This window comes from Massilioclostridium coli (assembly GCF_900095865.1).
In the GTDB taxonomy this organism is placed as follows: domain Bacteria; phylum Bacillota; class Clostridia; order Oscillospirales; family Ruminococcaceae; genus Massilioclostridium; species Massilioclostridium facile.
In genome coordinates this window covers 115,344-230,686 of record NZ_FMIZ01000007.1, presented here as the reverse complement: position 1 = coordinate 230,686, position 115,343 = coordinate 115,344, and the positions used below count along the sequence as shown (strand labels likewise).

Here is a 115,343-nt window from a genome sequence, read left to right as displayed (position 1 = left end):
TGATTTACAATTTAAAAATGCAGAATGCAACCAGTTATTTAATTCATTCCAATTTTTCTTTGGAGGAGATATCAGAACGGCTTGGATATAGTGATGTAAATTATTTCCGAAAAATTTTTAAAAAGAAGTTTGGAATTTCTCCACGGGCGTATCGGAACCAGCATAAATCAAATGCTTGAAAATACCCACTATAGCCAAATCTAGCAGTTCGATTGGTGGCTTACACAGCCCTCGACTTTTATGCACATACTGAATTATATTATTATATTACACGCACTGCCACCCGTAAGCGAATAAAATTAGTATTATTTTATTTCGCTATTTTTCTGCACAGCCTTTTCTTTTTTAACTCATATAAAACTCACTGATATAATTGTCACACGATTCTTTTTCTTCCTCGGTAAAACTAGAGGATTTTTCATGCCAAAATGTACCATTAAAATAACCCCAACTTCAATAGTTGGGGTTATTTTTTATAAAGGAAAAATCACTATTTTCTTTTATAAGTGAGTAATAATGCTGCACCTGCTAATGCCAATGCCATTACTCCTGCGATTGGAGTAAAGTCACCGGTTCTTGCTGCGTTCGCTTTAGTTGTAGTGATTTCCTGTCCTGCTTGTGTACCATCCGCGTTGTTATCTGCTGGTGTTTCGGTAGTTGGCCTTTCTACTGCTACTAACCCTTTCATTGCTTCTTGTACACTTGATACTGCTGCATCTACTTGTTCTTGAGTAGCGTTTTCATCCGCTATTACTTCTTTTGCTTTTTCTACTACTGATTGTAATACCGCATAACTTTCTTCTGTATATGCATTTGCGTCCACTTTTTCTGCTTCTTGTACTACTTCTTCTAAAATGGATTTGTCTGCTTTAAACCTTAGGTTCAGCATTGCATTTAACAGGTTATCTGCTACTTCGTTGATTTCCACCTGCATAGCGTCTCCATCTTGATAGATTTTTTGTGCTGCTTCCAATGCTGCAGTAAATTCCGCTTGACCGGCTTCTATATATTTGCTCAGATCGATTTCTTCCGCCGCTGCGATTAAGCTTGCTAACTCTGTTTTATCACCAGCTACAAAACCTAATTTGTGAATTTCATTCAGCAATATTTTCCATGCTTCATCAATTACTTCTTGACTTGCATTTTTATCTGCTGCTACTGTTTTAGCGTTTTCTAGTGCTTCATCAAAAGATTTTTGCACCGATTCAATAGCATCATCATATTCCCCGCTTTCTTTTGCAGCATCTGCATATGCAATGACAGAGTTTAAGATCGATTTATTTGTTTCCACTGTATTTACTTCTGTTTGGATATATGGTGTCAAGGTAACTTCTCCAATAATGCCAAATGCATAAGTTTGACTATCCGTTGTACCAAACTTATAGTTTGCCAAACTGGAGTTTACTTCTACTTTAATGGTGTTGGTTCCAGATACTAGATATGGACCTATATCTGCCTGGTTGGAAAATTGATTAATCCACACTTTTGCACCATTTACATAAAGTTTCATTCCATCAGAAACCTGAGTAAACTTTAGGATGGCACCCTGACCTTCTTTCCAGCCTTTTTCCAGTTCAAATGAAGTATTGTATTCCCCTATTCCTCCAGAACGTGCTAAATCTTCTGAAATTTCGTACCAAGGTACTAACTCTGTTAATGTATATGGACCTTTATCAATAATTTGGGTTTTTAAATAATCGCCTGGTTCTACCCAATCTTCTTCCTCTAATAGTGGAGCCCATTCGTGGAGAGTCATTTCCCAATGATTTAAGTTGATTGGATTTTCTGCCGCATCCACTATAACATTTATTGCGTTACCATCCGATAGTGTTACTGTATAATTTCCTGCCAATGTTGTATGCATCACAAGATTTCCATCCTGGTCATAACTTAGGCTATCCGCATCTGTTTGGATAGCAGATTGTTCTGGCTGTTTGCTACTCCAACCTGGTTTTGCAATGGCAATAAACTTAGTATCTCCAGGTTCCAGCTCTATTTCCATAGTTACTTGATCATCTTGTTTTGTATATTCCGCTATTGGTGTGATTTCTCCACTCCATGGATCAAGCAAATAAGGGAAGCCTTCTCCTTGAAATGTTATGGTCTGTTGTGTTGCTTCTGTTAAACTATTGTTATAAATATAATACAGTTCTGCTTCTTCTGTAGTTCGATGGTAGAATAAATTGCTAGATGGTTCTTCTGGAGCTGCATCAGGAAGAATATTAAAATCTTCCAATGCTGATATTAGCTCTGTACGGTCGGATACCGTTTTTACATTGGGCATAGTTTGCAATGTTTCAATGATTGCCTGTAACTCTTGATTCGCGGATTCCAATGCATCAATGGCTCCAACCTCTTCATCAGAACCTGGATAAGAATCCGTTCTAGTTGGCGCTTTCCCTACAATAAAAATAGGTAAACCTGATTTTGCATATTCTAAAATTTGTCTTGCGGTATCCAAAGGCATGTCAGAGGCCTGTTTTTCACCACTTATCTGATTCATCCTTTGGTCTAACACCAAAGCTTTATAGGATGGTCCTTCCGAAGAAGTATCCAAAGTACCATCATCATTTAAACTATATGGAGCCAAAACAGTTTGCCCTTCGTTTATTCCAACAGTGGCATTTGGAAGTTCCAACAAAGCAGGGGTGATATAATCATAAGAATATCCTGCATATTCTAAATCTGTAACCTCTGGCTCAACACCAGTATAATTATCCCGATAGTATAACCTGTACATAGCCAAGTCAATATCCCCTTGCCCTTGCTGTAATACCATTTGGGCACGTGACATATAATCTGTCATTTCTTTAACAACTTCCCATAATGGTGTTTTATCATCCCATTCATTGGAATATCCCATACCACACATGGTTCCATAACCTGGCCATGATTTTTTTTCTGGGTAATATAGTCCATCAAGATCATAAACTTTACCAGAAAAACCATGTAATATGTTCTTATTTACCCCTGTTACAAATAATCTGTTTATATAGTGGAATAAACCTGGATCGTTTTGGGTATAGGGATCATTATTATTTTTTTGATCAGAACCAGTCCATGTCTGCCTCCATGAAGTAGTGTTTGTTTCAGCAGATTCAGACGAATAGATCTGATCTCCTTTCATATGTGCTACACCACTTTGTAAGCGGTAAGCATCAATTGTATCTTTATGTCCCCAAGCTTCTGTTTCAGTAATATCAGATGCCAAAGAACTTTCTGTAATTTCAAACTGTGCATTATATGAGCCCTGATAGCGTAAGGTCATATTATGGGAATGAGCCCAATCTCGAAAGACAGATACATGATTTTCTGTATATAACTCTGTCATAGTTTTGTAAACATCTAGTCGGATTTGATAACCAACCCCTTCAAATTCATAATTTGAAGTTTCGTCAATATCAGCAGCCCCACGCCAATAACTAGGCATAGAAATAGTAGGCAAATATGGAGTTAAATCATATCCTCTACGTTCTTTAAATTCAGAAAGCATGTCTGTTGTCCACAACAGATTATCGCCTAATTCTAAAGAATCGCCAAAGATACTACCACCATTTTCTTCATACATATTTGTTAGTTCTGGGTCATCGTTCATAGCATCTTCCCAATTTTTAATGACTGCTTTTGTTGCTTCTATATCCATATGATTAATTACAACTTCTTCAAATCCAGAGCCAACAGTTTTACCTGTTGATTGTTGGTACATATAGAATATGCTCCAATTTCCCTCTGTTGGAGCTGTCCATTTTACTGCTCCAGTTTCAGTATCTACGATAGCACCACTAGAAATATCCATTAAATTAACTGCAGAAGCAGGGTCATAATTTCCAGTATCTAGTTTTTTTGCTGCTGTTATAGCTGTCAATTTAAATGTACGGTTTTGATCAAATCCTTCATCTGGAAATTGAAATTGATTGGATTGATAAACCATATTGGATGAATTTATATTAAAATCCACATCTTTAAAGTACAGTGCCTGTTCTGCTCTTTCATCATTGATATCTATAATATCTGGTGTTGCAATTGGCCAAAGTTGCCCAAGAGTGAAATCAACTTGAATGCCACAATCTTTTGCTTCTTCTAATATCCATTTTATATACTCGTTCCATTCTGGTGTATTAATTTTTACTTTAGGATCCAGAGAAACCAATTCAACTCCGCCAATACCACTATCTGCCATAAGGCGAACCAAACGACGGACTTCTTCTTCTGGCATTCTGCCTGGATTAATCCACCAACGACTATACGCTTTGGCATCGTTGTCTGGATTTTTAAATTCTTGTTCAAATTGGGTAAGATTTTGTTCTGGATTATTTTCTATTGCCAAAACAGTTGTGCTAGATAACATTGTTGTAGCACATATGGCGCCTGCCAACAATAAAGATAATATCCTTTTTTTCATACTCATGTTTCTTCCTCCTAAATGGTTTAAATTAAAATTGTTGATAAAATGGTTCTGTTCTAGTTATAAAAACAAAACACCCAAAGCTATAAGGAATATCTTATAGCTTTGGGTGTATGGATTCTTGATTAAAATAAAAAACGCCAGTTTTCATAACATCACAGAATCGTCCCATTGTACTATAAATACAATAGGAATATTTTCTTGACCTCCTTTCAGAGATCAATACAATTACTGGCATATTTATTATAATCTTTTTTTATTCAAATTGTAATACCTTTATTCCACAAACTTAACCATCTATTTTTGTGCTTTTTGACATTTTATTTTGATACCGTTTCCGGTATTCTACTGGAGATATTCTATATTTTTGCTTAAAAGCCCGTTCAAAACTGGAGCGCTCTGAATACCCCACAATTTCCGCTATCTCCTGTATAGTCTTTATACTATCCTGTAAATAGCTGCATGCCTGATGGAAACGGAAATGCTGTACTATTTCTTTAAAAGATGTGTTACTATACCTTTGGAAATACCGTGCCATAGAACGAGTTGTATAACCAAAATGTGCAGACAATTCTTCTAATGTAATACTCTCATAATGCTCATTAATATAGGAAATCACATCAGAAAGTTTTAGCCTATTTGAATCTGTATCTCCTAGCATATCAAAATGGCTCCGATATTGTTTTGTCATTTCTCCTAGAAGTAGGACCAATAATGCTTTCATCATACTGTGGCTCATAGGTTCATCACGATAAAAAACTTCTATCATGGACTGAATAATTTTTTCACAATGATAATTTGGATCAGGATGTAATACAATTTGACCTGCACGGTTGTTGATGGTATAAATCGACTGAATAAAAAAGTCAGTAATCATATCATTTTCCGCAAGCATATCCAAAAAGGAACGTTGAAATAGATCTTGTCGTATTAATATATTAAATACAGTGTCTTCTGGCTGAAATCTTTGTAACCTGTGGATTGCCTGTAGATTATAAAGACAAATATCCCCTGAATATAACATTTGTTCTTTTCCGGATATTAAACTCATACATTTTCCAGAATATACATATACAATTTCAAAAAAATCGTGGTTATGGAGCTTTGTTCCAAATTTTTGTTTATCTTTTAATTTTGATGATAAATAATAGTCAGTAGAAATATCAATCTCTATATTTGGTGGAACATTCCCTGTTTTCCAATGAAAAGTATAGTATTGTTGTTTTGTAACAGGATCAATGTTAATTGAAAGCATTTCTGGAGAGGGAACATAATTTTTCCGATGAATTTTATGTGTAATAATCTCTCTATTCTCCATTTTTAAAATAGAGGAAAGGTATTCATTTGGACGATGGATTTCCACTGTATCCCTCCTAACAAACTTTTGATAAATTTATTATATATAGGATCATAATTTTTATCAACCCAATGTCTTTTTTTGTCGCATGTTTTAATTTAATCTGTCTTTCTGTGCAATATCCATTTTACTAAAATACCAGTATAATAAATGTATGAAATTAAGAAGATCGATGCAATGCTGGCGCTTGTTCGATAACACCTAATTTATTCTTTTGGTATCCCTATCCATATGGACAGGGATACTTTTTTGTTACACAAAAAAAGCTACATTTCAATTTCTTGAAATGTAGCTTTTAATTTGGTTGCGGGAGCAGGATTTGAACCTACGACCTTCGGGTTATGAGCCCGACGAGCTACCGAACTGCTCCATCCCGCGATATATAAAAGCACTTTAAAACTTCTTTCTGAATCAGAGTGCTTTTATATTATACTATACTTTCTCAAAAAAAGCAAGCATTTTTTTGAGAAAATAAAAAATTTTTTAATAAAAAAATTTTCAACCTGTTTTATGGTGATTATTCTTTCTCTTCTTCAGGCTCTGTTAAAGATTCTACATCAAAACCATCTGTTATAGTAGCATCTTCTTCTGGTTCTTCTGTAGATTGTTCATTTTCAGTTTCATCTTGGTTTTCTGATGTTTCTGCTAAATCCGCTTCATCTCCACCAGTGTAGTCTTCATCGCCTAAATAATTTTCATCGTAATCTAAATCTTCACTAATTTTTTTACTGCCACGTTTCACAAATTTTGCAATTGCCCAAGCACCAGCTGCCAATGCAGCAAATACAGCAACGATTGAAACAATAATCTTTTTTTTCATCTAAATCGTCCTCCTTTATATCCATTATATCAGGAATCAACTTATTTTCTTACGATTTTATAATTCTATTATATACGCAATTAAACAGAATTACAACAACATAAATGTTACAAATGTTAAATATTTTCGGTTTGGTACATAATAATAGATAATGCACATAATGGAGCTGTCTCACAACGTAAAATTCGTTTTCCCATAGATCCTATCTGAATCCCTTTTTGTTTTGCCAATTCTACTTCAGATGGTTCAAATCCACCTTCGCTTCCAATCCAAACAGAGATTTTTTTCATAGAATTTGAAATAATTTCTGGCAATCGTTTTCCTCCACATTCGTAGAATAAAATCCCTTGCTCTTTTGCTGAAAATCCATCTATTGATTGCTGAAATGTCATCAAATCTTTTACCTGTGGGATAATCCCTCTCCCGCTTTGTTTTGCTGCTTCCAAGGCAATCTTATTGTACCGAATACATTTTTTTGCCATTGACTTTTGATCCGGTCTCGATATACATCGAGATGTTAGTACCGGAACAATCTCTGTTACTCCAAGTTCCACTGATTTTTGAATAATTTGCTCAAATTTATCTCCCTTTGGCAAAGCTTGATATAATGTTACCTGAATATCTGGTTCTGTTTGGCTTGGCTGTTTCTCTACAATAGAAACTACTACTTCTTCCCCAACCGATTCTATTTTACAATGGTAGTCAAACCCCTTTGTATCACAAAGGGTTATCATCTCGCCTGGCTGCATACGCAAAGAACGAGAAATATGGTGGGCACTTTCTCCAGTAATGGTTGTAAACTGGTCATTTAATTCTGGAATAAAAAATCTGGGCACCGTTATCCCTCCTCTTCATTTACTTTTATTATAACATACACAAAAACAAAATCAATAATAGAATGATTTCTCACTCTTTTGTTATTGACAAATAGTTGGCAACATATTACTATTAAATTATATACCTTTTGGAAAGGATCTTTTTATGAATATTCTAATTATCGGTTGTGGTAGGTTAGGCAGTCGGCTTGCCAGCGTACTAGATGCGGAAGGTCATTATATTGCTATTATCGACAATGACAAAGACCGTTTTGACATGTTGGATGATGAGTTTACTGGCCTTACAGTAGAAGGAACACCAATTGATATTGATGTAATGAAATCTGCTGGGATTGAGGGCTGCGACTATGTAGTATGTGTGACAGAACAAGATAATACGAATATCATGGCCGCACAAATCGCTCATGAAATATTTAAATTAGATAATATTATCTGCCGTGTATTAGACCCTGTAAAAGCACATGCGTTTGAAAGTTTAGGAATCCCTACAATTTGCCCTACTTCATTGGCATTTGAATCCATTTGTTCAGGGCTATTTGGTAACAAATCAAATAGTAAGCTCGTCCATTATGGAGGTACTTCCATTGAATTCAACACGATTCCTTATCAAAGGCATATGAAGGGAAAATTGCTATCAGAACTCAACAAAAAATCAGAAGAGCATCGCTTATTTGCGGTGATTGATAGCCATAATATTATTACACTTTATTCCCCATCAGCAGACCGGGTTGTAACAGAAACTGACCGCCTGATTTTTGCTCATGTAGTACTGTAGGAGGATACCATCATGAATATTTTAATTATAGGTGGAGGTAATGTTGGATATTATTTAGCCAAATCCTTATTACATGCAGGTACACATGAAATTAAAATTATTGAAAAAGAGAGATGTAAATGCGCCTATGTAGCTGATCGTCTTGATATTTCTGTTTTTCGAGGAGATGGGACAGACATCCGTACTTTAAAAAAAGCAGAAGCACATAAGGCGGATATTATGGTAGCAATTACAGGGAGAGATGAAGATAATTTTATTGCCGCACAACTGGCTCGTAATTACTTTCATGTAAAAACAACCATTGTAAAAGCAAATAATCCTAAAAATATTGATATTATGAAAACGATTGGGGCTGACATCGTAGTATCTAGTATTAATATTATTACAAATTTGATTGAACGGGAAGTAGACGCTGTAAGTATGCGGTTTATTACCCGTATGAACATGGGCAATTCTTCTATTTGTGAATTTATTGTAAAAGATACCGATTCAATCAACGGACAACCACTTAGTGAGATCCATTTCCCACCAAATACATTGGTAATAACGATCCTACGTAAAGGAAAAAGTATTATTCCTCAAGGGGATACATTGCTCATTGAAGGGGATGATGTCATGATTATGACGGATGATAAAAACAAAAAAGAACTGCAACGTATGTTCAGCAAATAAAAATTCAGCCAAAGCCGTTTTGATAAAATTGCTTTGGCTGAAATTATAAATAAGGAGACAAAACATGATTTATCAGGAATATTTTATCAACACCAACTGCCCAGTAATTGGACTGGAACAGCCAGTTTTACAAGCTTATTTATTAAATCCTCCAATCGCACAAGGAAAATTAAGGCCGGCCGTGATTATCTGTCCTGGTGGTGGATATAGCAGACGTTCGGTACGAGAAGGGGAACCTGTTGCAATGCGTTTTTTATCACAAGGAATTAACGCATTTGTATTACAATATAGCATTGTTCCCAACCGTTTTCCAACTGCATTAACCCAGTTAGCGGAATCCATACGTTTTATCCGTTCCCATGCGGAAGAATGGTCGATTGACACCAATCAGATTTTTCTAAATGGTTTTTCTGCTGGAGGGCATTTAGCAGCTTGTCTGGGAACTATGTGGAACCAGGACTGGCTACAGAAAATAATGGGTTCTTCTCCATCAGAATATCAGCCAAATGGAATGATCTTATGCTACCCTGTTATTACAACTGGACCCTTTACCCATCAGGAATCTTGCGAACATCTTATGGGAAGCCAGCCAGATGAAACATTATTGCAGCATCTTTCTTTGGAAAATCAGGTTTCTTCCAATACACCTCCTACCTTTTTGTGGCATACCCAACAAGATACCAGTGTCCCAGTAGAAAACTCACTGCTGTTCAGTATCGCTTTGCGCCAGCATAAAATTCCATTTGAACTACATATCTATGAACGTGGTATCCATGGTTTGGCTTTAGCGGATGAGGTTACAATGAGGACACCAGAGCAATGGGAACCAAACTGCCAGGATTGGATTGATAAAGCTATTAGCTGGTTAAAACGTCAGATTATTTGATTGATGTTGAGAGTATCTTTTTTATTTATTTAATAGATCGTTCCCTTTCATTACGAATTATTATATTATAGTTCAAAAAACACTAAACGCTATATAATATTTTTATATTATAAATGATATATCAACCTGTTTTATAGACGATATTCCAATACACCACAATAAAAATTGGATTTAGTGGAATAGTAATAGATAGCTAAAAATGAGGTTTATAAAACATGAATAACAGATAATAGGAGTAACGATTATGTCAACAATTTTAGTAACAGGTGCAACCGGATTTATTGGAAGCCATACCTGTGTTGAATTAATCCAGTCCGGATACCATGTAGTTGGAACAGATAACTTTTGTAATTCAAAACCAGCTGTTTTAGACCGAATTCAAACGATTACTGAAAAGAAGATGGATTTTATAAAAGCTGACTTATGCCATCCAGAAGAATTAGACCAGATCTTCCAGCAATACCAAATTGATGCAGTAATCCATTTTGCCGGCTTAAAAGCAGTTGGTGAATCGGTAGAAAAACCATTGGAATATTATTCAAATAATATTACTGGTACTTTATACCTTTTGGAATGTATGCGAAAATACCACTGTTACCGTATTGTATTTTCTTCTTCCGCGACTGTATATGGTATGAACAACCCCGTTCCATATCAGGAAAATATGCCAACTTCTGCAACAAATCCATATGGGTACACGAAAGTGATGATTGAACAAATATTACGTGATCTTTGTGTATCCGATCCAAAATGGAGCATAGTTCTATTGCGTTACTTTAATCCGATTGGGGCACATCATAGCGGTTTGCTTGGTGAAGACCCAAATGGTATTCCAAACAACCTAATGCCATATATTTGTCAGGTTGCAATTGGAAAACTAGAATATTTAAGAGTTTTTGGCGATGATTACGATACTCCAGATGGCACTGGTGTACGGGACTATATTCATGTAGTGGATTTGGCGAAAGGACATTTAGATGCTGTAAAATATGCACTAGAACATAATGGAGCTCAAGAAATTAACTTAGGAACAGGAAAAGGTACCAGTGTATTAGAACTTTTCCGCTCATTTGAGAAAGCCTGTGGAAAAAAACTGCCTTACCAAATTATCGAACGGCGGGCAGGAGATATTGCTACCTGTTATGCAGATACTTCTAAAGCCAAAGAGTTGTTGGGATGGTCAGCCAAAAAAACAATTGAAGATATGTGCCAGGATAGTTGGAATTTTATCTGTAAAAATCCAAATGGAATTGAATAAATAATTGGTTGAGAATGCCTCCCATAATATATGGGAGGTATTTTTTCATCTGCTTCTTCAGCCATCAGAAGCAGAACATAACAGTTGCGTTTATTTTTTGATTGTGACAATTTTGGTATGGGATACCATTTCTTCTTCCGTTGCTTCAAAACTAGTTAATTCCGTCTGGTAACAACTGTTTCCATCTTCAGGAAGATAAGAATACAGTTTCGCATTTTCTATTGGTATCCCTAAAATCTGAAGTTTTTGTATCAGAGGAATTGCAGTTGCGATATAATCTTCTTTGGAAGAAAATTCTTGATTCAATTCTATTTGAATGGTAACAGGTATATTTGGGTCATAGGAAGAGTCCAACTGATATTGGAAGGGAGGTAGTTCTAATAACGTATTTATGGTAATATCTTCCTGTGTTAATTGCATTTGTGTATTGAGGAAAGTATAAATCATACTAGAAACCTCTTCTTCCATACGGGATTGAATATCAAACTGATAATAGTCTCCAATCTCTCCAGTTGGATAATATACAATACTGGAATGGTTCCTGGAATCGTCCGCTTCTGTAACAGATGCATAAAAAGTATTGGTCTTTGATGTATAAGATAATTCCCCCATCACAATTTCTTTTCGGTAATGTTTTTCAATATAAGTTTGAATTTCTCTTTTTGCTTGAAAATATCGGATTGGATTTCCCTTAGCCATCAGATAACAACCGGTGGAACTGATGACCCATATAACAGAAATTACCAATAATACAATGCGTTTTGTTTTTTTCATTCTAATCCCTTCTTTCTCCACAACTCGATTTGTTTCGCCAGCATGATCCCGCTTCCTGTACAAAAAAAGAAAAATGGCAGCCCTATTAAGCCCAATATCAAGTGAGTTTGCACCATACTTACCATTAAAAACTCAAGAGCTCCAAAAATTAAAATTGCTTTGTAACGATGGAACAATAGTGTTAGTAAAAATGGTATAAGAATTAAGCAAGGAACAAATCCAATCCATCCTTGATAAAGCAAGGAAAGATAGTCTGCTACTAACATAGAAAGAATCACAGTAAAATACCAGGTACTATTTTGGGATTTTTGGATTTTCTTCAATAGAACTAACGCAGATTTTTCTTTGGAATTTGTATTGGAGAGCAAATCAGTCTGATGAAACAATTCCTGTTGGTTTTTCTCTTGAACCGCACGGCATTGAGGGCATCTTTGCAGATGCTCATCTATTTCTTTTTTGGTTTGTCCAGAAACCAAGCCTTCCTGATACAATGGAAGTAAATCTTGTATCATGTTACAATTAATCTGCTTCATTTTGCAATACCTCCATTAATTTTTGTTTCGTCCGAAAAAATGAAACCCTACAATAATTCTCTGTTTTACCAATGATGATAGAAATCTCAGCGAAAGTTAGTTCATTAAATAGCCGCAAAACCGCAATTTCCTTTTGTAATTCAGATAATTTCGATAATTCCTGAAGGATTATCCAACTAAGTTCATGCTCGGATGGATCAATATCTCCTGGTTCAACAGTAAGCTCATATATACCAAGTTCCATTGGATTTTTCCTTAAATAAGAAAAATATTCATGCCTTGCAATACCAATAAGCCAAGTTTTAATGGTAGACCTTCGTTGAAAAGAAGAAAGGGATTGCAGAGCGGATAAAAAAGTGGATTGAAGAATATCTTCTGTTTGATGCTGATTTTTTGTTAATGAAAAAATATAACGGTATAAATCATCATGATACAAATCATATAATTCTTTTATTTCTTCCACAATTTTTCCTCCCTTCTTCTCCAATCTATTATGTATCCATTGTTTTTATCGATAATTTTCTTTTTCCTATTATATAAGTGTTTTTAAATCAACATTTCGTTACAAAATACAACCATTATTTAAAAATTAACAACTTATAGCTTTCATTATATCAAATATCTGTTTTTAATTTTCGTATTACAGAAGCAAATTTTATAGTAATTTTTGTCCAAGGTTTTTTATTTATTCCTGGTAGAAAATTAGGGATTTATTCATATTTAAGTAACAAAATAAAACGGGAGACACAGTTGTGTCTCCCGTTTATTTAATTACTTCTCACTTAAAAAAGCAATTTAGCGTAATCAGTTATTAAATTTATTTACGTCTTTTTTTAGCAACAATAATACCAGTACCTGCTAACATTGTAGCTGCTAACGCAAATACAATGGAGCTATCACCAGTTCTAACTGGTTGATTTGTAGCAGTAGTGGTTGATCCTGTTTGAGTAGAAGAACCTGTGCTGTTATTTGCAGCAGAGTTATCTTTCACTTCTAGGTTATTAATTGCTTGAGTCAATTTTTCAACTTGAGCATCTACAGCTGGCTGATCATCCTTACTTAAGTTTTCATTGCTTAGCATTGCTTTGGATTCACCTAAAACTGCTTTCAATGCTGCAACGCTAGCATCTGTATATTGGCTTAAGTCCATACCTTCTACTTGTTGTACCAATCCTTCTAAGATAGAAGTATCAGCTTTAAATCTCAGCTGTAACATACCACCTAACAGTTCATCTACTGCTGCATTAACTTCTTCCTGAGTAGCGTCTACATTGTCATAAACACCTTGTGCTTTTTCCAAAATTGGTGCAAATACTTCCCATGTTGCTGGGGTGTAATTTTCCTCTTTGAATTCTGCACATTCATCTAACAATGCTTTTAACTGGCTCTTATCTGCTAGTTTTTCCAACGCATCAAATGCTGCTTTCAGGTCGTTATATGCTTTGTCAATTTCATTCTGCATTGCATCTCTATCTGCCAATACAGTTTCTGCATTCTTTAATGCTGTTTTGAAATTGTCTTTTGCTGCTCCATCTTTATATTGGCTCAGGTCAGTATCTTTTACTTCATCATACAGATTTTGCAGTGCTGTCTTATCCCCTGCCTGGAAGCCCAGTTTATGGATTTCATCCATTAAGGTCATCCATGCATTGGTTACTTCTTTGTCTGTCGCCGCTGGGTTATCATAAACAGTCTGTGCATCTGCTAATGCTTTGTCAAAGCTCTCTTTTACAGATGGAATAGCATTTGTATATTCCTCTGTATCTTTCAGTTCTGTTGCATTTGCAATTACTTTTTCCAGGATTGTTTTATCAACATCACCTGGTGTTGGTTCTTCTGTGGAAGAAGATTTAAAGTTAAAGGTACCGGAAACAACTTCAAATACAGCTTTACCATCTGTAGTTTCGATGTATTTGATGCCATCGGTTGCTTCATCCAAATCGGCAACATCTTTACCGTTTACTGTAACAGTCTGACCTTCTGTAGTTGGCAAGTATACAGTAGCGGTAGTATTTGCTGGTACTGTTGCAGTGTAGTTAAATTCGTCTTCAGACCAGTTCCATTCTGCACTGATTGTACCATATGTAGAATCATAAGAACCTTTTACAGATGTAATTCTCTGTTCATTTGCAGGAATTTCAGAATCTTCACGAGTATCTGGTTGTGGTTGTAAAATGATGTGTTTGAAGCCTGGATTATCAATGTCCGCTTCAATACCCAGCATATCACTATACATCCATTCTAATACCGCACCATAAGAATAATGGTTAAAGGAGTTCATACTAACATCGCCAAAACCGTTTTCTTTGGTATAAGAGTTCCATCTTTCCCAAATAGTTGTTGCACCCTGGTCTACAGAATAGAGCCAAGAAGGATCTTCTCTCTGTAACAACAGAGTATAAGCCATATTGGTTTCACCAACATCACTTAAAGTCTGGTTTAATGCACCAGTACCTACGAAACCAGTACCCAATTTATTGCCATTGTCTTTAATTTTCTGAACTAAAGTATCAACAGCAGCTTGTTTTTGTTCTTCTGTTTCAAACATGTCGGATTTCAAAGCCATCAGATAACATGTTTGAGTAGAGTTTTCAGTTTTTAATGTTCCATCAGCATTCAAGAATGTTGCCTGGAAGTAATCTTTAATTTCTTCATATCTTTGACGGTAAGAAGCAGCTTCATCTGTTTTGCCGATAGCATCACACATTTCTGCCATCATCAAAGTATCGTTTGCATAGTATGCACATGCGATTACATTTCTTACTGGACCTTCATTGGATTCATATGCCAACCAGTCACCATAACCTGTGCCAGCACCAATGTATCCTCTTGCTTCCAGCCACTGCATATATTCTGTCATAGAATCATACATTTTTTCAATCATCAAAGTATCGCCGTACATTTTGTACATAGTATAAGGTACAATAATACCAGCGTCGCCCCAAGCAGCGTTACCAGCGCCTACTGCTGCGGAACGTGGAATGGTATCTGTATAAGCGCCACCTTGTTGGCTATCCTGAGCATCATAAGCCCATTTATGGAAGAAACCTGCAACGTTTGCATTGTAAGAAGCTGCTCCAACAAAGATCTGAGTATCGCCGGACCAACCAAGTTTTTCATCACGTTGTGGACAGTCTGTTGGAACGCTGAGATAGTTACTTCTCTGTCCCCAAAGAACATTACTGATTAATTGGTTAACAGAAGCATCAGAAGTTTCCAAAGTACCTGTTTCAGGAATTGCAGAACCTACTACTTCTGCTACAAAGCTATTAATTGTAATATCTTGTGTTGCTGTAACGGATACATAGCGGAATCCGTAGAAAGTAAAGGTAGAACGGTAACTTTCATTTGCATCACCTTTTGCAATGTAAGTACCAGTTGCTTTTGCAGAACGGTAGTTTGCTGTATATAAACCGCCTTCTGGGCCATCATTACCTCTGGATTTTTCACCACTGTCATTCAGCATTTCAGCAAAATGCATCACAACTTCGGTTCCTTGAGGAGCTGTAATATTGATATTTGGCCAACCTACCATATTTTGACCTAAATCAAAAATAGCGGTCTGACCTTTTTTCAGTTCAATTTTATCATTTGCAGCGTAATCGTCTTTTACAACGTTAATTTTGCCATAATCACTGCCATTATCTACTGTACCTTCATAAACAGTTGTTTTTGCAGAGGTGCGTTCTAATTCTTTCCGAACCTGAATTGTTTGTCCGGTTTGAGCAGAAATAATACCTCTAAAGTCTGTGCTGTAGCTTGGTTTCTGCCAGGATTCGTCTTCTACATAATCGCTGGTGGAAATTTCAGCTGGACTTGGATAATTTGCGTCATAAGTTTCGCCATCCCAGATATCAGCTTCACGGATTACACCGTTTTTGCTTGTTTTCCAGGAACTATCTGTGTTAATTACTTCTTGGGAACCATCGCTATAAGTGATAATGGTTTTTGCCATAAACGCCATATCTTTATAGCCATAAGTACCATAGGAAACCCTACCAGTCCACCAGCCACTACCCATTGTTGCCAAAATAACATTGGAACCATGTTGTTTTACTAAATCAGTAATATCATGGCTATAGTACAGAATACGTTCATTGTAGTCGGTCCAGCCTGGTTTCATTTCATCATACATTTTTTCGCCGTCAGCATTGGTATAACCAACACGTTCGCCGTTTACATATAAATCATATACACCTAAAGAAGATGCATAAACTTTTGCGCTAACTACTTCTTTTTCAGCAGCAGTGTCAAAAGATTTACGGAACATTGGCATACCCAGTTTAGACAAATCTTTTGTCATCAGTACGCCAGCGTTTTCTGCTACAACAAATTGGCCATCTACAATCTGGCTGCTGCTAGCCTGTCCAGCAGAACCGCCAAATGGGTTAATGCCATCGTCGAAGTTATAATCGTATTTTACGGTTTCAGTTCCTTCGGCATCATAGGAAACCACTTTCAGGTTATCTGCTTTAAATGTTTCTCCTTTTGCACCGGATCTGAATCCAACACAACCGTCAACCATTGTACCTGGTTTTCCGGTTAAATCAAATGTATTTACTTTTACATCGTTAATGTAAGTAACTACTGCATCATTTGTAACATCCAATTTAACATGGATTTGTTTATTTTGAATTTCGGTTGCGAAATCAAAATATTGGCTGATATCTACTTCATAACCATTGTAGTTTGCTGTACCATTTGCCCAAATATGTGGACGCAGGTATAATTGACCATCATGGTCAACACCATTTAACTGCCACATATAGAAGTTATTACTATCAGTACCAGAAAATACCAAGCCAGCAGCATCACCAGTAATAGTTAAATCCGCTTCATAGGTAAAGTGAACTGGTTCAGCTGGTTCTGGTTCTACAGGTTCTGTCCCTGTCAATGTACCAGTTAAGAAAGCGTTGGTAGCACCAGCTACATTCAAGGTTCCATCTTTAACAGTACCATTATCAAAGATATTTTCTTCTGTGCTAAAGTCTGTCAAAACTTGAGGCTGTCCATCAATTTTTACACAAACATTATCATAGGTAACATCATCATCTGCATCACTTGTAAAACCGATTTTTCCGTCAAAAGAGAAATCTTCCAAGCGGTCATGGTATTTTGCTTCTACACCATCTACATAAATCCAAACCTGTTTACCATAGTTTGCAATAACAGTTACATGATGTTGTTTTCCAATAAAATCATCCTGAGCTACATTGGTAATTTTACCACCATCAAAACCATAAGCAGCAGCACTTCCATCTTTAAAGTTTTGTACAACTGCTGGTTCATTATTGTAATTAACACCATTTAAGGTTCCAGTGTAAGATGGATTTATTTGAGAATAATAATAAACGCTGCCTGCCGCATTAGAACCATACATAATGCCAGCTTTACCAGAATTAATGGTAAAATCTACATCAAAACGGTAATAGTTTTCTGTATCTTTTTCAAAGAAAACTTTGTCGGATTGCACATTGTCATCTTCACATTTAACGTGCAACTGACCGTCTACTACTTCACCACCGTCAAACTGTGTATCAGAAGCCAAACTAAAGTCTTGGTAAAACAAAATTGTTCCATCTTTAGCAGTTGCCTTTAAATCGTCAATCCAAGCTTCTTCCACAAAGCTCTGAGCAGGATTAGTAGCTTGACGGAAGCCCAATTTACCATAAGATAAATTAGCATCTCCGGTGTTCATTTTATTTACTTCTTGTCCATCTAAATAAGTAGTAACTGTTTTATTTTCAGTATCTACTACTAATTTAAAGTTGTAGGTTTGACCATTTACTAAATCCTGATCTAATTTGTAACCATTAAAATTGCCAACATTTTCAGGATTAAACAGTGCGCCGCCTCCATTCCAAACATGAGGTCTGATATAAGAGCCTTCCACACCGTTTTCCATATTATTATTCAACTGCCACATATAGAAATGTGTTTTGTCTGTTCCAGCAAACACAAATCCTACTGCGTCGTTGAATTTAAAGTTGGATTCAATGGTGTACACGCTTGTATCCGCAACTTGTTCTGGAGCGTCTGGATCAGGGTCGCCAGCTTTTGGCATACGGATCCAATGTACATCATCAAAAGCATTTTCTTCTAATAATCCCATTTCAAATGTTGCTGCGTCAGAAACAACAGATTTATCATCTTTGTCCCAAACAGTAACATGCCAATGGTAAGTAGAAGAAGATTGCAAAGCCTCACCAGCATAAGCGATATCAATCGAAACATCGCTTGAAACTTTGCCGGTGTCCCAAACAGTTTTTTCAGCTTTGTCGTTTACAGTATTCCATTTTTCAACAACAATCTGGTAAGCTGTTTGTTTTTGACCTACAACAGAGGACTGCATATTCCAAGAAAAATATGGGGTCTTGTTGTCGATACCAATTGGATTGGTAACGTTGTCTACCATCAGATTTTGTATTGTTGTATCTGGTTCTGCTGCGCTTACTGCCAAAGAAGGTACCATCATGGTTACCAGTAAAGCCAACGCAACAATCCATGCAACAACACGGTTTCTTTTTCTCATGGCCATTTCTCCTTATAAAAATAAATTTAGCAAATATCATGTGAACTATTACAAAAAGAAATAAATTCCTTTTCATAATCTTACACATAATGCTTCGCTATATACCATATTTTAGTCGTTAATATAATAAAAGTCAATTGTTAAAGTTGTTTTTCCACGATTAGTACAGATATAACAAAAAAATATTGGTTAAAACTAATAATAGATTATTTTATTTATATAAAATGTAAAAATAGCCTTAATCTTTCGATCAAATTTAAGAAAGATTAAGGCTATTTTTTATTGTACTGGTGTAACTGTAATATTGGAAACATCTACATTGGTCTCAGATAAAATAATATCTTTGATTTGCGCCGCTTGTTCCGCAGTCATATCGGTTATTTTTACTACTACATTCGCTTTTTCATTATCTACATAAGCGATGCAGTCTTCAAATCCCTTCGCTTTTACTAAATTTTCTATCGTAGTCTCACTTTCCATTAACTTCGCAATACTTAGTGCTTCATTAGTAGCAGTTGCTTTTTCCTCACTGGATAAATCATCTTTTTCCAATAATTTTTTTAAATTTTCGGAAGCTTCATCTCTGGTTTTTTGTTTTTCTAAGCGTGCCTTCTCAAAATAATTGCTATCTGATGTTTTGGCATCTACCAGTTCCGCTTCCCCATAATTTGTTTGTGAGGTATTTCCATTTAATACATCTGTTACGGTAAGCGATTGGTCGCTATTAGCAAACTGCCAGTTTAAATAGACCGCAATCCCTAATATTAAAACCAGCGATGCCAGAACAATCTGTTTTTTCCCAATAATTGCATGTAATTTCATGATTTTTCCCCCTTAAGATATTGTTGCTGATTGTATCACCGAAACCCGTGTGGAGCTAATATTCAGTGCAGTTGTTACAGCATTTGTAAGATTCTCAACTACTTTGATATCCCCTCCGCCTTCACATACTACCACAACTCCTTTCACTGTAGGTTCTAACTCGGTTACGACCAGTGCCTGTTTCCCATCTTTTCCATCTATCACAGTTACATCTTGTTCTAATGTATTTTTATCGGTTGATTTTTTGTTTGCCCCTTCGTCAAAATCCTGAGTATTGTCGTTGGATTTTTTCTGGGAGTTCGCATATACATATTCAATGCCATTTTCCAGCGTTACCATTACCTTTGCTTTTCCAACCCCATTAATCCCCTCCGCCAACTCTGTTAATTTGGTTTCCAAATTAGAAGTATATTCTTCTGAGCTAATTGTCTCCTGAGTGGAAGTTGCCGAAGAATTATTTGTTTTATGTGGGATTACACTGGAAAGGAATATCAATAAAATTCCAATAATTCCAATAATAAATATTATTTTTGAAGTTTTTTTCCCCTGAAGCAAACGGTCAACCATTTGTTTCAAATTTATTTTTTGTTCCATCGAAAGAATCTCCCATTAGTCAGTATAAATAATCTGTGGAACCACACCAAGCTGGTTTTGTATCAATTGTTCCATCTCCATCCGCTTCGATTGTAATGAACTGTCTGCCCAAACGGAAACCTCTACTGACGGTATTTCCTCTGTCCTATTTATACTTATTTTTATCTGGTCAAATTTAGTACCATTTTCCTCAAAAAGTTGTTTACAGTTTTGTTCTAGCATGATTTCTGCTTGCCGGTCCACCTGTTGATCAATGAGCTGATTTAATTCCTCATTTTCTTCTGGCTGTTCCGAAATTACTGAAAAATTAAACTCAGGGGGGCTTGTAATAATTGGAGAAATCAAGCTGGTTAGTAAAAAAAGGTTAATGGAAAAGGTAGCTACCTTTTTCATACCGGAATTCGGAACCAGCATAGAAAAAAGTGCCGCACCTGCCAGTGTAATACAAATTGTCATTGCCCATTCCTGTAATCCATTCATGAGGTAACACCTCCATTCCCCATCACCACCATTAAAGCGGTACACACAATGGTTAATACAGAAAAACTGATTAACAACGCAAGGACAATGCTCAACGTATCATAAACTGCCTGAAAAATCCCCTCTAAATTTTTTAATTGTAATACCTGCCCTGCCGCAGAGGAAACCTTTACCGCTGCCATATAAAATAAAACGGTTAAAATAGGGGGCAAAAAAGTTAAAATACAAGCAATTACTCCAAAAGACCCTACAGAGGATTTTACCAGTCCCAAGCAACCTTTCACGGAAATCAAAGCGTCACTTAAAGCGCTCCCTACAACAGGAACAAAGCTGCTCACCATAAATTTAGCTGTCTTCGCTGTTACACCATCCGCCGCAGAAGATACCATTGCCTGAGCGGAAAAAATTGCTGTAAATATAGTAAGGAGCAATGTAATCCCCCAAATCACTAACTTTTTGACTGAGCTAGTTAACTTGGTAAAATACGTATGCCCGCTTAAGGATGACATGACTGACAGCGCCAAAAAAATTCCTAAAAACGGTACCACAATATAGGATACTGCTGCAGAAATAAATTGAATTGCACTGAATAATGCGGTATGGTATCCCAATCCAGAAATTGGTGCGCCAGCCGCAGTAACAATACCCGTAAACACAGGGATAAAACAAAGCAGGAAATTACTTGCTCCCTTAATGGTTTCTACCCCATACTGGATACAGTTTGCCATTGGTACCATTAATACTCCAGAAATAGCCAAAATAGACACCATAGTGAACACCTGAGAAACCGAGCTTTCCACAGTACTTTGCATGGTTTGCAAAAGGGCACACAACAACATAATCCCAAAGCATAATGCCAGAAGATGAAGTGGCTTTGTCACTGTGTCTACAACGGTATCCCATAAATTTTTAAAAAAATCTCCAATATTAAAATTAAAAAGGTTTTCGGAAGACGGAGAATCAATTCCATTTTCTTCTAGTTGTTTTTCTACCCCTTCGGGAAGGTGATCCATCAATTCCTGTGTTTGTGCCGCATCATATTGTTCCTGTAATAGTTCCTCTGTTTCCGCCGATGCTGGAACGGTCAAAATAAAACAGCACAACACTACCATTACCATAATTTGAATGATCTTTTTCATTTTTTGTCCTTATCCTTACTGTTTTCCGTTATGACCCCAATTGAATCAATCCAACAGAAAGCTGTACTAAATTTGTAAATAACGGCATTGCAATTACGATAACCGAAACTTTTCCTGCAAGCTCTACTTTGGAAGCAATCGAACTATAGCCACTATCACGGCAGGTATCGGCAGCCAATTGGGTCACATAGCAAATTCCCAACGATTTTAATACTACGGATAAATATCCGCTATCAAACTCAACCCCCGCAACCAGTTTTCCTATGGTATCCAAAACTGGTGTTAAATTCACTAGGATAATCCCAAAAATTAAAATGCCACATAATAAAGCAGCCATCATAGAAATCTCCGGGTTCCATTGTTTTAATAATACGCAAATACAGGTTGTTACCAACGCAATCCCCACTACTGAAAAAAGCATAAGCTTCTCCTAATATAATCCAAATAGGGATTTTACCGTATCAAACAGGTTGCTTACTTCATTAATAATCATCATCAACACTACAATTAGTCCCGCTAATGTTGTCATCATCCCTTGTTCTTCCCTTCCCGAGCGGATGAGCACCTGGTTTAATACAGCCACAATAATCCCAATTGCCGCAATTTTAAAGATTAAATCCACATCCATGATTTTCCCCCGTCACACAACCAAAATCGCAACCGCAATTCCCGTTAAAATTCCTAGTGAACGGTATAATTTCCCTTTAGAATGGGCAAATTCTTCAGATTGCTGTAAATAATGTTGTAAATTTTGGCTGATTAATTCTAACGAACTCAATTGCCCTTCTACATCGGAAGCACCAAGTATTCTCCCCAATGAAGCTATTTGTTCCAAATCCTGCTGTTGAAAATGCTGGTTCGATTGTTCTAACGCTGTTTTCCAAGCAGATGGAAATGGTTCCCCTTGCTCCATCTTTTGGTCACATTCTTTTAAAAAGGGAAGCTGTTGAAATTGGGAAGATTTGCTGAATTCATGGATCATCTGCTGAATTTCTTTTCCAGAATATCGGATTTCCGCTTTCATACATTCCACCAGTTCTACTGATTGCGCTAAAGCAATCCTTCGGTAAGAAAGTAGCTTTGCAAAATAATTACCAATTAGCGCTGGGCAGATTGCAATCAATAACACTCCGATAAGATGCATTAAATTCACCTGCTTTCACAATTGCATGAATATTACATGGAGATTGTTTCCCTTCTAACAAAACAATCTGGTCAAACGCATTTAAAGATAACATGTCCATGATATGTTTTCTCTTAGATAACTCCTCTAAGCTTCCCGCATGGGCGGTTGCAATAACAGATACCCCTGCATTCAAACAGGCCTCCACCGCAACTGCGTCCTGTTGGTCCCCAATTTCGTCACATACGATAATTTCTGGGCCCATTGTACGGATAGCATTCATCATACCATCTGATTTTTTCCATCCATCTAATATATCCGCATACCCCAAATCATTTTGTGGCACCCCATTGGAACAAGCAGCAATTTCTCCCCGGCTATCCACAACAACTACTTTTTTTGTTTTAGATACTTGGCGTACTAAATCTTTTAATAGTGTAGTTTTTCCACTGCCTGGAGCTCCCACTATTATGCTCCGTTCAGGTTGTCCATGTAATTGTTTTATGAATTGGTCCGCTACTCCAAAGACTTGGCGGGCAATCCTTAAATTAATGGAACTGATATTGCGGATGTTCACTACTTCTCCCTTAGCGTACACAGCTGTCCCACACAATCCTGCCCGGTGTCCTCCTCGGATAGTCAAATATCCTTGCCGTATTTCCTCCTCATGGCTATGTACAGAATATCCACACAAAGCGCGGAAACATTCAAACAACTCTCCTTGCCAAATGGTATGCTTTAAAAAATAATCACCTTCCGATGTCACCAAACAGATTGGTCTTCCAGAACGCAGACGAATTTCCCGGATGGAATCCCTTAAACGTTCTGGCGTTTCCCGTAGGATGATAGAAGCAGTCTCCCTGCTTAAACCATCTAAAGCCTGTTGAAATTCTTGCATTTTTTTACCTCCTTTGCCTGTTTGTCCTATTTGTATGCTGGTTGTCCATCAAATAGAACTAAAAATCTGGTATACATGTAATTGAAGTATTTTTCGGTACACTCCTATAAACGATATCTGTAATATCCACAACAAAAAAGCTTGTACAACCTATTGTTGTACAAGCTAACTGATATTAAATTCAAAGGGGTTGAATCCGTATTCCCAAAACTCCCTGCTTTTCTTGTTCTTCTGTATAAATCTCCCTAATTTCCTTTAACATCTGTTTCAATGTTTGACCTTCACATCCAAACTCAACAGGATTAAACTTTTGATATAATTCTTGAAATGTATTACATAAATACAATTCCGTTACCTTTACTGTAATGGATTCTTTTTGATCTGGAAGCTTTAAAAACTGAATTTCGTCCCCTGGTTTTAATTGTTTCCTTTTTTCATCATAACACCGTACTTCAATTGTTTTTCTTCCCTGCACAATGGTGTCAAATGGTTCAGAAAATAATTTCATTTGATATCGCATTAAAATTTCCTCCATCGCTCTATTAAAACAAAAAACGGATAGGTACTCCCCATCCGTTTTTATTATGATTAATGTTTATGGGTAACCGCTGTTACAAAGCCATCCTGGAACTCATCCATCATTTTAAATGCCATAGTAGTCCCTTTTGCCACACAATCCAAAGGTTCTTCTGCTAAACTTGTATGAATTCCCGTTTCAGCTTCCAATAGTTCGGACATATTTGCCATCAAAGCACCACCGCCTGCCAAAATAATACCATTGGTATGGACATCTCCAATTAGTTCAGGAGGGGTTTGTTCTAGTACATCTTTTACAGCTTGGATAATTTTATCCAAACTATCATGAATTGCCTCATAAATTTCATCTTGTGTTACAGTCACCATTTGTGGAAGGCCATTATAAGCGTTTCTTCCTTTTACTGTAGCAGAAATATCCGGTTGTGGATTAAGTGCAGTGCCAATTTCTATTTTGATCTGTTCCGCCATCCTCTGCCCAATATGAAGTTTATGCTTCATTAAAATATACTTGATAATGCCTTCATCCATATTGGAACCACCTGTTTTGATGGATTCACTTTTTACAATACCATTTAAAGAGATTACAGCAGCATCCGTAGTCCCACCACCAATATCCACAATCATCCATCCATTTGGTTGGGAGATGTCAATCCCTGCCCCTAATGCAGCGGCAATTGGTTCATCAATTAAATGCACCTGGCGGGCACCTGCCGCAACAGCAGCATCCACTACTGCACGGCGTTCTACATCCGTAATTAAAGAGTGGACACTGATGACAACACGAGGCTTCATCAACATAGCGTTGCTTACTTTTTTTAAAAATTCCTGAATCATAATTTCGTTTAAACGGTAATCCGAAATGACTCCATTCACAATAGGATGGGTTGCAATAATATTTTCTGGTGTCCTACCAATCATATCAAAGGCATATCTGCCCACTGCCTTAAGTTCATCCGTATCCATATTCACAGCTACTACAGCTGGCTCGTCCAATACAATTTTTCCATTAATCGCAATAATAACCGAAGAAGTCCCTAAGTCAATACCAATATCACAAGTTGCCATTTAATTTCTCTCCTCTGAGCAGTATACTACTTATTATTATAACAAATACCAGCATTTTTTCAACTATTCTTCCAATAAGTTCATGATATTGTAATTTTTCGGTGGAGTGGCAGCAAATACTGCTGAAAAAACAGAGCTTGCGCCACTTTGGTATAATACTTTGGCGCACTCCGCTAAAGTAGAACCTGTTGTAATGATATCATCTACCAATAAAATATGTTTTCCTTGTACCATCTGCTGATCTGCCTGAAAACAGTTCAACAAATTACGCCGCCTTTGTTCATAGGGAAGATCATGCTGTTTTTGAGTTTGTTTTACTTTTATCAAAGCTTTTGACAAATAGGGTATTTTTAATTGGCGTGATATCCCTTTCGCCAATAAGTGAGATAAGTTCACATCATTATGATTCCCACGATAGGAAGGAATAGCCAGGATACCATCAAAATTTTTATTTGTAAATTTCAACTTTTGTACGATACATTCTATAAACTGGCGTTTATGGTAGAGTTGGTCGTGGAATTTGCAATCCAATACCGCTTTTCGAATTGGACCAACATACCAGTAAACAGCAGTATATTGCTGAATCCATTTACAATCCATTATCTCATACTGGAATTGCAATATCTTTTGTTTTTCACCGCATTGTATACAGCATGTCCCTTCTGGAATCACCTTGTCACATAGGATACATCTACGGGGATAAATCCATTCCATCCAGCTCATTCTTGTTCACCAAATACTTTCTGTTGTAAAAAATACTTTAACCCTGTATAACGGTAATTAATTTTTACCTGATTAGTCATATTAGCGACACTGCGGGAGGACCCAACCAAAATCAACATCTCTTTCGCCCTGGTAATCCCGGTATATAACAGGTTGCGATTATAAAACTCGCTTTGTCCACCCATAATTGGCATAATAACTGCACGAAATTCATTCCCCTGGCTTTTGTGGATGGTAATGGCATACGCCAGTTCCAATTCCCTTGCCATTTCAAAGGTATAGGTTGCCAATCGTCCATCAAAATCAATGGTCAACGTACCTGTTCCACGCTGTATCTTCACAATTCGTCCAATGTCACCATTAAAGATGCCTTGCCCTTCTTCTCCATCTTTTTTCCATCGAATATCATAATTGTTTCGGACTTGCATCACCTTGTCATATTCCCGGAAGGTATACAATCCAAACGAAAACTCCTGTTTTCCTTTTTCCGCTGGATTAATCCTGCTTTGTATCAGCTTATTTAACTCCACAGTACCAATGATTGTTTTTCTGGAAGGGCAGATGACCTGGATGTCATCAAACGGGGAATACTGATAGCTTTTTGGCAGCCGTACCGCACATAAATCCCCAATGGTTTTCGCTGTTGTTTCCAAATTAGGACGCCCCAAAAAGAAAAAATCATTATCTGTATGTTCTAATTCCGGAAGTTCCCCATGGACAATGGCATGGGCGTTGGTAATAATCAAGCTTTGGGCAGACTGGCGGAAAATATCCTTTAATTCCACAACAGGAATACAATCGCTAGAAATCAAATCCTTTAGCACATTGCCGGCAGAAACAGAGGGAAGCTGGTTTCCATCCCCAGTTAAAATGACCTTACATCCCCGTTTTGCTGCCTTGAGCAAGGAACAAAACAATAGGCTATCCACCATGGACATCTCGTCCACAATAATAGCGTCATATTTTAAAGGGTTATGTTCATGATGGACAAACTCCTGCTGTTCCCCCCGCTGCATCTGAACTCCCAACATACGGTGGATTGTAGTTGCGTTTTGTCCTGTCACCTCGGAAAGCCGTTTTGCAGCCCTCCCTGTAGGGGCACAAATTCCCACATGATATCCCTGCTGCTCCAAAATGGAAATAACCGCGTTTAAAATCGTCGTTTTTCCTGTACCAGGACCACCAGTTAAAATAAAAATATCATTGGCAATTGCTTCCCGTATTGCTTTCCGCTGTAAAGGGGCATATTGTAACCCACAAGCCTCTTCTTCCAAGTCAATCACCGCTTCCAGAGATTCCACATCTTCTGGTTCCTTTTCCAGCATTTCATAGATGCGGGTAGCAATATATTGTTCTGCCAAATAAAATACCGGCAAAAACACAAATGTTTTACCCCGTTCCATAGTAAAATACCGGTGCAGTTCAATCTGCTGATCCAAAGTGTCTTCTATTTCGTATCGGTCCAATCCCAACAGATTGGCACAAACACCAATCAAACTTTCCTTGGGTACACAAGTGTGCCCATTTTCCCTGGCATTGTGACGGAGTACATAATCTATCCCTGATTTAATCCTGTTAGCGTCATTTTGTGGAATAGATAATTGTTGCGCGATCTGGTCTACTGACCCAAAAGGCAGCCCAATTTCCTCCAGACAAAGGTTATAAGGGTTATTTTGCAGTACTTCAATGGCCATAGGTCCCCATTTGCTCCATACCCGCACACTCTCAGAAGGTTTCATGCCAAACCGCTCCAAAAACAGCATTACCTTCCGTACGCCAAAAAGTTGTTCAAACTCGCCGGATAATTCCTTTGCTTTTTTTGGAGAAATCCCCTTTACTTCCGTCAATCGTTCTGGTGTCGCCTCAATAATCTGAAGGGTATCTTCCCCAAACTGGTCTACGATCCTTTGGGCAATAGCAGGACCAATCCCTTTGATGGCTCCGGAACCCAAAAACTTTTTAATTGCCCGTACAGTAGTAGGTAACTTCCGTTCAAATAGTTGAACTTTAAATTGCAAACCAAAATTAGGGTGAGTTGTATACCATCCGGTCAACAGAAGCTCTTCCCCCTGTTCCACCGATGCCAACTCACCCACCACTGTGATTAATTCGGTATCTGTACTGGCTTCCAACACACAAAAACCAGTATCCTCATTTTTAAAAATAATCTCTTCTACACATACATGCAGTTGAATAACCTGCGGTTGATCCATATATGCCTTCCACTCTTCTACATAAAATTACAACGTTCTTTCCTTATCTAGTATACTGAATCTACTTCACAATTGCAAGCTGTTCAAACATTTCTGGTATCTCCCGTTGAAATTCATCCTGGGTATATAGCTGCGCATGGTTCATATCCTGGCAGATCATCTGGCAGATTTGTTCTGTTTCTACATCCATTCCCATATTTAACAGGATAATCTGGCTATTCTTGCTGTTTTTGTTCCAACGTGCCTGATTGATTACATTCCGTACCATCAGTTCTACATTGTCAATTTTTCCGCTGAGCGGAAGGATCCAAACCATATTTAATTTTTGCTTTCCAAACACAATTTTTTGCTCAATCCATCCAAAAATTTCTACCAGCCCAATGACTGCTGCAATTAAAATAACTGTATATAATATGTAACTCATCACCGACTCCTCCTTTTTCCTATACTATGATAGCAAGAAAGATTTGGTGAACATATTGTTAGTTTCGTTCCTTTTTGTGGTTCAGTTCTGGCATAATGGTAATGAGCATAGTGATAAAGCAAGCACATCCTCCAACTAAATTAGAGATGGGTTCCGCCCAAAAGACACCGTCAACTCCCCATCCGTTTATCATTGGCAAGAAAATAGTAAGTGGAACGACAATAATAGCCTTGCGAAATAATGAAAAAAAAGTCGCTTTTTTTGCTTTTCCCAATGCTACAAAGACACACTGTCCTGCAAACTGCAACGCCATAAAACAAAAACCAAAAAAATAAATATGTAATGCGGGAACTCCTTCAGACAACAGTTCCCCGCTGCCATCGAAAATACGAATAAACGGCTCCGGCCATAGCCGTAATACACCCCACGCTACCAACGTATAGGCGACACAAACACCAGTTACAAAGAAAATCGCTTTTTTCACCCTATGATATGTGGATTCCCCATAATTGTAGCTCATTACTGGAGAAGCTCCATTGGTAAGCCCCATCACTGGCATGGTGAAGATTTCACGGATGGAATTCAATACCGTCATTACCCCTACATAAATATCCCCACCATAATTCTGTAAGGTAGCATTGCATACAATTTGTACTAAACTATTAGTAAACGCCATAATAAAACCGGAAACACCCAATCCCATAATGGAACAAATCCGTTTCCATTTTAATTTCATCGCCTGTTTTTTCAGGTGCAGTTCAGCCTTTTTCCCAGTTAAAAATTTGAGTACCCACAGTGCGGAACACATCTGAGAAATAACAGTAGCAATAGCTGCCCCACGTACTCCCATATGGAACACAAAAATAAACAATGGGTCCAAGATAATATTTAACACTGCACCAATCAGTACTGTAAGCATCCCCATATTTCCAAATCCTTGACTATTAATAAACGGGTTCATCCCTAAAGAAATCATTACAAAAATAGTTCCTAACAGATATATCTGGATATAGGATTCCGCATAAGGGAAAGTGGTGTCGCTGGCACCAAACGCGTACAGAATTGGCTTATAAAATAGCAGTCCGATGATCATCAGGACAATCCCTGTGCCAACCAGCATGACAAAGGTATTCCCCATAATATATTCCGCTTCTTTTGTATTCCCTTTTCCTCGTTCCATCGCGCATAAGGGACCACCGCCATTGCCAAATAAATAGGTGAATGCGGTAATTAACGTAATGATTGGAAAGCAAAGCCCTACCCCTGTTAAAGCAATACTTCCAATCCCTTCAATCCTTCCAATATACATACGGTCCACAATATTATATAGTAAATTTAAAAATTGCGCTACTGTCATCGGAACCGCAACTTCCAAAATATTTTTATATACACTTCCTTTGGAAAAATCCGTTTGATGGGTATGCATTCTGTTTCCTCCAAACCGCTCATTTTCTATATATTTTATTATACTACACTCTTTCTATATTTTATAATATATGTTATCATATAGAATAATAGATTTTAACCTATAGAAAGGAATAAAAATGGAATTACTACAATTATATTATTTTAATTGTGTGGCAGAATCCCAGTGTATATCAAAAACCGCAAAGGCGTTGCACATTGCACAGCCCTCTTTGACCCAAACCATCAAGCGATTGGAACGGGAAATTGGTGCTCCATTATTTGACCATGTGGGTAGGCAGATTGTATTAAATACATATGGAAAAATCCTATATGATCGGACAAGAACCATCTTCGCATCTTTAAATCAGGCAAAATCGGAAATTTTATACCAAACAAACCAGAAAAAACGAACTATTACTCTATCTGTCCACTGCGCATCTCCAATTCTGCCTGGACTGGTCCAGTCTTTTAAAATGAAATATCCTGATATTCTGCTTCGGGTTTATCAATCCAGTGATTTGGAACACGATAAAAAAGATGTGGATTTAAAAATATCCGCTTACACTTCTATAGAAAATCTTTCCCCGGAATCTTCTACCTTGTTGTTAGAGGAAAATCTAGTGATTGCCAAACCCTTCAATTATATTCCTAATGATCCATCCAAATTCGATACCTCTGTTTTATCCCTCAAAAACTTTTGTAACGAATCGTTTATTAGTTTGACAGAAAAATCCAGTTTATATGAAATCCTACAGTCCTGCTGTCAGCAATATGGATTTACTCCCAATATTTCTTTATTCTGTGATAATCCTCAAGTATTCCGTGAAATGTTGAAATTAGGTATGGGAGTATCCCTCATACCCGAACGGAGCTGGGCGGAAATTATTAAAACCTTACCTGATTTATTGACGATTATTCCAATCCATTCCCCAGCCAGCAAACGTTATATCTACCTAACATGGGAAAAAGAAAAATACCAATCCGAAGCGGTATTGGCCATGAAACAGCATATTATTGACTATTTTTCCAAACTCATATAAAGATCAGTCCAGCCCTATTGATTACATCAAAAAAGGAGGTATTTGATATACCTCCTTTTTTACAATTGCTTTCCTGCAAAATTTCTTGAAAAGAACCATGCCAAATAAAACAATTAATGTAATATTCTATTACAGTTTACCGGCAACCATCAAGCGAAGCTTGCACATACCACCGACCATAATTAAATGGATTGGATTGCTGCCTTTAAGGCATCAATACGGTCTGTTTTCTCCCAAGCAACTCCTAAGTCTTCACGGCCAATGTGTCCATAAGCAGCTAGCTGGCGGTAAATTGGTTTTCTCAAATCCAAATCTCGAATGATAGCAGCTGGACGAAGGTCAAACACCTTTGTTACAGCCTGGGAAAGTTGTTCATTGGTGTATTCACTAGTTCCAAAAGTATCCACCATTATTGAGACAGGATGGGCTACCCCAATGGCATAAGCAAGTTCTACTTCGCATTTACGAGCCAAACCTGCTGCTACAATATTTTTCGCAACATATCTTGCGGCATAAGCAGCACTGCGGTCTACCTTAGTTGGGTCTTTTCCAGAAAAGGCACCGCCTCCATGGCGCGCATACCCACCATATGTATCCACAATAATCTTTCTACCAGTTAATCCACTATCCCCTTGTGGTCCACCAATTACAAAACGGCCTGTTGGATTGATAAAATACTTGGTATTTTCGTCCAATAAGCTAGGATCAATCACTGGCTTTACTACATATTCCACTAAATCTGTCCGGATTTGCTCCAAAGTTACATCATCGCTGTGCTGAGTAGAAATAACAATAGTGTCAATCCTTACAGGACGATCGTCTTCATATTCTACAGTAACTTGGGTCTTTCCATCAGGACGTAGGTAGTTTAAGGTACCGTTTTTCCGAACTTCCGTCAAACGTTTTGCTAGTTTATGTGCATAGGCAATTGGCATTGGCATCAATTCAGGAGTTTCATCACAAGCAAAACCAAACATCATTCCCTGGTCTCCAGCACCAGTTGCATTTTCTTCATCTTGAACAGACTGTCCACGGTTTTCTAACGCAAAATCCACTCCCATAGCAATATCAGCGGATTGCTCATCTATGCTGGATAATACAGCGCAGGTTTGTCCATCAAAACCATATTTCGCTCGGTCATAGCCAATATCCAACACTACTTCCCTTGCAATTTTCGGAAAATCCACATAACAATTAGTAGAAATTTCTCCCATTAACATTACCATACCAGTGGTACAAACAGTTTCGCAAGCAACTCTAGCATTTGGATCTTTGGCAATAATCGCATCTAACACAGCATCCGAAATCTGGTCACAAATTTTATCTGGATGTCCTTCTGTAACAGACTCAGAAGTAAATAAAAATTTTGCCATTTTAATTCCTCCTCGTACAAAAACTATAAAATATTACAAATATAATACAAATAAATACAATAAAAAAATACCCAGTTATAAAACCGGGCATAATTATTGGCAACATTAAAAACTTATCTCTCGGAAAAAACCGCAGGAATTGGCACCTTACTGAAAAGGTTGCCGTGGCTTCATAGGTCCCGGTACCTCCACCACTCTTGATAAGTTTACATGATTATATCAAGTTAAGAACATTTTTTATTATACACGAATCTTTTTATTTGTCAATACAAAACTATAGATTACCATAAATAGGAACGGTCCTTTGTTGAGGGGGAACAAAGGACCGTTTCATGTTATTCTTTTTTCAATTCACTATTAAACAATCTGGTTTACTTGACGTTCCACCCAATCGGATTCTGTTACAACATATACATCCTGGCTAAAATCAAGAGCAAACAACCCGATAAAAGATTTTGCGTCTACTTTTACAGAACCATCTAAAGAATGTAAGAAAACAGGTTCTTCTACTTCACAAGCAATTTGTTGTAATTTTTGGATGTCACTAATTGAATGAAAATGTTTTTTGATCATCATAATCGATCATTCCTTTCTATTTCCTCACAAAATTTGTATGCGATTGACTCTTTCTAATTCTTCTGGTATTCAGAAGGCATCCTCTTTTTGAATGCACCTTTATTATAATACTTCAGCTCAACTATTTCAATAGTTTTTTCTAAAAAAACTATGCAAGATTACCATTTTTAGCAGTATTTTGAAATTCGCCTTAGTTCCTATTCCGTTATTGGTTAGTATGACTATTTTTATTCACATTGGCTCTTTTAGCTTGTATACTCCAAGATTCAATTTGTATGATTGCATAAATAAATAAAAATAATTTTATGCAAATTAACTAATTAATTATTTGAATGTTTTTACAAATAAACAAGCTCATTTTCTTATATAACATGATTCATTACCAATAAAATTAACGCGACTGTTGCTAGCACAAAAACAGATATAATAATGGACCATATCTGTTTCGAATGATTAGAAGATGTTTTAGACATACTGGCCGATTCCCCTACAAGTCCAGTTTTTCTCAATGCAGTGACAATTGGTTTATATAAAATCATAGTAAAGGCCGCATTGATTGCTCCCTTAATTAAATTAAATGGGAGAAAAGCAGGCATTAACATCTGCACAACTGTTTCTCTTGGAACCCCCATATAAAGTGGAGTAATCAAATAGTTCCACAACAACATTAAAATTGTCATTGATGCAACGCCGCAGATTAACCCTGCCACTGCACCTTTCATAGTATGGTTCTTCCGGTAAATCAAGCCAGCAATTGTAGCAAAACCAACAGTAGAAACGATATTCATTATCATACCAATTGGGCCTGTGGTGCTAATGGTCACCATTTCAATAAAAGACACAACAACAGACATCAATATGGATTCCAATGGACCAAATAAGAATGCTCCTATTGTAATAATAACATCCTTTGGCTCATACTTTAAAAATTCTACCCCAGGTACAATTGGAATATTTACTACAAGCACTAAAATAAACGCCATAGCGCTAAATACGGCTAACAGTACCAATTTACGTACATTTAACTTACTGCTTGAATGATTTTGAATGGATGATTTGGTTGACATAATAATATTACCTCCTTTATATCAGAGGTCTGCTCAGCACCTGTTGAACATTGCAAAACAAAAAACGCCTATGGATACATTCGTTCCATAGGCGCTACGATCTGTTTTATTCCTATTATTTTACAACAGGCAATATCGTTTCTTTCATCCGGACTATAACCGTTGGTTTTGGAATTACACCAAATCAACCTTATCAAAAGGCTCGCGGACTTTACCGCCAGTGGAGAATTTCACTCCGCCCTGAAACAGACTTCCTGCTTTTGATTATAATACAAAAACAGCTATCTGTCAAGAGAAACAGTGACTGGTATCTGATAATTGTTCAATCTTAAACAATAGATATTATAGTACTTAATCAAATTTTTGATTTATCACTATCGGCTTATACAGTAGATTATACTAGCTCTATAAGAGACTGTTGCTGATAATCAGTCCAAGATTTGTTTGTATTATTGCCCTGTAATCCATTTTCATTCTAAATAGAATCTGCCTAGTTAGCGACTTGCTTTACTTGATAAGAAAAAATTATTTATGCTGATTTTCTATCAGAAGAGTTAGTGATTTCTATAACTAATAAGATTCCATAAAAAACTAGGGGAACCAAATGGTTTCCCTAGTTTTTAATTTAAAATATGAAGTTTACTTTTTCTTGCGGAAAATTAGCAATGCTGCGCTAGATAAGCCAAGTGCAGCTAAACTTACAATTGGAGCAAAATCCCCTGTTTTCGCTGCGTTTGATTTGGTTGTGGTACTTTCCTGCCCTGTTTGGACAGTGTTATTATCAGTAGATGGTGTTTCTGTTGCCGTCTCTTCTATTGCTACTAAACCATTCATTGCACTCTGTACATTGGCTACTGCTGTGTCTACTTCTTCCTGGGTTGCGTTTTCATTTTCCATTACTGCTTTTGCATCATTTACTGCTGCTGTCAGTACTGCGTAGCTTTCTGCTGTGTATACGTTTGCATCTACTTTTCCTGCTTCCGCTATCACTTCTTCCAGAATGGTTTTATCCGCTTTGTATCTCAGGTTCAGCATTGCTTTTAACAGGTTATCTGCTACTTCGTTGATTTCTGCCTGCATGGCGTCTCCATTATTGTAAGTATTCTGCGCCGCTTCTAATGCTGCGGTAAATTCCGCTTTGCCCGCTTCTACGTAACGGTCAAGTTCCGCATTGATTCCATTGGCCGCTTCAATCAAAGAAGCTAACGCTGTTTTATCGCCAGCGATAAATCCTAATTTATGGATTTCATTCAGCAATGTTTGCCATGCTGAATTTACTTCTTCCTGGGTTGCTGTTGCGTTATTTGCTACTGCCTTGGCATTTTCCAATGCTGTGTCAAAGGATTTTTGTACCAATTCAATGGCGTTATCATATTCTTCACTAGCTTTGGCGTTTTCTGCATACTTAATGACCGTTTTTAAGATTGATTTGTTCGTTGTTTGTTCGGATACAGGAACATTGTATACCTCAATTTCTGTAAACTGCAAACGATATGGTGTTGGGTTATCTGGAATACTTTCACCAGCCGCATATTCTCCCAATTTGGTGACATGAATCCGGATATATTGGGCAGTCGTAGAATCAAATTGGCAGGTAACTGGCTGTTGCATTGGATCAGGTTGATTTTGGACGGAAACGACAGTCTGAAAATTGGTTCCATCATTACTAACCTGAATTTCATAATCCGTTGGGAAATTGGCTGTTTTTCCTTCCCAGGAACCAACACTCAAACGAGGATATAAAACAACTTGATTTACCTGTTGTTGCTGCCCAAGATTAAGGGTAATATCAATTGGATTTTCTAATACTTGGCTATGGTAAGCATCTGTCGTGTATCCAATTCTTCCAGCATCATCTTTCGCTTTATAACCATCTGTTAAGTATTCAGTTCCCCACATACCTGGTGACTGGACAGATTCTGAAGCGGAAACAGATTGATTGAGGGCCAGGTTTACTTTTTTGTTTGCCATCATTTGGTCGTAAGCTGTTTGGAGATCGGTGATTGTTTTCGTAATTTCCGTTTCATCTTGGCTTTGGGTATCGCATAATTCCTGTGCATGTGCTAAAACCTGTTTAAATTGTTCCGCATAAATTTCGTCAATACAATTGCTGGTATCCGCTAATTCCATTTGATAGACCAGCAGTTGCAGTTGTTGTAATGGAGTAAATGTATCGTCAGCATCCTGATGTGGAGCGATTCTTACCGCATCGGCAATCACATATTCATCTGCATCATTTGTGATAACGATAGAAATGGTATCTCCTGCTTTTGCGGTGTATGTTCCTAATAGATTCCACTGTCCTCCGTTAATTTCTTGATTCTTTCGGATAGTTTCAGTTACATTTCCACAATGAATGGTATATGGAGTGTTAGTGGCTCTGTTGGAATGGACACCCCACCAAGCAAATACATCGTATTCGCCATCCTCTTCAATGGTAGTGGTATAGGATGCGGAAGCAGTTGGTTCACCAGAAACCCAACCAATATAATGAAATCCGTCTCCATACCGGTCATTGTGGTTGGAAGCTGTTTCGTAAACCCATTCGTTTGTATAAGTTGCCTGGTCATCATCAATGACAACTCCAGTTTCTTCTTCCTTTCCAATATCAGGAGTATGAAGTGGTTCTCCAGTAACCTGAAAGGAATAGGTACCACTGCCTGCAGTAAATATAATATAACCATCCTGCTTTTCTGCCTGTTGCAATCCATCTACTCCGGAAATAAAATGGTTATTTTCAAATACAGAAACACCGGATTCGCTTACCACAAGCTGATCCATATCATTATCTGGCACATAAATTTTAGCTGTTACATTAGCTGGAATAGTAACTTCCATAGTAAACTGATTTTCGCTGACAACATTCCAGTTAGTAGTGATTGTTCCCTTTATAGTTGGAATAGAAGTTCTTGCCCATTCCAGTCCTCCAGTAACAGGTTTGATGTCCACAGTTTCAAATCCTCCACTACTTGGATGAATTCCACCTACATATCTAGGCAGAATGTAAGAAGGATAGGCTGTCCAAGCATGGTTACCCATATTATCAATACTCAGTTCTCCAAAAGATTCCCAGTTTGTGTTATTAGTGGAAAGCATGGTATCATAACGTGCAAAATCCTGGGTGGCGATTTTGCCTAAACCTGCGGTATACAAACCATTATATAAAGCATCTCCGCCATATCCGCCAACATCATAGTTGTTTTTTTGTTTTGCCAGCCAGGTGACAACACGGTCATAAAATGCTTCTGGTACAACGCCGCTTCTCAACGCCCATGCGGTTCCCAGTGGATGGGTTTGTCCGCTTCCAGAACTGGTCTTGTATTTTTCACCGTTTACCAATAGATTGCGATTGATTGCTTGTTTTAATTCTTCTGCTTGTTTCGCATAATGGTCTGCATCTGAATCGTTTCCAATTGTTTTTGCGATATTGGAAGCAATATTAAAATTCATATACAATTGGCTATTGGTTGCAATATTATCCCCACCATTTTCCAGGCTTCCTCCAGCATAGTCCGAAGCCCTTGAGCCTGGAGGGTTGTATAGCCCTGTACCAGAGGAGTAGTAGCGTTCCATATAATCCATAAACCGGATTAAATTTGGATAATACTCTTGCAACAAATTGGCATTTCCGCTAAACAGATATTGTTCCCATAGCATCATTGGCCAATACATTGACCACTCTGGCATTTCAGACATAAAATCTCTTGCCGGGCTACAAGTTAAAAAGTTTCCGCTAGCCAGCTGTTCACCAGCATAATCCTTGATAACTTTATCGATTACCATTGTGTTAGCGTGGTTGTAGAGATAACCAATTCCAATGTTCCAGGAGTCCGCAGTCCAAGGGCTTTGTTCACGGTTGGCATCTACGCTGATGATCCCTTGTTGGATATTCTGCCTACTAGAACGTTCACACATTTCAAATACTGCATTTAAACGTTCATCGGAACTTTGGAAACTTCCTTGCAGATCCACATCAGAATAAGCTACAATTCCTTTTACATCATCAGCAGTTAATTCTCCCTGGTATCCAGAAATTTCCAAAAGTCGGAAACTGGTGTGACGTACATATGGCGTTTTAAAAGTTTCTTCACCGCCAGAGCAAACATAGGTATCATAGCCAGCATCTCCCCAACCTTGTTCCACTTCCCAATACTGTATTTTTACCTGAGAACCAGCCGCATTGTTATGGAGTTTCAATTCTGGCCATCCAGTCAAACATTTGCCAAAATCGACTAGCCATTTATCTCCCTGTTGGGTGATTGAAACAGGTTCCATCCACTCTTTTTCTTTTTCTTCGCTTACCAATTGGGCATAAAGTTGGTAGTTACTTCGGTCCACTACCGTTGCATTTTGCCAGGATTGGTCATCAAATCCGACTGTATTCCAACCATCCATCTCTTTCTGGGAATCATAATAGATAGAAGCACGATTGTTTACTCCGCCATAATGTCCAAAATAAACAGGATCTTCCTCTTTGTATGGATTAGTTGGGGATACCTTCCAGGTATCATCTGTTTTGATGATATCGGTAGAACCATCTTCATAAGTAATATGGGCTTCCAGGATATAAGCCGGTGAAGCGTTTACTCCAGAGTCAGACCAGGCACCATGCCAATGGGCTAAAGAGGCAAATACATTTTCCCCTTCCTGCAATTGTCCTGTAATATCATATGCACAATATTGGCCATATGTATATGGGTCGCTTCTAGCGGGACCTACCCCAACAAAGTTTCCATTTACATAGAGTTGGTAATCGTTATGTGCAGAAGTATAAACAACCGCTTGTTTGATTGGCTGGTTAACCTGGAATGATTTACGGAAATAAGCAAAGTTGTTTTGATTTTCGGTGCCATCCCAAATATAATCTGCCTGCCACTCTGTTGTATTTAAACCAATCCGGAAAGAAGAGGGACTACTGTATTCACTGACATTATTAAAATTATCCCATGTGCGAACTTTCCAATCATATTCTGTGTCAGAAGCTAGTGTTGGCCCACTGTAAGAAACATAGGAAGACTGGTTGGAATCCACTTTTCCACTATCCCAAACCTGTTTTCCAGAAAGGTTTTCTGTCACAATAATCTGGTAGGCTGTTTGATAGCAACCCCTCTTATTACTCTGTATTTCCCAAGAGAATAAAGGAGAACCGGGATCAATTGCTTCTGGAGAATCCACTCCGTTCGTCAATAAATCCTGAACTACAAGAGGGCTTTGATGCTCCTCAGCATAGCTAAATACTATGTTTGTGCTACCCAATAAGCAGGCAGCTAATAACCCAGCCGCAAGCCGTTTGGCTAAAATAAAATTTTTCTTTCTCATTTTTTCCTCCTAAACTTTATGGTTGATATTAGTGAATTAAAATAAAAACGAGCACCTCCTTTTATTAGATAAATTAAATAAAAAATATAAACAAATATTAATTTTATTATAATTATATAAAAATAAATTGTCAATTAGGATTGAGCAAAATTTATAACTCATTATATAGGTTTGGAATTTGTATCCTCCTATCTTAAATCTTGCATTTCTATAACAAAGGCTATTTTTTATTTCCTTATACTAATATACTAAAAATTTTTTTGAATGAAATCTATAAGCTGGACTTTCAAGCAAAGAATAAAACAAAACTGCAAGCGTTGTATAATAAAATGAGTAAAGTAGATCTGGATGGTTACAAGGATGGTACATTCAAAAAAACTTTATAAAAGCATTGGAACAGTCAGCAACAGTATTGGCAGATCCAGATGCAATGCAAAAAATTAACAGAGCATACGACGAACTGGGAACAGTATATAAAAACCAGCAGATAAAAAATCTTAATCCAAGCGACAAAAGAATATCAACAGGAAACATATACAGAAAGCACCTGGGGAATCTATGCAGAAACGAAAGCAAAAACAGAAGAAGCCTATATCAATGCAGACACAACACAGGAAGAAATCAACGAAACAGTAGATACCCTGTTAGCAGGAAGGCTGTAACTGAGGTTTAAAGCAGACAAGAGCTTATTAGACAAAATAGTAGAAGAAGCGAAAGGAATCGACTTAGACCAATACACAGCAGAAAGCGCGACAAGGTTCCAAGTATTGTTAGCAGAACACGCAGACAATGTTAAACAACAATTATCTAAGCAAAGAAAAAGGGACAATCAACACAAAAGCAATGGAAGTGAAGGCGGCACAAAGCAAACTGGAACTAATAGGGACAACAGGAAGTGAAGCAAACCAAAATCGTGCAAGAAACACAATACCAAAAGCAAATGTCACTAAAACAGAGAATGTTTCCCCACTTGCAGGATTAGCGGTATTGGTAGTAGCTGGCGCAATAGTCATTGAAATGAAGAAAATAGAATTCAGCTATAATAACAGATTTCCAATGACATTATTGATTTACGAAATAACAGACTATGATTTTATAACACTATCTTTTTCAAAATAGGCATAACTAATTTCCAAAAATATATAAGTTTGTGAAATCGTCTATTCTTATAAGGTTCTTATTAGCAGATCACTTTCCTAGTATTGAAAAGAAAAAACGAGTTTATTGATAGACAAAATAAAAAAGGAACTGAAAAGTCCAGTTCCTTTTTGGTTTCTTTATTAATCAATTTCTACAGAAATTTTTTGTCCTAAACGGTTTGCACCAGCCCTTGCAATAGTACGCAACGCTTTTGCAATACGGCCTTGTTTTCCAATGACACGGCCCATATCGTCAGCAGCTACATGCAGATGGTATACAATAACGCCTTCTTGGTCTGGTTCATCAGCAGTAACAGTAACTGCATCTTTATCTTCTACCAGACCTTTTGCAATAATTACCAATAATTCTTCCATTGTGTAAACTCCCTTCGTCGGAAAAAGTGGTTTTTGAAGGTACACGGAAGCCCGGAGAGAAAGCTCCCCGGGCAATTCCGCAACTAAAACAAAATTACATAACGCCGTTTTGTTTCAGCAATCTCTTTACAGTATCAGTTGGTTGTGCACCAGTGCTAATCCAAGATTTTACTTTATCTGCATCTACGGATACAGAGTTGTTTTTGTTGTTTGGATCATAAGTACCCAATTCTTCAATAAATCTTCCGTCTCTTGGGTATCTGGAATCAGCTACAACAATACGGTAGAATGGAGCTTTTTTCGCACCCATACGGCGCAATCTAATTTTAACAGCCATTTCTGTCACCTCCTGCATGATTTCTATCTTTTTTAGCGTATTTCACGCTGATCTATTACAGCTTTTTTCACAAAGCGGTAACTCCATTAAAATCCCATTCCTGGGGGCATCATTAATTTGCGACGTTTTCCTTTTTTTGTACCGCCAAATTGCTTCATCATTTTTTGCATATTCTCAAACTGTTTTAACAGCTGATTCACATCCTGCACTTGAGTCCCACTTCCTGCTGCAATACGGCGTTTTCGGGAGGGACTGATGATAGACGGTTTCTTACGTTCTTCTGGGGTCATAGAATAAATAATAGCTTCTGTAACCTTCATTTTCTTATCGCCTGCATCCAGGTCTTCTTCTTTTACTTTGTTACCCAAACCTGGAATCATGGAAATAATCTGTTGGATACTACCCATTTTTTTCATCTGTTGCATTTGGGATAACAAATCATTTAAATCAAAAGAATTCTCTTTTAATTTGCGGGCCATCTTTTCGGATTCTTTTAAATCCATGCTGGACTCTGCTTTCTCAATCAAGGTTAAAACATCGCCCATACCAAGGATTCGGGAAGCCATACGCTCTGGATGGAATTCTTCCAAATCATCTAATTTTTCGCCAATCCCATTAAATTTGATTGGTTTTCCAGTAACAGCCAGCACAGAGAGCGCAGCACCACCACGGGTATCACCATCCAATTTGGTCAAAATAACGCCGCTTACATCCAACAATTCATTAAATGATTTTGCTACATTAACAGCGTCCTGACCTGTCATGGCATCTACAACCAACAAAATTTCATTAGGTTCTACTGCAGATTTAATATTTTTCAATTCATCCATCAATGCTTCATCAATATGCAGACGGCCGGCGGTATCCAAAATAACCAAATCATTGCCGTGATCTTTCGCATGACGGATTGCCTGTTTTGAGATTTTAACGGGATCGTCCTGACCCATTTCAAATACTGGAACCCCAGCTTGTTCCCCTACTACCTTCAATTGTTGAATCGCCGCCGGACGGTATACGTCACAAGCAACCAACAAAGGACGGTGCCCTTTGGAACGGTAGTATTTTGCCAGTTTAGCGGAATGGGTTGTTTTACCACTTCCTTGTAAGCCACACATCATCACAACACAAGGCGGCTTTGAAGGAAATTTAATCGAAACACCTGTATTCCCCATTAAAGCACAAAGTTCTTCATTTACAATTTTAATTACTTGCTGAGCAGGAGTTAAACTGGTGAGCACATCGGATCCAACACAGCGTTCGCTGATTTTGGCAACAAAATCTTTTACTACTTTGTAGTTTACATCCGCTTCCAATAAAGCCAGCTTTACTTCCCGCATTGCTGTTTTGACGTCGCTCTCAGTCAATTTTCCTTTAGACCGAAGCTTTTTAAACGCCGCGGATAGTTTATCTGTCAAGCCTTCAAAAGCCATTGGTGCTCATCCTCCTTATTCGTAATCTTTTAAGCAGTTGGTTACTAGTTTTTCTAATTTTATCAACTCATCCATGATCAAACTGGACCCATTTGTTTTTTGGCAGGTATCTTGCAAACGCTGGATGCGTTTGTTTACTTTTTCCAATAAACCAATTATATCATCCGTTTTTTGCTGTAACCCTATTTTCTCTTCATATTCTAACAGCACAGCTTCGGTTCGTTTGATACTGTCATGTACCCCTTGACGGGTTATATTCGTAATCTCGGCAATTTCGCCTAACGATAAATCATCATTATAGTAAAGTTCTGCCAGATCCCGCTGTTTTTCGGTTAACAAGTTCCCATAATAATCCAACAATACGGATACATGCAAATTTTTGCTCATGGGCTCGCCTCCTGGGTTTCTGACCAGATTTGTAAAGCTCAAAACTTTACAAACGATATTGTACCTGATTTCCAACAAAATGTCAAGAGTTTTTCTTTACAATTAAAATTATTTTTTATATCAAACAAGCAGATTACTAATTTTTAATTTCATCATAACACTACCAATGAACAAAATATAAGTATTGGGATTATCTATTTGTGAAACCATAGCTGTTCCAAACTTTCAAAATAAACTTGTAAATCAAACCTTAGTTTTAATTATACAACAAAGCATTTTTATATGGCATCCTCCCCATAACTGTTGTAAATTGATAGATTTACTTAAATAGTAAAGGCATTTAACCACAAAAAATCCCCTGTTTTTCCAGGGGATTTTAGATTATTCTAAAAAACTGGTTGTGTAAACATCCTGGGCTTCTGGATGGCGTTCAAACCATTTGGTTGCATAAGGGCAAGTGGTACGGGCTTTCTTTCCAGTTTCCCTCAGTTCATATACAACGGCTTTCATTAACTTATCCGCTATTCCTTGCCCTTTTAGGCTTTCATCCACAAAAGTGTGGTTAATATTCACTACTTTGGTAGAAACACTAGGAAATGTTACCTCCGCAATTAGCCGGCCTGACTCATCCAATTTATAAATGCGGTTGGATTCCATGCTAAAATTCATATTGTTCCCTCGCTTTCTTCCTTAAATCTAATATTATTATATACGGAAATCAGTAGTTTAAACCTCAGGTTCGCTTATAGATCATAACAGGAATTGGTGGACAGTTAGGGCGGTTGGCAAAACTGTTAATGATAACCGTATATTTTTGGCTGTCAATTGTAGGAAGAAATTCAAGTAGTGCATCCTTTTCCGCAAATCCGGTATCCTTTCCATAGTAAATGCACAGGCTCATGATTCCATCCGGTTTTAACAATTCCAGCCCCTGATTGATTGCTGCAATACTGGTTTCCGGCTGGGTAAAAATTTTATGGTCTCCACCAGGTAGCCACCCAAAATTAAAAGTAATGCAGCTTACTGTTTCTGGTTGTAGATAATTTGCCATATTACTATGACTATCAAGATGAAGTTCCGCACGTTTGGATAACCCCTTTTGTTCTAACAACAATTTGGTGCTTTCCACCGCATCCTGCTGCACATCAAAAGCAACTACTTTTCCGGTTTCCCCCACCAGTTCACACAAAAAAGCGGTGTCGTTTCCACGCCCCATCGTCGCGTCAACGCATAAATCCCCTGGCTTTACATGCTCTATAATAAATTGATGAGCAATCCCCAAAGCATTCAATCGTGTATTCATTGAAAAATCTCCTTCTATAGATATAGGCTCTCCAATACGAGAGCCTATATCTTTTTTATTTCCATCAAATTTTTTAAATCTTAGTTTGTTTCTGCAAAATATTGGTCATACCATACCAGGAAGGTATAAACTGTCCAGATTTTACGGCTGTTGTCCGCTTTTCCTTCCTTATGTTGGTCCAGCAATTTTACCAGACGGTCAGTATCAAAATAGGTATTGGCAACTTCTCCAGTAAATTTCTCTTTTACCAGTTGATAATATTTATCCTGTTTTAGCCAAACACGAGTTGGTACTGGGAATCCCAGTTTCTTTTTACCAGCCCATTTTTTTGGCATGCGGCGAAGCGCTGCCAAACGCATAGCGTATTTAGTGTTGGTTTCATTGACACGGTATTTGGTAGGTATCCGCTGCGCTAGCTTCATTACTTCTTTATCCAAAAATGGTACACGCAATTCCAAGCTGTTTGCCATGCTCATTTTATCCGCTTTCAACAGGATATCCCCCACCATCCACATGTTCAGGTCTAAGAACTGCATTTTTGTTACTTCATCCTTATCCTTGACAATATTATAAAATGGACGGCAAACTTCCGCTGGGGAAGGGGCATCCGTATGGATTTTTAACAGCTTTTTCCGTTCTTTTTCGGTGAACATATAGGCGTTACCAATAAAACGTTCTTCCAGGTATTTGCCACGGCGCACCAAAAAGTTCAAACCACGGTGTGCTGGGAACAGCCCTGCTACTTTACTAATAGCACGACGAATCCAGAATGGCAATTTATCATAGGAGCGTTTATCAATGGGTTCCTTATATACATTATACCCGCCAAAAATTTCATCCGCACCTTCACCGGACAACACTACTTTTAAGTATTTAGAGGCCTCTTTACAAACAAAGAACAGTGCCGCAGCAGCTGGGTCAGCCAAAGGCTCATCCATATGATACTGGATTTTTGGGAAAGTTCCCCAAAACTCTTCTTCTGTGATCACATGGCTGATGTTTTTTACTGGAATTTGTTCGGATAATTCCTGAGCATAGCTGATCTCATTGTATTTTTCTCCATTATCAAAGCCTACTGTAAAGGTCTTGTCCACATTGGCGGAACAAGCAACATAGCTGGAATCTACCCCGCTGGATAAAAATGATCCTACTTCTACATCGCTAATTTTATGGGCTTCTACCGAATTATCAAATGTCTTTTCAATTTCATCCACCCAGTAGTCCAAATCCTTATCTTCTTCCGCCTGAAAATCAGGAATCCAATAACGGGTCATTTCCATCTTTCCATCTTTATAAAGGAAATAATGGGCTGGTGGCATTTTATAAACCCCTTTAAAAAAGGTTTCCGCACAAGGGGAATACTGGAAAGAAAGATAATTTTCCAATGCTGTGGTATTCAATTCTTTTTGAAAATGGGGATGGTCTAAAAAGCTTTTGATTTCGGAACCAAACAAAAAACTTTCTCCCATTTGAGAATAGTATAAAGGCTTAATGCCAAAGAAATCCCTAGCGCCAAACAATTCTTGCTTTTCACGGTCCCAAATAACAAAGGCAAACATCCCTCTTAGTTCTTTTACAAATGAACTACCATATTCTTCATAGGAATGAAGCAAAACTTCACTGTCGGTGTGGGTAGTAAACTGATGTCCTGCTGCCACCAATTTTTCACGGAGTATCTGATAATTATAAATCTCCCCGTTAAAAAGCAATACTTTTGTTTTATCCTCATTAAAGATTGGCTGACTGCCTCCCTCTAGGTCGATAATACTCAATCGGCGGAATCCCAACGCAATTCCATCATCAATAAAGCTACCACCAGAATCTGGTCCACGATGGACAATCCGATCCATCATTTTATTCAATGTCTCTTGTGCATTGTCAATCCGGTTTGTAAAACCTACAAAGCCACACATCGGCAAATCCTCCTATATCACTTCAGCCAGAATCTGGCTACAAAACTAAATTAATTCTTATTATACTATTTTTACTAATTAAATACAAGTTATCCACAAACAGTATCCGTAAAAAAGCTATGAACTTTATTCTCCTTACTATTATTTTTTATTTTACAAGCTACTAGATAAAATTTATTGTTTTAACCTATTGACAAACTACCTTCCCTATTGTATATTTGTACTAGAATCATAATACAATAATACAAGCCTCAATAATAGAGGTTTTGGGAGGTTATCTCTGTGTTTGAAGTAAAAAACGTAACAAAAACTTATGGAAAAACAATCGCTAACAACCAAATCCATTTTTCGGTAAACGATGGAGAAATTGCGGTTTTACTGGGACCAAATGGCGCTGGTAAATCCACTATTATTAAATGTATTACTGGATTGTTGCGGTTTCATGGGGAAATCAATATTTGTGGTTACCCAAATAAATCATTACAAGCAAAAAAACTACTAGGCTATGTTCCAGAAATGCCAGCTGTATATGACTTGCTTACCGTAGAGGAGCATTTGGAATTTATCGCCCGTGCCTACCAGTTAGAAAACTACCAACAAGATATAGAGCAGTTGTTACAGCGGTTTGAATTGACTGATAAACGCCAAAAGTTAGGAAAAGAGCTCTCCAAAGGGATGCAGCAAAAACTAAGCATCTGCTGTGCCTTGCTGCATAAACCAAAGGTGATTATTTTTGACGAACCTATGGTTGGGCTTGACCCTCACGCAATCAAAGAATTAAAAGAAGTATTCTGGGAATTAAAACGTCAAGGAAGCTCTGTTTTAATTAGCACCCATATGATTGACAGCGTAGAGGATTACTGGGATGTGGCACACATTATGATGAATGGAAGCTTTGCTGCAACTAAATACAATACCCCAACAGAAGAAGGGGATCAATCCTTGGAAGACCTGTTCTTCTCGATTACGGAAGGAAGAGGTGCACATCAATGACCAGCCTCAGATACTTACTATTTACCACAATTAAAAACTGGATTAAAGAATTACGAAAAAAGCCGGGGCAATTGGTTCTTGTCTTGTTTGTAGTAGCTATGTTTGCCCTTATGGTAGTTTCTACTATGGTCTCTGACCCTACAAAAATCCTTGACCACCGTAATATTACGGAACTATACGCCATTATATTTTTGGTATACCTGTTTATTTTCTTATTTACGGCTATGCATGGATTCAGTTCTGGAGGAAGTTTTTATTCTATGGCCGACGTCCATTTATTGTTTTCCACTCCAATTTCCAGCAAAAAGATTTTGCTGTATGGGCTGGTAAAACAGATGGGAACTTCCCTATTTGTAGGGTTTTTTATTCTATTTCAGTATTCCTGGCTGAATCAGATTTATGGCATTACACTACCAGGAGTATTGCTGATTTTATTGGGATACGCCATTATTATGTTCTGTGGTCAGCTCTGTGCTATGATCCTTTATTCGTTTACCAGTGGAAATGAAACCCTGAAACGTATTTTGAAAACTATCTTTATTGTCGTTGGCGTCCTGGCAATTGCTTATATTGGTTACCCACTTCTCAGCGAATCAGACGATATTTTAGGTGTTGCCGTTGCACAAGTTAATTCTCCTGTACTGGCATTTTTCCCAGTAGGTGGCTGGATCAAAGCTGCGATTGTAGGTTGTTTATCCGGTGACTTCATTAGTATTTTATGTGGATTTGGTGGAACTCTCCTTTTTGTTGCCTTGCTAATATTCATCCTAACAAAGACTCATTCTGATTTTTATGAGGATGTGCTACAGGCAACCGAGGTTTCTTTTAGCGCGATTACTGCAAAAAAAGAGAACAAAACAATGGATGTGGTTCCGAAAAATGTAAAGGTAGGAAAGTCCGGTTTAACAAAAGGTTGGGGAGCCAGCGCATTTTATTTCAAACATAAAATCGAAAAACGCCGTGGCCGTGTTTTTTTATTTGACACCATGACAACTATCTTCTTTATCATTACTATTGTTTTCTCATTCTTTATGAAGGAGATTATTGCCATATTTATATTTTCAGTTTATATGCAGTTCTTTTCCGCCCATACAGGGCGTTGGGTGCGAGAATTGACGCTGCCCTATGTTTATATGGTCCCTCAAAGTCCATTTAAAAAACTATTCTATGTATGTTTGGAAGGGATTGAAAAAATTATTATTGAGGCAGTCCTCCTGTTCGCAATCATTGGTGTTGTCGTACAACTCCCTGTTATCGAAGTGATTGTGTGTATTTTTGCCAGAATTGGCTTTGGATTACTGTTTATTGCGGGAAATTTCCTGACAGAACGTTTATTGGGCAGTACCGGAAACAAATTTATTATCTTGGGATTCTACTTCCTTGCACTGTTAATTATTATCGCTCCTGGTCTTGCTATAGGAGGGGTTGTTGGATTTTTCCTAGCAAATACCGGCATCTCTATTTTTGCTGTTGTCTTGGGAATCTCAACTGTATGGAATATTTTAATGGCAGGGTTAATCGCGTTCCTTTGCCGTAATGTTCTGGACTGTGCTGAGATTAACAACCAGTAACATTGCTTTTTTTACTACCCCATGTTATACTATATTAAAAATCAAGGATAAGGTGGGGTTAATATGGGACCTGTTTATTATACCGTACAAAAAATCAATGGTGATTATGCTGTTTTGCTTTCAGATGATGGGGTAGAAAATACCGTTGCTATGGCTCTGCTCCCTTTTGGAGTAGATGAAGGTAACCGATTGTTATGGGAAAACTTTGTATATACCATCATAGAATAGACAAACGGGTATCTACGAAATAAATAGTAGATACCCGTTTTTATTTCCAAAAATCTGCAAACTATATGAATTAGAAATATTCTGTAAAGTACCTTTGCTTAGAACAGCAAATAAAATAGTTACTAACAACAATTTTTTATTACCAGAAAATTGACCTTGGAACAATGGCCTACCCATTTGTAGACAATTATACAAATAGGTATTTAAAAAACTCCTTATCATGCTGGCATATACAAGTATGATAAGGAGAATAAAATAGTTATTATACTAATAGTATATATAGCTTGCAAAATGAATTTGCTGTTAAATAAATCATAAATGAAGTAAATCTGTTTCCCATAAAAGCAAGTTCTCTTTTCTTTATGTTCGAGAATTTTATCAGAAAAATTCTTCTGTCCAATCTCCGATAAAACTGGAAACCATGCTACCATGATATAAAAAAACCTCAGTAAATCACTACTGAGGTTTTTTATTTTATTTTGCCAAAGCTACAATTTCAATTTCCACCAAAACATCTTTTGGAAGACGAGCTACTTCTACACAGGAACGTGCTGGATATGGCTCGGTAAAGAAACTGCCGTATACTTCATTTAACTTTGCAAAATCATCCATATTTTTTACAAACACCGTTACTTTCACCGCATCAGATAAAGAACTTCCGGCTTCTGTTAATACCGCCTGTAGATTCTGCAAAGACTGGGTAGCCTGTTCGACTATTCCTCCGGAAACCAGTGTATTGGTGATTGGGTCAATTGGAATTTGACCCGAAGTAAAAATCAAATCCCCTATCCGGATTGCCTGGGAATATGGTCCCAATGCTTCTGGTGCGTTTTTTGTGTTAATCTCTGTACGGTTCATTCCGTCCCACTCCTTTTATACTATTGTAATTTTATCATATTATTGCATAACGTTTAACACACAAAAATAGTGGAAAATAGCCCCTGCCAATACAAACAGATGCCAAATAGAGTGCATATATTGGATGGATTTTAAACGGTAAAATAAAATCCCCACCGTATAGGCAACACCACCAGCCAATAAAAAGACCAAGTCAACCAAGTCCAGATGCTGTACCAAAGGAACAATCGCTACAATAATGCACCAACCTGTTACCAGATAGCACACCATAGAAAATTTTTTAAACCGTTCCATATTGATGGAGTTGAGTACAATCCCCAAAATAGTAGCTGCCCATACTACTCCAAAGATGGTCCATCCAAGCCATCCTCGTAACGCAACTAACGTCAAAGGAGTATAAGTACCAGCAATTAATAGGAATATGGCATTGTGGTCAAAAATGCGAAAAACAGCCTTAGCCTTTTGGTTGCTAAGTGCGTGATACATCGTAGACATGCCAAACATAAGGATTAAGCTGGCGCCAAAAATACTGGAAGTAACCACTTTTAAAGGGCTATGGTTTAATGCAGAAAACACAATCAGCACAACACACCCCGCAATGGCAAGTAACGCCCCTAATCCATGGGAAACCGCATTGGCGATTTCTTCCCCTAATGTATAGTGTTTCATTGGTTTACAGCTAGCAGACATGATCATTTACCTCGATGGAATATTAGGATTATTTTTAATTACTTCTAGTGTACCATAAGAAACTAGACGAAACTAAAAACAATTTATTAATTTTTTTATCTTATATTAAAATAATTCAGTCGTCTTCATTGTCAAATTGATGGGGGTTTAACCGGTGTATTTTACAATATCCTGCTACAAATCCATCTTTTACCGCCTTGCGTATCACAAAATACAATAAAGCGCAAACAACTAAAACAATAATAGCAATCACTGCAATTAAAAAAGGCATATGTTATTCTCCTGTTCTTAAACAATAAAATTTCTAGTACATTCTACTGCCTTATGCCAATGTGCGACCAGCTTACGAGATTGATGCTGGTCCATTTGCGGAGCATAGGAATTTCCCAACGACCAGCAGTCCCGAATTTCATCGAAGCCATGCCAAAATCCTGTGGAAAGCCCTGCCAAATAAGCAGCTCCCAATGCCGTCGTTTCGCTAATCGCTGGACGATATAATGGAACGCCTAAAATATCGGATTGGAACTGCATCAAAAACTGGTTAGCACTTGCCCCGCCATCCACCTTTAAGGAAGTTACTGGAATCCCTGTATCTGCCGCCATAGCGTCAATCACGTCTTTTGTCTGGTACGCAATACTTTCCAAACAAGCACGGACTAAGTGGTTTTGATTGGCTCCCCTTGTCAAGCCAAAAATACTTCCCCTGGCATACATATCCCAATATGGGGCACCCATTCCAGTAAATGCCGGAACCACATAAACACCACCGTTATCAGAAACTTTGACTGCCATTTCCTCGGATTGGGCGGAATTTTGTAGTAATTTTAATTCATCCCGTAGCCATTGGATAACCGCACCACCTACAAAGACACTACCTTCCATGGCGTAAGTAATATGATTTCCTACACTAGCTGCCAAAGTAGTAATCAGCCCTTGCTTGCTCACCGCCATGGTTTCACCAATGTTCATTAAGGCAAAACACCCTGTACCATAGGTGTTTTTTGCCTCTCCTTTTTGAAAACAAGCCTGTCCGAATAAAGCAGCCTGCTGGTCTCCGGCCATTCCACTAATGGGGACTTGTACACCATTAATATTGGTTGTGCCATAAACCTGGCTGCTGCTAGCAACCTCAGGCAGCATACAAGCTGGAATATCCAGTGCCTGCAATAAAGTTTCATCCCATTCTAAATTTTTAATATTGTACAGCATGGTTCTGGAAGCATTGGTATGGTCGGTCACATGTACCCTTCCGTTGGTTAGTTTCCACACTAGCCAGGTATCCACTGTACCAAACAGTAATTTTCCCTGCCTGGCTTTTTCCCTCGCACCTTCCACATGGTCTAAAATCCATTTTATTTTGGTTCCAGAAAAATAGGCGTCGATAATCAAACCAGTATTTTGTTGGATGTAGCCTTCCAATCCCCTTTGCTTTAAAACTTCACAGATTTCGGATGTCCTTCTGCATTGCCAAACAATCGCATTATAAATGGGCTTTCCCGTTTCTTTATCCCATACAATTGTAGTTTCCCGCTGATTTGTAATCCCTATTCCGGCAATTTCTTCCGCAGAAATCCCACTTTTTAAAATTGCTTCCATCATCACATTATATTGAGAAATATAAATATCGGTTGGATCCTGTTCCACCCAACCTGGTTTTGGATAGATCTGTGGGTACTCCTTCTGTGCCATTGCAACAACATGTAACTGTTTGTCAAAAATAATACAGCGTGAGCTGGTTGTCCCCTGGTCTAGCGCTACAATATAATTCAAATTTAACACCTCATTCCTGTTTTATTTGGCTTTTCACTTTAAATATACCGGAACCTTTTGTATTTGTAAAGGAGATTCCTTTAAATTTTTTACACTATTGCATCTATAAAAGTTAACAGTTCTATTATTCTATTGTAATCCTTTTTCCAAATTACAAATCGAAAAAATGCTGTACCATAGGGTACAGCATTTGAATCCATTACTTTGTATCCTGGTTGATGTATTTTGTCTTTAATTTGGAGTACATAATTTTTTGAGAAGAATACAGCCCATAATACCCAGAGAGCATATAGCTTACCGCAGCAGTAATAGCATATAATCCAATCCCCTGTATCCCAAACAATTCAATACTCATTAATAGTGCGGATAAAGGGCAGTTGACAACACCACAGAATAACCCGATCATGCCAATACTGGAACCAAAGGAAGCAGATAATCCAATCAAAGGTCCTACTGTTCCTCCAAAAGTAGCGCCGGTAAACAATGCAGGAACAATCTCGCCCCCCTTAAATCCAGCACCTAACGTAACTGCTGTAAACAAAATTTTTAATAGAAACGCCTCTGGTTTTACCTCCCCTTGGGTCGCTCTCAAAATTACATCCGTTCCAATTCCATTATAATCATAGGTTTGAAAAATCAAAGTCAATACAACTACCAAAACACCGCCTACAATTGCTTGTAACAGACGATTTGGCAATACTTTATCATACAATTTCCCCGCACTGTGCATGGCAACACAAAATAGGATACTAACTCCTCCGCAGAGGGCAGCGAGTAAAATTACCTGCCCAGCAGAAATCAAGTTTAACGATGGAATCCCCGTAATGTCAAACCCCACTGACGCAGCGCCAAAAGCAAGGGCAATTTGATTGCCAATTAAAGAAGCAATTACACAGGGAACAATTGCGGCATAATACATGACTCCAACACTGACGACTTCCATCGAAAAAATCGCAGCAGTCAATGGCGTCCCAAATAAAGCAGCAAAAGCGGCACTCATTCCACACATAGTAATCATGTGCTGGTCATTTTGATCAAGGTGAAATAATTTCCCAATATTAGAAGCAACACTACCTCCCAACTGGATTGCTGCTCCTTCCCTGCCTGCGGAACCCCCACACAAATGCGTAAAAATGGTTCCAATAAAAATCAACGGTGCTAGTCGCAAAGGAGGGTTTTCTGTCGTTCTTACCGATGTAATTACCAAGTTAGTTCCACGGTCGTTTTTCATGCCACACATTACATACATTACTGCAATAAGCACTCCTGCTACTGGTAAAAAAGAAAGTAACCAGCTATTTCCTTCCCGCAGTTCAGTAGCCCTTTCAATACAAAAGCGGAATGCAGAACCAATGCCTCCCATTAACGTTCCAACTAAAGCCGCCAACGCCATCCATTTGAAAAAAACAAAAATATGGATGGAGAACGATTTTACTCGATGTTTCATATTCATAATTTCAAACCCTTTTTCTTTTATATCCTTTTTGATTGGAAATGCAAATTACCCTTATTATACAACATTTTACTACAATACGCAAAACCTTTGTTTTTTGGAATAAGCTGTACAACTTGTTCATATATATGCCATAGAAAATAATAATACCGTATCAGATAAGGGGAGAAATCAATGGAACTGAATCTTTCTCATGAAAACATTCGTATCAACGAATCAGTATACGATGGTACTTTAGAACAATCAATCGAACAGGATTACAGTTTACCAGACTATTATCCTGGTATTTTTAAGGTACTAAAAACTACAATTACACCATGCGTATACAATTGCCGGACCTCCGGAGACAAATTAGTGGTAGACGGAGTTATTTTTGTGGATATTCTCTATTTAGGGGAAGAAAACAATCAACTACATTCCATCCAACAAAAATACCCATTTTCCAAAACAGCGGATATCAAAGGGGAATGTAATACCCCTATTATCTGTTATTCTACCAGTGGGGATTACATCAATTGCAGGGTGATCAATCCCAGGAGGGTTGACCTGAGAGGAGCAATTACCATCCAAATCAAGGTATATTGCCCAAAAGAAGAGATGGTACTATCCGATGCCGAAGGGAACGGTATCCAATTAAACCGGGGAAGCATCCATACCGGAAGCAGTCACCTATGGGGGACAAAACAATTTAGCGCAGAAGAACAATTCACACTGGAACCTCCTGCAGAAGAAATTATCTCTTACTATGCCTCCGCTGTTGCAGGGGAATGTAAATTAATCGCGAATAAAATGGTTACCAAAGGAGATATCATCTTACATGTGATTTACCGTATCTCAGATGAAAACCAACAACTGCAAACCGCAACCAAAACCATTCCGATCAGCCAAATTTTGGATCTTCCCGGCGTAGATGAAGACTATAGCTGCAATGTTTGTTACTTTGTTACGGGGGTTGACCTTCACAAAGAAGAAGACTCCAATATGATTAACGCCCAGTTCGATCTGACCCTTTGTGGGGATGCTTATATCCAAAAAGATATTGCCTGTGTCACTGACGCTTTTTCTACTTTATATGAATCACAGACAGACACCAAAGAAATTGCAACAGACCGCCTGATAAGGATACTGGATGACAGCATGGTGTCCAAACAGCAGGTAGAACTACAAAATATTCAACAAGTAATTGATGTCTGGGGAAAAGTACGTAATCTATCCGCAAAGTCAATGGAAGATCACCTGGATTTTACAGGGGAATTGGAAGCAGATATTTTGGCAGTTGATTCGGAAAACAACCCTGTCTTTCTAACAAAAGAGATTCCAATTGAATTTCAATTATCCAGCGACCAGCTCTGTGAAAACCCAATTGTACAAACAAAAGGCGATATTGTAAATATGGAGTACTCTTTTAATGGAACCATATTGGATTTAGAAGCAGAAATCAAACTATGCGGCACTGTTTCCTGCCGAGACTGGATTCGGATTGTAACTGATTTTTCAATTGATGAAACCGCACCAAAAGAAACAAAAAACCGTCCTGCCTTGACGATTTATTATGCGGATGGCGGTGAAAGTTTATGGGACATTGCCCGGCATTATAACACCTCAATGGATGCTATTATGGAAGAAAACGTGATGGAACGTCCCATTATTGAGGAACGCCGTATGATGCTCATTCCAATTGTAGAATAAGGAGGCTGTAAAGATGGAGAAAAACAGCATTTATCAAGATATTGCCAAGCGGACTAACGGTGATATTTATGTTGGGGTTGTAGGTCCAGTACGTACAGGGAAATCCACATTTATTAAAAAGTTTATGGAAACGCTGGTTATCCCTAACATCAATAGTAAATTCCAAAAGGAACGGGCAGTGGATGAGCTTCCTCAGTCAGCTGCCGGAAAAACAATTATGACCACCGAGCCAAAGTTTATTCCAGAAGAAGCGGTAAAAATTGTATTGGAAGACAACGCTGTCATGAATGTCCGTCTGATTGATTGTGTTGGTTATATTGTTCCCAGCTCCTTGGGCTACATTGAAAACGAAATGCCCCGTATGGTAATGACCCCTTGGTTTGACAGTGAAGTACCCTTTAACATGGCGGCTGAGGTGGGAACCCAAAAAGTAATTACGGAACATTCCACCATTGGGCTGGTGATTACCACAGATGGAAGTATCAGTGATATTCCAAGGGAAGAATATGAGGAAGCAGAAGAACGGGTTATCCAGGAATTGCAGGAAATCAATAAGCCGTTTGTCATATTATTAAACTGTGAAAACCCCTATTCCCCATCTTCTCAAGAACTTGCCCAAGAGATGCAGGAAAAATATCAGGTGGCTGTTATGCCAGTAAACTGCCTGGAATTGACAGAAGAAAACATCCGGGAAATTCTACGGCAAATCCTCTTCCAGTTCCCAGTAAAAGAAGTTAATATCGATATGCCAAAATGGATTACCATGCTGCAAAAGGACCATTGGCTTAAGTCCTCTTTGTTCCAGACCATACGGGATACATACCAAGACCTTTCCCATATTTTCCAGGTATCCAAAACATTGGATCAATTAAAGGATTGCGAGTATATCACTGGCTGCATGGTGGATCAAATTGATTTGGGAAGTGGTACAGCAAATATCCAAGTCAACCTGAAAAATGATTTATTCTATCAAATTCTCGGGGAAACTACAGGTTTAGAAATTTCAGGAGAAGCGGATTTGATGCCTTGTATGATTGAACTGGCAGAAATTAAAAAGAAGTATGATAAAGTTTCCAGCGCTTTGGAAGAAGTGGAGGCCACAGGGTATGGCATTGTCATGCCAACAATGGATGAATTAACTTTGGAAGAACCGGAAATCGTCAAACAAGGTGGAAAATATGGGGTACGACTAAAAGCGGAAGCTCCTTCCATCCATATGATGAAAGCTAATATCAAAACAGAAGTCAGCCCAATCGTAGGGACAGAAAAACAATCAGAAGAACTGGTTATGTACTTATTAAATGATTTTGAGGAAAACCCTGAAAAGCTATGGGAATCCAATATATTTGGCAAATCACTGCATGAACTGGTAAATGAAGGGCTGCACAATAAGCTGTACCATATGCCAAGTGACGCCCGCTTAAAAATGCAGGAAACCATTGAACGCATTATCAACGAAGGCTGCAGCGGATTAATCTGTATTATTTTATAAAAATCGGAAACGTTTCTTTTATTTTTCCCGTTATCATGGAAATACAACCCATACCTTCCTTTTTATTGGAAAGTATGGGTTGTTTGTTATGTTAAGCTATAATAAACCTTTATTTTTTGCGGATGGGAAAATAAATTTTAGTTTCCCAATCTTCCACTGTATGGCAGTCGTATTGTGTCTTTACATAAATTTCATATGGGCTATTGATTAATTCATATCCATTTTCTTTAATCCACTGCATCATTTTGCCATAGGCTTCCGGCAAATTGGAATAAGCCCCATAATGGATTGTGGTTGCGCATAAGCCTCCTTTCAACACACGGGTAGCTGCGGATGGGTCAAATACTTCTAATGCAACCTCAATGTCATTACAGGTAGGATCAAACTCCTCATCATGATAAATTGCCATACCTTTTCCATCTGCTGGGATTTGTTTGCGGAATATCGTTTCATACAGTTTGCCAAAATAAATTCCAAATTCATCTACACTCATATTTTGTCTGCTACTTAAAATCATACGGTCATCGGTTTGTTCCAATTGAACATCATAGTTTCCTTGATAATTCATAATTTCGCCTGTCCTTTCAAAATCAGATAAATGCTGTTCCAACTCCTGAATAACGGTTTTTGTATGAACCATCTGTTGTTCCAGGATTTGTTTTTGGTGGTAGAGTTTTGAATAAAGCGCTTTTTGGTTCGATTCACAAAGTAGTTGCTGGATTTCCTGTAAGGAAAACCCGTACCGTTTTAACTTAGCAATCAGCAACATGGTGGAAAGCTGAGATTCCTCATAATAACGGTAGCCGGTATCAGGGTCAATTTTAGCAGGATGTAGCAATCCAATTTTATCATAATAATGGAGTGTCTTTATGGTCACCAAACATGTTTTTGAAAATTGCCCTATACTAATCATAATGTCCTCCTTTGGTTGTTCCGATCCGGATCTGTTTCTAGTATAGCCTATCCTCTAAGGGGAGAGTCAATAGTAAAATGAAAAAAACTTTTTTATGTGGTAGAATAATTAAAAATATTGTGTAGCAGCGATTTACCATTTCTAGTAACTAAAATATCTGATGATGCTGACATTGTATCATTAATAGAACTATTTCAGTATAGTTGATATTCTTTTTACAATAAAAATTTTTAATTTGCTATTGACTTTGACGTTACGGAAAGTGGTATGCTTGTATTCATCCAGAGGAGGAATCAAAATGAATTATAGTATTAAAGAATTATCCAATATCGCTGGGGTGAGTGCACGCACCCTACGCTATTATGATGAGATTGGATTATTAAAACCGTTATACACTACAGATTCAGGATACCGCTATTACGGTGAACAGGAACTGGATTTGTTACAGCAAATTCTTTTTTATAAAGAACGTGGATTTGATCTAAAACGGATTCAAAAAATACTATACCAAGAGCAATTCCATCTAATGGACGCATTGGAAGAACATCTTCTGGAATTAAAAAAACAGCAAGCACACATTGCTTCCCTGATACAGACAGTGGAACAGACTATTTTATCCATGAAAGGAGAATACCAAATGAACGATACCGAAAAATTTGAAGCATTTAAACAAAGAGCAGTACAACAAAATGAAATCTTATATGGTGAAGAAGCGCGGAAACAATATGGGAATCATGAAGTGGATACGACAAATCAAAAAATAATGCAGATGACCCAACAAGAATATGAACAATTCCATTCCTTAGAATCCGACATAAAACAGTTGCTAGAAAATGCCGTTGTCTCGGGTAACAAACCCAATAGTGAACAAGCCAAACAGATTGTGGTGCTCCATAAAAAATGGCTTTGCATGGTGTGGAAACAGTATACTCCACAAGCGCACAAAGGCTTGTCTGCAATGTATGTTTCTGATGAACGTTTCCGAACCTATTATGATGAACGCCAACCAGGATGTGCGGAATTTTTGCATCAAGCAATTTTACACTGGGCAGACCAATGTTAACGTCATCATCTCTATTCCAATCAAAAAACGTCGTTTTGTAGGCTATCAGTTTATCCTCTATGTATAATAGCATAATCTCATTAAAAAAATAAAATAAAAAATACAAGGGAACCATTTTTTTAATGGTTCCCCTTACACTTTTATTATAAAAAATCAACCACTGCTTTTACAAATAGTCATTTTTCTTTATAATGAATCCCATATCTTTGATTGTATCATCATTGTTCATCAAAAACCATGTCTTTGTAAACTGTTATATAATTTATGGAGAAACCTTATCACAAATTCCTTTAATTTATCCTAATTTTAAAAATCTACCGATAAGGTATCTTCTAGCCAAGAAGAAAAAATGTCCAGTTGTTCTGGAGTATGAAAATAATGTTCTGCTTCTGGTACTAGTTTCAATTGACAGGAAAATCGTTTCGCGAACGTAGATACTGTATCTGGTTCACAAACCGTATCCTGTCCCCCACATAAAATATAAGTAGGAGTTTTCCAATAACAAATTGGATGCTCTTTTACAAAACAATAATATGTCCAATCCAATGTTTCTCCAATAGGAGTAGAAATCTCCTGCTTTTGTTTTAACTGTTCTGGCGTAATATGAAACCACAGCATCATATTCTCAATCATATGCTGCATATCTACCAGTGGAGAGAGGAACCATGCCTGTTTTAGGTTTTCATGCTGATAAGCCAAAAGGCTAAAATAAGCCCCGATGCTATTCGCAAACAAACTGATTTCATTCCAGTTTTTCTTGGCGTACTGCATTACTGTTGTAAGGTCCTCAACACAAAACGGTACTTTACAAGGTGGTATTTTATTTTTTCTCTCTCCATGTTGGGGTAAATCAAAGCTTAAAATTTGATATCCTTTGGAAGTAGCGGATTGTGCCAGATATTCAATCGGTAAATCGGTTTTATTCGAGTGGTTTCCATGAACCGCAATGATTAGTTTTTCAGTTCGCTTTCCCCACAATACCGCAGGAATTTGATTGATTGAAAAAAATTCTTTTTGCATCCCATCCTCCTATTGTTTCTCTCCTCAATGCTACAATTGAATTGGAACCTGTTGGTCAATTTCGATACTGTCCGGCGTTACCATACAATCCATCGCTAAAATATTTACCCCTGCTTTCTTGGCTTGGAGCAACACATCCGCAAATTCAGGATGAGTCAAACGGTTTGGTGTAAAATATTGGACTCCTTTCATCTGGATAACAAAAATCAGATATGCGTCGTATCCTTGTTGTTTCGCTAAAATCAATTCCTGAATGTGTTTTACTCCCCTCTGAGTTGGAGCATCTGGAAACATCACAACTCCATTCTGTTCTAACGTACAACCCTTTACTTCCATAAAAATCTTTTTTTGAGAAGTTTCCAGATAAAAATCAAAACGGGATGATCCAAATACTGTTTCTGGTTTGACCAGTTTTAAATCGGGGAATAATTTTCCTGTTTTTAACCATTCTGCAACAATCTGATTGGGAACTTGGGAGTCCATGTTAATCAACAGTTCCCCTTTTTGTACGGCAATTAAAGAATATTTTGTTTTCCGATTGGGATTATCATGATGCTGCACATAAATTGTAGTATTTGGTATTAGTAGCTCTTTACATCGTCCTGTATTTTTCACATGGCAGAGCTGTTCTTTTCCTTCCACTAAAATATGGGCAATAAACCGGTTGGGACGTTCCAAAAAAACAGCCTGTTGAATATTTGGGTAATGCATAAATTTCTCCTTATAGCAAAAAACACCGCATAGCGGTGTTAGGATTATTGAATCGCATCAGGGATAGAAGATTGATTTTTATTAATTAATTTTGTTTCTGTTGTTACCGTTAAGGTATCTTCTTTCCCATTTTGATTCACGACATACTGGTTTTCCGTTTTTATTTGGATTAGCATCCCTTCAGAATCCACAGTATAGGTTTTTATATAGCTGATATCTTGATATCCACCTATGGTATCTGATAAGGAGGATGGCTGTATTTTAACTTGATATACTGTATTTCCATCCTTTTTCACAACAGAAAGTTTTTTAACATTTTGTTGTTCCAATGTGGATAACATTTCAGCCAACACAGATGGAACCTGATTAGAAAAGTCCTCTTCTTCCCAAATACCTTGATCGTTTTGATAAAACATTTTTCCGGAAACAGATTTATAGCAAAATGAAGTCGTTTCCTGCTGTTGTGTGGATTTCTGTTCTAACAAATAATCCAACTGATTTTCCTGCTGAGAAAACAACAGATGTATTTGATCTATATACTCCATCTCAGCATCCTGATTAGCCGAAGAACGGCTGGATACCGACTGCAATTCCCCATTTTCCAATCCAGAAAATGCTGTAATTGCCTGGTTTAAACAAAGAAGATCTGTTTCCATATTCTGTTTTGACCATAGAAAACAAAAGCCTATCGCCAAAATGACGACAAGCACAACTGCTATGATAGAAACCAGCAATTTTTTTGTTTTATCCATTTTATTAACACCTATTGTTCCATAAATTCTCGGAACTCTTTAATCCCTTCCTGGGTTACACTACTTAAACGGAAAATTTTTGTACATCCGGCATGGCGCAGCTTTTTCTCCGCATTGATCAGCTCTTTTTCATCTTCTGCCAAATCAATCTTCGTTACAACACCAATACAGGGACGGTTAAACATGCTGCAAAATCCAGGTGCGTAAATATTCCTTTTATCGCTGACCGATTGCAGCAACACTACCACATCGGCATTTGCCGCAGTAATCGCCAACACCCGGTAATCAATACGGAATTCCGCATATTCCCCTGGTGTATCAATAATATTGTTTAAAAATTCTACCTGCTGGGTTTTTTTATATTTTAACTCCCAATTGTGGACAGCTTGGCAAAGGGTGGTTTTTCCAGCACTGACTGCCCCAACAAACATCATCTTTTTCATCGGCATCAGGTCCTTGTAATTGGCACTGTATCAAAATGCATTTTATTGCCCAATACATCCAACACAGCGTCTACAGAAGATTCCACCGCATCCACATCCCCAGACACTACCAAAGAGCCATTAAAACGGTCTACAAACGCAATAGAAACACCACCTGCTTTGGAAGCCACATCCGCACCAATAATAACAGCTTCGGTTGGTGTAATCGTCATAACGCCAATTGCCTCATTGTCCATATCAATCATACCAAGCTTTTCGCACAATTCCTGTACAGGGTTCGCAATAATATGGGCAAGAGTAATTTGTTTACCAGGAACAAATTCCTGGATAATCCTTTGTTTCTGTTGGTTATCCATATATCAAACATTCTCCTGTTCTGTTCATCTTGTATCATAATATTATTGTAGAACTTTCTCCGTCCGATGTCAAGGCATAACTTCGATAAAGGGTTGTTAGCAATTTTATTTTGAAAAAGCGGATTGATAAATGGTATCCTGTTCTGGTAAATGTGTGATATAACCAATGGGAATTTTATTTTTGGTAGCATGGATAATCTCTTTCGCCCCAGATTCACCAAAAGCCCCACACAACTCAATACAAGCAACCCCATTTTCATATAGCTGCTTTGCCACTTCACACGCCTCTGTTAAATTGGTTACCCCTATTATCTGGGCTGCCCCGTTGTGGATAGCAGCCTGATCTTTTGGCTGCACAGTGTCCATAATGAAGAATGCAAACTTCATGGCAATTCCTTCAAATTTATATTTAGGATACTCATCAATTTTATCCTAGATATGGAAGAATAATAGAGAAAAAGTAAAACCTGAAACATAAACGAGGCTATGTCTCAGGTTATTATTGTTAAGAAAAATTTTCGATGCCACTACACAATTTTTGTGGTCCAATCTTCTACATTCCAAATTTCGGTTGCAACATCCTGGTAAAATTCTGGTTCATGGCTTACTAATAATACTGTTCCTTTAAACTCACGGATTGCTTTTTTCAATTCTTCTTTGGCGTCTACGTCCAAGTGGTTGGTCGGTTCGTCCAACACCAATAGATTGCATTCTTTTAACATTAATGAACAAAGGCGTACTTTCGCATTTTCACCACCGGATAATACTTTCATCTGGCTGGTAATATGTTCCGTGGTCAACCCACATCTTGCTAAAGCTGCCCGTACCTCCGCATTGGTCATGCTGGGATATTCTTCCCAAATGGTATCCAATGCTGTCTTTGAAGAATCCGGCACTTCCTGTTCAAAATACCCCACTTCTACAAATTGGTCTAGTTCTACTTTTCCGGAAATTGCAGGCTGTATGCCCAGTAGGGTTTTTAATAAGGTAGTTTTTCCTAAACCATTTACCCCTTTTACCGCAACTTTTTGGTTACGTTCCAATATAAAGTTCAGTGGTTTTGTCAATGGGGAATCATATCCAATTACTAAATTTTCCGCTGTTATGACGCAACGTCCTGGCGTTCTAGCCGTACGGAAGGAAAAACTGGGTTTTATTTTTTCTTTTGCCAATTCAATTAATTCCATTTTGTCTAGCTTTTTTTGACGGCTTTTTGCCATGTTGGTTGTAGCAACCCTGGCCTTGTTCCTTGCGATAAAATCTTCTAGATGGGCAATTTCTTTTTGCTGCTTTTCATATGCCTGTTCCAGTTGGCGTTTTTTTAGCTCATACATTTCCTTAAACTGCTCATAGTTTCCAGTATAACGGGTCAAAACAGCATTTTCTACATGGTAAATCACATTCACTACATCGTTTAAAAATGGAATATCATGGGAAACCAAAATAAAGGCATTCTCATAGTTCTTTAAAAAGTTTTTCAGCCAAGCGATATGGTTTTCATCCAAAAAGTTAGTAGGTTCGTCCAAAATCAAAATCATTGGGTTTTGCAATAACAATTTTGTTAATAGCACTTTGGCTCGCTGTCCGCCACTGAGTTCGGTTACATCCCGGTCCAGTCCGATTTCTCCTAAGCCTAAACCATTGGCGTATTCCTCAATTTTGGAATCTATGATATAAAACCCATTGTGTTCCAATGTTTCTTGGATTTCCCCGACGTCTTCCATCATAGCATCCATTTCTTCCGGAGAACAGTCCCCCATTTTATCATACAGTTCCATCATTTCCTGTTCCAAATCAAACAGGTATTGGAACGCTTCCCGTAATACTTCACGGATTGTTTTTCCAGGAGTTAAAGTGCTATACTGGTCTAAATAGCCGGTGGTAATCCGTTTGCACCAGCTAATATTCCCTTCATCCGGCATCAATTTTCCTGTAATAATATTTAAAAAGGTGGTTTTTCCTTCCCCATTGGCTCCAACTAGCCCAATATGCTCCCCTTTTAATAAACGGAACGAAGCGTCTTCTAAAATTTTTCTAGCCCCAAAACCATGGCTTACATGTTCTACCGTTAAAATACTCATTTATTCCTCCAAAAATCAGAAAAAATCTTTCTTCACTATAGCATAAAATTTGCTGATATTCAAGGATTTTTCTGTTCTCTCCATTCAACATTTTCAAGGGGTATGCCGTTATGAAAGATGAACAGTAATTTTTCAGGAAATCTCTTTGCTATTTCACCAATTCCTTATTTTATAAAGAAAAATAGATGCTATTTCTTTTCCAATATCCAAAAATTTTTGGTATTGCTACTATAAATATATCAGCTATTTTTTGGTGGATAAACTACCAATATAAAAATATCCTCATTGATAAGTTTATTCCTGGAACAGATGTAAAGATATATTTACGAAATAAGTGATAAAGGGGTTATGGACTGAGCTAATACACCCATAAAAAAACAGGCGGTAATCCAACCGCCTGTTTTTATAATACGTTTTTGACGAAAAAGCCATACGAAAATAAAATTCTAAATCAATTAGCCTCTCTTAGATTGAACATTTTTTTCGTATTCTTTTACTTCTTCCAACCATTCCAGACCTACGCCTGCATTTTCTTTTGCACAGTAATAATCCCAAACCAGATTGAAAGGAGCAGCTTTAAATTCTTGTGTAACAGCCAATCTAGAGCTGTTATCGCCTTTTGCTTCCAAATCTTTCATCATAGCTACTGGCTGTAACAGAGCTGCTAAGATTGCTTTTCTAACGTTTCTCAAACCGTTAACCCAAGCAACAACACGGTTGATAGAAGCATCAAAGAAGTCTGTTGCAATATAAGTTTTATCCAATTTGCCCAAGCGAACCAGTTCTTCCATAATCGCTCTTGTTTCATCATCAAAGTTTACTACATGGTCAGAGTCCCAACGAACTGGACGGGAAACGTGCAGTAATACATTATCAGAAAATGCGTAAACAGCACCTAATTTCGCAGAAACAACTTCGGTTGGATGATAGTGGCCGGTATCCAGAGTCATGATAATATGGTCAATACCTTTGCTCATTACATAGCCCATGCAAAATTCATGGGAACCTACTGTATAGCTTTCAGCACCAATACCAAATACTTTAGATTCAATACCATCAATAACACCTGTTACATCTTTCGTTGCTTCAAAAATTTGGTCATAGCTGTCTTTCATACGCAGTCTAGGGCTAATTGTATCAACTGGGAATTCTTTGTCCCCATCTGGTGTCCAGTGATTGATAACACATGGTTTACCAGTTCTTTTTGCGAAATAATCACCAATTCTACGGCAACGGATACCGTGTTCAATCCAGAATTTACGGATATCTTCATCAGCGGAAGACAAAGTAGCTACTTCACTCTTTGGATGAGAGAAATATGTAGGGTTGAAATCCAAGCCAATACCTTTTTCTACAGCCCAATCAGCCCATTTTTCAAAGTGTTTTGGTTCGATTTCATTACGGTCTACAAAAGTATCCGCTTCCAGATAGTTTGCGTGCAGGTTTACTTTTTTCACACCTGGGATAAATTTCATAGCCATTTCCATGTCAGCGCGCAGTTCTTCTGGAGTTCTAGCTTTACCAGGATAGTTACCTGTTGTTTGAATACCACCGGTTAATCCGCCCTCTTTTTTTTCAAAACCGATAACATCATCGCCTTGCCAGCAGTGCATAGAAATTGGTGTTTCATTACAAATTTTAATTGCTTCATCAACATCAATGCCGTACTGAGCGTAAAATTCTTTTGCTACTTCGTAGCCTTTGTTCACATCGTACATAATTTTTATTCCTCCATTAGTTATTTTGACTTTTTCGTCTGTTAGTACTTGTATTATACGAGTTTTTTCGCGATAAAACAAGGACGTAATTTTATCAAATTTACGTCCTTATTTTCCTTGATGATAGCGGCGATAATCTTTTGGGCTCATATGATATTTTTCACGGAAAATCCGGTAAAAATAACTGGTATTATCGTATCCTACAGCCCCAATAATATCTGTAATTGGTATTCTTGTGTTATTAAGCAGCCGTTCTGCCTGGTGTAACCGTTTAGTTTGTAGCAGTTCTTTAAAAGTAGAATGGGTCTGTTCTTTAATTAGTTTACTTAAATTAGAAACAGACTGGTTTAATTTAGCAGCCAATTCTGTCAAACTGGCCTCTTTATAATTTTCCTCAATATATTTTAAGGATTTCATCACAATAGAATTTTTATATTGGTTTGGGTTTACCTGCTCAATAGTATCTGTATAATTTAATAGCTGCATAAACAGCAGACCCATTGTAGTTTGGTTAATTTCCTGGTCATTTTCCTGTGGATAAACAATCGACCATACCAGGTTTTCCACCAAATTCTGTATTGGTAAAACATCTGCCACTTTAAAGTGCAAATAGTTAGAATCATTAACGTTATGGCATAAAGTGCTAATAATAAAATTGCTTAATACATTTTCTTTTTCCAACATTCCAAATGTCACATCAAAAAATTCCGGCAATACAATAAAATTAATTCCAATATCATCAATACTGGCAGGCAACACCTCATGGGTAGAATATTGGTTTAAAAACAGCAAATCCCCTGTATTTAAAGTAACCTCTATATTGCCATTGATAATATGCTTGGTCCTACCAGAACACATATACAGAATTTCTATATAGTTATGGCTATGCTTTGGAAAAGAAATAAAACGGGTATGGGGACGGATATCAATTAAAACTCCAGTTTTTTGCATCATTTTTTTACTTTCCACTGTAAATCCTTTTGTAGAGGTATATAAATCTTTCTCTATCCGCTTTACCCCATGTTTCATCCGTTCCAAAATATGCTGTTCTTCCGCTGTTACCGGTTCAAAATGACGAACCAATTCCCGATTCATATAATGCCCCCCTTTCCATTCAAATAGTAAGGTAATCTATTGTCAGTATACCATATTTTACGCTAAAAAGGTAGGAATGTAATGTAAAATTCTTTTTTCCAACAATACTGATTTGACAAATAAAAAGAAAGGCGATATGATGAAAAATAAAGGATTTCAAAGGTTCTAATTCAAGTTTCCTATTTATTTCTTGTCATAAATGAGGTGTAACAAATGGTTTCAAAAACAAAAATTATTGCCCGCTATGCAGAAACAGACCAGATGGGGATTATCCACCATTCTGTTTACCCAGTATGGTATGAGGCAGCAAGGACAGATTTTATCAAACAGGCAGGTATGACCTACTCTGAAATGGAACAAGCCGGTGTGATGCTTCCACTATTGGAATTGGGTTCTACCTACAAAAGTTCTGCTTATTATGAAGATGAGCTGACCATCTGTACTAGGATTACAAAACTAACCCCTTCCCGTATTGAATTTGGATATGAAGTGTACCGCAACGGGGAAGAGAAGCCAATCAATTTTGGATTTACCAAACATGCCTGGACAACAACCAGCTTGAAACCGATCAATATGAAAAAACATTTTCCAGAAATTTTAGCAATTGCTCAAAAAGCAGCTGAACAGGAATAAAATATCCCTACATTTTAAAAAATCAACCAATTTATTCCCTAGAAATTTTATTGGATTCTTTCGGCAAAGTTCTATGGATTTTGTTTTTAAGAACGGTATCTCTTCATGCTCCGTTACAGAAACAGGATTTTTATCCCTAAATAGAATGAAATGATTAGGTATGAAGATTGTAAACTACATATTTAGCAAATCACACTATATGTTTCTGTTTAAAAGTTCATAATAAAACAAAAACACCCTGTAAAAATACAGGGTGTTTTCTGTTTAGTAAAATTAGATTTTTTCTTTAACTTTAGCAGCTTTACCAACTCTGTCACGCAGGTAGTACAGTTTACCACGGCGAACTTTACCAGAGCGAACTAATTCTACTTTTGCAACATGAGGTGAGTGAATTGGGAATACCCTTTCAACGCCTACGCCGTAAGCGATACGACGAACTGTGAAGGTTTCGGAAACACCGCCGTGTTTTTTAGCGATAACAGTTCCTTCAAATACCTGAATTCTCTCTTTGTCGCCCTCTTTGATGAGAACGTGAACTCTTACTGTGTCACCAACGTTAACAACAGGCAGTTCTTTTTTCATGCTTGATTCATGGATCAATTTTAAAGCGTCCATAATTTCCTCCTAATTTTTAGGGACATTCTTGCCCAATTGGCAGAGGACTGTCCGGTTTCATGCTTATTTGATTCGGCATAAACTCTCGTCCTTACGGCAAGCCGCACGACGGTAGGATAAATGCTTAATTAGTATACCATAGATTATTTGAAAAAGCAAGGAAATTTTACAATTTCAACAGGCCTTTTTCCAACATGGATTGGGCTGCCAGCAAAATCCCCGTTTTACCAGAGGCATAGGTCAATCCTCCTTGTAGCCAAACAGCGTAAGGTTCCTTTAATGGAGCATCAGCGGAAAGTTCAATGGAAGCACCCAGTGTAAACGCACCCGCTGCCATAATAACCTCCGAATCATATCCTGGCATATCCCAAGGTTCCGGTGCGACAAAAGCATCCACAGGGGAACCCTTTTGGATTCCTTGGCAGAACGCAACCAACCCTTCTGGTGTTCCCAACTGGATTGCCGCAATGATATCAGTACGTGGATCCCCGCATTTGGGATACACTTCAAATCCTAACAACTCAAATAGCTTTAAAGCGAAACAGGAAGTTTTCAAAGCATTTGCCACTACACTTGGCGCGAAAAACAGCCCCATAAACATGGAACGGCTCTGTCCTAAGGTGCAGCCAACCTCTTTTCCCATTCCCGGACAGGTTAAACGATAGGAACACAACTCTACCAAATCTTTTCTGCCCGCAATATAGCCACCAGTTTCCGCAATACCGCCACCTGGATTTTTAATCAACGACCCGATGATTAAATCCGCACCAACTGCTAAAGGTTCCTTCTTTTCCACAAATTCGCCATAACAGTTGTCCACAACCACAATAGCGTCTGGATTCGTGGAACGTGCTGCTGCAATCATTTTTTCAATCACTTTAATTGTAAAAGATGGACGCAAAGAATATCCACGGGACCGCTGCAAATAAACTACTTTCGCCCCTTTTACTATTTCTGGAATCTGGTCATAATCGGGTTCCCCATTTTCCAACAAGTCTACCTGACGATAAGAAACCCCAAAATCCTTTAAGGAACCATTCCCTTCCCCACGGATGCCAATCACTTCTTCCATGGTGTCATAGGGTTTTCCAGTAATGGATACCATAGTATCCCCTGCACGCAGTACTCCAAATAATGCAGTGGTAAGTGCATGGGTGCCAGAAACAAAATTATGGCGAACCAGAGCGTCTTCCGCTCCCAATGCCTGGGCAAATACAGCATCCAACGCTTCACGCCCTCTATCACCATAACCATATCCTGTACTGCCGGCAAAATGGCTTTCACTTACTCGATTATCAATAAATGCTTTTAGCACTTTCGCTTCATTATAAGCGGAATTTTCTTCAATCTGGGCAAACGCCTCCTGTGCTTCTGCTTCTGCCTGCTGTGCAAGCTTCAATAATTTTCCATCAATGGAAAAAAAGTTCTCAATCATAAATATCTCCTTTATGTAGTTATCTGTATTCACACCATTGCTCTATGGTTACGAAACCGAGCCGTTGATAAAAACGATCTGTTCGCTGATTGCGGCTGTATACCCAAACTGATTTTTTTTCGTGTAATAAATAGTTTACCAAACTTCCCACAAACTGGCTACCTTTTCCCTTTCCTTGTAAACTAGGGGAAACAGCAATCTGGTTGAGAACCGCCAGCTTGGAATTTTCACAAAACAACGTCGCTGTTGCTTGTCCCGGAGTTACAAACAATTTGCTCACTCCATGGCGAATATAATGGGACATCTCACAATACCAGCTGTCATGGGACTGTTGGGAATATTCTTCTGGAAACGTCTGTTGCAAGATTTGGAATGCCTGCTCAATTGTCCCGTTGGACAAGGAAATTCCAGAGGTGGAAACAGGATTATTGCAAACCATTAAATTACCGGTTCTACATTCCGCCAAAGGAAGGCGAACCCCTTCCACTGGATTCATGCTAATGGAACCCGCTCCACACCACTGGAAAAACTCATTGTATTCTGGCTGAAATTCTTTTGCATAAACGAGCAAGACTCCATGGATTAACGCCATTACAGCATCCTGTTCGGCCACAAAAAAACTGCAAAAGGGGTATTGTAAACCATAAGCCCGATAATGCGCCTGTATTTTTAATAGCTGTGGATGGTCTACCTGCTGGAAAAACGCCTCCAACAGCCCTTTATTTTCTTGATGAATCTGTACAATCATTCGTTTGCGAATCTTTCCAGCATTGCCTGAACCAAAGCAAGGCTATTTTCCGCATCCTCCCAGTTGATGACGCAACAAGGGGAATGTAGGTAACGGCAAGGGACAGAAACTGATACAGTTTTGATTCCTCCACAGGAAACCGAAAACGCCCCTGCATCGTTTCCACCAGCTACTGCTGTTTTGGTCTGGCACGGAATATGATGTTGCTTTGCTGTTTCCATTGCAAATTGATACAAGTCATAATCATAAATGGTGGCACGGTCCATAAATGGAATGACAGGACCTTTTCCCAAGCTACATACTTGCTTTAATTCTTCTACTCCGGCCAAATCGCCAGCAGTTGTCGCTTCCAGTACAATCGCAATATCCGGACAAATATCATGGGCAGCTACTTTTGCGCCTCGCAGACCCACTTCTTCCTGTACTACAAAACTGCAATATAAATCACAGGGAAGTTCTGATTGCAATAGCTGTATCATTAATGCGCAGCCAAAACGGTCATCAATGGCTTTTGCTTTCAAGCAATTGTTTCCAAATTCTACAGGTTCACTTTGAAAACAAACACTTTCTCCCAAAGAAACATACTTTAATGCATCCTCTTTGTCTTTGGCGCCAATATCAATATACAATTGGTCTACCGGGGTTGCTTTTGCCTTTTCCTCAGCGGACTGCATATGCACTGCTTTGGTTCCAATTACACCAGGGACAGAATCCCCAACCAACACAGAACGCCCTACCAATACTCTGGCATCAATGCCTCCTACCGTGGCAAATCGCAGCATACCGTCCGAGGTAATTCCGGCTACAATCAGTCCAACCTCATCCATATGAGCGGAGATTAAAAGCTTTTGTTTTGGTGTCTTTTTTCCTTTTTTAAACGCGATAATATTGCCCAGTGGGTCCACATGCAGGTCATCACAATAGGAGGAAATCTGGGACAAGATTTCTTCCCTCACCTTATGTTCCCTTCCAGAAATCCCATTGATTTGGCATAATTTTCTCAATTGTTCTTTCATCACAATCAGCCCCCCATCTTCAAAACATAGGCAGCCAACAGGTCTGCTACACTTTGCACATCCTGTGGGTCGATTACTTCAATCGGCGTGTGCATATAACGGAGCGGAATCGAGCAAAGCCCGCATCGGATTCCCGCTCCAGTTAAGGCCAAGGAATCCGTATTGGTAGAAGTGGCTCCCCCCATCACTTCCAATTGATAAGGGATTTGATATTGTTTTGACAGTTCTTCTAGTTCCTGGCTAATTCCAACATCCAAAGTAGGGGAAATACCAATCATCACCCCTTGGCTCAGTTTGCCACATTTATGTTCCGGAGCGTCACTGGTATATGCAAAACTGACATCCACTGCAATACAATGGGTCACACCTAAACCAAAAGCGCCTGTTTTTGCTCCCCGTTCCCCAGTTTCTTCCTGGGAACTGAACAGCACGGACAAACCACAGGAAAGTTCCTTTCCCTTTAACTGCTCTAACGCCATGAAAATAGAAGCGACACCGGAACGGTCATCCATAGATTTGCAGGAAACCCTCCCGTTTAACAGCTGTTGTGGTCGGGCACAGAAAGACACCCGGCTTCCCAATGGAATCCATTCTTTTGCCTGTTGCTCTGTCAATCCAGTGTCCAATAAAATCTGGTCAATTTCAGGGGATTTTTTTTGGTCATCTGCTGTTTCTAAGTGAGGTGGTTTCGAAGCAACTACTGCGTATACATCTCGATTTCCATGTACAATTACTTCTTGCGCCAATAGTAGTTTTCGGTCTACTCCTCCACAGGCTGCTACACGTAAAAATCCACCGGATGTAACTCCAGTTACAATCAACCCGATTTCGTCAATATGTGCATCCAACAAAATGTGTGGCTTTCCTTCTTTTGGCTCTACAATTGTTGCCAGTAAGCTGCCACCTCGATCAACCACAACTTTTTTGGCGTAAGGCTTGATTAATTCTTTTGCGAATTGTATTGCAGAGGTTTCTAAGCCGGATACGCCAACCTGGCTCCCCAACTGAAATAATAATTCTGTTCTTTCCATTCCAATTCCTCCTGCTTATTGCAGTTCATTTACCAACTGTTTAAAGTGATTTCCTCTCACCTCAAAGTTTTTATATAAATCAAAGCTGGCGGATGCAGGAGAAAGGGAAACAATATCCCCAGGATGGGCAATCTCTTTTGCCTTCTGAACTGCCTGTTCCATATTCTCTGCATGGTAAATCGGAAGCTGTTCTGAATCATAACCAGGACAAGCCAGCAAAGCAGCTTCAATTTTTGGAGCAGTTGCTCCCATCAACACCAAAGCTTTTACTTTTTCCACTAATTTTGGAGCCAATGGTTCATATGCCAGATGTTTGTCATAACCACCTGCAATGACAATAATTTTTTGCTGGAAAGAATTTAAACCAGCAATTGTCCTAGTTGGACTAGTAGCAATAGAATCATTATACCATTTTACACCATCCAGTTCCCGTACTAACTCAATACGGTGTTCTACCCCGCCAAAAGTAGTGGCAACCTGGTGCATGGTTTCAGGGGTTACCACATCGCACACAGCGGCGATTGCCGCAAGATAATTTTCTACATTGTGGATACCTGGAATTTTAATCTCATCTTTATGGAATAATTTTGTTTTGACACCATTGTTGACTAAATATAAATAGCCCTGTTCGTCCAACCAGGTTCCAGTGGTTGGGCATTCCTTCCTGCTAAATTTACATAGTTTTCCTCTTACATAACGGTCCAGTCCATCGGTAATTTCGTTATCATGGTTTAATACAGCCTTAGAAAATGCGTTTTGATGCCATAATAAATTACATTTTGCTTGAATGTATTCTTCCATGTTTTTATGGACATCCAAATGGTTTGGAGAAATATTGGTAATCACTGCTACATCTGGGGACTGTCGCATAGAAATAATCTGGAAACTGGATAGTTCCACTACAGCAATATCTTCTGGCTGGATGGTTTCAATTTCTGGCAGCAGTGCCTTGCCGATATTTCCGCCTACATGGACTTTAAATCCCTGTTGTTCCAACATTTTCCCAATCAAAGTAGTAGTGGTGGTTTTTCCGTCAGAACCTGTAACCGCATAAATCTTACAGGGGCACAAATCAAAGAATACTTCCATCTCAGTTGTCACAACACAGCCATGCTCCCTTGCTTTCTGCAAGGCTGGATGGTAAAAATAAATTCCTGGGGAACGGAAAATAACATCATAATCACAAAGGGTTTCTAGATAATCTTCCCCCAACACAAATTTGGCGCCCAACGCCAGCAATTCATCATAGTTTTTTCCCAATTTTTCTTTTGTTTGCCGATCACAGACAGTAACATCCAGCTGTTTGGATAAAAACAGTTTAATAATATTCAGGTTAGTAACACCCATCCCGATAAACGCAATCTTCTTGCTGTTCATTTCTTGAAAAAATAACTCCGCTTTTGTTGACATACCAAAATCCTCCAGACCCTTATAAATTAACCTTTAACTAAATTATTATACTTCTGTTATCATAAAAAATCAAATCTTTTTGCTGTAAAATCCTTGTTTAATCAAGCCCAGCTTTACAATAAAATAATCTTAATCAGTTCAAAAAATTATAATTCTTTCGCAACAACGAATCCTGTTCCCCATACATATCAAAATGATATTCACACAATTCCTGGAAAGATATAGTACCGTTTTTCCTTGATAGAATAATCAAAACATATTGATTATTCTGTATACTATAATCTTTTTAATTCTTTGAGTAGATTTTCTCGTGCATCTTTGTTCTATTTTCATATAGTAAATGATATTAAGTCTTTTCAGCAGAAACAGATCCATAAATACTCCTCTAGGATACGAATATATATCTATATATCAATAATAGAAAATTTTCAATCAGATCCGTATGTAGCAACCCGTTTTCCGACATTTTCCTGAAGGTTCCGATAAAAAAATTGATAGTCATATAAATGGTAAATCCCATCTTCAAATAGTTCTAAAACTGGCGGATATTCCTCCGGCGTTACATCTATTACCTTTAAGGTACCACGTACATCATCAATATAAGCGCCTGTAAGATGCGGAATTTCTGTTTCAATCTCTCCGCTATAGTTGGTAAAACAAGCTCCTTGGTTTAAACTTTGGTCCGCAAATGTACTATCTGTTTTCCAATTTAGAGGGTTGATCGCAAGAGTTTTCATATTTTCAGGAACAATAAGGGAATCGGCTATATTTTCCGCCTCACTGTTAAAAGAAATAATTACCCCTGTATCCGTTTCACTGGTAGCGAATTTCATATGAGGATATTCCTCCAATTCTTCTTGTGTCACATTCCACCCGATCGCATAACAAGCCACCAATTTTTCTGATAGTTCTTTATTATCAAATTGATCTTTCAAAAGCCTCAAACTCATATCTGCTCCTTGTGAGAACCCAGCAAGCACAATTGGCCTTCCTTTATTATAGTGTTTATAATAATATTCAAAAGCCTGTTTCACATCCTTGTAAGCGGATTGAAGATAAGGCTCCCTTTCCTCGTCGGGAAATTCATATACATTAAGTCCTGCTTGTCGATAATAAGGCGCAAAAACACGACAAGAACCATCATAGATCCCTTTTTCCATATTAATCGCTCCTAAAAACGATTCTTTTACATCTTCATCTTCCAAAGACATATTCGTTTCATTTCCATCGAATACTGTCGGACAGATAAAAAATACATCTGCTTTCCTACTATCTGTTTGTGTTTCACAATAAGCCCAATTCTCTTGTTTCGCATAACAAATTTCCGTCTTTATCTCTTCGTTTGAGCATCCACTTGTAAAAACAAGTATAAAAACCAAACAAAAACAGATAGATAAATATTTTTTCATAACATTCCCTTCTTACTTATAACATTTTATTCAAATTATAACATGAATTTTTTTCTTTTGAAATGATTTCCACCACAAAATTAGATCTATTTTTCTAGTATTCGTCTATGTACAATGATAAAATAGAAAATAAAGTTGTTGCTCGCTATAAGAATAAAATAAAAAATTTCCTACAATAAATGAAGGGATTGCTTCTTACTTCTTGCAAAAAGATGGATATAATGTTAAAATAAAACATACATAAAATTTGTTATGGTTTTTATTGCATAAAATAAAATGAAAACAGATGCACTGTTTAGATTATTTTTTAATTTCCGCTTTGGCAACTAAAATATGGCGGATGGATGGAGGAAAATATGGAACACACACTGGTTTTGCCGCAAGGCTATTGGTCTAAGCTAAACATTATCGAAACAGAAAAAGCGATTAAACTGGTAAAAGATACTTTTCAACAAACACTTGCCAATCGGTTGAATTTAACAAGAGTATCTGCACCTTTATTTGTACAGCCACATACCGGTTTAAATGATGACCTGAATGGTGTGGAACGTCCGGTCGAATTTGATATTAAAGAACTCGGGGCAAATGTACAAATTGTACATTCCTTGGCAAAATGGAAACGCCTTGCTTTAAAACGTTATGGTTTTGCCCCTGGTTCTGGTTTATATACAGATATGAATGCTATCCGCCGGGATGAAGAACTAGACAACTGCCACTCTGTATACGTGGATCAGTGGGACTGGGAGAAAATTATTACTCCTGAAACTCGAAATATTGAAACTTTAAAACAAACCGTACGAGATATTGTCCACGCTTTAAAAGAAACCCAAAATAAATTACATCAGCAATTTTCTCAAATCAGTTCCTATATTGAGGAAGAAATCTTTTTTATTACCACTTCAGAACTGGAAGCCCTTTATCCTAACCTTTCTAGAAAAGAACGGGAAAATCAGATCTGTAAAGAACACAAAACAGTATTTTTAATGCAGATTGGCGGTCCTTTAAAAGATGGAAAACCTCATGACGGCCGTGCCCCTGACTATGATGACTGGAATTTAAACGGAGATTTGCTCATTTGGTATCCAGTATTGGAACGTGCCATGGAATTATCCTCTATGGGAATCCGTGTTGACCAGCATGCACTGGAAAACCAGCTCAAAGCTGCTGGATGCGAGGAACGTAAGAACTTTACATTCCATCAAATGTTACTAAACGGCGAACTTCCTCTTACCATGGGTGGCGGTATCGGACAATCCCGCTTATGTATGGTATTATTGGAAAAAGCCCATATTGGTGAAGTACAGGCTTCTGTTTGGCCAGAAAGTATGATTTCAGTTTGTGACAGCCATGGAATTCACCTGCTGTAATGGAAAATGGAGGATTACACTATGAAAAGTTTCGCACAAAAGTTTGGATGTAAGGTGTTCGACCAACGTGTGATGAAAGAACGCCTGCCAAAAGAAACCTATAAAAGCTTAAAAGCGTCCATGGATCACGGACGTTCCCTTGATCCAGAAATCGCAAGTATTGTGGCGTCTGCCATGAAAGATTGGGCAGTGGAAAATGGGGCAACCCATTTTACCCATTGGTTCCAGCCAATGACTGGGATTACTGCCGGTAAGCATGATAGCTTTTTATCTCCTCAAGGAGATGGTTCAATTATTTTAGAGTTTTCCGGAAAAGAACTGATTAAAGGAGAACCGGACGCTTCTTCCTTTCCAAACGGAGGGTTAAGAAATACCTTTGAAGCAAGAGGATATACCATTTGGGATTGCAGTTCCCCTGCTTTTATCAAAGAAGGTACTTTATATATTCCAACCGCGTTCTGTTCTTATACTGGAGAGGCATTGGATACCAAAACCCCATTGCTTCGTTCCATGGAAGTAGTAAATACCCAAGCATTGCGTGTTTTAAAACTTTTTGGCAACCATACTTCTACCCGTGTTATCCCAACCGTAGGGGCAGAACAGGAATATTTTTTAGTTGACCGAAAAAATTATGAAGATCGTTTGGATTTAAAAATCTGTGGACGCACCTTGTTTGGTGCAAAACCGCCAAAAGGCCAAGAGATGGATGACCACTACTGTGGCCGTATCCGTTTACGGATTGCGGATTATATGCGCCAGCTGGATGACCAGCTTTGGCAATATGGGATTAACTCCAAAACAAAACACAATGAAGTAGCGCCGGCACAACATGAAATGGCGCCTGTATTTGATTCCGCCAATGTGGCAACCGACCATAACCAGTTAACCATGGAATTAATGCGTTCTGTCGCAAAACAGAACGGTCTAGCATGCTTGCTGCATGAAAAACCATTTGAACACATCAATGGCTCTGGTAAACACAACAACTGGTCTTTATCCACCGATGATGGCATCAACTTGTTGGATCCAGGAAAAACCCCATATGAAAACATGCAGTTTTTGATTTTTCTGTGTGCTGTTATCCGTTCGATTGATAAATATCCAGAATTACTCCGTTTAACTGCTGCCTCTCCTGGAAACGACCACCGTTTGGGGGCAAACGAAGCTCCACCAGCAATTATATCCATATTTTTAGGAGAACATTTAACCGCAACATTACAGCATATTGCGGATGGTGTAGCAGAAGAAAAATCTTCTAATGGAGTACTCAACACAAAAGTAACCATCCTGCCAAACTTACCAAAAGATGATAGTGACCGGAACAGAACTTCCCCATTTGCGTTTACTGGAAACAAATTTGAATTCCGTATGGTTGGTTCCTCTGCCTCTATTGCTTCTTCTAACTGGGTATTGAATACCATTATGGCAGAATCCTTGGAAACCTTTGCCGATATTTTGGAAAGCACCGATGATTTTGACCGTGATGTCCGCCTGATTGTGCATGAAACTATGTACCACCATGGCAAAGTAATCTTTAACGGGAACGGTTATTCTGAGAAATGGGTGGAAGAAGCAGAACGCCGTGGCTTACCAAACATTTCAAATTCTGTAGATGCAGCAAAGGCGTTTATCATGGATAAAAGTATCGAACTGTTCCAACGTTATGGTATTTTTACTCCAAAGGAATGTGAATCCCGTTATGAAATCATGCTGGAAAACTATATCAAAACAATCAGCATCGAAGCAAATACCATGTTAGAGATGACAAAACGTCAGATTCTTCCTGCCGCTATAAAATATGTCGGTGATATTTCCGCTTCTTATAATGAAGTGACCAGCAGTGGCGTAGAGAATAAAGCAATGTTAAAACTGGTTAACCAATTATCCTCTATGATTGACTGTGTCCATGATATTATGGAAATCCTGGAACAAGAAGTAAACGCTGCTCATACAAACGATTTATGGCAGACAGCAGTAAACTATCGTGATAAGGTCATTCCACAAATGGAGAGCTTGCGGAATTGTGTTGATGCAATGGAAACGATTACTTCTTCTGAATACTGGCCAATGCCAACCTATACCGATTTATTGTATCGAGTATAACAAAATGTAAAATGCAGCAAAAAGAAAAGCTGATTCTTATCTAAGAATCAGCTTTTTTTCAATGGTATCTAATCTCCCTGTTTTATCAAGGGAAGAAAAAGAGTCGTGCAACAATCATAACAGCGAGCTTTATAGGAACTAAAAAAGTAAAAGGTTATATAAATAAAATAGTACTATTTTAAACCCGTTTACAGGTGGCAGTGCATAATATAATTCAATCCCCATAGGAATTAAGCCGATAATATCCTCTTTTAGGGGCTGTGTATCAACCAAGCGGTCTTGAGCATTTAAAGTATTTCTTTTAGTGTTTTTCCATCCTCTGTTTTCCAATACAATTTTCCATTAGAGGCACGTCCTAAAACAACCGCAGAGGCAGCGGATGGGGCATTAAACTCATAATCCTGCTCAAAAACACCATTGATAATAATCCCATCAGCTATCAATTGATTCCTCAGATTATAATAACTTTTCGCCCCTGTTGGAAAGGATGGAGCCATACGGTCGGAAATTGTGGACCCTTTTAATACAGTAAATCCACCAATACTAATAAAACCTTTTGCCGAGGCATCTGAGCTTTTACAATATAAATATGTAGTTGTACTAGTGGCTTGCGGTACTGGTGTTAATACTTTATATCCCAATGCGTTCAGCAAAATCTTTATGTTATCCATAAATTCTTCCATTGATGCACGTTGAGATTCCTTAATGGTTGTATTATAAGTTGCCTTTGTAAGTATTTTATAGCGATTGCATTTTTTCGCAATGTGAAACAATTGATCCTCTAAATAACGCCCTAATGCTTTGTTTAAATCCCTACCGAGGAATGCAACAGCTGTATTCCAATAATATTTTTCTTTTCCCGCCTTAAAATCACTCAAATGCTGTTTTAATCTTATTAAAACATTTTCAGCTTCCCCAATATAAACAGAATCTGTCCCATCATCTTCTTGGCAGAACAAAAAATATACCCCTACTCCTTGAATATCCTCCCGTTCACATTCTGCTACTTCAGTTCTTGGGATTTTAATTGCTTTTCCATTCCAGTTGGACAATTCCGCTGTTGTTAAACTATCCGCTGTTCCATTGACAAGGAATAATTCTATTGTCTTTCCATAAGCCACAATATACTCCCCCAGTGCATTCATTCTATTCTACAAATATTATAACAGATATTCCAATAAAATCATAGAGAAGGAAATTTATCTTTATCAGATTGAACTTCCTATAGAATTACAACATCTGTAAAATATTTATCTATACTTTTCTTTACATAGATAAATTTTAATAGCAGATATTTTATGATCAATCATCTTAAAAATTAGTATCTTATCATATCCTTCTATAAAAGTTCCCTAATGAAAAAGCCTTACCCTTTATTTAAAAAGGATAAGGCAAACCATTTGGAGCGGGTTACGAGGCTCGAACTCGCTACCTCCACCTTGGCAAGGTGGCGCTCTACCAGATGAGCTAAACCCGCAAATGCTATCTTATACTACATGAAAATCGATCATAACAAATAAAAAATCCAAAGTTAAACCTTTTAACTTTGGATAAGAAATGGAGCGGGTTACGAGGCTCGAACTCGCTACCTCCACCTTGGCAAGGTGGCGCTCTACCAGATGAGCTAAACCCGCATGTTTGCCTTCTCTTTTCAGAAAAGGTCTTTTGGTGCCTCCGGACGGAATCGAACCATCGACACGAGGATTTTCAGTCCTCTGCTCTACCGACTGAGCTACAGAGGCATTTCAGTCGCCCTTGTAATCAATCTCTTTCAGACAACTGGTTGGCGACCCGTATCAGACTCGAACTGACGACCTCTTGCGTGACAGGCAAGCGTTCTAACCAACTGAACTAACGGGCCGTATGGTGGGAACAATAGGGCTCGAACCTATGACCCTCTGCTTGTAAGGCAGATGCTCTCCCAGCTGAGCTATGCTCCCATTTATCCGCCGTCCGGGGTGTTCCCTCAAGCGACGAATATTATTATACCAGACCACTTTTTATTTGTCAACACTTTTTTTCATTTTATTTTTATTTTTTTCGATTTTTTTAAACAGCAATTTTTCATCCAAAACGACAAAGCAATTTTATTAGATATTAACCCGTTCTATCTCTTTTTTCAACCTTGTGATAATCTTTTTCTCCAGCCTGGAAATATAGGATTGGGAAATTCCAATTTTATCTGCCACTTCCTTTTGGGTATATTCGTTTCCATCCACCATGCCAAACCTCAGCTGCATAATTTCCCGTTCCCTATCTCCTAACTTATTAATACAATCTACTACTAAATCCCGCTCTACCCGTTCTTCAATTCCTTTATTCACACAATCATTTTCTGTCCCCAACACATCGGACAACAACAGTTCGTTTCCATCCCAATCAATTTTTAATGGCTCGTCAATCGAAACTTCATTTTTTAAAGGATTGGTTTTCCTTAAATACATCAAAATTTCATTTTCAATGCAGCGAGAAGCATAGGTAGCTAGCTTAATATTTTTTTCAGGGGAAAATGTGTTTACCGCTTTGATTAGCCCAATCGTCCCAATCGAAATTAAATCCTCAATGCCAATTCCAGTGGATTCAAATTTTTTTGCGATATAAACAACCAGCCTTAAATTATGTACAATCAACTGTTCCCTTGCCCAAGGGTCATTTTCCGATAATTTTCGAAACACAATCTGTTCCTGTTCCTTATCTAAAGGGGGCGGTAAGGTATCCGCACCATTGATGTAATGGACAGGATCCACTAGCCCTAAATATCGTAATAATTGATTCCGTTTTTTCCATAGCCATTTTAAAAACATAACCTTTCACTCCTTAATTGAATTTTGCTGGGAGGACTGCTTGAAACTCTCCATGGGAAAGATGATTCACAGTAATCCCTATCATAAAACCGCTCACCGGTTTTTCTTCTAAATAAAACTGGTCGGGGGCAAACCCTACTATAAAGCTTTCTCCTCCTACTGTCTGGAATGGAATCAGATGGAATTTTACCGCCTGCAAAAGCTCAGTGGATTGTATGTATTGACCAGATTCCAAAACCTGCTGAATGGAAGCGGGTAATAGATTTTTAACTGCCTGATATTCACAGATTACGACAGGATGTCCTGTAAATGGGTCGATTAACCGATTTCCTGTATCATAAAAAGCAGATAAATTGGCTTCTTTTTGATTCCATATAATTTTAATTTGGTATAACTCCTTGGCATGTACCCGTTTGTTCCATAAAAAACAGATTACACGTACTACAATATAAGCGACAATTGTTCCAATGACCAATGCTAATGCGGAAATGTGAAAATACGCCACACCGTTGTTCCAATACATCCCCACAGGACAGACAAATATCCAGAGTGCCATCATTACACCAGCATACAAAAAATTAACTCCAAAAAAGCCTAAGACTGTTTTAATAAAAATTCCCCTTTGTTGGTAACCAAAACAGAGCCATACCAATAATACACCAAGAATCCCTTTGATGAGGAATGTTAGCAACAATCCTGGATCGGGCAGAAAAATCATCAAGGAAAACAGGCTGCCAATCACAGCCGCCGAAATCATCCTCCAACGTTTCACCTTGCTGTGGAAAAATAATTTTACGGATAACAGCAAAAAGTAATTCACAAATAAGTTTACCGCTAAAAGTACGTCTAAATATATCACCTGCATTTTGTTCACCTCGTCCAATTTCCAGTATACCCCCAGGACAAGCCTTAATTTTGTCAAACGCTCGTGGCTCATTCTGACGAATAAAACAAGATTTTTTCCGTCAACGGTTGACAACGAAAAAACTTTGTGTTAGGATACAAATAATAACTGAGAAAAGAACAAGTAAGCAAAGTTTTCCAGATTCACAGAGAGCGTTTGGGTGGTGAAAAAACGCAGCTGGCCTTATGCTGAATACATCTTGGAGTTGTGTAGCCGAACTTGTTAGTAGGCTGCATCGGGTACGCCCGTTATTGCGTAGCAGATCAGTCCTTTGACCTGCCGAGGCAGTAATCCGTGAGGGTTCTGTAAATAGAGGTGGTAACACGAAAATCGTATTTTCGTCCTCTGTATCTGTAACAGGATACGGAGGGCTTTTTTGTTTTTGACTATTCCCCTTCCGTATCAAATTGATAAAAGGAGAATTCATATGACTGTATTTGAAGAATTAAAACGCCGTGGGTTAATCGCCCAAATGACCAATGAAGAAAAAATCAAAGAATTACTGGAAAACGAAAAAGTTACCTTTTATATCGGTTTTGACGCTACTGCGGACAGCCTGCATGTTGGGCACTTTTTGCAGTTGATTGTAATGCGCCATCTGCAACAGGCTGGCCATCGTCCAATTGCTTTGCTTGGTACTGGTACTACTATGATTGGCGACCCAACTGGACGTACTGATATGAGAAAAATGTTAACAGTAGAAGAAATCAATCACAATGCGGAATGCTTTAAAAAGCAGATGTCCAAATTCATTGATTTTTCTGATGGGAAAGCATTGATGCTGAAAAATGGCGATTGGCTCTTAAACCTAAATTATATTGACTTTTTACGCGATGTTGGACGGCATTTCTCCGTTAACAAAATGTTGACAGCGGAATGTGTAAAAAGCCGTTTGGCAGTGGGATTAAGCTTTTTAGAATTCAACTACATGTTGATGCAAAGCTATGACTTCCTTCATCTGTATAACACAACCGGATGTAAAATGGAATTGGGCGGCGACGACCAATGGTCCAATATCCTAGGTGGTATCGATTTGGTGCGCCGTGTTAAAGGGGAAGAAGTATACGGGATGACCTTTACCCTGTTAACCACAAAAGAAGGCAAAAAAATGGGCAAAACCCAAAAAGGCGCCTTATGGCTTGACCCTGAAAAATGTCCACCATACGAATTCTTCCAGTATTGGAGAAACGTCAGCGACGACGATGTGATTAACTGCCTGAAGCTGATTACTTTCCTTCCAATCGAAGAAATTGAGGCAATGGAAAGCTGGGAAGGTAGCCAGTTAAATAAAGCAAAAGAAATTCTGGCTTACGAAGTAACCAAACTGGTTCACGGGGAAGAAGAAGCTACCAAAGCACTGGAAACTTCCCGCAACTTGTTTAGTGCAAATGCACAGGATGAAAATATGCCAAGCACAGAATTAAGTGCGGACGCGTTCCAAGATGGCACCATTGGTTTATTGGATTTATTGGTTGCTACAAAACTTTGCCCTTCCAAAGGGGAAGCGCGCCGGCTCACACAACAAGGCGGTATTTCCATTGACGATGAAAAAATTACCGACCCAACTGCAAAATTGGATGCTTCCAACTTTGAAAAAGGTTATGTCATCATCAAAAAAGGGAAAAAAGTATTCCATAAAGCAATCAAAGCTTAATGTTTAAAAACGTCTGCGTTTTACTTGCAGGCGTTTTTGCTGTTTTGTATTTTAAATTTTTATTTGTAATTCATACATTTTTATTGAGAAAAGAGAAATCTTATTGTAAATGGTAGTAGAAGGAGTGCATTTATGAAACAAAGCTCTATGGGAATGACAATTTATTATTCTGTTCAACAAGGAACAGTAACCATCCACCAATGTTTAACAGACCAAACGGATATTGTTTTACCAAATCAAATCCAAGGGATGCCAGTAACCAAAATCGGCGCTTATGCTTTTTCCTCTCCGGAAGGGCTTTCCAAAGCAACTGGGGAACTCCAGTTAATTCAACTATCTGGGGAATTAGGATTTCAAGAATCCGCCCTTCCTCTATGCGGAAAAAACCTTACCTCAATCCAATTGCCTGAAACCATTACCCAAATTGGAGACTATGCTTTTTTTAACTGTATCAATTTACAGTATGTTTCCATGCCGGGAAATATGCAGGAAATTGGAGGGGGTGCCTTCCAAAATTGTGAATCCCTTACTACCATTGAACTGACCAACATCAACGGACAGGAAACCTGCCTAAAAAGTATTATCACAGATATCCAACATGAAGTGGATGTCCTTCTCCATTATAACAATGGAATGTATGGTGTACCGCGGCAGGCAAAACTCACCTTTCCTCAATATTTTGAGGAAACCATTGAAAACGCTCCAGCCAGGATTTTTGAGTGGTTCGCAAGAGGTTCCGGATATCGTTATCGTCAATGCTTTTTGGATGGAAGTATCAACTACCGGGAATATGACAGCCTGTTGCCTGTAGCAAAGGCTGAGGACAACGAAAAAACGGTAGCAAAAATTGCGATGGAACGTATCCGTTATCCTTATCAGCTCAGCGAATCCGCACAGGAACAATATATGCAATATTTAAAAGAGCACAACCGTTTTATCTGCCAGCTTGCTATCCAAAACGATTGGGCAGAATGTATTGAATTTATGGTACAGAATCATCTAATGGGGCCAGAGGATGTTGATTATGCCATCACCCTTGCAAACAAATCCCAACGAGGAGAAATCCTTAGCTTTTTAATGGATTACCGACACACCCATTTTCAAAAACAGGAAAAATCATTTGAACTATAAGCAAAATTTTATTGCGGGAAGGAGGATATGATGTCAGAAGAGATTACCCAGCGGTATGAACAGGTATGCGGTCAAATTCTCAACACTTCCCGGAATGAACTTTATTTAGCCATGCGTTTTTTTGATCTGGCATTGAGCAGTTTTGGATATCAAATCAGCCTAAAAACTGATTTTATTGGGACGGATGGATATTCCCTTTATTACAACCCATTTTTCCTCACCGAACAATTCCAGAAAAGTAGGATTTGGATCAATCGAGCTTATCTACACAGTATGCTCCACTGTCTGTTTCGCCATCTGACCAAGACTCCAAAAACCGATTTGACCCTATGGCATCTTTCCTGTGATATCGCCATTGAATCGGTAATTGATAGCATGTATCATCGCTGTATTCGAATGGCTTCTTCCGCTCTGAAAAAGGAGATCTATCGGCAGCTAAACCAACAGTTAAAGGTGTTGACTGCAGAAGGGATTTACCGTGCGTTGTTACGGATGTCCCTTTCTCAAACAGCGTTGCAGCGTCTGGTAACAGAATTTACAGTGGATGACCATACCTTATGGCCTTCTCCAAAAGAAAACCAACCACAAATAGAGAGCTTAGAGCAAAAGTGGAAGGACATCAGCGAAAAAACACAAACCAATATGGAAACCTTTTCCCGGGACGCCGCTTCACAGTCCGGTGAACTTTTGGAGCAGGTCAAGGTAGAAAACCGTCAAAAGTACGATTATCGGGAATTTTTACGAAAATTCGCTGTACTGGGGGAAGAAGTCCAACTGGACCCAGATACGTTTGACTATACTTTCTACACTTATGGGTTGGAACTTTATGGTAACATGCCATTGATTGAACCACAGGAAGTAAAAGAAGTGAAAAAAGTAGAGGATTTTGTCATCGCGATTGATACATCTATGTCCTGTTCTGGGGAGTTGGTTCAGGCATTTTTAAAGGAAACTTACTCTATTTTAAAATCCAATGACAGCTTCTTCAAAAAGGTAAATATCCATATTATCCAATGTGATGAGCAGATCCAATCCGACCAATTGATTGAAAATGAGCGGCAGTTGGTGGAATATATGGACCATTTTCAGCTCATTGGAAATGGTGGGACCGATTTCCGCCCGGTATTTACTTATGTGGACCAGCTCTTATCAGAAGGGAAATTTCATCATTTGCGGGGATTGTTATACTTTACCGATGGATGTGGTATTTTTCCCACCAAAGCTCCCCGCTACCAAACAGCTTTTTTGTTTATGGAACAGGAAGGAAACCAATTTGATTTGCCGCCTTGGGCGATTCAATTGGTATTACAACCAGAAGATTTGGAGGAACAGAATGAACATTAAACAAGCCAAACAGGAAATTAAACGGTCTATCCAGGCATATCTGGCAAAAGATGAACTGGGAAATTACCGTATCCCTTCGATCCGGCAGCGTCCTGTTCTCGTAATGGGCCCTCCTGGTATTGGAAAAACACAGATTATGGAACAAGTGGCAAGGGAATGTGGTGTGGCTCTGGTCGCCTATACCATTACCCATCACACCCGCCAAAGCGCTGTAGGATTGCCTTTTATTCAGCATAAAAATTATGGTGGAACAGAGTATGCTGTTACAGAATATACCATGAGTGAAATCATTGCTTCGATTTACGAGAAAATGGAACAGACAGGGCTGAAAGAAGGCATCTTGTTTATTGATGAGATCAACTGTGTATCCGAAACATTAGCTCCCACCATGCTGCAATTCTTACAGCAAAAGACTTTTGGCAGCCATCGTGTTCCGGAAGGATGGATCATAGCGGCAGCTGGTAACCCTCCTGAATACAATAAATCGGTGAAAGAATTCGATATTGTTACTCTAGACCGCGTTAAAAAGATTGATGTACAGGAAGATTTTTCTGTTTGGAAAGAATATGCCTATCAGAATAATCTACATGGTGCCATTATTTCTTATCTGGAAATTAAAAAGGAAAACTTTTATCGGATTCAAACCACGGTAGATGGAAAATTATTTGCCACAGCCCGTGGGTGGGAAGACTTATCCCAAATCATCCAGACATACGAAATTTTGGGACTACCAGTTGACCAAGATTTAATTATTCAGTATATTCAGTTCCCTGCTATCGCAAAAGACTTTGCTAACTATCTGGAGCTTTATTACAAATATCAAACTGACTATCAAATTGAGGCGATTTTATCCGGTATGATTTCAGAACGGGCGATCTCCAAACTAAAATCATCCCAGTTCGATGAACGTCTTAGTGTTATTGGTTTATTGCTCAGCAAATTATCTCAACAATTCCAACAAGTAGAATTACAAGATTTATTGACCACTCAGCTGTTTGAACAGTTAAAATCCTGGAAGACTAAATTACAAACCTATCCTGCTATCCAAAGCCTAGTTGAACTTATTCAGGGATATCGGGATACTTTAGAACAGAAAAAACAAGCAGGGCAATTGGATCAACTACAGCTGCAAACCGGACAAAAGGTTCTCCAAATATTGGAGAAATATGTTTTACAGTTAAAACAAGAATCCTTGGAAGGGCAAGATGCGTTTGAACTGGTGAAAAACCAATTCCAGCAACAACCGGAAAAACGGAAACAATTGATTCAAACTGCTGCAATGATGTTGGACTATGCCTTTGATTTTATGGAAGCATCCTTTGGTAACAGCCAGGAAATGGTGATTTTTATCACAGAATTAACCGCGAATTATTTCAGCATGAAGTTTATCAATGAACACGGATGTGACCGATACTATATGTATAATAAAGGATTGTTATTCCAAGATAGGCAAAAAGAAGTGCTGGAAGAAATCCAAGAACTTACCCAGCTTACAAGGAAAGATTTCGATTAAAAAGGGTTATTATGGAATTACAAGAAATCATTACGGAAATCATTTTAGGATTATTTTTGATTTTCATCTCCTATCAAGTGGGTTGCAAAGGAAATTTTTCACTCATTCATAGTTATCATTATAGAAACCTTGATCCAAAAGATACAAAATCTTATACCAAAAGAATTGGTATGGGTGGTATGTTTGTTGGGATAGGTGTTTTTCTAATACCCATACTCAATTTAATCTTCCGCCCTGATATTGGATATTACATTGGCGTTGCTATGATTGTGGTTGGAGTAGTTCTCATTTTATTTTTTATTATCAAATACAATAGCAAGCTAATTCGTTTTAAAAGAAAATAATTATTCTATCAGGCTAAATTAACAAAAGATAATAAAATAAAAAAGTTCGTACAAATAGTTGTACGAGCTTTTTTGTATTTTATTCTATTATTTCTTTGCCAACATAAATCCTGCAAATATTTGGATGTTTTCGTTTACATGTCAGATTGTTTTCCTGCCATTGTTATGTTGATTCCCCAATATTGAAGAAAAATGTACCATTTAGAACTACAAAATTTTCATATTAACAATCAATTGTATGTAATACTTGTTGGCACCAACCAAACAGCAATTGAAAAGCATGTTGGCCATTAAACTCTTTGATTTTCACCGATTCTGCTGTTTGCAAAACCTGTAGATCCAATCCTTCCAAATAGGAAGCCAAATCCTGTTTTTTTAAGATAAATTTTCCAGTCCGGATAAAATGTAGGTTTTGTAAAAGATAAAAAATAGATTTATATGCAAATTGCAACTGTTCTTTTTCTACCCCTTGGGAGGAGTGGATGAATTCATGACAGAGCCCATGGTACAGGTTTCCCACATTCACTTTGATATGGTTTTTCACATCCTGTAAGGTGTATTCTGGCACAAAATCCTTTAAATTTCCGTAATAATCTTTGGTTTCGTGGATCAACTGGCAGATTTCTCCTGGATTCCAGTGAAGCAATTCCTGTTTTCCACAGATAAACCCACAAGTTTGTTCCTCTGGAGTTAAATTGGTAACAGTCTTTCGATACAGATCCATGTCCTGTATCGTAAAATAATCCAATATTACCATAGCATCAATATCGCTTGTTGGCGTTTCTTCCCCTCTACGATAACTTCCTTGTAGCCCTAAATACAATAATCGATTGCCAAATACCTGTTGTAACACTAGCTGTAGCCTCTGCATATAATCATCAATGTTTACCATGTTATTTCCTCCTATATTCATAATTTAAAAAACAATTCTCTTAGAATTTTTTATCAAGTATCTCATGATGTATTCACTTTATTTCACTGGTCTTACATCACATAAAATGAAAGCCTATAACGAGATATCCTACCGAAAATACCACTAATTTTCCTAACCAATCAAAAAAGGCTATTTTTGTCTGTTCCAATTCTGACAAACAAAAATAGCCAATTGTGTATTTCTAAATCCATTAATCTTTCAACTGTTCCCAAACATCCTGTTTAAACCCTGGACAAATTACAGTATCAGAGATAACCAACGGGCGCTTTACCAACATCCCATTGGTGGCTAATAATTCTAATTGTTCCTGTTCTGTCATAGTAGGCAGTTTATCTTTTAATTTTAATTCTTTATATAGCATCCCGCTGGTATTAAAAAACCGTTTTAATGGCAATCCGCTTTTTTGATACCATTGGGTTAATTCCGCCACTGTAGGGTTCTGTTCTACAATATGGCGGTCCTGATATTGTATTCCGTTTTCATCTAGCCATTTTTTCGCTTTTTGGCAGGTAGAACACTTCGGATATTCCAAAAATAAAATTGACATAATATACATTCCTTTCAAACTTATAATTGGGAGAGTACTTCCCCTATTTTCCCCTGAATTAATAAATCTGCATTGGCATCATAAGGGGTTGGCGTTTTATTGATTAATACTAGATGATTTCCAGTATAATACTGCAATAAACCCGCTGCTGGATAAACAGCCAATGAAGTTCCAGCGACAATCAATACATCCGCATGGCGGATATAATTTAAAGAACGGCTTAAAATATTGCTATCCAGCCCTTCCTCGTACAGTACAACATCCGGTTTAATCCGTCCCCCACAAGAACATGTTGGGATACCGTCACAATCCATAATTTCTTGTAAACGATAAAATTTTCCGCAAGACTCACAATAATTCCGATGGATGGAACCATGCAGTTCCAACACTTCTTTACTGCCTGCCATCTGATGCAGACCGTCAATATTTTGGGTAATAACCGCTTTTAATTTTCCTTGTTTTTCCCATTCCGCCAGTTTATTATGGGCTGCGTTTGGTTTGGCATCTGGATAGATTAATTTATTGCGGTAAAACCGAAAAAATTCCAATGGATTTTCCTCATAAAACGTATGGCTTAAAATCGTTTCTGGAGGATATTGATATTCTTGATAGTATAAACCATCGGTACTGCGAAAATCCGGTATTCCACTTTCGGTAGAAACTCCAGCACCTCCAAAAAACACGATATTGTCGCTTTGTTGTACCCACTGCTTTAATTGGTCAATCATTGATACCCCTTCTTTGCATGATATTATAACCATTTTTATTGTATCATGATTCCAAATAATTCGCAAATCTTTTCCATGTTTAACATCATTAATCAACCCAATCTATCTGTTTTTCATAAAAATATAAATTATATTTATGGAATTCGTAAAATAATATGAAAATCAATTGACCTATAATCAAATAACCTCTATAATAACAAATAAAAAAGGAGGATTACATCATGCAATATAAAATTGAAGGCACCCCCATGCCAGTTGTTGTTTGTACTCTGGAAAACGGGGAAACCATGATTACCGAAAGCGGCGCTATGTCTTGGATGACACCAAATATGAAAATGGAAACCACATCTGGAGGAGGAGTAGGAAAAGTATTTAGCCGTATGATGTCCGGAGAATCACTGTTTTTAAACCGTTATACCGCACAAAATGGCCAAGGAATGATCGCGTTCGCATCCAGTTTTCCTGGTTCTATGCGCGCAATCAATATTTCTGCCAATCAAGGAATGATTGTACAAAAATCCGCATTTTTGGCAGCAGAATCAGGCGTACAGCTTTCTATTGCTTTCCAAAAAAAAATTGGTGGAGGATTCTTTGGTGGAGAAGGTTTTATTATGCAACGTTTATCAGGTCAGGGCACAGCATTTATTGAAATTGACGGATACGCCATGGAATACCTATTACAACCTGGGCAAAGTATGATTGTAGACACCGGATATCTAGCCGCAATGAGTGAAACCTGTACCATTGATGTACAAAAAGTTCCTGGTGTAAAAAATATGCTGTTTGGTGGGGAAGGTATCTTTAACACTGTTGTAACCGGACCTGGTACAATTATTTTACAAACAATGCCTATCAATCAAATGGCTGCTGTTTTACGTCCATTTTTCCCATCCAACAGTTAAAACTATTGGAACCTGTAGTTAATATGCCCTATTTGGTATTATAGCCCAAATAGGGCATTCCTTTTTTGTCTAAATTATGGTATGATAAAGAATATTGCTTTTATATTGAGGGAAATAAAATGGAAAAAATAAAAAATTGGGTAAAAAAAGAAACAATCCTAGTGGTTTCTTGGGGCTTAGCCATTATTTCTTGCTGCTTCATTTTTCCTGATCAAAAATATGTTGAATATATCGACTTTAATACATTAGGTATTTTATTCTGCTTAATGGCAATTATGGAAGGTTTTCAAGCATTGGGAATTTTTCGTCATACAGGAGAATTATTGTTAAAGAAGGTCAAAAACACTCGCCAATTAGAGGCGATCTTAATTTTTTTATGCTATATATCCAGTATGTTTATCACAAACGATGTAGCATTAATTACTTTTGTCCCTTTTACATTGGAAATTTTACATATGATACAGCAAGAAAATAGGATTCTTCCTGTTGTTGTAATGCAAACCATTGCCGCTAACTTGGGAAGTATGCTAACTCCAATTGGTAATCCCCAAAACTTATACCTTTTTTCAAAATTCAATATCTCTATTCAAAATTTTATTTTCACCATTTTGCCATATGCAATCTTATCGTTTGTTTTGATTGCCCTTTTTGTCTTTTTTCAAAAGCCTTATCCTATCTCTACTTCTTTTTTGAAACAGGAAAAATTAGGGAAAAATAAAAAATTATTTTCTATTTATTGTATTCTATTTATTTTAAGCTTGGCAACGGTAGTTCATTTCATCCCTACTATAGCGTTATTCGTTGTTGTGTTAACAACGATAGTAATAGCAGACCGAAAAATTTTAAAAAAAGTAGATTATTCTTTGTTATTCACCTTTATTGGATTTTTTATTTTTGTTGGCAATATAGGTCGGATTTCAATAATACATCATTTTTTAGAGACAGTATTACAAGGAAATGAAGTTCTAGTATCTGTCGGCATCAGTCAGTTTATCAGTAATGTTCCTGCGGCGTTATTACTGGCCGGTTTTACAAACTCTTGGAATCTGTTGTTGATTGGTACGAATATAGGAGGACTTGGTACATTAATTGCTTCAATGGCAAGCCTTATCTCTTTTAAATTTATATGCAAGGATTCCCCTCAGAAAAAAAACACATATTTAGGGTATTTTACTATTTTTAATCTTGTTTTTTTAACCGCATCCCTTATACTATATTTTTTAATGGGATAAAATCCAGTACCTATTATCAATATAAATCCGGACTTTTTTATCGAACAAAACATAATTTTCTAAAGTACTGCCATACATTTATAATAGTAAAAAAGAAAAAGCCGTTTGATATATAATCAAACAGCTTTTTATACTTTTATTCTTTGTCCATCAGTTCTTTTTTACATTCAGCGCAGATATATTTTCCTTTATAGGATAACATTTCTTCTGTGCTTCCGCAGAAAATACAGGATGGATTATATTTTTTCAAAATAATTTTATCCTCTTCTGTATAAATCTCTAATGGATCCCCTTCTGCGATGTACAAAGTCTGACGCAACTCAATTGGAAGAACAATTCTACCAACTTTATCTGTGTTTCTTACAATACCTGTGGATTTCATTATAATTCCTCCCTTTTTACTAAAAATAAACTAGGATATGTCGAACACATTTATATCATACATCATTTTGTCAAAAATTTCTACTGTTTTAGCAAGAAAAGTTGCATTTTAAATTGTAAAAAATGTATGAAATAGAAAAATATATCATATATATGTAATATATGATAGTTTTTTGGGGGGATTTTTGTGAAAAAATTATTTCCTTGGATGATTTTATTGGCAATTGGATGTGGATTTTTGACAGGAAGATTAGAAGAAGTCAACAAATCTGTGTTAACCGGTACAAGCCAGGCAATTCAATTATTAATTGGTTTAATGGGTGGTATCTGTTTTTGGAACGGTATTATGACAATAGCAAAAGACGCTGGGCTCACAAAAAAATTAGCTAATTTATTTTCTCCCCTGTTAAGGCTATTATTTCATGGAATAAACAAAGGGGATCAAGTCTTAGAAAATATATCAATGAATATTACCGCAAATTTAATGGGACTAGGGAATGCAGCAACCCCTTCTGGAATACAAGCAATGAAACTATTGCAGCAAGCAAATCCAGATAAAAAAACCGCTTCTCAAAATATGATTTTATTTGTAGTCATGAATACAGCGGCTATCCAACTCATCCCTACCACAATCGCAGTATTAAGAAGTTCTCATGGAGCGGCAAATCCATTTGATTTAATCCCCGCTACCCTATTGTGTTCCATTACCTCTTTATTTGGTGCAATTTTAATGGCAAAACTGTTGGGAAGAAGGAAACGCCATGCGGATTGATTTATTTTTTATTCCCACTATTCTGGTCGGCATTATTTTATATGCTATGTTCCATCATGTGAATCTGTTCGAAAGCTTCTTAAAAGGGGCAAAAGAAGGGGTTTCTATTGCGGTTGGACTTATCCCTACTATGGTAGGTCTATTGGCGGCAATCGCGATGTTACAAGCCTCTGGAGCGATTGATTTACTCACTTCATTTTTGGCGCCATTGGCGAAAGCATTGGGAATTCCACAAGAAATTCTCCCTTTAGCAATTTTAAAACCAGTGTCTGGAAGTGGAAGCTTAGCAGTATGTGAAACGATTTTTACTCAATTTCATCCGGATAGTTATATTGGCAGGGTAGCAGCAGTATTACAAGGCTCAACAGAAACTACCTTTTATACCATTGCGGTTTATTATAGTTCCGTTGGTGTATCCAATATCCGTTATACCCTCCCCACTGCCTTATTTGGTGATTTGATTGGTATTGTCTGTAGCAGTTTATTTGTACGGATACTATTTGGCGTTCATTAAAATTTCATTTTCCTATTTTATAATATAGTAAAGTTATCATGTTAGTTTTATGCCTGATAAATTTGGGTGTCTATTTTGTGTTCGACAAATTATAAAGTTTTACGATAAAAAATAACATTTTGTATGTAATATCGTATTTCGAAATTAACATTCGTTTTTTTACGTATGTTGATTCAATTAATCTCGTATTGAATGTTATGCTGTGATTATATAATGTAAGTGAATAAATTTTAAACTGCCAGTCAAAAAAGGAGTGGAATTTTATGAATCAATGGGTAGAAAATCTGAAACAACTTCGGATTCAAAAAACAATTCGTAACCTAGAAAAAAATCGGATGAAAGCATACCACATCACCAATAAAGAGCAATTATTCAATACGTTAGACGAATTGGTTCAAGATGGTGAAAAAGTTTGCTTTGGTGGTTCCTGTACATTAGAGGAAACAGGGGTATTGGATTACTTAAAGAGTCGCAATATTGAGTTAAAAGATAGAAATGTACCCGGACTTACACCAGAGCAGGTACAAAGTGTTATGGCAGAAGCCTTTACTGCAGATACCTATTTTGCAAGTTCGAATGCCGTGACAGAGGATGGTATTTTATATAATGTAGATGGACGGGGTAACCGTGTAGCCGCTATGATCTATGGTCCAAAAAGTGTTATTTTAATTGTTGGATATAATAAAATTGTACCAACGATGCAGGATGCAATCAACAGAATGGAAAAAATAGCAGCACCAGCCAATACAATGCGCTTATCTTGCAACACCCCTTGTGTAAAAACAGGGGAATGTATGCACTGCCATAGTGAGGATAGAGTCTGTTGTGCTTATGTTGCCTTAGCGCACCAACGAATCAAAGACAGAATTAAGGTATTGATTCTAGATGATTCTTATGGTTTTTAAATGATAACCATATATCCCCTGAACTGAATTCACCTTTCCAGGATATTTCATGATATATATGTTACAATCTACGATATTTCCTTTGGAAACAAACTATTTTGCCAATATTTATTTTAGCTTTCTATGAAAAAGCAAGATAAGGCGGACAGTTAAGATAGTCCTGATACGATCTGTTTTTCTGCTTACACTTTTTGCCTGCTATAAAATCAGAAATAAAAAATAAAAACCGGATTATTAGAGTCCGGTTTTTATTTTTTTGACATCAGGTTTTAGTCCTTCCACTTTTTCAGCTGTTTTTCCGCAACCATCAACCCTTGTTCATACCGCTCAATTTTTTCGTTTAAACGGTCCAACGATTGCTGCATATCCTCCATCCGATCCATCAATTGGTTCCGCTGTTCAATCAGGATATTTTTTCTAGCGTCAACCGTAGCATCCCCTTTTTGAAACAAATCAACGTATTCAATCAGAGCCTCTATCTGGACTCCCGCTTTCCGCATACACTTCATCAACTCAATCCAAAGGCAAGAGTCTTCGTCATAATTCCGGATACCGCTTTTATTTCTGGGTACAGGCGGAATTAAACCGATCCTCTCATAATAGCGGAGCGTATCAGGTGAAAGGTCATACTTTTTACTTACTTCTGCTATTGTCATAGAAATCTCCTCCTTTTTTATCTTTTTATTTTAGTATAACACTTGGAGTAAACTCCATGTCAAACAATTTTTATAGTATTTATAATATCATATATTTTAATACGATATAAAATATATATTCTCTTTATAAGTAAATAACGGATGTAAAAATACATCCGTTATTCTATCAACTATTATAAAAAGGGGGTTGTTGTTCAAAAGGATAGGAAGGATAGATTGGTTTTTGTTCTATATTATTGATTGCTACTTGGGTTTCTGGCTGCTTATGAGGACGATATACTGGAAAACGAACAATTGCTTTAAATAAATCTCCATCAATTTCCACATGGAAATCCCCACCTTGTAATCCAACAAAGCTTTTTACAATCGAAAGCCCTAAACCAGAACCCTCTATACTTCTGGATTCATCCCCACGTTTAAATCTACCATAAATTTCTTCTGGATCAAAATTCATTTCATAGTTGGCTACATTTTTTACGATAAAGGTAGCAATATTATCTTGCTCAAAAATATGGATATAAACACGGGTTCCGTGCATAGCATACTTTACTGTATTATTGATGATATTACTGAAAATACGGTACATCTTCGCTCCATCTGCTTCAATATACACCTTACCCGATGTTTGAATTCGGAAATCCAATTGGCTAGCATCAATTTCTTTCTGGTTTTCTCCCATTGTCTGCTCCAACAGTTCTCCTAATTCAATGACCTCTTTCCGTACTTCCATATTTCCGCTATTTGCCTTTGCTACATCAAATAAATCTTCTGTCATGGTTTTGAGCCGATCAATTTTATTCCGCAAAATTTTTACGTAATCATTCGCAAATTCTGGTTGCAACTCTTCTTTTTCCAAAAGATTAATATAATTCACCATAGATGTCAATGGAGTTTTTAAATCATGGGATACATTTGTAATCAGCTCCACCTTCATCCGCTCGCTTTTCATCCTATTTTTTACTTCTTCGTCGATATTTTCCTGCAAATGATCTAGATTGGTAATCACAGATGATAATTCAGAGGATGGCAGTACAGATAATTCATTAGTTAAATTCCCCATACTAATTTGTTCAATCTTATCGCTTACTACATCCATGTCATGAGCAATCTGGGATAATTTATTTCCTAAATAAACAGAAGATACAATTAGCGCCACAATCGAAACAAAATAAAGGAAAGCGGAACGTGTAAAAAGTCCTATTACATTAAATAAAATTGCAATTCCCCAAATAAGCATATTGATAAAAATACGCATATGCATTTGTTTTTGGTAAGGTTTTTTCCGTGCAAACTTCCGATAGGATTTTAAAATACGGTTAATAATATTATTGCATATCACATTGTTATGGTTATAATATAAATCAGAAATCAGGGCGCTTAATAAGAGCAGTGTAATTGCGGCAGGCAAAAAGGTAATAAAAATATGGAACAGAAAATCATACGTTGTAATGCCAGTATCATAATAGACCTCAAATAGGACAATAAAGAAGCAACTAACTGCAATGACAGTAGCACCCCAAAAAAGAAGCTTAAATTCCAGGAAAATATGCTTCATTAATTTTGCTAATCCTCGGTATACTTTGCGCAAAAGCCCTGTTAAATTAAAAATCAGGGTAACACAAATCAACAATACTGCCGCAAGCAAATATCCCCAAAACATCAATATAAATTGGTCTTCCCTACTTACCTGTACATCATTCATCAAATTTTGACATGCAGTTGTATACATTGGAGTAGTATTTAAGGTAGAAATGCTAAACCCAAATGAATATTGTGCAGGATTTTGTTGGTATAAAAGGATCATATTGATGGCGTCCAGCATACCATTAGCTTCATACTGCTGTTCATTCGCTAGTATATTGGATAACTCAGAAAGTTCATTTAAAATTTCTTGATATCCATTTGGATAAACTTCAATTTGGTTTTCTTGAAGATAATAGGTAAAATAATAATTATCCATTTCAAAATAATGGACTTCCAAATCTTGATAACTTCCATTGGATGCCCAGGATAAAGCGCTGACATTTTCACTAGTATACATTTGAAAGGAATCAAAATCCTGAAAAGAATTTGTACTTCTAGAATATCCATTATAGTTTCCAAAATATTCTACATTATTCTCCAATAACTGATTTTCTGCCTGTTGATATAGTTCGATTGCTTTTTGATAACTGCCATTGGTATCCAATTCTGGAATATAAGAATCCATCAGCTTAGAACCTAAAAAACTGGTTACAACAGATTCCTGTAATTCTGAAGTAGGGGATTCAAAATACTCTTGATAATTTTCTTGCCGGTCTATATTTGTGGAACGGATGACGTGGCTCATTGCCTCCTGTACTCTGGCATAGCTATACATACTCGCCATCCATCCGCCCAAACATCCAGTAATAACTAAAAATAAAACGGACACAACGGTAATCCATAGATATTGCCGCTTTTTTTTCATAATAACCTCCTATTCCGATTGGATTTTGTAGCCAATCCCCCAAACTACTTTTAAGTAGCGAGGTTCTTTCGGGTTAATTTCAATTTTTTCTCGAATTCTTCTAATATGTACGGCTACAATATTATCCGCGTTATAATAAGGCTCTTCCCAAACACGCTCATAAATTTCCTGGATGGAAAATACACGATTGGGGTTCCGCATTAATAGTTCTAAAATACGGTATTCAATTGGGGTTAGTTTCACTTCTTCCCCTTCTACCCATACCTGTTTGGTTTCCAAATCCATTATGATTCCACCAACATTCAACTGTACTACAGGCGCTTGTGTTGGCATTTGGCCAAAATTTGTATAACGTCTTAACTGGGATTTGACTCTTGCAACTAATTCCAAAGGGTTATAAGGCTTTGTAATATAATCATCAGCACCCATATTTAACCCAATAATTTTATCGGTATCCTCCGTTTTAGCAGAAACCAAAATAATTGGAATGTTTTTCTGCTCCCGTATTCTCATCATTGCCTTCATACCATCTAATTTTGGCATCATAATGTCCATTAAAATCAGATGTATCGTATTTTCAGAAATTTTCTCCAATGCATCCATTCCATCATATGCTTTCATTACATGCAATCCTTCATTTCTTAAAAAAATTGCAACTGATTCTACAATCTCCTTGTCGTCATCTACTACCAAAACGGTCCATTGATTCATTTTTCTATACTCTCCTTATTGCTGCTAAAATATAATTCCATGGAAAATAGCAATCAAAAAATTTAGTTGAAATAATGATTCCATCTAAATTCTAATTATATCATAACTTAGATTATTTACAAACCTGCCATCATTTTTCTTACAAATTTATGACGAACTTTTATCGTGTTCTATTGGAAAAGCAGATCCATTTAAAAACGAATCTTTTTATCATAAAATGTAAAACATAGTTCTACAAAATAGCCTTTTTTCTATATCAACTTATAAAATTCTATTTGCTCTATCAAATAATACTTATGTCCTTATTTTATAAGCTGCAAGCTTTATATCAGATTAAGATTTTCTATTTATCGTTTGTCAAACAGACATATATCACCACAAAACATTGTATCCAATTAAGAAAAAACATAAATGTTCTTTTTAGATAAAAACTAGTGTTTCGCCTGATCTAAAAAAGTATCCAATACAATTGGATACTTTGAATTTTCAAGATCTTACTACTTAAAGCATATCAAAATCGTATGTTATGGTTATAAATGAAATACGATGATAAAATTCAAACAACATCTAAGCTATTTTACATAAGTAATGATATTTTTTCTGTACAAAAAAAGCAGCAGACAAATGCCTACTGCTTTTTTAATATTATAAGGGGGATTTCATCAATTACTGATTTTTATTTTTTCTTTTGGAAATAACAACAGCTGCAATAATTGCGATTGCTGCTACAACAGCGATTACTACCAGAATAATTGGCATCGCTACATCACCTGTTGTTGCCGCATTTACAGTATTATTTGCAAGTTTATCACCATTATTTGTGCTGGAATTATTTTGTCCATTAGAAGATGTATTGCCAGCGTTGGATTCATCCGATTTTGTCTGTAAGCCATCCATAGCAGCTTTTACTGCATCTACAGCATCATTTACAACATTTTGTTGATCTTCTGTTAATGTTTCATCCGCTAATACAGCGTTTGCTTTTTCCAATGCTGCGTTTAATACTGCTACACTTTCATCGGTATATTGGCTTAAATCCATTCCTGTTGCCTGATTCACAACTTCTTCTAAGATAGATTTATCAGCTTTTAATCTCAGATTCATCATTGCGTTTAGCAGGTTGTCAGTTGCTTCTGTTACGTCACCCTGTAAAGCATTGTCACCATCTGCAACGACTGCTTTTGCTGCTTCTAATGCCGCAATAAATTCAGCCTGTCCTGCTTCCACATATTTTGTTAAATCATAATCATCCGCTACTTCAATCAATTTCTTTAAGTTAGTCAGGTCGCCTTTTACAAAGCCTAGTTTATGGATTTCCTTCATCAATGTCTGCCATGCTTCATCTACAGTTTCCTGGCTTGCTGCTGGATCTGCTGCAACTGCTTTTGCATTATCCAGTGCTGCGTTGAAGGATTTTTGTACATCTGCAATCACATTGTTGAAATCATCAGAATTTTTCTGGTCTTCCGCATAATCAATTACTTTATTCAAAATATTTTTGTTTGCTGGTTCATTTACAGTAAGATCCAAAGTAGTAACTAATTGAGTATCACCAACAAATAAATCATCCATCAGGAAGCTTTCGCTGCCGCCATTACGAACACCTACACTACCATGTGTTAATTCATCATTATAAGTAGCATTTACAAACTCACCATTTACATAAGTAGTAAATTTATTGCCTTCTACCCGGATGGTGATATCATTATATTCCCCTGCTTTTAAGTTGGAAATTGGATATTCACCCAACAACTGGAACCCTTGGCTAGAAGCATGGGCGGAACTAAATACATGGGTTTTCAACATATTAGTATCAGCTCTAAACTGCCACAGGTAGAATGTATTGGAATCTGTTGCACGGAAAGTAATATTTGCCGCATTAGAGGTAACTTTTACCTTAGCAGAAACAGTATAATCTGTCCACTGTTTTGCTTCTTCATTATCATAGAATACTTTGTTACCTTTGTTTACAACAACTGCCCCATCCTGTACTTGTAAGCCATCGAATGTATTGTTTCCATTATCAAAGTTATCACTATACATTTCGTTATAAGCGAAGTAATCCAAATCGAAATCATCTACCAGGTCGTTCAAACCTTCGGTCATGCTGACAATCACAGTTCCTTCACCAGGAGCAACCCCGGTTAATACACCATTTTCATCCACTGTAAACGCTTCTGGATTATCTACTGTAAAGGAAGCTGCTTTCAAGTCAACCTCTTCTCCAGATTCCAGAACACCTTTTAGGGTAGCCTGAACAGTTGCGTTTGGATATAAATCTCCATCAACGGAGATGTATACACGTTCTACCTTTGCATTGGTACAGGAAACAGTAAAGCTAGTAGATGTTGTATAAGATACTGGAGTACCTTGCATATCAACGTCTTTCAATTCTGCTGTTACCGTAATTGTTGCACTGCCTTCTGCATTGTATGTAATAGTACCTTGTGCATCTACAGAAGCAACTTCTGGATTGCTGGATTCGTAGCTTAATGTGCCAACTGTTGCTGCATCCATTTCTTCCCCATCTGCTGTAGTAAAGATGGTACTGATTTTATCAGTCTGACCAACATAAACTTTGGAAGAATCCGATGTCATAGCGGACAATTTGCCTGCGTTTGGAACAGCAATTGTATGGTTGCCAGAACCTAATTCTACACTGTAGTAGCCATCTACAATTTCAACTTGTGTAATCGTACCATCCACAGATACATAGCCATGGTCCTGCCCCATTGTTGGAACCATTACATTTGCCTTTGTATTTGCTGGGATTGTTACTGTTGTGCTAATTGCGTTTGCGGTATCCCTTGTATCAAAGGATGCTTGTACGCTGCCTTTTAAGGTTGGAACTTTAATAGAAGCATATTCCAAACCTTCTGGCTGTAATTTTACTTGGAATTCACTGTAACCAGCTTTAGTTGGCTGGATACCAAATAAGCCACGGATAATCTGGCTACCTGGAGCAGAACCCCATGGATGGGAATAAGTCATATTGCCCTTATTAGTTTCATTCCAAGCTTCTGTGGTAATAGTAGCGCCTAATGTATCAATCATGTAAGCCCATGTTCTGTCGCCATTGTTTGCGCTACGATCCATCATCATTGCATTTGCAACATCGCCTGCGCCTGCACGGTATAAACCATCTAATACAAAATAAGAGCCATATACGCTTGTTTTAATTTTGCCTTGACTGCGGATATAATCAGCCATTTTGTCTGCCATTGCCTGGTCTTCATAAACACCATATGCCAAAGCAAATGCTGTTGCATGCTGTGCATAATGGTCAATTGGCTGTTTATCTTTGGTTAAACCATCTCTTACTGCACCAGTTTCAGAGTTGTACAGGTATTTGATCATACCAGCTTTTAATTTATCCGCTTTTTCCTGGTATGCTTTTGCGTCATCTGTTTTGCCTAATTCAGTAGCAATTTTTGCCATATCTACAAAACCACCATAGGTTACAGCGTTCATAACGGTATTATACCATGCGCTGCTGAAATTGTACCCATCGTGTTCGGATACTGGCCAGTCAACCAAAACGGAGTTCCATTGGTTTACATTGGTATGGTTTACAGTAACCAAAGTAGTTCCATCACCCATATCTACAATGTTTTTATCCGCACCACAATCTACCAGATTGGTTTTTAGTTTTTCATAAGATTCCATCATAGAATCTTTATTGCCAGTATACAGATAATCGTACCAAGTAGAGTTTACCATATACAATACATATTCTACTGGCCAAGTTCTATGGGTTTCCAAATATTCCATAGAAAAGCGTGCTAAACTATAATCATCTTCAAAAGAGTAGGAAGACATTTGGTTAATTAAAACGTCCCCTTCATAAGCACCACGTTCACGGGACTGGGAGTCTACCATCAAATCCTGGTTGGTTGCTTTAATGGTGTATTTCATGGTGTCATAAATACGATTTAACAAATCATCGGAAGAATTGAAGCTGGATTCATCTTCACTGAACTCCTGATGCATTGCCAACCCTTTGAAGTTATCTGTTGTTAAGGTAACACCTTCTGGAACATTTAAAATTTCCACATAGCGGAAGGTTTTCATACCAATATTTTCAATGGTCTGTTCCCCTTCTTTTAATGTCCATTTTTCTTCATACTTATTACCAGTATTCATCTGCCATTGAACATCACCAGTTTCGGCATTGCCTTCTTCCCCGTAATGAAGGGTGATTTCCTGAGATACAGGGCTGTTTAGTTCCAGATGTAAACCACCAACAATTTCTTTGCCTAAGTCTACAAACCAGCGGCCATTGCCCATATCTTTTACAACAGCGGAATCATACAAATAACGGTTTACGTTGTCAGCATCATATGGATTTAATTCATAGCTACCTACAATTGCACCTTTGTCAACAGGTGTTGTCCAAGCGGAATCATCATAGCCTGGTTCATTCCATCCATATGGGAATAAGTTTGCATTGATATTTTCAGCTGCTGCATTAAAGTAGCCTGTACCAATGCTCTTTCCGTTATCGCCAAAAATATTAGTGCCATCCAATGCTTTCCATGTACCATCAGCAGAATTTACCAATACATCACTGCTGCCATCTTTATAAAAGACAGTCATTTGGCACAAGAAGGATTTTTCATCTTGTGTATAGTTGATTGCACCGATTACATTTTCACCATTCTGTAACAAATTCGTTACATCATAAGTATTGTAATACAAAACGCCTTTTCCATTGGTCAGATTTGTTCCAAAACGTGCTGGACCTAAACCAACAAATTGACCATTCATGTACAGATTAAATACAAATTGACGAGTTTTTTCTGGAGATTTTGCGGTTACATTCACAACTGCTTTTTCAATCTGATCTTTATTGTCTACATTGAACTCATTACGCAGGAATGCAAAATTTCCTTTTGGTGCAATTGTGGTATCAGAACCTTCTCCAGGGTATACTGAATTAGAATTCAAGCGTACCATGGTTTTAATTGTTCCATTTTCATTGCCAGTTGGAACATATAAAGCACCATTTTCTACTTTGAATTTGTTGCCTGTGTTAAAGTCATTTGGCGTCTGTCCATCATCAAAGTTTACGCTATATAAGCTATCCCCTGATTTTGTGCCAGCTTCATCAGAGATTGGATATACATCAATATTATCCACATAACCATTTTCGGTGCTTCCATTACGGAAACCGATAGAACCATAGGTTAAGCCGCCATCAAAGGTAACTTTTCCAGCTTCTTTAAATCCATCACCAGTGTTAATATATACGGTAGCAACTTCCCCATAAACCGCAATTTTTACACGGAAGTATTCGTTATTTGGCAATTCAATTCCCTTATCTGCCAGTTTAATAGAGTTGCCATAAGCTTTTACGCCACCATTGATAATGGTATGTGGGTTCATGGTATTACCACCCTGATCAATACCGCCACCATAACGGAATTGGATCATATATCCATTGCTATTATCCTGAGCGCGGAACACAACACCCAATGCAACAGAAGTTTTCATATCCATCTCAACTGCATAGTTTGTCCAACCATGTTTTTGGAATGGGTCTTCTACAGCAGCGGCAGCATTTGGGTCAACCCAAATACCATTGATGCTTTCCCATCCATCGCCTACAGCAGTTGTAAACGCCTGTGGCTCAGATAATGGGCTTTCTTTTCCATCTTTATCTTTTAATTGGACACTCCAATAATACAAGCTGTTATCTTTTAATACATCAGATAAACCAGCTTTTATATAACTGGATTCTGAAGAAGATACCCAATCTGTATCTTTAATATAGTTCTGGTTCTGCATATTTTCTTGTGAAGTACCAACCACAATGCGGTATGCGGTTTGTACTTCATCCTTGTCAGCATCTACCATAGCCCAAGAAAAAGATGGGTCTTTGGTATTAATACCATAAGGATTTTCCAACAGCTCTACTTTTGTATTTGTTGGAGCTTCTGGAGCAGTATTGCCATCTGCGGCAAACGCGGTAATTCCAGAGCTAAGCACAGTAGAAGCCATCATAACAGTTGCAACTAAAGTTGCAATTAGCTTTTTCAAACTTCTCATCCTCCCTATTCAAGATTTTAGTCTTATTTGTAATTATAGTAAGAAGGATTTTACTGTCATTACTGGCTTCAAACAGAAAACCCTACTTTATAAATACAATGTCAGTATAGTATGATATAAACAAAGAAACAATATCATTTTACACGATTCGACTATCAAATCTTGCTTTTTAAAAGATTGTTTATAATATTTAACCAAAATCAAATAGATAATTTTGGATGATTTATTTTTCACTAACGATTTGATAAAATATTTATTCGTGATTATAGAAAATGGTTCATGAACTATGTAATATCCATCCTACAAACTTCAAATAAATCCTGTAATTTTTCGTATTATTTGTAATAAACACACGATAAAATACACTAGTTTCCTTTTGATATATCATTATACTACAACAGGGGATGTTCTTTTTCTGGCTCACTTTTTATGATATATCCTCTATGGAAAAGATATTGTTTTTTATAATTTTTCGTATCCCTTTAAATAGTGATGTTCCATTAACCATGGTAGGGAACGTTCTAGCATAACGCCATATCTGCTATCTGTTCCATAACTGTAAGTAGTTTTAATAGCAAGTTCTAAAAACCTAGTAGCACGTTCCATTGCAATAGGCAAACTATCGCCATTCAGCAAAGAGCCCACCACCACACTAGCATAAATATCCCCTGTACCAGGATAATCTACTGGAACATAGTCACAGTTAACCCGCCAAAAAGCTCCTCTATTCCTATCATATCCCACGTTAGAAAGATGACCATCTGCCATGGCTACCCCAGTAATTAAGACATATTCTGGCCCCAGTTCACTTTGACGTACTAGCCAACTCTTTAACCTGCTTACTGTCATTGGAGCGTTTGGGTATTCCTCTTTTAATAAAATAGCTGCCTCTGTCAAATTTGGTGTAATAACATCGGCTACTTTTACCAACTCCTGCATCCTAGCCACTAATTGAGGTGTATAAGTACGGTATGTTTTTCCATGGTCCCCCATAACGGGGTCCACAACTTTCAATGCCCTCCTATAAGCTGAAAAAAATTCCAAACAATGGTCGATTTGATCAATAGAACCTAAAAATCCACTATAAATACAATTAAAATCCAATTTCAAAGATTGATAATGCTGTAATGTTGGCTGGATATAATCCGTTAAATCGCATAAAACAGGGTCGCCTAATCCACCTGTGTGGGTAGATAATACTGCTGTTGGAATTGCACAGGCTTGTATCCCCATTGCGGATAAAGTTGGTAAAATCACCGATAAAGAGCACCGTCCAAAACCAGATAAATCATGGATTGCCGCCACCCGAATGGTCTGTTTCGACATAAAAATCCCCTTACCTTTTACAAAATAGAATACTATTATTATACCTGATTTATCCCAAACAAACAATTATTATCTTTTATTCTAGTCTAGTATCTAGGATTCAATGACCAAATTGTAACAATTTTTTTATAACGGCCTGGAATCCACTATTTTTATTGATGATACATAACTACTGTGATATAATAATAAAAAAGCAAATTACAGGAAGAGGTGAACAGCATGAGTGACGGCTTGTATTTTTCGATTAATGATTTAGTATACGCCATGGGAATTAATAAAGCGGTTGTATTAACAGATATCCGTACAGGTATATTAAAAACAGTAGATGACCGTATTGAATATATGGAGGCAATCAACTATACCCATAAAAAATATGCAGAAGGGATTGAAATGTATCCCCCAAATTGATTTGAAAGCCGTCTGCTGGCTGTAATCAATGGCCATATTGCAAAATTTGGTTATTATGAATAAAGAAATCGGACTGTATAACTCCAGAGATCAACAGTAAATTGGTAGCTGGAGTTTTTTATTTATACTTGGCTATCCAATATTGAAGCCATAAATTGTACTCTCTGAACCTTATATTTCACAGCTTATCCCTAAACTGTTTTTTACAAATGAATTCTGTCATTTTCATTACAATTTCTAAAAATGATTGCATTTTTTTTATTTTTTCTTTATACTGAGTGTTGGCAAAATACGATGAAAAAGGTGTATTATGAAAAAAACTAAAAATAAAGGAAATATTATTAATGGTATTATTATTGCAATTACTGTGATTATCTTACTATGTTATATGTTTTTTGTCGATGGAATTGATAATATTATCGCTGTATTCCAAAACGCAAAATTGTTATGGTTGGTTGCTGGGGCACTTTGCATGGTTTTGTACTGGGCAATCGAAGCTGCCATAGTACATTGTGCAACCAAGTGTTTCCCGCAAAAATTGCCTTATCGCCAGGTATTCCAGACAACCATGATTGGACAGTTTTTTAATTGTGTTACCCCTTCCGCTACTGGTGGCCAACCTATGCAGATTTATCATATGAATAAAATTGGGTTTGGTGCTGGTTACGCAACAAGTTCTTTATTGGTACGGTTTATTGTTTACCAATTAGGGCTTACTGTTTATTCCATTGTCGTTTTGTGCTTTCAATACAAAGAATTCGCCTCCCAAATAAAAGGTTTTAAATACCTGATTATTTTTGGGTTTATCTTAAACACCGCAGTAGCCATTGGATTATTGTTGATAGGGTTTACCAAAAATTTTGCAAAAAAAGCAATGCATGGTATTTGTAGATTATTAGCAAAGTTACATTTGCTAAAAAATTTAGAGAAAAAATTAGAAATAGTAGACCGAGAAGTAGATTCTTTTCATGATGGATTTCGTATTATCCGAAAAAATATTACAAGATTATGCATTATGTTTATTATGACTATTCTGCAATTATCATTTTTCTTTTTTGTTCCGGTTACCATTGCGTTTAGTTTTGGTGTCCCATCTATTCCAATCTTTACAATGATGGCTGCTGCCTCCTGTGTGCAGATGGCAAGCTCTTTCATTCCTTTACCTGGAGCAGCTGGTGGAGCGGAATTGAGCTTTTTTATGTTATTTGGAATGTTCTTCCCAGCGGCTAAATTAAGTTCTGCTGTATTAGTATGGCGCTTATTTACCTTTTATTTTCCAATTTTATGTGGAATGTTTTTCTCCAGAAATTTGTTTGGAAAACGAAAAGAAATCCTCGCATCTACGTCCCAATCTATACAGGATTAACGTAATATTTTTCTATTTTATGCCTATAAAACAGAAATCTTAACCACAGTGTCAAACTAATTACTATGTTATCTCTGGGTTTTTATGGTAAAAAATGGTGTAGTAAATTATTTTACGAACACATGTAAGTACAAAATAGAATTATTCGTTATCTCATCAAAAAAGGCCGCTAGTTTTAGCGGCCTTTTTTATTATTAATAGATACTATTATTGGTCACAAATCAATAAACCATATCCTTTTTTCCTCGCATAGACAATCTTGGTTTCTCCTTCTTCTCCCATGTATACAAAGAAAGAGTGCCCCAGCATTTCCATTTGTACAATCGCCTCGTCATCTGTCATCATATGCAAAGTAAAATGTTTTGTACGCTTGATATCAGCGGATGGATAATCTTCATTTTCAAAATCTTCTTCGCTGTCTTCCAATGTATCCATTGCGGTTGCTAAGATATCAATCCCAGACTTCCTCTTTTTATCTACAAGGCTGGTTTTTAATTTTCTCAGTTTGCGTTTTAAATCATCAACAGCGTAATCAATGCTAGGTTCAATTTTTTCTGCAACAGCTTCACCTCGGATAAAGCTTCCTGTGTTTTTGACGGTAATATCACATTGGTAGCCCTCTACTGTTTTAGAGAGAGTTACATCAAAGGATGCGGTATCTGGGAGCATCTTCTCTACTCGCTTGAGTTCTTTGTCAATTCCGTCTTTGGTACCTTGTTTTAGTTCGAATCCTCTTGCTGTAATGTTGATCATAAATCAAAACCTCCCTGATTTTTGGAATACATGGAATTAACTAATTCCATGTTTTTATTATACTATATTTCAAATTAAAAATCACTATATTTTTGAAAATATTTATATATTATTCATAAACAAAATGCAATTTTTTTGCTGCTATCTTATCTATAGGCAGTTGTCCTTTCTTACTATTGCTTGTACCCGTTTATTCTTTTTTATCATTTTTTTAATTATGGATTATTTATTGTAAAAATTACAATTTATTTTAAAAGGAAATCAAACAATTTTAAGCTGATGATCTTCAATATAAAATTATAGAAAAACCTGCTAAAGGGATTGCCTTTAGCAGGTTTTTTAGAGCTAATCTTTATGGTTATGAGAATGATGGCACATAGAAGCGCCTGGGCAACCTCCACAACTTCCACCACAACTACTGCAGGATTTTCCTTTTTTCTTATCCCTCACCAATTTTACCACAATAAAAACTACAACTGCCAATAAAACCAAGGAGATTATAATGGTAGACCAATTATTTATGATAAATGTAATCAATGGACTTCCTCCTTTTTGTATTAATCCTTATTCTTATTATACACGAACTTTTGCTTTTAAGGAATTACTTTCTTTGTAAGGACGGAACAAGAGATACAGGAATACTGCAACCACAATAAAGGAAACAATAACACCAACAATATTAAAGTTTCCAGTAAATAGGCTACCAATCTGATAAATGCACATGGATACTAGGTAAGCGAAGATACATTGATATCCAATTGCGAACCAAGTCCATTTTGCGCTGTTCATTTCACGTTTGATTGCACCGATTGCCGCAAAGCAAGGAGCACATAACAGGTTGAATACCAAGAAGGAATATGCGGACAGTGCAGTGAAGGAAGCCTGCATATTCATCCAAATTTGCCAACCATTTTCTGCTACCTCATCAAATCCGCCATACAATACACCAAAGGTACCTACTACATTCTCTTTTGCAATTAAGCCAGTGATTGCTGCCACTGCTGCCTGCCAATTTCCCCAACCAAGAGGAGCAAAAATCCAGGCAATTGCGCTACCGATTGCAGCTAGGATGCTATCATCCATGGATACCATACCAAATCCGCCATCTGTAAAGCCAAAGTTAGAAGTAAACCAAACTAAAATAGTTGCTAACAGGATAATTGTTCCAGCCTTTTTGATAAAGGACCAGCCACGTTCCCACATACTACGTAAAACATTACCTACTGTTGGAAGATGGTAAGCTGGAAGTTCCATTACAAACGGAGCCGGATCTCCAGCAAACATCTTTGTTTTCTTCAAAATAATACCAGAGACGATAATAGCGGCAATCCCTACAAAGTAGGCACTTGGTGCTACCCACCATGCCCCACCAAATAAAGCACCTGCGATTAATGCGATGATAGGAAGTTTTGCACCACATGGAATGAATGTAGTTGTCATAACAGTCATTTTACGGTCACGGTCATTTTCTATTGTCCTAGATGCCATAATACCTGGAACACCACATCCTGTACCAATTAGCATTGGGATAAAAGATTTTCCAGATAAACCAAATTTTCGGAAAATACGGTCCATGATAAATGCAATACGTGCCATATATCCACAAGCTTCCAAAAATGCCAAGAAAATGAACAACACTAACATCTGAGGCACAAATCCCAATACAGCACCGACACCGGCTACAATGCCATCTAAGATCAAGCCTTCCAGCCAGTCAGCACAATGGATTGCATCTAATCCGGATTGTACTAACACAGGAATACCTGGCACCCATACTCCGTAATCGGCTGGGTCTGGTTCCGCAATTTCTACTGCTGTAGCAAAATCGGAGGCAGTTACTTCTTGTACTTCCTCGATTTCACCATCGTCATTCCTGATTTCGTTTTCCCCAATAATATTTGCTTGTTCTGCCTCTGTTGCAAAAGCAGTAATAATGGATTGATCTGGTTCCTCGGATTCCAATGTTTCCTGAAGAGGCTCTACATCAATGCCAGCTTCTTCCGCAGCAGTGATATAAGCATCTACTTGCGCACTGGCTGCATCATATTCTTCCGACACCTCAGAATAAGAAGAACTTCCAATCCCAAACAGATGGAATCCATCTCCAAACAATCCATCATTTGCCCAGTCTGTTGCCCATGTTCCCACTGTAGAAACAGAGATATAGTAAACAATAAACATAACTACCGCAAAAATAGGCAATGCAAGCCAACGGTTGGTAACAACCTTATCAATTTTATCGGAAGTAGATAGTTTCGCATCGCTCTTTTTGTGATAACAATGTTTGATCATAGAAGAAATGTATTGATAACGCTCATTGGTAATAATACTTTCCGCATCATCATCCATTTTTTCTTCTACCGTTTTAATAATGGATTCCACATCAGGCACTTTTGAAATTAACTCAACGATTTTTTCATCCCGTTCAAACAGTTTAATTGCATAAAAACGTTTTTGTTCTTCTGCCACGCCAGTTAAGAACGATTCAATTTCATTTAAAGCATCTTCTACTATAGGATCAAATCTATGTACAGGAACAGCTCTTTTTTTACTTTGCGCTAATTTCACAGCTTGGTCCGCAGCTTCTTTAATTCCCGTCCCTTTTAACGCAGAGATTTCTACTACTTCGCAACCAAGGTCTTTTTTCAGTTGCTGGATATTGATTTTATCTCCTCTTTTTTTGACAACATCCATCATGTTAATAGCCAGGACTACTGGAATTCCCATTTCCATTAATTGAGTAGATAAATAAAGGTTGCGCTCAATATTGGTACCATCTACAATATTCAAAATAGCATTTGGTCGTTCATGAATTAAATAATTCCTTGCGACAACCTCTTCCAATGTATAGGGAGAAATGGAATAGATACCGGGAAGGTCGGTAATAATGACATCACGATACCCTTTTAATTTCCCTTCCTTTTTTTCTACTGTAACACCTGGCCAGTTTCCAACAAACTGGTTTGCACCGGTTAACGCATTAAATAATGTTGTTTTACCACTGTTTGGATTACCAGCAAGCGCAATTTTAATTGACATTTATGTTCCTCCTTATCATTTCTAATTAGTTAGAAACCACTAACTTAAATCACTGAAAAAAGCAGAAACAGCTGTTTCTGCCAGAGTTATCTTACCTCTATCATCTCTGCGTCAGATTTCCTTAAAGATAATTCATAACCACGGACATTTACTTCTACAGGGTCTCCTAGTGGAGCAACTTTACGAATTAAAATCTCTACCCCTTTCGTAATCCCCATATCCATAATACGACGTTTTACAGCACCTTCCCCATGTAGCTTTACTACAGTAACAGTATCGCCACATTTGGCATCACGCAATGTTTGCATTATTATTTTCTCCTTTCGGGATGGATTATACCATAATTTTATTAGCCATTTCTTTACTAATTGCTACGCGGGAGTTCTTAATATTTACTATTACATTGCCACCAATTTTGGATATAATAGTAACATCACTCCCTACTACAAACCCTAGGTTTTCTAAAAAACGTTTTATTTCCTCTTTTCCGCCAATCCTTTGAATCGAAATTGGTTTTCCAGGCTCCACCATAGTCAACGGCATCATGGTATCCTCCTTTATATTTTTAACTGGTTACTTACCAGCTATAAGGTAAAACATAAGTTAGATAAATCTAACCAACACTATGTTAGCACCAGCTAACTTAAATGTCAAGAGATTTTTTTAATTCTTGAAAAATTACGAAAGAAAATGTTATAATAGTAATATAAAACTGTTAAAAATATACGGACTAAGGAGGTGAGTTCAGTGATAATTAAAGAATCCGCAGAAAATTATTTGGAAACAATCTTAATCTTACACCAGCGCAATGGTTCTGTCCGATCAATTGATATTGCAAACGAACTTGATTTTTCCAAACCAAGTGTTAGTGTTGCTATGAAAAACCTCCGAGAAAATGGGTATTTAGTAATGGATGGAAATGGCGCCATTACTTTAACCGAAAAAGGGATGAAAATAGCAGAAACCATGTACGAGCGCCACCAGTTGCTTTCTGATTGGCTTGTTCGTCTTGGAGTGGATAAAACAACTGCTGTGACAGATGCTTGTCGGATGGAGCATGTTATCAGTGCCAAAAGTTTTGACGCCATTAAAAATCATGTAAAAACAAGAGAAAAAGGTTCTCCCTCACAAGAATAAACAAACTTTCATATAAATCTCCTGTAATAAGTAAGCAGGAGATTTTTCTATTGTATCAAGAAGAATTTTTACATAAATTTTCTATTGGTTTTCAAAATGTTCCAATCTAAAACATTTGTTGGATTTATTGCTTACACTCCAATTCCATACTAATTTCAAAAATATTGGTATACTCCATTAATTGAAAAGCTTAACATAATCGATTTACATTTAAAACCAGTTCTGTTTTTGAAAAAAACGGTTATACTAATGGAGAAGAAATCAAATTCTTCATCAGCTTATGGCTGAAACCTCCTCCTTAAATGATATCATAATTATAGAAAGGAAGCTAAAAACCCATGATGAAAATGAACGCGGCAGTAACAGGTGCTTGTGTTGGTTTGGCTGCTGGTGCGGCAGCTTATATGATGACAAATAAAAAGCGCCACAAAACAAAACAGATAAAGAAAAAAGCAGAACACGCTATGCGTGCAGTTGGAACTGCTGTAAACGACATTTCCTCCCTTATCAAATAACCTCATTCTCCCTTTTAAAATGGTGCGGTAATTCCGCACCATTTTTTCTTTCTTTTTGTTTTCTCTTTTTATTAAATCGAATAAAAACCATAAAAGCATCTTTTGTTATCGGATTGTTTTCCTTTTTTATAATGTATATTAATGCATAAAATTTTTATTTAAACCAGTATCATCCCGAATATATTGCATAAATATTCATAAATATCCACTATTTATGCAAAAAAACCTTGTATTTTCTTTTTTAGTTCTATATAATAAGGATATTCAATTAACAAATTACAGAATATCCATTTATCATTGTGGATAATCTCTTCAATAGAAATTAAAGGAGTTGGAACAAGTGGACAAAATGAAAGTTGGAATTATTGGAGCAACCGGATATGCAGGAGCAGAGTTGTTGAGATTGCTGCTCACCCATCCAAATGTTACTGTAAGTGCTATTAGCTCTGTTAGCTTTGAGCATCAAAATATACAAGATGTTTATCCAAACTTTGCACAAACATGCAATATGGTATTATGTGATGAAGATACCGCCATCCAAAAAAGTGACGTTATTTTTGCTTCCCTTCCCCATGGACTAAGCGAGTTAATCGCAGAAAAATGTGTGGAACAAAATAAATATTTGATTGATTTAGGGGCTGACTTTCGTTTAACAGACCCTAAGGACTATGAAGAATGGTATCAACTTAGTTATCAAAAACCAGAATTACATGAATTATCCGCCTATATTATTCCCGAACTTCACCGAAAATTAGCGGACAACATTAAAATAATAGCAAACCCAGGATGTTACCCAACCAGTATTAGCTTGGGGTTAGCTCCTATTATCCAAACAGGAAAAGTGGATTGTAATTCCATTATTATTGACAGCAAATCTGGTGTGACTGGTGCAGGTAGAGGATTGAGCCAAACAACCCATTATCCTGACTGCAATGAAGCATTTTCTCCTTATAAGGTGGCTTCTCACCGTCATACCCCTGAAATTGAGCAAACTTTATCCGGTCTGGCTGGACAAAATTGTACGGTTACTTTTGTCCCTCATCTATTACCGGTCAATCGTGGGATTGTTTCCACAATGTATCTCAATTTAACTGAACCAATGGCATTGGAAGAGATCCACAGCCTATATAG

General features: G+C 37.5%; 103 protein-coding genes, 6 tRNA genes, 2 riboswitches and 1 other annotated feature (2 of these 112 cut by a window edge). Of the genes, 31 read left to right on the top strand and 78 right to left on the bottom strand.

The features are described 5' to 3' along the window. Positions 1 to 179, top strand: the 3' end of a protein-coding gene (locus BQ2683_RS06545) for an AraC family transcriptional regulator (protein WP_069988218.1). 853 nt of this gene lie to the left of the window's left edge; only the last 179 of its 1,032 coding nucleotides appear in the window; its start codon lies off the left edge, out of view; the stop codon is at positions 177 to 179. A gap of 311 nt (positions 180 to 490) precedes the next feature. On the opposite strand, the gene BQ2683_RS06540 is transcribed toward BQ2683_RS06545, so the two are convergent. The 5 genes from BQ2683_RS06540 to BQ2683_RS06520 form a co-directional block, all read right to left on the bottom strand. Next, positions 491 to 4,408: a glycosyl hydrolase gene (locus tag BQ2683_RS06540; protein WP_069988217.1), complete on the bottom strand. Its 3,918-nt coding sequence runs from the start codon at positions 4,406 to 4,408 to the stop codon at positions 491 to 493. Between the two features lie 286 nt (positions 4,409 to 4,694). Then, positions 4,695 to 5,768 (bottom strand): AraC family transcriptional regulator, encoded by a 1,074-nt coding sequence (locus BQ2683_RS06535; RefSeq protein WP_069988216.1) that lies wholly within the window; start codon positions 5,766 to 5,768, stop codon positions 4,695 to 4,697. Between the two features lie 295 nt (positions 5,769 to 6,063). Then, positions 6,064 to 6,140 (bottom strand) — tRNA-Met (locus tag BQ2683_RS06530). A gap of 139 nt (positions 6,141 to 6,279) precedes the next feature. After that, the gene (locus tag BQ2683_RS06525; RefSeq protein WP_069988215.1) at positions 6,280 to 6,582 is read right to left on the bottom strand and encodes a hypothetical protein; all 303 of its coding nucleotides are present in this window, start codon (positions 6,580 to 6,582) and stop codon (positions 6,280 to 6,282) included. 116 nt (positions 6,583 to 6,698) lie between these two features. Further along, positions 6,699 to 7,418 (bottom strand): 16S rRNA (uracil(1498)-N(3))-methyltransferase, encoded by a 720-nt coding sequence (locus BQ2683_RS06520; RefSeq protein WP_069988214.1) that lies wholly within the window; start codon positions 7,416 to 7,418, stop codon positions 6,699 to 6,701. A gap of 145 nt (positions 7,419 to 7,563) precedes the next feature. Between BQ2683_RS06520 and BQ2683_RS06515 the strand changes: the two genes are divergently transcribed. The 4 genes from BQ2683_RS06515 to galE all read left to right on the top strand — a co-directional run bounded on the left by BQ2683_RS06515 (position 7,564) and on the right by galE (position 11,009). After that, positions 7,564 to 8,193: a potassium channel family protein gene (locus BQ2683_RS06515; protein ID WP_069988213.1), complete on the top strand. Its 630-nt coding sequence runs from the start codon at positions 7,564 to 7,566 to the stop codon at positions 8,191 to 8,193. Between the two features lie 12 nt (positions 8,194 to 8,205). Beyond that, the gene (locus BQ2683_RS06510) at positions 8,206 to 8,865 is read left to right on the top strand and encodes an NAD-binding protein (protein ID WP_069988212.1); all 660 of its coding nucleotides are present in this window, start codon (positions 8,206 to 8,208) and stop codon (positions 8,863 to 8,865) included. Between the two features lie 64 nt (positions 8,866 to 8,929). Beyond that, positions 8,930 to 9,751 carry an alpha/beta hydrolase gene (locus tag BQ2683_RS06505; protein WP_069988211.1) on the top strand — a complete coding sequence of 274 codons (822 nt, stop codon included), beginning with the start codon at positions 8,930 to 8,932 and terminating at the stop codon, positions 9,749 to 9,751. A gap of 244 nt (positions 9,752 to 9,995) precedes the next feature. Continuing rightward, positions 9,996 to 11,009, top strand: coding sequence for a UDP-glucose 4-epimerase GalE (gene galE / locus BQ2683_RS06500; RefSeq protein ID WP_069988210.1), 1,014 nt, complete (start codon positions 9,996 to 9,998; stop codon positions 11,007 to 11,009). Positions 11,010 to 11,099: 90 nt separating this feature from the next. On the opposite strand, the gene BQ2683_RS06495 is transcribed toward galE, so the two are convergent. The 18 genes from BQ2683_RS06495 to BQ2683_RS06410 all read right to left on the bottom strand — a co-directional run bounded on the left by BQ2683_RS06495 (position 11,100) and on the right by BQ2683_RS06410 (position 30,292). Beyond that, positions 11,100 to 11,783 (bottom strand): YfjL-like protein, encoded by a 684-nt coding sequence (locus BQ2683_RS06495; RefSeq protein WP_069988209.1) that lies wholly within the window; start codon positions 11,781 to 11,783, stop codon positions 11,100 to 11,102. Further along, on the bottom strand, positions 11,780 to 12,316 hold the full coding sequence (locus tag BQ2683_RS06490; protein ID WP_069988208.1) for a zf-HC2 domain-containing protein: 537 nt from the start codon (positions 12,314 to 12,316) through the stop codon (positions 11,780 to 11,782). The genes BQ2683_RS06495 and BQ2683_RS06490 overlap by 4 nt, the downstream gene beginning before the upstream one ends. Further along, entirely contained in the window at positions 12,303 to 12,779 is a 477-nt protein-coding gene (locus tag BQ2683_RS06485) for an RNA polymerase sigma factor (protein ID WP_069988207.1), read from the bottom strand. The genes BQ2683_RS06490 and BQ2683_RS06485 overlap by 14 nt, the downstream gene beginning before the upstream one ends. Before the next feature lie 354 nt (positions 12,780 to 13,133). Beyond that, positions 13,134 to 18,848: a family 78 glycoside hydrolase catalytic domain gene (locus BQ2683_RS06480; RefSeq protein WP_069988206.1), complete on the bottom strand. Its 5,715-nt coding sequence runs from the start codon at positions 18,846 to 18,848 to the stop codon at positions 13,134 to 13,136. A 279-nt stretch (positions 18,849 to 19,127) separates the two neighbouring features. Then, a complete protein-coding gene (locus BQ2683_RS06475; protein ID WP_069988205.1) occupies positions 19,128 to 19,670 on the bottom strand; it encodes a SpoIIIAH-like family protein in 543 nt (180 codons plus the stop codon). Between the two features lie 12 nt (positions 19,671 to 19,682). Beyond that, positions 19,683 to 20,264 (bottom strand): hypothetical protein, encoded by a 582-nt coding sequence (locus BQ2683_RS06470; RefSeq protein ID WP_069988204.1) that lies wholly within the window; start codon positions 20,262 to 20,264, stop codon positions 19,683 to 19,685. Between the two features lie 15 nt (positions 20,265 to 20,279). Further along, a complete protein-coding gene (locus BQ2683_RS06465) occupies positions 20,280 to 20,744 on the bottom strand; it encodes a stage III sporulation protein AF (protein WP_069988203.1) in 465 nt (154 codons plus the stop codon). Then, a complete protein-coding gene (locus tag BQ2683_RS06460; protein ID WP_069988202.1) occupies positions 20,741 to 21,883 on the bottom strand; it encodes a stage III sporulation protein AE in 1,143 nt (380 codons plus the stop codon). Before BQ2683_RS06460 ends, BQ2683_RS06465 begins: the two co-directional genes overlap by 4 nt. A gap of 28 nt (positions 21,884 to 21,911) precedes the next feature. Then, a complete protein-coding gene (locus tag BQ2683_RS06455; protein WP_069988201.1) occupies positions 21,912 to 22,304 on the bottom strand; it encodes a SpoIIIAC/SpoIIIAD family protein in 393 nt (130 codons plus the stop codon). A 9-nt stretch (positions 22,305 to 22,313) separates the two neighbouring features. Beyond that, on the bottom strand, positions 22,314 to 22,511 hold the full coding sequence (gene spoIIIAC, locus BQ2683_RS06450; RefSeq protein WP_069988200.1) for a stage III sporulation protein AC: 198 nt from the start codon (positions 22,509 to 22,511) through the stop codon (positions 22,314 to 22,316). Positions 22,512 to 22,523: 12 nt separating this feature from the next. Next, positions 22,524 to 23,027, bottom strand: a complete 504-nt coding sequence (locus BQ2683_RS06445; RefSeq protein ID WP_076939134.1) for a stage III sporulation protein AB — start codon at positions 23,025 to 23,027, stop codon at positions 22,524 to 22,526. Further along, positions 22,975 to 23,904, bottom strand: coding sequence for an ATPase, T2SS/T4P/T4SS family (locus tag BQ2683_RS06440; RefSeq protein WP_069988198.1), 930 nt, complete (start codon positions 23,902 to 23,904; stop codon positions 22,975 to 22,977). Before BQ2683_RS06440 ends, BQ2683_RS06445 begins: the two co-directional genes overlap by 53 nt. Before the next feature lie 181 nt (positions 23,905 to 24,085). Further along, entirely contained in the window at positions 24,086 to 24,424 is a 339-nt protein-coding gene (locus tag BQ2683_RS06435) for an ASCH domain-containing protein (RefSeq protein ID WP_069988197.1), read from the bottom strand. 68 nt (positions 24,425 to 24,492) lie between these two features. Beyond that, positions 24,493 to 25,506: a rod shape-determining protein gene (mreB, locus tag BQ2683_RS06430; protein ID WP_069988196.1), complete on the bottom strand. Its 1,014-nt coding sequence runs from the start codon at positions 25,504 to 25,506 to the stop codon at positions 24,493 to 24,495. 63 nt (positions 25,507 to 25,569) lie between these two features. Beyond that, positions 25,570 to 26,229, bottom strand: a complete 660-nt coding sequence (locus BQ2683_RS06425) for a ComF family protein (protein ID WP_069988195.1) — start codon at positions 26,227 to 26,229, stop codon at positions 25,570 to 25,572. Further along, positions 26,226 to 28,442 carry an SF1B family DNA helicase RecD2 gene (gene recD2, locus BQ2683_RS06420; protein WP_069988194.1) on the bottom strand — a complete coding sequence of 739 codons (2,217 nt, stop codon included), beginning with the start codon at positions 28,440 to 28,442 and terminating at the stop codon, positions 26,226 to 26,228. The genes BQ2683_RS06425 and recD2 overlap by 4 nt, the downstream gene beginning before the upstream one ends. 61 nt (positions 28,443 to 28,503) lie before the next feature. Beyond that, a complete protein-coding gene (locus BQ2683_RS06415; protein ID WP_069988193.1) occupies positions 28,504 to 28,866 on the bottom strand; it encodes a hypothetical protein in 363 nt (120 codons plus the stop codon). Between the two features lie 58 nt (positions 28,867 to 28,924). Next, positions 28,925 to 30,292, bottom strand: a complete 1,368-nt coding sequence (locus BQ2683_RS06410) for an MATE family efflux transporter (protein WP_069988192.1) — start codon at positions 30,290 to 30,292, stop codon at positions 28,925 to 28,927. 118 nt (positions 30,293 to 30,410) lie between these two features. On the opposite strand from BQ2683_RS06410, the gene BQ2683_RS06405 reads away from it, so the two are divergent. Continuing rightward, on the top strand, positions 30,411 to 31,313 hold the full coding sequence (locus tag BQ2683_RS06405; RefSeq protein ID WP_069988191.1) for a LysR family transcriptional regulator: 903 nt from the start codon (positions 30,411 to 30,413) through the stop codon (positions 31,311 to 31,313). 182 nt (positions 31,314 to 31,495) lie between these two features. Here the strand turns inward: BQ2683_RS06405 and metK are convergent, their stop codons facing one another. From metK to BQ2683_RS06385, 4 genes are all read right to left on the bottom strand, one after another. Next, positions 31,496 to 32,686 (bottom strand): methionine adenosyltransferase, encoded by a 1,191-nt coding sequence (metK, locus tag BQ2683_RS06400; protein ID WP_069988190.1) that lies wholly within the window; start codon positions 32,684 to 32,686, stop codon positions 31,496 to 31,498. Between the two features lie 110 nt (positions 32,687 to 32,796). Further along, positions 32,797 to 32,893: riboswitch (SAM riboswitch) on the bottom strand. Positions 32,894 to 33,043: 150 nt separating this feature from the next. Further along, positions 33,044 to 33,262: a hypothetical protein gene (locus tag BQ2683_RS06395; protein WP_069988189.1), complete on the bottom strand. Its 219-nt coding sequence runs from the start codon at positions 33,260 to 33,262 to the stop codon at positions 33,044 to 33,046. A 362-nt stretch (positions 33,263 to 33,624) separates the two neighbouring features. Further along, positions 33,625 to 34,329, bottom strand: coding sequence for an ECF transporter S component (locus BQ2683_RS06390; protein ID WP_069988188.1), 705 nt, complete (start codon positions 34,327 to 34,329; stop codon positions 33,625 to 33,627). A 132-nt stretch (positions 34,330 to 34,461) separates the two neighbouring features. Next, positions 34,462 to 34,581: riboswitch (FMN riboswitch) on the bottom strand. Between the two features lie 387 nt (positions 34,582 to 34,968). Continuing rightward, positions 34,969 to 39,648 carry a family 78 glycoside hydrolase catalytic domain gene (locus BQ2683_RS06385; protein ID WP_069988187.1) on the bottom strand — a complete coding sequence of 1,560 codons (4,680 nt, stop codon included), beginning with the start codon at positions 39,646 to 39,648 and terminating at the stop codon, positions 34,969 to 34,971. Between the two features lie 789 nt (positions 39,649 to 40,437). Between BQ2683_RS06385 and BQ2683_RS06375 the strand changes: the two genes are divergently transcribed. Next, the gene (locus BQ2683_RS06375; RefSeq protein WP_069988185.1) at positions 40,438 to 40,767 is read left to right on the top strand and encodes a hypothetical protein; all 330 of its coding nucleotides are present in this window, start codon (positions 40,438 to 40,440) and stop codon (positions 40,765 to 40,767) included. A 161-nt stretch (positions 40,768 to 40,928) separates the two neighbouring features. Here the strand turns inward: BQ2683_RS06375 and BQ2683_RS06370 are convergent, their stop codons facing one another. From BQ2683_RS06370 to asnB, 7 genes are all read right to left on the bottom strand, one after another. Beyond that, on the bottom strand, positions 40,929 to 41,162 hold the full coding sequence (locus BQ2683_RS06370) for a KH domain-containing protein (protein WP_069988184.1): 234 nt from the start codon (positions 41,160 to 41,162) through the stop codon (positions 40,929 to 40,931). A 94-nt stretch (positions 41,163 to 41,256) separates the two neighbouring features. Beyond that, positions 41,257 to 41,499 carry a 30S ribosomal protein S16 gene (rpsP, locus tag BQ2683_RS06365; RefSeq protein ID WP_069988183.1) on the bottom strand — a complete coding sequence of 81 codons (243 nt, stop codon included), beginning with the start codon at positions 41,497 to 41,499 and terminating at the stop codon, positions 41,257 to 41,259. Positions 41,500 to 41,585: 86 nt separating this feature from the next. After that, complete coding sequence (gene ffh, locus BQ2683_RS06360; protein ID WP_069988182.1) at positions 41,586 to 42,929, bottom strand: signal recognition particle protein; 1,344 nt, start codon at positions 42,927 to 42,929, stop codon at positions 41,586 to 41,588. 15 nt (positions 42,930 to 42,944) lie between these two features. Next, the gene (locus BQ2683_RS06355) at positions 42,945 to 43,316 is read right to left on the bottom strand and encodes a putative DNA-binding protein (RefSeq protein WP_069988181.1); all 372 of its coding nucleotides are present in this window, start codon (positions 43,314 to 43,316) and stop codon (positions 42,945 to 42,947) included. A 381-nt stretch (positions 43,317 to 43,697) separates the two neighbouring features. Next, entirely contained in the window at positions 43,698 to 43,985 is a 288-nt protein-coding gene (locus BQ2683_RS06350; RefSeq protein ID WP_069988180.1) for a GNAT family N-acetyltransferase, read from the bottom strand. A 64-nt stretch (positions 43,986 to 44,049) separates the two neighbouring features. Continuing rightward, on the bottom strand, positions 44,050 to 44,619 hold the full coding sequence (gene mnmM / locus BQ2683_RS06345) for a tRNA 5-(aminomethyl)-2-thiouridylate-methyltransferase MnmM (protein WP_069988179.1): 570 nt from the start codon (positions 44,617 to 44,619) through the stop codon (positions 44,050 to 44,052). 80 nt (positions 44,620 to 44,699) lie between these two features. Then, positions 44,700 to 46,532: an asparagine synthase (glutamine-hydrolyzing) gene (gene asnB, locus BQ2683_RS06340; RefSeq protein WP_069988178.1), complete on the bottom strand. Its 1,833-nt coding sequence runs from the start codon at positions 46,530 to 46,532 to the stop codon at positions 44,700 to 44,702. A gap of 282 nt (positions 46,533 to 46,814) precedes the next feature. Here asnB and BQ2683_RS06335 point away from each other — a divergent pair, with 282 nt between their 5' ends. The 3 genes from BQ2683_RS06335 (at position 46,815) to BQ2683_RS13490 (ending at position 49,324) form a co-directional block, all read left to right on the top strand. Continuing rightward, on the top strand, positions 46,815 to 47,525 hold the full coding sequence (locus tag BQ2683_RS06335) for an ABC transporter ATP-binding protein (RefSeq protein WP_069988177.1): 711 nt from the start codon (positions 46,815 to 46,817) through the stop codon (positions 47,523 to 47,525). Further along, a complete protein-coding gene (locus BQ2683_RS06330; RefSeq protein WP_069988176.1) occupies positions 47,522 to 49,096 on the top strand; it encodes a putative ABC exporter domain-containing protein in 1,575 nt (524 codons plus the stop codon). Before BQ2683_RS06335 ends, BQ2683_RS06330 begins: the two co-directional genes overlap by 4 nt. A gap of 63 nt (positions 49,097 to 49,159) precedes the next feature. Next, a complete protein-coding gene (locus BQ2683_RS13490) occupies positions 49,160 to 49,324 on the top strand; it encodes a DUF3006 domain-containing protein (protein ID WP_141720191.1) in 165 nt (54 codons plus the stop codon). A 474-nt stretch (positions 49,325 to 49,798) separates the two neighbouring features. Here BQ2683_RS13490 and BQ2683_RS06325 read toward each other — a convergent pair whose 3' ends face one another. The 5 genes from BQ2683_RS06325 to BQ2683_RS06310 form a co-directional block, all read right to left on the bottom strand. Further along, positions 49,799 to 50,182: a RidA family protein gene (locus tag BQ2683_RS06325; protein WP_069988175.1), complete on the bottom strand. Its 384-nt coding sequence runs from the start codon at positions 50,180 to 50,182 to the stop codon at positions 49,799 to 49,801. A 39-nt stretch (positions 50,183 to 50,221) separates the two neighbouring features. After that, on the bottom strand, positions 50,222 to 50,872 hold the full coding sequence (gene trhA / locus BQ2683_RS06320; RefSeq protein ID WP_069988174.1) for a PAQR family membrane homeostasis protein TrhA: 651 nt from the start codon (positions 50,870 to 50,872) through the stop codon (positions 50,222 to 50,224). 115 nt (positions 50,873 to 50,987) lie between these two features. Next, on the bottom strand, positions 50,988 to 51,143 hold the full coding sequence (locus tag BQ2683_RS13375; RefSeq protein ID WP_159427359.1) for a DUF6019 family protein: 156 nt from the start codon (positions 51,141 to 51,143) through the stop codon (positions 50,988 to 50,990). 17 nt (positions 51,144 to 51,160) lie between these two features. Continuing rightward, a complete protein-coding gene (gene glpK / locus BQ2683_RS06315) occupies positions 51,161 to 52,651 on the bottom strand; it encodes a glycerol kinase GlpK (RefSeq protein WP_141720190.1) in 1,491 nt (496 codons plus the stop codon). Between the two features lie 190 nt (positions 52,652 to 52,841). Further along, positions 52,842 to 54,095 (bottom strand): chloride channel protein, encoded by a 1,254-nt coding sequence (locus tag BQ2683_RS06310; protein ID WP_069988172.1) that lies wholly within the window; start codon positions 54,093 to 54,095, stop codon positions 52,842 to 52,844. Positions 54,096 to 54,269: 174 nt separating this feature from the next. On the opposite strand from BQ2683_RS06310, the gene BQ2683_RS06305 reads away from it, so the two are divergent. Together BQ2683_RS06305 and spoIVA are read left to right on the top strand one after the other, a co-directional pair. Further along, positions 54,270 to 55,784 (top strand): DUF3794 and LysM peptidoglycan-binding domain-containing protein, encoded by a 1,515-nt coding sequence (locus BQ2683_RS06305; RefSeq protein ID WP_069988171.1) that lies wholly within the window; start codon positions 54,270 to 54,272, stop codon positions 55,782 to 55,784. A 13-nt stretch (positions 55,785 to 55,797) separates the two neighbouring features. Further along, a complete protein-coding gene (gene spoIVA, locus BQ2683_RS06300) occupies positions 55,798 to 57,276 on the top strand; it encodes a stage IV sporulation protein A (RefSeq protein ID WP_069988170.1) in 1,479 nt (492 codons plus the stop codon). Between the two features lie 109 nt (positions 57,277 to 57,385). Here spoIVA and BQ2683_RS06295 read toward each other — a convergent pair whose 3' ends face one another. Beyond that, positions 57,386 to 58,189: a MerR family transcriptional regulator gene (locus tag BQ2683_RS06295; protein WP_069988169.1), complete on the bottom strand. Its 804-nt coding sequence runs from the start codon at positions 58,187 to 58,189 to the stop codon at positions 57,386 to 57,388. Between the two features lie 298 nt (positions 58,190 to 58,487). Between BQ2683_RS06295 and BQ2683_RS06290 the strand changes: the two genes are divergently transcribed. After that, positions 58,488 to 59,252: a MerR family transcriptional regulator gene (locus BQ2683_RS06290; RefSeq protein ID WP_069988168.1), complete on the top strand. Its 765-nt coding sequence runs from the start codon at positions 58,488 to 58,490 to the stop codon at positions 59,250 to 59,252. 306 nt (positions 59,253 to 59,558) lie between these two features. Here the strand turns inward: BQ2683_RS06290 and BQ2683_RS06285 are convergent, their stop codons facing one another. From BQ2683_RS06285 to BQ2683_RS06245, 9 genes are all read right to left on the bottom strand, one after another. Beyond that, positions 59,559 to 60,272, bottom strand: coding sequence for an alpha/beta hydrolase (locus BQ2683_RS06285; RefSeq protein WP_069988167.1), 714 nt, complete (start codon positions 60,270 to 60,272; stop codon positions 59,559 to 59,561). Between the two features lie 30 nt (positions 60,273 to 60,302). After that, complete coding sequence (gene sfsA, locus BQ2683_RS06280) at positions 60,303 to 60,983, bottom strand: DNA/RNA nuclease SfsA (RefSeq protein ID WP_069988166.1); 681 nt, start codon at positions 60,981 to 60,983, stop codon at positions 60,303 to 60,305. Positions 60,984 to 61,027: 44 nt separating this feature from the next. Next, a complete protein-coding gene (locus BQ2683_RS06275) occupies positions 61,028 to 61,735 on the bottom strand; it encodes a hypothetical protein (protein WP_069988165.1) in 708 nt (235 codons plus the stop codon). Positions 61,736 to 61,746: 11 nt separating this feature from the next. Then, complete coding sequence (locus BQ2683_RS06270) at positions 61,747 to 62,178, bottom strand: EutP/PduV family microcompartment system protein (protein WP_069989462.1); 432 nt, start codon at positions 62,176 to 62,178, stop codon at positions 61,747 to 61,749. Between the two features lie 5 nt (positions 62,179 to 62,183). After that, positions 62,184 to 62,534, bottom strand: a complete 351-nt coding sequence (locus BQ2683_RS06265) for a BMC domain-containing protein (RefSeq protein ID WP_069988164.1) — start codon at positions 62,532 to 62,534, stop codon at positions 62,184 to 62,186. A 105-nt stretch (positions 62,535 to 62,639) separates the two neighbouring features. Continuing rightward, the gene (locus tag BQ2683_RS06260) at positions 62,640 to 62,921 is read right to left on the bottom strand and encodes a DUF6506 family protein (protein WP_069988163.1); all 282 of its coding nucleotides are present in this window, start codon (positions 62,919 to 62,921) and stop codon (positions 62,640 to 62,642) included. 140 nt (positions 62,922 to 63,061) lie between these two features. Next, the gene (locus BQ2683_RS06255; RefSeq protein ID WP_069988162.1) at positions 63,062 to 64,615 is read right to left on the bottom strand and encodes an ABC-F family ATP-binding cassette domain-containing protein; all 1,554 of its coding nucleotides are present in this window, start codon (positions 64,613 to 64,615) and stop codon (positions 63,062 to 63,064) included. A 455-nt stretch (positions 64,616 to 65,070) separates the two neighbouring features. Continuing rightward, positions 65,071 to 66,333: an L-rhamnose isomerase gene (locus BQ2683_RS06250; RefSeq protein WP_069988161.1), complete on the bottom strand. Its 1,263-nt coding sequence runs from the start codon at positions 66,331 to 66,333 to the stop codon at positions 65,071 to 65,073. 108 nt (positions 66,334 to 66,441) lie between these two features. Further along, positions 66,442 to 67,428 carry an AraC family transcriptional regulator gene (locus tag BQ2683_RS06245; protein ID WP_069988160.1) on the bottom strand — a complete coding sequence of 329 codons (987 nt, stop codon included), beginning with the start codon at positions 67,426 to 67,428 and terminating at the stop codon, positions 66,442 to 66,444. A 213-nt stretch (positions 67,429 to 67,641) separates the two neighbouring features. On the opposite strand from BQ2683_RS06245, the gene BQ2683_RS06240 reads away from it, so the two are divergent. After that, entirely contained in the window at positions 67,642 to 68,061 is a 420-nt protein-coding gene (locus tag BQ2683_RS06240) for an acyl-CoA thioesterase (RefSeq protein WP_069988159.1), read from the top strand. A gap of 273 nt (positions 68,062 to 68,334) precedes the next feature. On the opposite strand, the gene rplS is transcribed toward BQ2683_RS06240, so the two are convergent. The 7 genes from rplS to BQ2683_RS06205 form a co-directional block, all read right to left on the bottom strand. After that, positions 68,335 to 68,676 (bottom strand): 50S ribosomal protein L19, encoded by a 342-nt coding sequence (gene rplS / locus BQ2683_RS06235; protein ID WP_069988158.1) that lies wholly within the window; start codon positions 68,674 to 68,676, stop codon positions 68,335 to 68,337. Between the two features lie 166 nt (positions 68,677 to 68,842). Continuing rightward, positions 68,843 to 70,111 (bottom strand): methionine gamma-lyase family protein, encoded by a 1,269-nt coding sequence (locus BQ2683_RS06230; RefSeq protein ID WP_069988157.1) that lies wholly within the window; start codon positions 70,109 to 70,111, stop codon positions 68,843 to 68,845. A 19-nt stretch (positions 70,112 to 70,130) separates the two neighbouring features. Further along, the gene (locus tag BQ2683_RS06225; protein ID WP_069988156.1) at positions 70,131 to 70,859 is read right to left on the bottom strand and encodes a GNAT family N-acetyltransferase; all 729 of its coding nucleotides are present in this window, start codon (positions 70,857 to 70,859) and stop codon (positions 70,131 to 70,133) included. Then, complete coding sequence (locus BQ2683_RS06220) at positions 70,856 to 71,875, bottom strand: M42 family metallopeptidase (RefSeq protein ID WP_069989461.1); 1,020 nt, start codon at positions 71,873 to 71,875, stop codon at positions 70,856 to 70,858. Before BQ2683_RS06220 ends, BQ2683_RS06225 begins: the two co-directional genes overlap by 4 nt. Positions 71,876 to 71,880: 5 nt before the next feature. After that, the gene (locus BQ2683_RS06215) at positions 71,881 to 72,906 is read right to left on the bottom strand and encodes a zinc-binding metallopeptidase family protein (protein WP_069988155.1); all 1,026 of its coding nucleotides are present in this window, start codon (positions 72,904 to 72,906) and stop codon (positions 71,881 to 71,883) included. Positions 72,907 to 72,921: 15 nt separating this feature from the next. Continuing rightward, positions 72,922 to 74,316, bottom strand: a complete 1,395-nt coding sequence (gene murD / locus BQ2683_RS06210; protein ID WP_069988154.1) for a UDP-N-acetylmuramoyl-L-alanine--D-glutamate ligase — start codon at positions 74,314 to 74,316, stop codon at positions 72,922 to 72,924. 428 nt (positions 74,317 to 74,744) lie between these two features. Beyond that, entirely contained in the window at positions 74,745 to 75,725 is a 981-nt protein-coding gene (locus BQ2683_RS06205) for a DUF3089 domain-containing protein (protein ID WP_069988153.1), read from the bottom strand. A gap of 356 nt (positions 75,726 to 76,081) precedes the next feature. Here BQ2683_RS06205 and asnA point away from each other — a divergent pair, with 356 nt between their 5' ends. Further along, positions 76,082 to 77,092, top strand: coding sequence for an aspartate--ammonia ligase (gene asnA, locus BQ2683_RS06200; protein WP_235843895.1), 1,011 nt, complete (start codon positions 76,082 to 76,084; stop codon positions 77,090 to 77,092). 21 nt (positions 77,093 to 77,113) lie between these two features. Beyond that, a complete protein-coding gene (locus tag BQ2683_RS06195; protein WP_069988151.1) occupies positions 77,114 to 79,195 on the top strand; it encodes a glutamine synthetase III family protein in 2,082 nt (693 codons plus the stop codon). A 287-nt stretch (positions 79,196 to 79,482) separates the two neighbouring features. Here BQ2683_RS06195 and BQ2683_RS06190 read toward each other — a convergent pair whose 3' ends face one another. The 8 genes from BQ2683_RS06190 to BQ2683_RS06155 all read right to left on the bottom strand — a co-directional run bounded on the left by BQ2683_RS06190 (position 79,483) and on the right by BQ2683_RS06155 (position 82,864). Then, the gene (locus tag BQ2683_RS06190; protein ID WP_069988150.1) at positions 79,483 to 80,316 is read right to left on the bottom strand and encodes a GIY-YIG nuclease family protein; all 834 of its coding nucleotides are present in this window, start codon (positions 80,314 to 80,316) and stop codon (positions 79,483 to 79,485) included. A 280-nt stretch (positions 80,317 to 80,596) separates the two neighbouring features. Further along, positions 80,597 to 80,672 (bottom strand) — tRNA-Gly (locus BQ2683_RS06185). 81 nt (positions 80,673 to 80,753) lie between these two features. Beyond that, positions 80,754 to 80,829: transfer RNA gene (locus tag BQ2683_RS06180), tRNA-Gly, on the bottom strand. A 32-nt stretch (positions 80,830 to 80,861) separates the two neighbouring features. Beyond that, a tRNA-Phe gene (locus BQ2683_RS06175) sits at positions 80,862 to 80,937 on the bottom strand. A gap of 42 nt (positions 80,938 to 80,979) precedes the next feature. After that, positions 80,980 to 81,056: transfer RNA gene (locus tag BQ2683_RS06170), tRNA-Asp, on the bottom strand. Positions 81,057 to 81,059: 3 nt separating this feature from the next. Beyond that, positions 81,060 to 81,135: transfer RNA gene (locus BQ2683_RS06165), tRNA-Val, on the bottom strand. Positions 81,136 to 81,285: 150 nt separating this feature from the next. Beyond that, positions 81,286 to 81,999 carry an RNA polymerase sporulation sigma factor SigE gene (sigE, locus tag BQ2683_RS06160; protein WP_069988149.1) on the bottom strand — a complete coding sequence of 238 codons (714 nt, stop codon included), beginning with the start codon at positions 81,997 to 81,999 and terminating at the stop codon, positions 81,286 to 81,288. 13 nt (positions 82,000 to 82,012) lie between these two features. Next, positions 82,013 to 82,864 carry a sigma-E processing peptidase SpoIIGA gene (locus BQ2683_RS06155; RefSeq protein WP_069988148.1) on the bottom strand — a complete coding sequence of 284 codons (852 nt, stop codon included), beginning with the start codon at positions 82,862 to 82,864 and terminating at the stop codon, positions 82,013 to 82,015. A 140-nt stretch (positions 82,865 to 83,004) separates the two neighbouring features. After that, positions 83,005 to 83,252: a binding site (T-box leader), on the top strand. 78 nt (positions 83,253 to 83,330) lie between these two features. Here BQ2683_RS06155 and tyrS point away from each other — a divergent pair. The 5 genes from tyrS to BQ2683_RS06130 all read left to right on the top strand — a co-directional run bounded on the left by tyrS (position 83,331) and on the right by BQ2683_RS06130 (position 88,889). Continuing rightward, positions 83,331 to 84,557: a tyrosine--tRNA ligase gene (tyrS, locus tag BQ2683_RS06150; RefSeq protein WP_069988147.1), complete on the top strand. Its 1,227-nt coding sequence runs from the start codon at positions 83,331 to 83,333 to the stop codon at positions 84,555 to 84,557. Positions 84,558 to 84,689: 132 nt separating this feature from the next. Further along, positions 84,690 to 85,688: a leucine-rich repeat domain-containing protein gene (locus BQ2683_RS06145; RefSeq protein ID WP_069988146.1), complete on the top strand. Its 999-nt coding sequence runs from the start codon at positions 84,690 to 84,692 to the stop codon at positions 85,686 to 85,688. A gap of 30 nt (positions 85,689 to 85,718) precedes the next feature. Continuing rightward, positions 85,719 to 87,032, top strand: a complete 1,314-nt coding sequence (locus tag BQ2683_RS06140; protein ID WP_083256402.1) for a vWA domain-containing protein — start codon at positions 85,719 to 85,721, stop codon at positions 87,030 to 87,032. Beyond that, positions 87,022 to 88,545 carry an ATP-binding protein gene (locus tag BQ2683_RS06135; protein WP_069988144.1) on the top strand — a complete coding sequence of 508 codons (1,524 nt, stop codon included), beginning with the start codon at positions 87,022 to 87,024 and terminating at the stop codon, positions 88,543 to 88,545. The genes BQ2683_RS06140 and BQ2683_RS06135 overlap by 11 nt, the downstream gene beginning before the upstream one ends. An 11-nt stretch (positions 88,546 to 88,556) precedes the next feature. Beyond that, entirely contained in the window at positions 88,557 to 88,889 is a 333-nt protein-coding gene (locus tag BQ2683_RS06130) for a DUF3784 domain-containing protein (RefSeq protein ID WP_069988143.1), read from the top strand. Positions 88,890 to 89,112: 223 nt separating this feature from the next. Here BQ2683_RS06130 and BQ2683_RS06125 read toward each other — a convergent pair whose 3' ends face one another. The 3 genes from BQ2683_RS06125 to BQ2683_RS06115 form a co-directional block, all read right to left on the bottom strand. Next, complete coding sequence (locus BQ2683_RS06125) at positions 89,113 to 89,781, bottom strand: nucleotidyltransferase domain-containing protein (RefSeq protein WP_069988142.1); 669 nt, start codon at positions 89,779 to 89,781, stop codon at positions 89,113 to 89,115. 232 nt (positions 89,782 to 90,013) lie between these two features. Further along, the gene (locus BQ2683_RS06120; RefSeq protein ID WP_069988141.1) at positions 90,014 to 90,370 is read right to left on the bottom strand and encodes an arsenate reductase family protein; all 357 of its coding nucleotides are present in this window, start codon (positions 90,368 to 90,370) and stop codon (positions 90,014 to 90,016) included. Between the two features lie 20 nt (positions 90,371 to 90,390). Continuing rightward, positions 90,391 to 91,098, bottom strand: a complete 708-nt coding sequence (locus BQ2683_RS06115; RefSeq protein ID WP_069988140.1) for an NAD-dependent protein deacylase — start codon at positions 91,096 to 91,098, stop codon at positions 90,391 to 90,393. Between the two features lie 221 nt (positions 91,099 to 91,319). Between BQ2683_RS06115 and BQ2683_RS06110 the strand changes: the two genes are divergently transcribed. Together BQ2683_RS06110 and BQ2683_RS06105 are read left to right on the top strand one after the other, a co-directional pair. Beyond that, positions 91,320 to 92,000, top strand: a complete 681-nt coding sequence (locus BQ2683_RS06110; RefSeq protein WP_069988139.1) for a TIGR00266 family protein — start codon at positions 91,320 to 91,322, stop codon at positions 91,998 to 92,000. Positions 92,001 to 92,119: 119 nt separating this feature from the next. Beyond that, on the top strand, positions 92,120 to 93,232 hold the full coding sequence (locus BQ2683_RS06105) for an SLC13 family permease (protein ID WP_069988138.1): 1,113 nt from the start codon (positions 92,120 to 92,122) through the stop codon (positions 93,230 to 93,232). Positions 93,233 to 93,368: 136 nt separating this feature from the next. On the opposite strand, the gene BQ2683_RS06100 is transcribed toward BQ2683_RS06105, so the two are convergent. After that, positions 93,369 to 93,614, bottom strand: a complete 246-nt coding sequence (locus BQ2683_RS06100; protein ID WP_069988137.1) for an AbrB/MazE/SpoVT family DNA-binding domain-containing protein — start codon at positions 93,612 to 93,614, stop codon at positions 93,369 to 93,371. A 186-nt stretch (positions 93,615 to 93,800) separates the two neighbouring features. Between BQ2683_RS06100 and BQ2683_RS06095 the strand changes: the two genes are divergently transcribed. The 3 genes from BQ2683_RS06095 to BQ2683_RS06085 all read left to right on the top strand — a co-directional run bounded on the left by BQ2683_RS06095 (position 93,801) and on the right by BQ2683_RS06085 (position 95,804). After that, complete coding sequence (locus BQ2683_RS06095) at positions 93,801 to 94,385, top strand: nucleoside recognition domain-containing protein (protein ID WP_235843894.1); 585 nt, start codon at positions 93,801 to 93,803, stop codon at positions 94,383 to 94,385. Next, a complete protein-coding gene (locus BQ2683_RS06090) occupies positions 94,375 to 94,899 on the top strand; it encodes a spore maturation protein (RefSeq protein WP_069988136.1) in 525 nt (174 codons plus the stop codon). Before BQ2683_RS06095 ends, BQ2683_RS06090 begins: the two co-directional genes overlap by 11 nt. A gap of 263 nt (positions 94,900 to 95,162) precedes the next feature. After that, complete coding sequence (locus BQ2683_RS06085; RefSeq protein WP_069988135.1) at positions 95,163 to 95,804, top strand: lactate utilization protein; 642 nt, start codon at positions 95,163 to 95,165, stop codon at positions 95,802 to 95,804. A gap of 269 nt (positions 95,805 to 96,073) precedes the next feature. Here the strand turns inward: BQ2683_RS06085 and BQ2683_RS06080 are convergent, their stop codons facing one another. The 5 genes from BQ2683_RS06080 to BQ2683_RS06060 form a co-directional block, all read right to left on the bottom strand. Continuing rightward, entirely contained in the window at positions 96,074 to 96,460 is a 387-nt protein-coding gene (locus tag BQ2683_RS06080) for a MerR family transcriptional regulator (protein WP_069988134.1), read from the bottom strand. 166 nt (positions 96,461 to 96,626) lie between these two features. Continuing rightward, positions 96,627 to 98,909, bottom strand: coding sequence for a sensor histidine kinase (locus tag BQ2683_RS06075; protein WP_069988133.1), 2,283 nt, complete (start codon positions 98,907 to 98,909; stop codon positions 96,627 to 96,629). A gap of 9 nt (positions 98,910 to 98,918) precedes the next feature. Further along, the gene (locus BQ2683_RS06070) at positions 98,919 to 99,620 is read right to left on the bottom strand and encodes a response regulator transcription factor (protein WP_069988132.1); all 702 of its coding nucleotides are present in this window, start codon (positions 99,618 to 99,620) and stop codon (positions 98,919 to 98,921) included. Between the two features lie 666 nt (positions 99,621 to 100,286). Beyond that, complete coding sequence (locus tag BQ2683_RS06065) at positions 100,287 to 105,659, bottom strand: family 78 glycoside hydrolase catalytic domain (RefSeq protein WP_069988131.1); 5,373 nt, start codon at positions 105,657 to 105,659, stop codon at positions 100,287 to 100,289. 471 nt (positions 105,660 to 106,130) lie between these two features. Beyond that, positions 106,131 to 106,994, bottom strand: coding sequence for a pyridoxamine kinase (locus BQ2683_RS06060; RefSeq protein ID WP_069988130.1), 864 nt, complete (start codon positions 106,992 to 106,994; stop codon positions 106,131 to 106,133). Between the two features lie 219 nt (positions 106,995 to 107,213). On the opposite strand from BQ2683_RS06060, the gene BQ2683_RS06055 reads away from it, so the two are divergent. After that, positions 107,214 to 107,402 (top strand): hypothetical protein, encoded by a 189-nt coding sequence (locus BQ2683_RS06055; RefSeq protein ID WP_069988129.1) that lies wholly within the window; start codon positions 107,214 to 107,216, stop codon positions 107,400 to 107,402. 310 nt (positions 107,403 to 107,712) lie between these two features. Then, positions 107,713 to 108,768, top strand: a complete 1,056-nt coding sequence (locus BQ2683_RS06050) for a lysylphosphatidylglycerol synthase transmembrane domain-containing protein (protein WP_069988128.1) — start codon at positions 107,713 to 107,715, stop codon at positions 108,766 to 108,768. A 207-nt stretch (positions 108,769 to 108,975) separates the two neighbouring features. On the opposite strand, the gene hpf is transcribed toward BQ2683_RS06050, so the two are convergent. The 5 genes from hpf to BQ2683_RS06025 form a co-directional block, all read right to left on the bottom strand. After that, complete coding sequence (hpf, locus tag BQ2683_RS06045) at positions 108,976 to 109,521, bottom strand: ribosome hibernation-promoting factor, HPF/YfiA family (protein WP_069988127.1); 546 nt, start codon at positions 109,519 to 109,521, stop codon at positions 108,976 to 108,978. Positions 109,522 to 109,866: 345 nt separating this feature from the next. Further along, a complete protein-coding gene (locus BQ2683_RS06040) occupies positions 109,867 to 110,058 on the bottom strand; it encodes a FeoB-associated Cys-rich membrane protein (protein WP_207725985.1) in 192 nt (63 codons plus the stop codon). 36 nt (positions 110,059 to 110,094) lie between these two features. Further along, positions 110,095 to 112,560, bottom strand: a complete 2,466-nt coding sequence (feoB, locus tag BQ2683_RS06035) for a ferrous iron transport protein B (protein ID WP_069988126.1) — start codon at positions 112,558 to 112,560, stop codon at positions 110,095 to 110,097. Positions 112,561 to 112,646: 86 nt separating this feature from the next. Then, the gene (locus BQ2683_RS06030; protein ID WP_069988125.1) at positions 112,647 to 112,868 is read right to left on the bottom strand and encodes a FeoA family protein; all 222 of its coding nucleotides are present in this window, start codon (positions 112,866 to 112,868) and stop codon (positions 112,647 to 112,649) included. Positions 112,869 to 112,893: 25 nt separating this feature from the next. Beyond that, positions 112,894 to 113,106: a FeoA family protein gene (locus BQ2683_RS06025; RefSeq protein WP_069988124.1), complete on the bottom strand. Its 213-nt coding sequence runs from the start codon at positions 113,104 to 113,106 to the stop codon at positions 112,894 to 112,896. Positions 113,107 to 113,307: 201 nt separating this feature from the next. On the opposite strand from BQ2683_RS06025, the gene BQ2683_RS06020 reads away from it, so the two are divergent. From BQ2683_RS06020 to argC, 3 genes are all read left to right on the top strand, one after another. Next, complete coding sequence (locus tag BQ2683_RS06020; RefSeq protein WP_069988123.1) at positions 113,308 to 113,697, top strand: metal-dependent transcriptional regulator; 390 nt, start codon at positions 113,308 to 113,310, stop codon at positions 113,695 to 113,697. A gap of 338 nt (positions 113,698 to 114,035) precedes the next feature. Continuing rightward, the gene (locus BQ2683_RS13370; RefSeq protein WP_159427358.1) at positions 114,036 to 114,212 is read left to right on the top strand and encodes a hypothetical protein; all 177 of its coding nucleotides are present in this window, start codon (positions 114,036 to 114,038) and stop codon (positions 114,210 to 114,212) included. Between the two features lie 349 nt (positions 114,213 to 114,561). Then, positions 114,562 to 115,343, top strand: partial view of an N-acetyl-gamma-glutamyl-phosphate reductase gene (argC, locus tag BQ2683_RS06015; protein ID WP_069989452.1) — the 5' portion only. 250 nt of this gene lie beyond the right edge of the window; 782 of the gene's 1,032 nt are visible here — the first part of the coding sequence; its start codon is at positions 114,562 to 114,564; the stop codon falls past the right edge of the window.

Bases quoted from the DNA above. Each gene is read 5' to 3' on its own strand.
- BQ2683_RS06090 (WP_069988136.1), top strand. From the start codon at position 94,375: ATGCGGATTGATTTATTTTTTATTCCCACTATTCTGGTCGGCATTATT.
- asnB (WP_069988178.1), bottom strand. From the start codon at position 46,532: ATGTGTGGCTTTGTAGGTTTTACAAACCGGATTGACAATGCACAAGAG.
- BQ2683_RS06055 (WP_069988129.1), top strand. From the start codon at position 107,214: ATGAGTGACGGCTTGTATTTTTCGATTAATGATTTAGTATACGCCATG.
- mreB (WP_069988196.1), bottom strand. From the start codon at position 25,506: ATGGCAACTTGTGATATTGGTATTGACTTAGGGACTTCTTCGGTTATT.
- spoIVA (WP_069988170.1), top strand. From the start codon at position 55,798: ATGGAGAAAAACAGCATTTATCAAGATATTGCCAAGCGGACTAACGGT.
- BQ2683_RS06330 (WP_069988176.1), top strand. From the start codon at position 47,522: ATGACCAGCCTCAGATACTTACTATTTACCACAATTAAAAACTGGATT.
- asnA (WP_235843895.1), top strand. From the start codon at position 76,082: ATGGAACACACACTGGTTTTGCCGCAAGGCTATTGGTCTAAGCTAAAC.
- BQ2683_RS06495 (WP_069988209.1), bottom strand. From the start codon at position 11,783: ATGAAAAAAACAAAACGCATTGTATTATTGGTAATTTCTGTTATATGG.
- BQ2683_RS06350 (WP_069988180.1), bottom strand. From the start codon at position 43,985: ATGAATTTTAGCATGGAATCCAACCGCATTTATAAATTGGATGAGTCA.
- BQ2683_RS13490 (WP_141720191.1), top strand. From the start codon at position 49,160: ATGGGACCTGTTTATTATACCGTACAAAAAATCAATGGTGATTATGCT.
- BQ2683_RS06265 (WP_069988164.1), bottom strand. From the start codon at position 62,534: ATGGATAACCAACAGAAACAAAGGATTATCCAGGAATTTGTTCCTGGT.
- BQ2683_RS06130 (WP_069988143.1), top strand. From the start codon at position 88,557: ATGGAATTACAAGAAATCATTACGGAAATCATTTTAGGATTATTTTTG.
- BQ2683_RS06225 (WP_069988156.1), bottom strand. From the start codon at position 70,859: ATGATTGTACAGATTCATCAAGAAAATAAAGGGCTGTTGGAGGCGTTT.
- BQ2683_RS06110 (WP_069988139.1), top strand. From the start codon at position 91,320: ATGCAATATAAAATTGAAGGCACCCCCATGCCAGTTGTTGTTTGTACT.
- BQ2683_RS06305 (WP_069988171.1), top strand. From the start codon at position 54,270: ATGGAACTGAATCTTTCTCATGAAAACATTCGTATCAACGAATCAGTA.
- BQ2683_RS06230 (WP_069988157.1), bottom strand. From the start codon at position 70,111: ATGATTGAGAACTTTTTTTCCATTGATGGAAAATTATTGAAGCTTGCA.
- BQ2683_RS06490 (WP_069988208.1), bottom strand. From the start codon at position 12,316: ATGAAGCAGATTAATTGTAACATGATACAAGATTTACTTCCATTGTAT.
- BQ2683_RS06525 (WP_069988215.1), bottom strand. From the start codon at position 6,582: ATGAAAAAAAAGATTATTGTTTCAATCGTTGCTGTATTTGCTGCATTG.
- BQ2683_RS06385 (WP_069988187.1), bottom strand. From the start codon at position 39,648: ATGAGAAAGAAAAATTTTATTTTAGCCAAACGGCTTGCGGCTGGGTTA.
- BQ2683_RS06155 (WP_069988148.1), bottom strand. From the start codon at position 82,864: ATGCAGGTGATATATTTAGACGTACTTTTAGCGGTAAACTTATTTGTG.
- BQ2683_RS06370 (WP_069988184.1), bottom strand. From the start codon at position 41,162: ATGGAAGAATTATTGGTAATTATTGCAAAAGGTCTGGTAGAAGATAAA.
- BQ2683_RS06285 (WP_069988167.1), bottom strand. From the start codon at position 60,272: ATGCAAAAAGAATTTTTTTCAATCAATCAAATTCCTGCGGTATTGTGG.
- BQ2683_RS13375 (WP_159427359.1), bottom strand. From the start codon at position 51,143: ATGCCTTTTTTAATTGCAGTGATTGCTATTATTGTTTTAGTTGTTTGC.
- BQ2683_RS06030 (WP_069988125.1), bottom strand. From the start codon at position 112,868: ATGCAAACATTGCGTGATGCCAAATGTGGCGATACTGTTACTGTAGTA.
- BQ2683_RS06515 (WP_069988213.1), top strand. From the start codon at position 7,564: ATGAATATTCTAATTATCGGTTGTGGTAGGTTAGGCAGTCGGCTTGCC.
- BQ2683_RS06505 (WP_069988211.1), top strand. From the start codon at position 8,930: ATGATTTATCAGGAATATTTTATCAACACCAACTGCCCAGTAATTGGA.
- BQ2683_RS06475 (WP_069988205.1), bottom strand. From the start codon at position 19,670: ATGAAATTACATGCAATTATTGGGAAAAAACAGATTGTTCTGGCATCG.
- BQ2683_RS06195 (WP_069988151.1), top strand. From the start codon at position 77,114: ATGAAAAGTTTCGCACAAAAGTTTGGATGTAAGGTGTTCGACCAACGT.
- BQ2683_RS06075 (WP_069988133.1), bottom strand. From the start codon at position 98,909: ATGAAAAAAAAGCGGCAATATCTATGGATTACCGTTGTGTCCGTTTTA.
- BQ2683_RS06135 (WP_069988144.1), top strand. From the start codon at position 87,022: ATGAACATTAAACAAGCCAAACAGGAAATTAAACGGTCTATCCAGGCA.
- BQ2683_RS06250 (WP_069988161.1), bottom strand. From the start codon at position 66,333: ATGTACGATGTGAACAAAGGCTACGAAGTAGCAAAAGAATTTTACGCT.
- BQ2683_RS06125 (WP_069988142.1), bottom strand. From the start codon at position 89,781: ATGGTAAACATTGATGATTATATGCAGAGGCTACAGCTAGTGTTACAA.
- BQ2683_RS06260 (WP_069988163.1), bottom strand. From the start codon at position 62,921: ATGAAGTTTGCATTCTTCATTATGGACACTGTGCAGCCAAAAGATCAG.
- BQ2683_RS06395 (WP_069988189.1), bottom strand. From the start codon at position 33,262: ATGATGATCAAAAAACATTTTCATTCAATTAGTGACATCCAAAAATTA.
- BQ2683_RS06240 (WP_069988159.1), top strand. From the start codon at position 67,642: ATGGTTTCAAAAACAAAAATTATTGCCCGCTATGCAGAAACAGACCAG.
- BQ2683_RS06275 (WP_069988165.1), bottom strand. From the start codon at position 61,735: ATGGATAAAACAAAAAAATTGCTGGTTTCTATCATAGCAGTTGTGCTT.
- mnmM (WP_069988179.1), bottom strand. From the start codon at position 44,619: ATGAATACACGATTGAATGCTTTGGGGATTGCTCATCAATTTATTATA.
- metK (WP_069988190.1), bottom strand. From the start codon at position 32,686: ATGGCAAAATTTTTATTTACTTCTGAGTCTGTTACAGAAGGACATCCA.
- BQ2683_RS06050 (WP_069988128.1), top strand. From the start codon at position 107,713: ATGAAAAAAACTAAAAATAAAGGAAATATTATTAATGGTATTATTATT.
- galE (WP_069988210.1), top strand. From the start codon at position 9,996: ATGTCAACAATTTTAGTAACAGGTGCAACCGGATTTATTGGAAGCCAT.
- BQ2683_RS06060 (WP_069988130.1), bottom strand. From the start codon at position 106,994: ATGTCGAAACAGACCATTCGGGTGGCGGCAATCCATGATTTATCTGGT.
- BQ2683_RS06390 (WP_069988188.1), bottom strand. From the start codon at position 34,329: ATGTCAACCAAATCATCCATTCAAAATCATTCAAGCAGTAAGTTAAAT.
- BQ2683_RS06470 (WP_069988204.1), bottom strand. From the start codon at position 20,264: ATGGAACAAAAAATAAATTTGAAACAAATGGTTGACCGTTTGCTTCAG.
- BQ2683_RS06480 (WP_069988206.1), bottom strand. From the start codon at position 18,848: ATGAGAAAAAGAAACCGTGTTGTTGCATGGATTGTTGCGTTGGCTTTA.
- BQ2683_RS06310 (WP_069988172.1), bottom strand. From the start codon at position 54,095: ATGAATATGAAACATCGAGTAAAATCGTTCTCCATCCATATTTTTGTT.
- BQ2683_RS06445 (WP_076939134.1), bottom strand. From the start codon at position 23,027: ATGCATCTTATCGGAGTGTTATTGATTGCAATCTGCCCAGCGCTAATT.
- sfsA (WP_069988166.1), bottom strand. From the start codon at position 60,983: ATGCATTACCCAAATATTCAACAGGCTGTTTTTTTGGAACGTCCCAAC.
- rplS (WP_069988158.1), bottom strand. From the start codon at position 68,676: ATGGACGCTTTAAAATTGATCCATGAATCAAGCATGAAAAAAGAACTG.
- BQ2683_RS06465 (WP_069988203.1), bottom strand. From the start codon at position 20,744: ATGAATGGATTACAGGAATGGGCAATGACAATTTGTATTACACTGGCA.
- BQ2683_RS06290 (WP_069988168.1), top strand. From the start codon at position 58,488: ATGAATTATAGTATTAAAGAATTATCCAATATCGCTGGGGTGAGTGCA.
- BQ2683_RS06080 (WP_069988134.1), bottom strand. From the start codon at position 96,460: ATGACAATAGCAGAAGTAAGTAAAAAGTATGACCTTTCACCTGATACG.
- BQ2683_RS06100 (WP_069988137.1), bottom strand. From the start codon at position 93,614: ATGAAATCCACAGGTATTGTAAGAAACACAGATAAAGTTGGTAGAATT.
- BQ2683_RS06205 (WP_069988153.1), bottom strand. From the start codon at position 75,725: ATGAAAAAATATTTATCTATCTGTTTTTGTTTGGTTTTTATACTTGTT.
- tyrS (WP_069988147.1), top strand. From the start codon at position 83,331: ATGACTGTATTTGAAGAATTAAAACGCCGTGGGTTAATCGCCCAAATG.
- rpsP (WP_069988183.1), bottom strand. From the start codon at position 41,499: ATGGCTGTTAAAATTAGATTGCGCCGTATGGGTGCGAAAAAAGCTCCA.
- BQ2683_RS06410 (WP_069988192.1), bottom strand. From the start codon at position 30,292: ATGCATACCCATCAAACGGATTTTTCCAAAGGAAGTGTATATAAAAAT.
- BQ2683_RS06455 (WP_069988201.1), bottom strand. From the start codon at position 22,304: ATGCTTTTTTCAGTAGTGGGGATTGCGTTGGTAACAACCTGTATTTGC.
- BQ2683_RS06085 (WP_069988135.1), top strand. From the start codon at position 95,163: ATGAATCAATGGGTAGAAAATCTGAAACAACTTCGGATTCAAAAAACA.
- BQ2683_RS06460 (WP_069988202.1), bottom strand. From the start codon at position 21,883: ATGAAAAAGATCATTCAAATTATGGTAATGGTAGTGTTGTGCTGTTTT.
- BQ2683_RS06295 (WP_069988169.1), bottom strand. From the start codon at position 58,189: ATGATTAGTATAGGGCAATTTTCAAAAACATGTTTGGTGACCATAAAG.
- BQ2683_RS13370 (WP_159427358.1), top strand. From the start codon at position 114,036: ATGATGAAAATGAACGCGGCAGTAACAGGTGCTTGTGTTGGTTTGGCT.
- BQ2683_RS06070 (WP_069988132.1), bottom strand. From the start codon at position 99,620: ATGAATCAATGGACCGTTTTGGTAGTAGATGACGACAAGGAGATTGTA.
- BQ2683_RS06215 (WP_069988155.1), bottom strand. From the start codon at position 72,906: ATGGAAAGAACAGAATTATTATTTCAGTTGGGGAGCCAGGTTGGCGTA.
- spoIIIAC (WP_069988200.1), bottom strand. From the start codon at position 22,511: ATGGATGTGGATTTAATCTTTAAAATTGCGGCAATTGGGATTATTGTG.
- BQ2683_RS06105 (WP_069988138.1), top strand. From the start codon at position 92,120: ATGGAAAAAATAAAAAATTGGGTAAAAAAAGAAACAATCCTAGTGGTT.
- BQ2683_RS06255 (WP_069988162.1), bottom strand. From the start codon at position 64,615: ATGAGTATTTTAACGGTAGAACATGTAAGCCATGGTTTTGGGGCTAGA.
- BQ2683_RS06510 (WP_069988212.1), top strand. From the start codon at position 8,206: ATGAATATTTTAATTATAGGTGGAGGTAATGTTGGATATTATTTAGCC.
- BQ2683_RS06355 (WP_069988181.1), bottom strand. From the start codon at position 43,316: ATGAGCAAAAATTTGCATGTATCCGTATTGTTGGATTATTATGGGAAC.
- hpf (WP_069988127.1), bottom strand. From the start codon at position 109,521: ATGATCAACATTACAGCAAGAGGATTCGAACTAAAACAAGGTACCAAA.
- BQ2683_RS06425 (WP_069988195.1), bottom strand. From the start codon at position 26,229: ATGAGCTGGATGGAATGGATTTATCCCCGTAGATGTATCCTATGTGAC.
- BQ2683_RS06440 (WP_069988198.1), bottom strand. From the start codon at position 23,904: ATGCAAGAATTTCAACAGGCTTTAGATGGTTTAAGCAGGGAGACTGCT.
- BQ2683_RS06415 (WP_069988193.1), bottom strand. From the start codon at position 28,866: ATGAGTTACATATTATATACAGTTATTTTAATTGCAGCAGTCATTGGG.
- BQ2683_RS06245 (WP_069988160.1), bottom strand. From the start codon at position 67,428: ATGAATCGGGAATTGGTTCGTCATTTTGAACCGGTAACAGCGGAAGAA.
- BQ2683_RS06120 (WP_069988141.1), bottom strand. From the start codon at position 90,370: ATGTCAATTTTATTTTTGGAATATCCGAAGTGTTCTACCTGCCAAAAA.
- sigE (WP_069988149.1), bottom strand. From the start codon at position 81,999: ATGTTTTTAAAATGGCTATGGAAAAAACGGAATCAATTATTACGATAT.
- trhA (WP_069988174.1), bottom strand. From the start codon at position 50,872: ATGTCTGCTAGCTGTAAACCAATGAAACACTATACATTAGGGGAAGAA.
- BQ2683_RS06375 (WP_069988185.1), top strand. From the start codon at position 40,438: ATGTTAAACAACAATTATCTAAGCAAAGAAAAAGGGACAATCAACACA.
- BQ2683_RS06140 (WP_083256402.1), top strand. From the start codon at position 85,719: ATGTCAGAAGAGATTACCCAGCGGTATGAACAGGTATGCGGTCAAATT.
- BQ2683_RS06435 (WP_069988197.1), bottom strand. From the start codon at position 24,424: ATGCGATATCAAATGAAATTATTTTCTGAACCATTTGACACCATTGTG.
- recD2 (WP_069988194.1), bottom strand. From the start codon at position 28,442: ATGGATCAACCGCAGGTTATTCAACTGCATGTATGTGTAGAAGAGATT.
- BQ2683_RS06325 (WP_069988175.1), bottom strand. From the start codon at position 50,182: ATGAACCGTACAGAGATTAACACAAAAAACGCACCAGAAGCATTGGGA.
- BQ2683_RS06270 (WP_069989462.1), bottom strand. From the start codon at position 62,178: ATGAAAAAGATGATGTTTGTTGGGGCAGTCAGTGCTGGAAAAACCACC.
- murD (WP_069988154.1), bottom strand. From the start codon at position 74,316: ATGTCAACAAAAGCGGAGTTATTTTTTCAAGAAATGAACAGCAAGAAG.
- BQ2683_RS06145 (WP_069988146.1), top strand. From the start codon at position 84,690: ATGAAACAAAGCTCTATGGGAATGACAATTTATTATTCTGTTCAACAA.
- ffh (WP_069988182.1), bottom strand. From the start codon at position 42,929: ATGGCTTTTGAAGGCTTGACAGATAAACTATCCGCGGCGTTTAAAAAG.
- BQ2683_RS06025 (WP_069988124.1), bottom strand. From the start codon at position 113,106: ATGATGCCGTTGACTATGGTGGAGCCTGGAAAACCAATTTCGATTCAA.
- BQ2683_RS06540 (WP_069988217.1), bottom strand. From the start codon at position 4,408: ATGAGTATGAAAAAAAGGATATTATCTTTATTGTTGGCAGGCGCCATA.
- feoB (WP_069988126.1), bottom strand. From the start codon at position 112,560: ATGTCAATTAAAATTGCGCTTGCTGGTAATCCAAACAGTGGTAAAACA.
- BQ2683_RS06220 (WP_069989461.1), bottom strand. From the start codon at position 71,875: ATGAAAGAACAATTGAGAAAATTATGCCAAATCAATGGGATTTCTGGA.
- BQ2683_RS06405 (WP_069988191.1), top strand. From the start codon at position 30,411: ATGGAATTACTACAATTATATTATTTTAATTGTGTGGCAGAATCCCAG.
- BQ2683_RS06115 (WP_069988140.1), bottom strand. From the start codon at position 91,098: ATGATTGACCAATTAAAGCAGTGGGTACAACAAAGCGACAATATCGTG.